Below are 115,343 nucleotides of genomic sequence, written 5' to 3'. Positions count from 1 at the left end.
GGGCGTGCCCGACTACGATACCTACGTCCAGCACATGAAAGACAACCACCCGGACAAACCGGTGATGACCTATAAAGAGTTTTTCCGCGAACGCCAGCAGGCCCGCTACGGCGGCGACGGCAAAGGCGGCATGCGCTGCTGCTGATTTGAGTCAATAAGGACCCGACATGAAACCCATCGCCGTCACCATTCTGACCGGCTTTTTGGGCGCAGGCAAAACCACCCTGCTGCGCCATATTCTGAACGCCGACCATGGCTACAAGATTGCGGTTATCGAAAACGAATTCGGCGAAGTGCCTGTCGACAACGCGCTGATTGGCGACCGCGCCAGCCGCATCACCACCCTGAGCAACGGCTGCATCTGCTGCAGCAAAGCCAACGAGCTGGCAGACGCACTGCTCGACCTGCTGGACGGAGTGGACCAAGGCCAGTTGGCCTTCGATCGGCTGATCATCGAATGCACCGGCATGGCCGATCCCGGCCCGATCACCCAGACCTTTTTCTCGCACGAGCTCATCTGCGAACGCTTCCTGCTGGACGGCATCATCACGCTGGTGGACGCCGCGCACGCCGATCAACAACTGAGCCAGTTCAGCATCGCGCAGGCGCAAGTGGGCTACGCCGACCGCATTCTGCTGACCAAAACCGACGTGGCGCCGGACTGCGAGGCGCTGACTCAGCGCCTGCAACTGATGAACGCCCGCGCGCCGGTGTATAAAGTGACGCACGGCGATATCGACCTGGGCCTGCTGTTCGGCATCGAAGGCTTTACGCTCAACGACAGGTTGAACCTGACGCCGCCCGCCCCGCTGTTCCGCCGCATTCCGCAGCCGCAGAACGACATCCGCTCGATCGTGGTGTACCACGACCAACCGCTGGAACTGATGCAGATTTCCGAAGTGATGGAAGGCCTGCTGCTGGAGTACGCCGACAGCCTGCTGCGTTACAAGGGCATTTTGTCGATCAAGGACGAACCGCGCCGCCTGCTGTTCCAGGGCGTGCAACGGCTGTATAACGCCGACTGGGACCGCGAATGGCTGTCCGAGGAAGAACGCCGCAGTACGCTGGTGTTTATCGGCGTGGATTTGCCGGAGGAGACGATTCGGGCACGGTTTGCCGACCTGGCATAACCTTAAGTTCACCAGGCTGCGCTTTTACCCGCGCAGCCCATTTCCGCCCCTCATCCCTTCTGAAAATACGGCCCCGCCGCCACCGAATCCCGCAGGATCAGGCTCGCCGGGAAGGCTGGGCGTTTGCTCAGCTCGCCACCGTCCAGCATCGACACCAGGCGGTTGATGGTTTCCTTAATCATCTCGGTCACCGGCATTTTCATGCTGGAGAGCGAGGGAATGGTGTAAGGCGCCAGCGGGATATCATCGAACCCGATCACCGACACGGCGGACGGCACCGGGATTTGGCATTCCGCCAGCCGCTTCATGGCGCCGATGGCCATTTCGTCGTTGCTGGCGACAATGGCGCTGAACGCGTGGCCGCCGGCCAGCAGCGCATCGACCGCCGCCATGCCGCTTTGCGCATTCCACTTCCCTTCGACAATCAAGGCGTTGTTGGCCGCAATACCCTGCTGCGCCAGCGCGGATTTGTAGCCGGAGAGCCGCTCCAGCCCGGTGGGGGAATCCAGCGAGCCGGTGATGAACGCGATATCGCGATGCCCAAGTTGGATGAGGTGCGCCACCGCCGTCGCGCTGGTGGCTTGCTGATCGCTGAAGATGCAGTAGCTGTCGTTCAGCCTTAAGCGGCGGTTGATGACCAGGATCGGCTGCTTATGCCGGGAAATGATCTCGTCCATTTCCGCAATAGAGAGAAAACGCGGGTAGATGATCACCCCGTCGCAACGCAGATCCAGCAGGAATTGAATGGCGGCCTTTTCTTCTTCCGCGGTGTGCTTGCCGTCCGCCAGGATCAGCTGGCGGCCATTTTCTTCCATGATACGGGCGGACTGGGACATCAGCTCGCTGAAGTAGTTACCGCTGTACAGCGTGTTGGTGACCACCAGCCCGATGGTCTGGGTGGTTTTCGTCGCCAGATTGCGCGCCAACAGGTTGGGCCGATAGCCGGTCTCGGCGATGGCGTTATCCACCCGCTCGCGTTTCTCCGGGCTGACATAGCCGCTGCCGGACAACACGCGGGACACCGTCGCCTTAGAAACGCCGGCCTTTTTAGCCACCTCAAGTATTGTTGCCATCTGTGCGCCGTCAAAATCCATTGGATGAGCGCAGTCTACCCAAGACGCCCCCCGTTTGAAATGTTTTCACACCCGCCGACGCGAGCGCGCCCGATCTAAAAGTGACCAGTCTCACGAAACGGAAAACCAAAAAATCATAATTCTTGCCAGATTAAAAACAGATCAGCATGATTTTGTGAAACCGGTTTCTTGTGGGCGTTTCATTGAGATGGAACGGCGGATCGCCCAGGCAGTAAAAGTTCGCCTTTGGGCAATCCGAATTCCTATTAGAGAGACGATATTCCATGCCGAAGAACTACACAGAGATCTCGCAGGCAATCGTGAATGCGGTGGGCGGCCTCGGCAACATCGACGCCGTAACGCACTGCATGACCCGCCTGAGATTCGTTGTCAAAGACAAGGCGCTGATCGACACCCCCGCGCTCAAAGCGATTAATGGCGTGCTGGGCGTGGTGCACAGCGGCGAGCAGTGCCAGGTGATCATCGGCAACGAGGTATCGAAAGCCTACCAGGCGGTGCTGGCGCTCGGCCTGCCGGGCAACGCCCCCGCCGCCGCACCGGCAAAACGTAAAATCACCCTGAAAGGCATCGGCGCCGGCATTCTCGATGCGCTGGTGGGCACCATGTCGCCGTTGATCCCCGCCATTATCGGCGGTTCGATGGTGAAGCTGCTGGCGATGATGCTGGATATGGCCGGCGTGTTCGAAAAAGGCTCCTCGACCCTGATCATCCTGAACGTGATCGGCGACGGCGCGTTCTTCTTCCTGCCGGTGATGGTCGCCGCCTCTGCGGCGCTGAAGTTCAAAACCAACATGTCGCTGGCGATCGCCATTGCCGGCGTGCTGCTGCACCCCAACTTTATCGATCTGATGGCCAAGGCGGCGCAGGGCCAGGCCGTGGAGTTCGCCTACATCCCGGTGACGGCGGTGAAATACACCTATACGGTGATCCCGGCGCTGGTGATGACCTGGATCCTGTCGTACATCGAACGATGGGTTGATCGCATCACCCCGGCGGTGACCAAGAACTTCCTCAAACCTATGCTGATTGTGCTGATCGCCGCGCCGATCGCGATCCTATTGATCGGCCCGCTCGGCATCTGGATCGGTAGCGGTATTTCGGCGCTGGTGTACACCGTGCACGGCTATTTGGGCTGGCTTTCCGTTGCCATTATGGGCGCCATCTGGCCGCTGCTGGTGATGACCGGCATGCACCGCGTGTTCACCCCGACCATTATTCAGACCATTGCCGAAACCGGCAAAGAAGGCATGGTGATGCCTTCGGAGATCGGGGCCAACCTGTCGCTCGGCGGCTCTTCGCTGGCCGTGGCGTTCAAAACCAAGAACCGCGAACTGCGCCAGACCGCGCTGGCCGCGGCCGCCTCCGCCATAGTGGCGGGGATTTCCGAACCGGCGCTGTATGGCGTGGCGGTGCGGCTTAAACGCCCGCTGATCGCCAGCCTGATCAGCGGCTTTGTCTGTGGTGCCGTCGCCGGTATCGGCGGGCTGGCTAGCCATTCGATGGCCTCGCCCGGCCTGTTCACCAGCGTGCAGTTTTTTGACCCGTCGAACCCGATGAGCATTGTCTGGGTGGGCGGCGTGATGGTGCTTTCCGTGGTGCTGTCTTTCGTGCTCACGCTGATTTTAGGGTTCGAAGACATCCCGGAAAGCGAAGCCCCGCCAACGGCGGCCACCGCACCTGCGGCGAATACCGCTAACGCCGTCAATCCCCAATGAAGCACTTTCTAAGCAACAGAGGATTACATGTCTGATTCAACTTTCCCGCAAGGGTTCTTATGGGGCGGCGCCCTGGCCGCCAACCAGTCTGAAGGGGGTTATCTGGAGGGCGGCAAAGGGCTGACCACGGTCGACATGATCCCGCACGGCGCCAACCGCATGCCGGTGAAGCTGGGCCTGGAGAAGCGCTTTGCCTTGCGTGAAGACGAGTTTTACCCAAGCCACGACGCGATCGATTTTTATCACCGTTACCGCGACGACATCGCGCTGATGGCGGAGATGGGCTTTAGCGTCTTCCGCACCTCCATTGCCTGGAGCCGGCTTTACCCGAACGGCGACGAGCTGACGCCCAACCCACAGGGCATTGCCTTCTACCGCAGTCTGTTCGAAGAGTGCCGCAAATACGGCATCGAGCCGCTGGTCACCCTGTGCCATTTCGACGTGCCGATGCATCTGGTGACCGAATACGGCTCCTGGCGCAACCGCAAGATGGTGGAGTTTTTCACCCGCTATGCCCGCACCTGTTTCGAAGCCTTCGACGGCCTGGTGAAGTACTGGCTCACCTTTAATGAGATCAACATTCTGCTGCACAGCCCGTTCTCCGGCGCCGGGCTGGTGTTCGAGGCCGACGAAAACCCCGAGCAGGTAAAATACCAGGCCGCGCACCACGAACTGGTGGCCAGCGCGCTGGCCACCCGCATCGCGCATGAGGTGAACCCCGCCAACCAGGTGGGCTGCATGCTGGCGGGCGGCAATTTCTACCCCTGGTCCAGCAAGCCGGAAGACGTGTGGGCCGCGCTGGAGAAAGACCGCGAGAACCTGTTCTTTATCGACGTGCAGGCCCGTGGCGCTTACCCCTCTTACTCCGCCAGGGTGTTCCGCGAGAAAGGCGTGCACATCGCGATGGAGGAAGGCGACAGCGATATCCTGAAGAACACGGTCGATTTCGTCTCCTTCAGTTATTACGCCTCGCGCTGTGCTTCTGCCGATATGAACGACAACAACAGCAGCGCCGCCAACGTGGTGAAATCGCTGCCGAACCCGCACGTGCCACGCAGCGACTGGGGCTGGGGCATCGACCCGCTGGGTTTGCGCATCACCATGAACATGATGTACGACCGTTACCAAAAACCGCTGTTCCTGGTGGAAAACGGCCTGGGCGCACACGACGAATTCAATGCCGTCGGCGAGATTGAGGACGATTACCGCATCAGTTACCTGCGGGAACACATCCGCGCCATGGCCGACGCCATCGCCGACGGCGTGCCGGTGATCGGCTACACCACCTGGGGCTGCATTGACCTGGTGGCAGCCTCGACCGGTGAAATGAGCAAGCGCTACGGCTTTGTGTACGTCGACCGCGACGACCACGGCAACGGCACCCTCGCCCGCACGCGCAAGAAATCCTTCTGGTGGTACAAGAAAGTGATTGCCAGTAATGGGGAGGATTTGGGGTGATGGAGTTGGCGGCGGCAAGGGCTGCTAAGGGAGATTGTTGCGAGCTGCATTCCAGATTGAGTAGTAAGCCCCTGTAATTCTGTACAGGCTGTTTTTTCGCCTTTGCGCCAGCGCTATAGTCTCCTGGCTGCGGCACAATCCGCAGCCGGAGTTAGCGTTCCGAACATACACTGAGCAGCATTATGTATATAATGCTGGGGCCTTGAACATCCAGAATTATGGTGGCCCAGGCGGAGGCTTCGCAAGAAGCGCCGGTTTCCTTAGTGTCCGGTAACGCTAACTCCGTTTGGGCTACCACCATGGGTTTAGCGTCTCACGTGGTAGCAACGCACCACACTAAGGAGAACAGCCACATGGAAAACATTTCCACCTCACAATCCGCCACAAGTACCCTCACCCTCTATCGCGAACTGTTCAATCAGCTCGATCTCAGCACCTTAGACTTGCCACAACTCTTAGACTTAGCCGCCCTCTCCGCCGAACAGGCCGAAGGGTTATGTCATGGCCTGATGCTGTGCGGCAATCTCCTGCAAAAGCACCCACAAGCCGATGACGCCCAGTGGGAACAGTTGAATCACTACCTCAACGCAACGGCTCACTTAGTACCGGCGCTGTGCAACCTTTATGGCCGCGCACTGCGGCAGATGGAGTGCCAGGAGCTGGCAGGTTAAAAACAGATAAAAATGATAATAATAAGGACGGTATTAGTTTGGTGCCGTTCTTATCACCCCGGTAAATCTCATAGATCTGACTGACATATCACGATAAACACATTCACGAAGGTAGGCATTTTCCCCCTGGCCTGGCATAGTTAACGCATTCGATAAATCGATGAGCTAACTGCTGGGTAACCACGCATGGCCGCTGGCAGTACGCAAACGCATTGATCAGAATCCGTTCTGCAATGAGGGGAATGTTTTGGCTATAAAGATCGCAATGTTATCTTCGAAAGAGGCTGTTCTAGACGCAATCAAAGAATATAACAACCAAGGTTATGATGATTTCCTTAAGAAAAATAAAATTGAAAAAATAAGAACACACAAGGTCCGTTATAATAAATCCCTGTACGACATTAATGGCATAGCCACCGCAGCTTATATTCTACAAATTGGTGAACCTCCAGATAAAATAAAATTCAGTGTTAATCTAGAAACCGTCATCCAAGAGTTAAAAAAACTTGGCTTCGAGGTAGTTGAAACGCCGCACCCTCTGGAGAAATTAGAGAAAGGTGAACTTTACAAACGTAAAGATCTCCACGACCTCTACGGCGGGCAAGAGCAAGGCGGAATATCGACACCCAAAGAATTCCCCGTGATCTTCATTTTCACCGGAGAGGCTGGCGAAACACATGGGTACAAAGACGGATGGTCTAACGACGACCACTTCTCCTACACGGGAGAGGGGCAGAAAGGTGACATGGCGTTTACCAACGGTAATAAACATATCCGAGACCATAAAGATAATGGTAGGGATATACTTTTATTTGAATATAATAAAAAACGTACGGGCGTAAAATTTATTGGATTGTTTGAGTGCGATTCATGGAATTACACCCAATGTCTAGATACCGAAAAAAACATGAGGCAAGGGATAGTTTTTAATTTATTCCGAGTATCTTCTGCTCAAGACGTAGACAATGACACCACTACATCAGAAGTAGACCAAAAGAAAGAAACGCTCGAGCAGCTACGCGCCAAGGCCATAAAATCATCCATGATGACGAGCCGGCGCAAAGAGAGCGATAGCAAACAATCTTGGTTCGAACGCAGCGAAGACGTGAAAAAATACGTACTTCAACGCGCCAATGGCATCTGTGAATCCTGCGAGCAACCCGCACCGTTCCAGAAAAAGAATGGCGATCCTTATCTAGAACCTCACCACACAAAACGCCTGGCCGATGAAGGCCCCGATCACCCGCAGTGGGTTGGCGCCATCTGCCCTACCTGCCACCGTCGGATACACAGTGGTGCTGATGGAAAAGCGCTGAACCAGACTTTGATGGTGAAATTGGAGCTGAAAGAGGCGGATTTTAAATAGCTATTATTTAAAAACTATCCGTGTAGGAATGCTTCGAGGGTGGTGTTTAACGAGACGGGTCTAAAAAAGGATCATCTTTTCCCCACATCATCCTCTGCCCACGCTTTGCGGTGATCCGATAAGGTACCACCCATAACCGCAATGTCTTTGAGAATGCAAAGTGCTGCGGTATCGGATGGTTGAAGTCATCGTGTGCTGGGTAGATCAAATACATGTCACCGTCGCCATCAAGATATTTTTGGCCGTATGCAAACATTTGATAAAAATCAGATTGTGCGATGCCATAGAGAGATTGTTCCTGAGAGTTGTTATTAATCAACTTCCATTTAGTATCCAGCACCATCTTAGTTTTTACCGGGTGGCGTGACTGAATCAACAAATCTGGGCGCAGCTTAAAGCAATCCCTCTCACCATGTTTAACCAATGAGTAGCTCGCAGCCTGCAGCTTTAATTTGAAGCCGTGTGGGAGTTCATCAGTAAGAGTCTGTGCGACAAAAGACTCAAACACCGCCTCCATAGGGAACAACAGCGATAAGGCTTTAGCATCCCCTTGCAAAGCACTCGGGCTCATTCCGTGCAAAATCAATTGCGCCCATGCAAGCGGCTCATGGTAATGAGCCATACTGCGATCCAGGCGCAGGCTCGATATATCCCCATCAATATCTCGGCTAAACGGAACGCCATCAAAAGCAAAGCGCATTTCCTGCAGCCAGCGCTGATTCTCTGATGACAGACTAAGACCGCCTAGTTTATGAAGTGCTGAGTGTAAGAGCCTATTGGCGGCACAGTCGGGCAAGTAGTCATCGTAATCGACACAGAATTTATGACGATCCACAACGTTATGTCGCAACTGAGCGGAAAGCATCAGTTTGCCTTTCATGAAGGGTAAATTACCCTGTTCGTTCACATAGTCTGAGCGCAGACCCTGTTTAAGCAGTTGGCTAACGCTATGCAAAAACTGGTTGATGAAAATCTCCAGTAAAGGCATTCGTTGTGCATGAACGGCAGCCTGCTGGGTTTGGATATGCCTAAACCCTGACAAATGGCTCAGCATAGCCAGCAAAGTTTCTCGTGCATGCCCACGCGAAAGGTTTTTGCCTATCTTGGGCAGAACTTCAAGCTGCAGGCCAAAGGGGGTATAAAGTATCCCGGCGTAATTTTGTACTTGCAGCAACCTGCACCCAGAGCGTGAGGTGAGTTTGAGCAGTTGGCTCCCCTTCTCGCTGGTTAAGCTAAGCGATTCTAAATAATTGAATACCTCATGAGGGAGAGGAACAGCACCGGCCGGCGTTTCTTTTTCAACACCTAACAGGTCATACTCAAAAACAGAGATCACCTCACCCATTTTGCGCAGCCTGTGTAGCAGGGACGGCCTCTTCGGGTTGATAAATTGCACGGTAAGCCTGGGGCATATTCCAGACTTCTTGCTCAAAAGCCTTAAGTTCGTAGACTGTTGATTGCTGCTCGTGACGCCGTAAACCATGGTCAGCACCAAACAGCATGTCTAGATCGTCGGTTTGCTCAATGACAAACTGTAGGCTGTCGTCTTGCTTCTGATTATCTGCCAACACCAACCGGATCTTGTTCCAATCGTCGAAGAAATATTCCTGCAATAACGGAATGATCTTTTTCTGGAATGCTGCCTTCAGCTGTTTAAACGCCTTCTCTTCATCCTTCGCATCGCAGGCTTTTTTTACCGGCATAAAGAACGCATGCCCTAACGTATGCTCGCGATCGTAAAGCGCCTCAATTCGGCTATTAAGTTTCTCTAATAACGATTCAAGCTCAATGCCTTTTACTTTGGCGCCACTGAGTAACGAGAGATCTGGCATCATCTCGACAAAATCGAAGCGTCGGCGTAATGCAGTGTCCATCAGCGCTAATGAACGGTCTGCGGTATTCATTGCCCCAATAATATCGACGTTGCCAGGCACACTGAATGTCTGGCCGCTATAGGACAGTTGCAGGCTCATCGCATTGCTCATCCCGGCGCGCTTATCGATTTCAATCAGCGAAATCAACTCACCGAAAATCTTTGAGATATTGCCACGGTTAATCTCATCAATAAAAATGGCATAGCGGTGCGCCGGATCGGCATTAGCCCGCTGGCATAAACGCATGAAAATGCCAGGCTCAATGGGATAAGAAATATTGCCGCCCTCATCGGCCCGAGCCCGCATCCCTTCGATAAACTCTTCGTAACCATAAGACTGATGGAAGGTAACTACGGCAAACCGCTGAATGGCCTCTGCGGTTTGCGGGCCTTGCTTTAACTCATCATAGAGTGAAACAAGATCTTCCACTTGCTCTAGCTGCGACTTAACCAGGAACCACTCACTCTCGGCCGTTTTATTAAAAATCGTAGGCTCACGACGATTTTTATATTCAACCGTGGTGGATTCCGGCACGGTAAAAGATTGCAGTGTGGCCCAAGCCGTTTGCGATAAATTACTGCTGCGACCATTCAATAAGGCTTTACGTTGGAACCACGGGTGCTCAGTCAGTTGGCGAACTTTGGCGCGTTTATTCAGATCCAACAAGACCAGCGTTATCACCTGCATCCAGTTAAGCGATTCAAGGCGGGAATCTAGCCAGGCATCATAATCGGCGGGAGCAGCCTGCGTGGTGTACTCCTTCATTTTTTGCTGCAAGATGAAGGTCTTCCCGGTTCCCGGGGGGCCAAAGTAGATCATATTGACGGGTGAATGCTGCGGTATCGCCACGCTCACCACTTCATTGCTCACCGTGACGGCGCTGCTCACCATTTTCTCTTGTTTTTGCTCGCTGTCACGCTCACACAGCAGTTCATAGAGATGCCAGATCGCCATGTTCACATAGTAAGGATCCACATTTGGCAGTTGCCCGTTAATCGCGCCCTTCAACTCATGGTTTTTCTGCAGCCAATCGCCAGCAAGCGTCAGGCCAAGCGAAAATTGCTCATTCAAAAACGTCGCGGCTTTGGTAAACGCATTTTCGTCTACCGTGCTGGTGCAAGTTTCTGGGGTAAAAGCCGCAAAGACACGATTCCTCAAGCTCCAATACATCCGCTTGAGCTGTCCGGTTTCCTTGGCTTGCTGCAAGGCGGCTTCCACATATTGGTAAGTTTGCTCATCGGGTTGGCGATGAATACGCTCGGTCAGTTCTCTGAGTTGCGGCAGGCTTTGTTGGAACTCAGCCAACGACGGAACACCCTGACGGATGCTGGCAATACCGTTATCACGCTCATACCAAAGCCGTTTAACCAGATCATCCGTCTCCGGCTCAGAGAATGTCTGGGTTTGTTGAAGCAGCGCCGTAAACTCGCGGTAACGGTGATTCCATTCTGAATGGGTGTAATCTTTGTATTCGGCCAGTGAGTTAATCAATTCACTGAGAGTCAGCTTACCTGCTTCAACATCGGCAACGATATCCATCACGATAGTTCCTGTACGGTGACATTATTATTTGAAAGAAAACCGGTACTGTTACTACAAAACTACGGCAGCCAAGACGTTAACATCAGGGCTGCTAGCCACTGCCTAATCAATCTCAGGCGCCTTTCAGCATATCAAACACCACGCGGGCAAACCCCTTGGCGAGCTCTGGGTTGGACAGATACTGCACCATCATTTCATGCTGAGCCTCATTGCTGTCCATGACCGCATCATCAATGGCTTTTGGGAAATCCCCCAGCATGGCCTGTTCGCGGGTGTTGTTGGCAATCTGTGTCATCACCGCTTGGTTTTCCGATAGCTTGTCGCGTACGGTAAACGCGTAGTTGATCATGTCTTTATCACTGAGATTATCAGTGATAAACAGGTCGTTAAGGCGCGCCAGAATGTTCGACAGGAACTCTTCTTTCTTATCCTTCGGCTTGGCAGTGCCAATGTCATTACCCGGCTCGAGTTTATATTCTTCGGCATCTTCCTGAAGCTTGAGATGCTGTTCGTGGATTTTAGAGAGACGGTAATGGCTCATATCCACGTTGCTTAAATCAATCTCATCTTCTTCTATGCGTTGTTCATGCAACAACGGACGCAAGTGACGGGAAAACAGACTCAGTTTTTCCAGATCCTTGTCATCGTACTCAACGATTTGCGACATAAACTCGTAAAAACGGACAAAGCTGCCGAGGTCTTTTTTGAAGATATCCAGCTTGTCTTTTTCTTGTTTGCAGTCTTTGAAGCTGTTTTCAGCATTGGTGATCAACACCACATCGTTGGTTTTCTTCGTGCGTTCAAAGATCTCTTTTGCCAGCACGTAAGCATCGATAGCCGAGGTATAGCGCTTCTTCCAACGCTCAACGGCCGGCTTGCAGATATTACTGATCGCCGCATTGGATTTGTTCTTGGTAAAGAAGGCCTCACAGAACTGCTCCACCTCGTTCCACAGGAATATGCCACTGGTGCGCAGTTTCTCGAATAATTCAAAGACTAACTGGGGATCGCTGACATCCGCCAGTTCTGCCGTTTGATAATAAGGTTGGAAGGCGGCGAGGATCTCATCAGGCTCGTTATAGAAATCGAGCACAAAAGTCCCCGACTGCGCTTTGCCTGGATAGGTGCGGTTCAGGCGCGACAGCGTTTGTACGCACTCCACACCGCCAAGCGCTTTGTCCACGTACATGGCGCATAGCTTTGGCTGGTCAAAACCAGTCTGGAATTTATTCGCCACCAGCATCACCTGATAATCTTCACTATCAAAAGCTTTACGCATGTCCCGGCCTTTCAGCCCTGGATTCATATTCATTTCAGTAAACTTTTGATTCAGCAGCGCAAGACTATTGTGATCACTTTCAACAAACTCTACCTCACCAGAGAATGCCACCATCGCATTAATCTTCGCGTATTTATTCTCGGCAATGTATTTATCAAACGCCAGCTTATAGCGCACCGCCGCTTTACGCGAACTGGTCACCACCATCGCCTTAGCCTGCCCACCCAGCAAATGCATCACATGCTTACGGAAATGCTCGACGATCACTTTTACTTTTTGGGCAACGTTATAATCGTGCAATGTCACCCACTGGTTTAGTTTGATTTTGGCTTTTTTGCTGTCGACTTCACGATCGGGATCGTCCAACTTTTGCAGCAGCTTGTACGCCACTTTGTAATTGGTGTAGTTCTTCAGCACATCAAGAATAAAGCCTTCTTCAATCGCCTGACGCATAGAGTAAACATGGAAAGCTTCTGGCTTGTTGGTTTTCGATGCCGGTTCAAGAGGGTTAGGACGACGGCCAAACAACTCTAGGGTTTTGGCTTTTGGCGTGGCGGTAAACGCATAGTAGTTAAGATTGCTGCTGCCTTTACGTGCGGCGACGGTAGCATCAAGAATGTCTTCCGACGACAACTCGACATCATCATCCGCCTCTTCCGTCATCAATACTTCTTTCAATTGACGCGCTGTGGAACCACTTTGTGAAGAGTGTGCTTCATCAGCGATCACCGCATATTTACGCTGCTTGAGGCTGACGCTGTTTTCGATAGCTTTCAGCACGAACGGGAAGGTCTGGATGGTGACGATAATAATTGGCTGTGAGTTTTCCAGCGCGCTGGCGAGTTTATCCGACTTCGAGCCATCGCCTTCTTTATTATTGATACGCCCGACCACGCCGTCCGCGTGTTCAAACTGGTAAATGGTGTCCTGAAGCTGGTCGTCCAGTACCGTGCGGTCCGTGACTACTATCACCGAATGGAACTGTTTCTCGCCTTTCTCGTCGTACAGCGTAGAAAGCTGATGTGCCGTCCAAGCAATAGAGTTAGATTTGCCGGAGCCGGCGCTATGCTGGATAAGGTATTTATGGCCCGTCCCTTCCACCGTGGCCGCGCTAATCAGTTTATTTACCACGTCCCACTGGTGATAACGCGGGAAGATCAGGCTCTCTTTCTTACTTTTCAGCCCATTCCACTCCTCTTTTTCTTCGATTTGCAGATGGACAAAACTGGCGAGGATTTTCAGCAGGTTGTCTGGCAGCAGAACTTCATTCCACAGATAGTCGGTGGCATAACGATTTGGGTCTTCAGGGATATCGTTCCCCGCCCCACCTTCTTGGGTGCCTTTGTTAAACGGCAGGAAGAAGGTGTCATCGCCCGCCAGTTTGGTGGCCATAAACACTTCATATTGGCTGACGGCAAAATGCACCAGCGCACCACGCTTGAAGGTGAGCAGCGGCTCTGGTTTGTTGGTGACCGGATCTTTCGGCAATCGCGTTTTCTTATATTGTTTAATCGCGTTGTGTACCGCCTGCTTGAACTCAGATTTCAGTTCTAGCGTCGCTATCGGCAGGCCGTTAACAAACAGCACCAGATCGATTCGCCACTTCTTGGCTTTGGCACACGCCTCATCAAATGCCGCTTTGGTGGCATAGGGGCTATAAACCAGTTCCGGCACAATGCGGCAGATGTTCTGCTGATACCGCGCCAGCGTTTCCGGGTTAAGGTTATGCTCGGGCTTAAACTGACACAGCGAAAAACGTGCGTTATGGCTTTTGATTCCGTGACGCAATACACCCAGCGTGCCGTAAGTGCGCGAAAGCATATCGGTGGCGTTGTTATCCGCTTTTTTTAGTTGGGCCACCAACGCATTGAGGAAATGGCGCTCGGTATCGGTTGGGTAAATCTTGGCAAATTTCTCCCACTCCAGTGGCTGGGTGTTTTGCACAAAGGCAATCGCGTCTTGCGCATACAAAGCACGTTCGCGATCGTAGCCGTCTGGTTTACCAACAATCCAGCCTTTGGCAACCATATGAGCAACCATTTCATTTTGGAAAATTGCCTCTTTGGTGGTGTCCATACTCATGCGGTGGCCTCCTGTGATACCTCAGCTTCTCTGGCTTCTGGCGCAACCCAATTACGTACGTCTATTTTACCGGTGACGGCCGCGGAGATAAGGGCGGTGCGGCGTTCTTGGAGAAGGGTAAGCGCCTCATTCTGCCTGCTTACTAAACTATCTATTTTTGATAATAGTTCTTTAATATCAAAAACTATTCTTAATTGCTCTTGTAAAGGTGGTAGAGGTATTTGCATTCGCTCAAAAGATTCAGTTTTTAGGCACTTAGTCCCATGCGAGGAGTTATCAGTTAAGTCTAATACATTTTGTCTAAAACCTTTCAAAACCAAATGTAAATATTCAAACGATATTTTAACGTTAGGAATTAGTGCCTTCATATCCTGATTGATAGTTACAACCGCAGTATTTATTGCTACTGGAAATGAATGAGACAAAATCATTCCGCGAACAACAATTAATACAGAATTCACTGGAATTAATTTTGTTGAAGATTGCTTGACTGCACTTTCGCTAATATGATCTTCAGCATCAAATATATAATCAATCTTCATATCCTTAGGGGAAACCCAAGGTATGTCACCAACCCAAAAAGCTGAATTACTTTTAGAAGGAGTGCCTCCTCCAACAAATGAACATAAATGTCGTATTTGTTTTAATCTCCAATGTTCTGGCACTTCCCCCAACCACTCAACACCAGAATCTTTCATTGGTGCATCAGGGTTTAGCCCTTTAGTCACGGCATGGCCAATCACTGCTTGACGTTTTTCTTTTAGCAGTTCAATCAGTTGTTTCTGCCTCTCGATCAGGTTATCGATTTTTGCGGTTTCGTGATCGAGGAAAGAAGCAATACATAACTGTTCATCAAATTTTGGCAAAAGCAAAGGAGATGTTTCAAGCTTCTCTGCTGTGTAATGGGCAATTGTGGCTTTATTACACAACGTATTAATAAAATCTATCGATTTTAAATAAAAAATCCAATAATTTAGAAAAACAGATGAATTATTATCAATTGGCCTAGCCCTATTAATAGCATTCTGAATATAGCATTCAACAAGTTGACCAGACCAAATAGCGGAACGACCTACATCCCCCCCCTCACTAATCAAAACATCTTCAGGTTTTAGAAGTAATTTACTCCGTTCTTCAGATGAAAACCACATTAAATCAACATTATTTAAATCAACACCATATGGTTGAATGTTTTGGGCTTTAAGATATGGTTTTAACTCATCCGAGGGCGAACTTTTATTCTTCTGGAGCATTTTTCCTAAAGTAATTTCATAACCATATTTCACTTGGGTACAGATCCAATGCCTAGGAATTTCCCCCAACCACTCAACACCAGAATCCTTATACTCCGGATACGCCTTATATTTAGCCATCAGGAATGTACCTCCTGCAGCAGCTTCATAATCTCGGCACTTACAGCATCCAGATCGGCATCAATCTCTTCTAACGGGCGTGGCGGCTGATAAACATAGAAATGGCGGTTAAACGGAATTTCATAGCCGACAATACCAACTTCATTATCTTTTGCGTCGCGCTTATCGGCGTTAATCCAGGCATCGGCTACGTGTGGCAGCACTTCGGCTTTAAAGTAGCCTTCGATCAAATCGCTGGTGGAAACGGTTGGATTTAGCGGCACGTTCTCGTTGTCACGTAGCTCACCGTCCTGCTCAAACTCCACCACTTTGCCTTTGTATTCGAACGCGCCGTACAGCGGCTGGGCAGCTTCTTTCAGAACCTTTTTCACTACTGGCTCGGCGATAGGGTTTTTAGTGGTGATGGCGTCGATAAACTGCTTGTTCTCTTTGGTATCCAGCTTCACGCCAGCGGTTTTGATTGCGCTTTTCAGCGTGAGCTGGAACTCATTAAAGTCATCGCTAACTTTCTCTTTGCCACCCGCTTTAGCCCCCAACGCCGCCTGGATTTGCTGCGTTTTCTCCATCAATGCACGCTGTGCCAACCACAGTTTGCTGTCCAGCAGGTCTTTAATTTGCTTCTCTTTCAGCTCAGCAAATTCCGCTTTGATAATGGCGCGGGCTTCAACTTCACTATTTGCAAAGTCACCGTAGTTATCGTTTTGCCACTGTGCGGAGAACTCTTCATACAGACGTTCCATTGGGGCATTAAACGGCTTCGGTGCAAAACGCAGTGATGCGATGGCCTCATCCGTGACCTGTGCAGACAAACGCAGCGGGCGCTCGATGGTCAAGCGGCGATAACCAAAATCAGTGCTGTTAAAGATTTTGCTGGCGAAGGTTTTCGGCACTTCGGTTTTCGCCGTTGCCGATTGGCGGCCACGGTTAGATTTCTGCTCCGGTGCTTTTTCAAGGCCCAAATCCTCAAGAGAAGTCGCATTCACCACCTCAAAGTCACCAAAGGTGCGGGTGATAAGCGTGATATCGTCCTCGCCCATCAGGTTACGTTTGGAACCTAATGACTTACGCATTTTGCCGCACAGGTTAGTGCCATCAATCAGTTGAACTTTGCCTTTACGCTCCGGCGTTTTCTTGTTCGACAAAATCCACACGTAGGTGGCAATGCCGGTGTTGTAGAACATATCCGTTGGCAGCGCGACAATCCCTTCCAGCAAATCGGCTTCCAGAATATAACGGCGGATCTCACTCTCACCACTGCCCGCCCCGCCGGTAAACAGCGGTGAACCGTTGAGGATAATCCCGATACGTCCGCCCTGAATCTTCGAACCATCCAAGTTTTGTGTATCACGCAGTTTGCTGATCAGGTGCATCAGGAACAGCAGCGAACCATCGGAAACGCGCGGCAAGCCTGGGCCAAAGCGGCCGTTAAAGCCTTTCTGCTGATGTTCGTCGTTAATCTCACCTTCAATCTTTTTCCAGTCCACGCCAAAGGGTGGGTTAGACAGCATGTAGTCGAACTGAGCCTGCGGTAACTGGTCGTTGGAAAGCGTATTCCCCAATTTGATACGGCTGACGTCCTGCCCTTTGATCAGCATATCGGCTTTACAGATGGCGTAAGACTCCGGGTTTAACTCCTGACCAAAAGCACGCATCACCGCATTCGGGTTCTGTTTATGCACGTATTCCATACCGGAAGAGAGGAAGCCGCCGGTACCAGCAGTGGGGTCGTAAATGGTGCGGATAATACCGTCTTTCGACAATGCGTCATCATCTTCCATAAACACCAGAGAAGTCGTCAGATGTACAATATCGCGTGGAGTAAAGTGCTCCCCGGCAGTCTCATTCGAACTCTCCGCAAAACGGCGAATCAGTTCTTCAAACACCAAACCCATATCATGGTTAGAAATAGCTTTAGGGCTCAGATCGGTTGTGGCGAACTTTTTAACCACTTTGAACAGCAGGTTAGCATCATCCAACAGGCCGACAAACTCACTAAATTTGAAGTGCTCAAAGATTTCCCGCGCGTCCTTGGAAAAACACTGAACATAGTTCTCCAGGTTAGCTTTGATGTCATTCTGCCCCATCTTGCCGAGATCCATCGGCGAGATATTGAAGAACGTAAGCCCATTGGTCGCACGTAACAGAAACTTATCCCTGCCTTCTTCAGGCAACGGGCTGGTTTTTAGCTTTTCCGCTTGTGCCAAGACGGCATCTTTACTCGGGGCTAACACGCACTCCAGACGACGCAGCAGCGTAAAAGGTAAAATCACACGCCCGTACTGGGACTGTTTAAAATCACCACGGAGCAGGTCGGCTACCGACCAGATGAAAGCAGCTGTTTGAGAGAAGTTTGTGTTAGCCATATCAACAACCTGAATAGGGGCGCAAAAAGATGGGTAGATTATACATGAATCAATACTGCTTGCTCTGACATCAGTGCGTAGTGTTTTTCACCTGTCAACCGGCACAGGCTAAAGAAGCAGGCAAACTCGCTCCAATGCACACCTCTAGGCATAGCCTCATATCAAATACGACATAATTCCATTTAGTTATTACGCATGTAATTATAAAATAAATAATAAACGGACGTAAGTAACATAGATTATTTGATATTGGACTTAATTTGTTGCATAACAGTAACTGCACATTTATCGGACGCACTCAGATAAGGAATTCATATAGTGAACAATATCCCCTTTAAAATCCCAAGCAAGAAACTCATCCTGTCCGTAATTTCATCGTCGGCTTTTATTACAGGGTTAACTCTCTCAGTAATATGGTTATATCTATATAACTTAGGCAGATTAGATATATTCTATGATGCAACTAACGCTAGTTCCGCTATAGCTGTAATATTTGGGTTCGCTATACTATCACTCTTAGGATTTAGTATATTAATATTTTCCTCGTCATTCATGATGATACTTATATTCTCCAGCTATGAAAAGGATTTGATAAGACATAATGAAATGGTTAATGGTTTTTCCATTACTGTTCTATTTAACAGCCTCGGATTATATCTTTTCTTGTCCGTATGTTTCTTCTCTTATTATTATTTTGATTTGAATGGATACTTAACTTTTATAGTCTTTCTGATAATATCCGTACTATTTAGCTTTTGTATTACTAAAAGGAACATTTTAAATCCAAAAAAATATAGTCATCACAATAACAATGGAGCCAAAGAACCGCTAGAAAAAATATCAACAAAAATATCCCTGCCATTACTACTTCTAACCCCTGCAATTGTACAAATACTCCCAATTTCTTTTTTCTTAAGCCAGTTAGAGTTCACAGAAGGCAGTAACGATTTTGCCCAGATAAGTTTACTTACTGCTGTAGCACTAACATTCTCCACACTGAGTATTTTTCCGGGTACAATTTACATCAATGAGAAGAAAAACGGTGGGGTATTTCATGCCATTATTATGATATTAATATTCATCCCTACCACTTTAGTTATTCTATCTATGATGTTTCGCCCTATCCCAAATATGATTATAAATATGACTATGAACCTATCAGGCATCAGCGACGGGCGTACTCACCAATTTTATATTAACGAAGATGTTCATCCTCATGCTATGTTTAATGGCCGGCTGTGGAATACTAGATACTTTCAAGAGATACCCAATAGATTCTTTATCACTGGCGTCAGCATTTTCACTTTAGGTAACACACAATTAATTTGCCCAACTGCAATCACCCATGCCAGACAGGAAAGTTTAAAGTTAACAATTGATAACACCAAAGAGTATGAAGAAAAAACAAACCACTTAAAATACATTGCTATGGATTGTATTCCATTTAATAAAAAAGACATCCAGATCTGGGACTCCCCAATTCCAGAACCAATCTATTACGATAAAATAAAAATCACAAATAATAATTCCATACTAAATATTATCCAATCTCTAAAATGAATTCTATTTCCCCCAGCTCTCCATAATGCTTTTAGGAGAGCTGACCTTATGGGTTGGCTAATCATGGGGTGCCAATTTCCCTTTTAATCATCTGACTGACAGTAAGCAACAATCTATCATCCTACCCCGGCAACCTCTCAGCCTGCCGCCGAACCCCGGCAAAAATCGCATCACTCACAAAACGAGGAAAGCCGTCCGGCAACATCGCTTCCACATTAGCGATCGCCGACTCCGTTTGCGCTTTCAGCTCAGCCATCACCTGTAGCGTTTTCTCTTCAGAATACCCCACCGCTCTCGCGGTAGAGATAAAATGCCGAGGCAAGATCTGGCTCCAGCGGTAATGGCGACTCTGCCCCAATACGGCCATGGCCATTTTTGCTTTCTGTGGCGCGATGCCACGAGCATGCATAAAAGGGTAACCAGAGAGCACATCATAAAGCGGGGTCATTCGATAGGTCGTCTCTGGTTCAATGAACAGACTGAAGTTTTTAGCATGCCCATCAATGGCCGCCAGCATCCAGAATACAATTTGGCTTTTAAAGAAGGTGTCTCGATCGAGTAATGGCTGCTGAGAACCCATTAGCAGTTGCATCGCAGCCGCAATACCGGGCCCGCCATCAGCCTCATATTTCAGCGCTGGGGCAATGCCTAACGCCTGGCAGAAATCCTCCTGCGGCAAACGAATCAGCCAGCTGTTATCCCGCGCCCAACGACGGTCGAAGCGCTCAACAACTAAAGCCTTTTGTTCACCAAAACTCGCCAACTCAGCCTGCGCTACCGGCAGGCCAAACTGTTCTGCAATGCGTAAACATAACCACTCGTTCTCACAGCTTTCGCTGAGATCCAGATTGTTATGCGTAATATGCCCAATGGGCAGTTTTATGATGTGGCTGGTTGGCGTACTCCCTTGTGGCCGACACCACTGATCGCTGAACCAAAGCAGCGCGGTCTTTTCCTGCGCACCGGCCAGAGAGATCCGGAAATCATCAGTACCCGCCTCCATGCCCAATGGCGCCTCGCGGTACCCCAATAGAAGCTGCTCTATTTCTTCGTCACTGACAGGCACGGCGTTCACTTGCTTTACCGGGGCCATATCTGCATGTTCAGGGTAAAGCTGTATCGCCCCCACGCAGTCGCTGCCAATGCTGGAGAGCAGATCAAAAGGTTGTTTGGTTACCGTTCTAAAACGTGCCTGTAGGCGGCTGCGAATGAGCTCGCTGTCCGGCAGCAGGTTGTCGAAAAAGTTATACACCACGTCACCGCGGAACGGTTCTGGTTGTAGCGGCAGGGATAACGATATGGCGCGCGCACCGGCTTGTGCCAGCCACTCTTCGTGGTAAACAAAAGACATTGCGCCGCCCGCATGCTTTTCCAGCGTCCCAACAAGAGTGCCATTCAGCGCCACACGTAGCTTTTCCATGCTCACCACTCCTGATCCCAGGTTTTGGGATCGGCCGGCTTACCACGCGGAGTCACTTGTAGCTCTAAATCCAGCGCAGCAAGCAGTTTGAACAACGTATCCAGCCGCGTGCCGTCCGGGTTGTTTTCAAACGCGGAAACCGTGGCCTGCTTTAACCCAATACTGTCAGCAGTTTTACTTTGGCTTTGGTTACGCTTTTTACGTTCATTGCGTAACGCATGCGCCAACATCTTTGCCGAGGTGATTTTCATTTTATCCTCCCAAGCGGATGAAATGAGTATTATCCCTTACAGCGGATAAAGCAAATTTTATCCTCTGTAGGGGATAAACTATTCTACTCTAGTTAAGCGGCTCTTTAGATCTACCCCTAAAAAAATCCACGCCGGAGCGTGGATTCAATTTCATAGCCAAAGCCAGGTATCACGTTATTCGAAGTGAACTTCGGGGTTATCCGCCAGCGAAACGAAATTTTTCGTATTTTTATCCAGAGTTCGGATCTCGCCACTTTCGATGTCGTACACCCAGCCGTGCAGGCGCAGGCCGTTGTTGCGCAGACCCACGGCAACGGACGGGTGAGTCTTAATATTATTTAGCTGAGCTATTACGTTTTCTTCAACCATAGCGTTAACTTTGTCGGTTTCGTTATCCCAGGTTTTCTTCTCTACCACCGCTTTTGCCGCGTCCGCATAGTGCAGCCAGTGGGCTACAGCAGGCATCGGGTCAAGGCACTGGCAAGACGCTATCGCCTTCATGGCACCGCAGTTCGAGTGGCCGCAAATCACGATATCCGTAACGCCAAGCGCCACCACCGCGTATTCGATGGTCGCCGATACCCCACCCGGCTCCGGGCCAAAGGAAGGAACGATGTTGCCTGCATTGCGGATAACGAAAAGCTGCCCCGGCTCTTGCTGAGTCACAAGCTCGGGTACCAGGCGGCTGTCAGAACACGAAATAAAAAGCGCTTTAGGGTTCTGGCTGGAAGCAAGGCTGCGGAAGAGTTCCTGACGCTGAGGGAAAATCTCTTTCTGGAAGCTGAGGAAACCTTCAATGATATGTTGCATAACACGCTCTCTGGATTTGTAGTCTCGATAACATGATAAGCATCACTCCCGGTTAGTCCAGCATCTCGTAGGCAAAAAGGCGCGTTTCAAGGGCCTGGGGGCAAACCGACTAAGTTACGAGGTACAGTAATCCGTTGATGAAGATCAGTCTGGGTAATTAAGAAAACTCGCGGGCAATACTCGTTAACGAAAAAAGTATCTCTTCAGCGTTCTTCTTTTGTATGCCAGAGATCCACGATGTAGATGGCAGTGTCGCGGAGTTCGTAGTGAACCTCGTAGTCATCGAATAACACTTTTCGAACTTCCCGAGGTTCATATCGAGTCTGCTGTATGCCGATTGCCGGGTGCGCCGTAAGGCCGGTGCTGCCGATTATCAAGCGGTCTAAAACGTCATCGGCATGCTGGCGACTGTACTGCAAGGCAAAACGGTAGATACGTTCCAGGTCATCCTGAGCTTTAAGCGTCCAGTAAATTTCCATTTATCAGGTTTTCTTTAAACGATTGGCAAAATCCACCATGTCCAAATGACTCACTACACGACCGGCATCCACATCAGCAAGACCGGCCTGGATGCTCTGGTGACGCCGTTCACTTTCGGCCAGCATACGAGTCAAGGCTTCCTTAATGATCCAGCTTTTAGAACGGTCCAACTCAATAGCCAGATTTTCGACAGCAGCAGCCAACTCAACGGGTATCTGTGCGCTGATGGTTTGTTTAGTAAGCGAACCCATAGGGATTACCTCGTTCAATAACATTTAATAACTCCTATTAATTTTAACATGGCTCTGCTGATAAAAACATCACCTCTCATTTTGCCGACTGCATCCCAAGATCGTGATGCGCGTCATCAGACGACCACGATAAGCGGCAAGCCGTGAAAGAAACCAGGAAAACGATGAGAGGCAATGCTGGATAGTGCCGGGCCTTGGTCGTTACCAATGCCCCGGCCATGTCGCGGGCAGGATTAGAATCAATATAATCGTTCTGAACAGCATAACGCATGATGACCGTAATGCCGCTGTTGCAGTCGTTGCACGGTGACGTGCTACCGCTAGCATCCAAAGGCTCTAATGGGGCTGGCTGGCCCCAGGCCACAAATACCCGTTGCACCAATATGCGGAAAAATATAATGAGTAGCCGCTTCACTGCGCCAAATCGCAGGCACAAAAAAACCACCTTTCGGTGGCTTCTTGTTCGCGCTGTACTAATGGTGCCGAAGGCCGGACTCGAACCGGCACGTATCTCTACGGTTGATTTTGAATCAACTGCGTCTACCGATTTCGCCACTTCGGCACTGCAAGTAGTATGCGGAAAACGGGTGCATTATACCTTTCAGCGATCCGCGTGCAACACTTATCCGTTGTTCAATGAGTTAAGTGCTGAAAAAATCGTCATAGTCGCTGTTTTCCCCCTCCCTTCAATACTTTCTGCAAAGGATGCGTGTGCTTTATCGCCCGCACGTCCGCCGCTTCTGCATGTCAGATGGCCGAGCCGCCCACCACAGGTGGTGATAACAGCGGCTCATTCAGACCGCCATCATGCCGAAGCGCCATCAACTCTGCGCAAAATAGATAAGCAACCAATCAATAGAAATTAATATGCACCCCATTTTAGGGGCCAGGAAGTGGCATCGGTACCGTACCAATACGGGAGGGCTGCAGAGTTGAGGGGAATTTTGCACGGCAAGATGGCGGGTGTATGACCAACTATGCAATGGCGCTATTGCAATATCACCCATACCAAAAACCAGCAGAGAACACTTGCCTCTGCTGAGTTGATAGCTCTAAGTAAAATTTCCCTGGTGTCGGTCTATTTGGCAACCTGATTCCACATAGGTCAGGTTTTTTATTTTTTTTCATCAAAACTTAATGGGGAAATTATATGGCCTTATAGCGTCAGAGGCTAGTTAGACTAAAGTATAGTGCGGCACTATACCTTTATTTGTTCATGTGGTTTATTATTTCATAAAAAGGAAGTCGGGTAACGGGATTATTTTAAATCCAACAGTAATGAAGGTTATCCAGTCGTCAACCAGCAAGCATTACACTGTAAAATAAAAACCCCATCTATAACCATCCAGCTAGAAAATAATTTCAACGTTTCCCCTGCTATTTTCTTTATTACTGTTCATATTTTCGAACACAAAAATTATTACTCTTATACTGCACTCCAGGCGCAGAAAATATCTTATTAAGCCCCCAGGCAACCTCTAAAACCAGTGTCTAAGTGTTGTCCCTTCTGCCACTGGGCCAGCGGATCCGTTCACGCATGCTGCCCCCTGCTGGGGGAATAATAAGGTTAACTAAAACCATTAAAAAGAATTATCATTATTGCGCCTGGCATGCGGTTAATGAAACTTCACTGATGTTACCGGATAAATTTATTTTAATACAAGGGTAACATTATGTTTAATATCTATAGCGTTAACTATTCCTCAATGAGTAACGAAAATTCGGAAGACCTTTATATGCTAAGAAAGAACACATTTAAGGACCGGTTACAGTGGGCCGTAAACTGTTCAGACGGCAAGGAGCTGGATCAGTTTGATAATGAAAAGACCAATTACATTTTTGGCGTTAAGAATGGCGTAATCATTTGCGGCACGAGGATGATTGATATGAAGCACGACAATATGTTGAACAGCGCATTTTCCTCATTTTTTAACAACGCCTACATTCCAGAAGGGAACTTCATCGAGTCCACGCGCTTTTTCGTGGATAAAGAAAGAACCCATTCGCTGTTGGGTCGTCGATTCCCCGTTACCCTGGCTTTGTTCCTCTCGCTGATTAACTATGCCCGGCAGCACCGCTATGACGGCATTCTTGCCGTCGCCAGCCATCCGATGCTGCATATCATCAAGAGTTCAGGCTGGAATGTCTCATTGCTGGAGACCGGAGTTTCTGAAAAGAACGAGCCCGTTCATCTGTTGCTGGGTCATGTGGACGACAAAAGTCTGGAGGCGTTGAAAGCCAGAATATTCAGTAAGCTCAGTATGCCGGACGAAAGCATTCTGAACGCCTGGCCGCTGACGTCAGAGCAGGCAATCTAATCAACAAACCGGCTTAATCAGCTGAAGTTCCATCCCCAGACGTATTGCATGCCGGGCATTCGCCACCCCCAGCTTTTTGACAATGTTGGACATATGAAACTTGATGGTGCCGGTCTTTATCCCCAGTATCATTCCCGTTTCCTGGTAGGTTTTACCCACGCTGGCCCAATAGAGGATCTCGTTTTCTCTGTCGGTAAAGCGGGTATTTTTTTCCGAGTCGGCGGCGTTTTTTTCTGACAGTGAAGCGAGCGTAAGATACGTCTCATGCACTGACGCCAGCAATATCGCAATGTCGCCTTTATTCGCGATAAGCGCCTGCATTATTTCCGCCTTGCGCTCGCAGTTGAGCGTAAAGGAGAGAGTGACAAGATTATTATTAAAATCGTGCAAAACGAAGGTATAGCCGTTAGCCACGCCAAACTCGCGTGCCTGATCGAAAAGTTCAGGGAAGCGAAACCCTGCGCCTGCCATCAAATTTTCATCCCAGGCGAAAGGCGTCAGACGATTCAGCGCGGTAATCACCACCGGATCGGTATACTGCAATCCTTTTTCTTTGTATTGCTTTACCCATTCCCCCGGGTAGTTTGTTACGCCAAAGATGCACGACATATCTTTTTTGGATAAGACAACATAGGCCCAGATGAGCTCGCCGAAATCATTCAATGCCGCTTCCAGACGCTTGCTGATAATGCTGCTGATATTGTCTTCATATTCCATTAACTGCCGGCTCCCGATAGCTAAAAAATACCGCTCAGCAGAATATACCAGAAAGAGGTACGCAGCCGGAACCTCCGACTCGGCTATCCGTTGACGAGTCGCCTATCAGGGTGCAGACGTTGCGCCTCAGAACGTCACCAGCCCCCAGAAACAAAAAAGGCGCAACCCAATGGCTACGCCTTCTTAAATCATCTGTCGCGCCGCTACCTGCGTTTCAGCAGCATATACACGCTGATCAACAGGAACAGCATGCTCGGCAGCAGCGCGCCCAGCACCGGTGGCATGTTGTACACCAGGCTCAGCGGGCCGAAGATCTGGTCCAGCACATAGAACAGGAAGCCGAAGCTGATGCCGGTCACCACACGCACGCCCATCGGCACGCTGCGCAGCGGCCCGAAGATGAACGACAGCGCCATCAGCATCATCACCGCCACAGAAAGCGGCGAGAACACCTTGCTCCACATGTTCAGCTGGTAGCGGTTGGCTTCCTGGCCGCTCTGCTTCAAGTACTTCACGTAGTTGTGCAGGCCGCTGATGGAGAGTGAGGTCGGGTCCAGCGCTACCACGCCCAGTTTGTCTGGGGTGAGGTTGGTTTTCCATTCGCCGGTCAAGGTTTGGGTGCCGGTGACCTGCTTTTCGTTGGTCAGGTCGGAAGTATCCACCTGCGAAAGCTTCCACACGCCATCTTCAAAGCTGGCGGTGGCGGCATAGCGCACCGTCTCCAGCCTGCGCTGGTCGTTGAAGTGGTAGATATTCACGCCGGAAAGTTCTTTCTCGCCCGCCACGCGCTCGATGTAGATGAAGTCGTTGCCGTCCTTCGCCCACAGGCCGTTTTTGGTGGAAAGCAGCGAGCCGCCGTACATCTGCTGCGCACGGTAGTTGCGCGCCATCTGGTCGCCCTGCGGCGCCACCCACTCGCCAATCGCCATGGTCAACAGCACCAGCGGGATAGCGGTTTTCATCACCGAGCCGGCGATCTGCATGCGGGTAAAACCGGAAGCCTGCATCACCACCAGTTCGCTGCGCGTCGCCAGTTGCCCCAGGCCGAGCAGTGCGCCCAGCAGGGCCGCCATCGGGAAGAAAGTCTCGATGTCCTTCGGCACGCTCAGCAGGGTAAACATCCCCGCGCTCAGCGCCGAGTAGTCGCCCTGGCCCACTTTGCGCAGCTGGTCGACGAACTTGATGATGCCGGAAAGCGACACCAGCATGAACAGCGTCATGATGATGGTGTTGAAAATCGTCTTACCGATATAACGGTCTAAAACGCCAAACATCAGGCCGCTCCTCTCAGGCGTGCGCGCAGCTTGCGCATCGGCACGGTATCCCACAGGTTCAGCGCCAGCGCGATCGCGAAGTACGCCGCGTTGACCACCCACAGCCAGATCATCGGGTCCAGCTTGCCTTTGCCGCCGTTAGAGCGCAGCGAGGTCTGCAGCAGGAAGAAAATCAAATACAGCAGGATGGCCGGCAGCATGCTCAGTACGCGGCCCTGACGCGGGTTCACCACGCTGAGCGGCACCACCAGCAGCGCCATAATGGCCACCGAAAGCACCAGCGTCACGCGCCAGTGGAACTCGGCGCGCGCGTCCGGGTCGTCCGACTGCCACAGCGCCTGCATCGACATCTGTTCGGCCTGGTTGCCGTCAATGGCGACCGCGCGGTGGCCTACCACGGCTTTATAGTCGTTGAAATCGGTAATGCGGAAGTCGCGCAGCAATGCGGTGCCCTCAAAGCGGGTGCCCTTGTCCAGCGTCACCACCTGCGAACCGTCTTTCAGTTGGTTGATCTTGCCGTGCTCGGCCACCACCACGGAAGGGCGCTGGTTGCCGTTCGGCCGCAGTTGCGCCAGGAACACGTCGTTGAAGGTGCTGCCCTTGACGTTGCCGATAAACAGCACGGCGTTGCCGTCTTGCGAAGGTTTGAACTGCCCTTCCGCCAGGCCGGCGATGCTCGGGTTGGCTTTCGCCTCGCTGATCACCACGTCCTGATAACGGGAGGCCACCGGGCCGGCCCAGAACACGTTCACCGCCGCCACGGCGGAGGTTATCAACGCCAGCACCATCGCGGCGATGATCAGGGTGCGTTTACCCAGCCCGCAGGCGTGCATAACGGTGATTTCGCTGTCGGTATACAACCGCCCAAGCGTCATCAACAAGCCGAGAAACAGGCTTAATGGCAGGATTAGCTGCGCCATCTTCGGCACACCCAATGCAAGCAGGGAAAGGACTAAATTTGTCGGGACATCGCCGTCCACCGCGTCGCCTAACACCTTGACCAGGTTCTGACAAAAGAAGATCAGAAGCAGGATGAAAAGGATCGCGATTTGGCTCTTTAGCGTTTCCCGTACCAGATATCTTATGATGATCACGCTTATTACGCCTGTGAAAACTTGTCTTTTTGCAGGAAAATCGATAGTTTCATCGCTAATCCGCCATTTATTCTCATCATATGGCAACCGTCATAGCTAAAATAGTATTACAACATCTAGCATTTGGGTGTCCTATAGGAACTTGCCTATAGTCGCCAAAACAGAGCAATTTACGCCGTTCAGGTTAACATAGTTAGTTAACTCGATGGCCGGAGATCGTTACGGAGTGCGTCATTCTAGCCGTAGCGTCCGCCTTTGTCTTTAAGATTCAGGAGAGTGCATGGAGTTCAGTGTAAAAAGCGGTAGCCCGGAAAAACAGCGCAGTGCCTGTATTGTAGTCGGCGTTTTCGAACCGCGCCGCTTGTCCCCTATCGCAGAACAACTCGACAAAATCAGTGATGGTTATATCAGCGCATTGCTGCGCCGTGGCGAACTGGAAGGTAAAGTCGGGCAGACATTACTGCTGCACCATGTACCTAACATTCTCTCCGAACGCATCCTGTTAATCGGCTGTGGCAAAGAGCGCGAGCTCGATGAACGCCAATACAAACAGGTGATTCAGAAAACCATCAATACCCTTAACGATACCGGCTCCATGGAAGCGGTCTGCTTCCTGACCGAGCTGCACGTGAAAGGCCGCAACACTTACTGGAAGGTGCGCCAGGCGGTAGAAACCGCCAAAGAAACGCTCTACACCTTCGATCAACTGAAAAGCAACAAAGTGGAGCCGCGCCGTCCGCTGCGCAAAATGGTGTTCAACGTGCCGACCCGTCGCGAGCTGACCAGCGGCGAACGCGCTATCCAGCACGGCCTGGCGGTGGCTTCCGGCATTAAAGCGGCGAAAGATCTCGGCAACATGCCGCCGAACATCTGTAACGCCGGTTACCTGGCCTCCCAGGCTCGCCAACTGGCGGACGCCTTCAGCACCAACATCGTTACCCGCGTCATCGGCGAACAGCAGATGAAAGAACTGGGGATGAACGCCTATCTGGCGGTCGGCCATGGTTCGCAGAACGAATCCTTGATGTCGGTGATGGAATATAAGGGCAACCCGAACCCGGACGCTAAGCCGATCGTGCTGGTGGGCAAAGGGCTGACCTTCGATTCCGGCGGCATCTCGATCAAACCTGCCGAAGGCATGGACGAGATGAAGTACGACATGTGCGGCGCCGCCACCGTGTACGGCGTGATGCGCGTGGTGGCGGAACTGAACCTGCCGCTGAACGTGATCGGCGTGCTGGCCGGCTGTGAAAACATGCCGGGCGGCAGCGCTTATCGTCCGGGCGATGTGCTGACCACCATGTCCGGCCAGACCGTCGAGGTGCTCAACACCGACGCCGAAGGCCGCCTGGTGCTGTGCGACACCCTGACCTACGTCGAGCGTTTCGATCCGGAGCTGGTGATTGACGTCGCCACCCTGACCGGCGCCTGCGTGATCGCGCTGGGCCACCACATCACCGCCCTGATGTCGAACCACAACCCGCTGGCGCACGAACTGATCGGCGCGTCCGAGCAGGCCGGCGACCGCGCGTGGCGTTTGCCGATGGCCGACGAGTACTACGAGCAGCTGGACTCCAATTTTGCCGATATGGCGAACATTGGCGGCCGTCCGGGCGGGGCTATCACCGCAGCCTGCTTCCTGTCGCGCTTTACCCGCAAGTACAGCTGGGCGCACCTGGACATCGCCGGCACCGCCTGGCGTTCCGGCAAGGCCAAAGGCGCCACCGGCCGCCCGGTCGCGCTGCTGTCGCAGTTCTTACTCAACCGTGCAGGCCTGAACGGCGACGATTAAAATACCCTTCATCTTTCAAGCCGCAGCGTTGTTGGCTGCGTTTGTTCCCCCCAGTCACTGACTGTATGTCAGCTCCTGGGGATGAACGAACTTGCCGCCTGGCTGCAACTTGAAACCTATTGGGTATATAATCACGGTAACAAAGCGAAGGGCGCACAAGTTGCGCCCCTAATTTTTTCTAACGGCAATGAACTCATGAGCAAGCAGGCGACGTTTTATTTACTCGAACATGCGGAACCGGCTGGTGCGCTCAGCGCGCATGAGGCCGTGGCCTGCGCCGTTGCCGCCGAACGTTGGCGTTCCGGCAAGCGGGTGTTGATCGCCTGCGAGAGCCAGGAACAGGCCCAGCGGCTGGACGAAGCGCTGTGGCAGCGCGATCCGCACCAGTTCGTGCCGCACAACCTGGCCGGCGAAGGCCCGCACTACGGCGCGCCGGTAGAGCTGTGCTGGCCCGGCAAGCGCGGCAACTCCCCACGGGATCTGCTGATCGCCCTGCTGCCGCAGTTTGCAGATTTTGCTACTGCTTTCCATGAAGTGGTAGACTTCGTCCCTTACGAAGACACCCTGAAACAGTTGGCGCGCGACCGATATAAAGCCTATCGCAGCGTCGGCTTCCATTTGACCACGGCAACGCCGCCAACTCACTGAACAACGATATAAAATGGAAAAGACAAACAGTCATCTCGATACCGCATACGACCCGAAAGAGATCGAACAGAAGCTGTACGATCACTGGGAAAACCAGGGTTACTTCAAGCCAAACGGCGATACCAGCCAGGAAAGCTTCTGCATCATGATCCCGCCGCCGAACGTCACCGGCAGCCTGCACATGGGCCACGCCTTCCAGCAGACCATTATGGACACCATGATCCGCTACCAGCGCATGCAGGGGAAAAACACCCTGTGGCAGGCCGGTACCGACCATGCCGGTATCGCTACCCAGATGGTGGTTGAGCGCAAGATCGCCGCAGAAGAAAACAAAACCCGCCATGACTATGGCCGCGACGCGTTCATCGACAAAATCTGGCAGTGGAAAGCGGAATCCGGCGGCACCATCACCCGCCAGATGCGCCGTCTGGGCAACTCCGTCGACTGGGAGCGCGAGCGCTTCACCATGGACGAAGGCCTGTCCAACGCGGTACGCGAAGTGTTTGTCCGCCTGCACAAAGAAGATCTGATCTACCGCGGCAAGCGCCTGGTGAACTGGGATCCGAAACTGCGCACCGCCATCTCCGATCTGGAAGTGGAAAACCGCGAGTCCAAAGGCTCGATGTGGCACCTGCGCTACCCGCTGGCCGACGGCGCCAAAACCGCCGAAGGCAAAGAGTATCTGGTGGTCGCCACCACCCGTCCGGAAACCGTGCTCGGTGATACCGGCGTGGCGGTGAACCCGGAAGATCCGCGCTACAAAGACCTTATCGGCAAAGAAATCATTCTGCCGCTGGTTGGCCGCCGCATCCGCATCGTCGGCGACGAACACGCCGATATGGAAAAAGGCACCGGCTGCGTGAAAATCACCCCGGCGCACGACTTTAACGACTACGAAGTCGGTAAACGTCACGGCCTGCCGATGATCAACATCCTGACTTTCGACGGCGATATCCGCCAGGAAGCGGAAGTGTTCAACACGCTCGGCGAAATCTGCACCGACTACTGCAACGAAATTCCGGCCCAATTCCGTGGCCTGGAGCGTTTCGCGGCGCGTAAAGCGGTGGTTGCCGCCTTTGAAGAGCTCGGCCTGCTGGAAGAGATCAAACCGCACGACCTGACGGTGCCTTACGGCGACCGCGGCGGCGTGGTGATCGAACCGATGCTGACCGACCAATGGTACGTGCGCACTGCGCCGCTGGCGAAAGTGGCGGTGGAAGCCGTTGAGCAAGGCGAAATTCAGTTCGTGCCGAAGCAGTACGAAAACATGTACTTCAGCTGGATGCGCGACATTCAGGACTGGTGCATCTCCCGTCAGCTGTGGTGGGGCCACCGCATTCCGGCCTGGTACGACGCGAACGGCAAAGTCTACGTTGGCCGCAGCGAAGAAGAAGTGCGCAGCGAGAACAACCTGGGCCCTGACGTGGTGCTGAACCAGGACGAAGACGTGCTGGACACCTGGTTCTCTTCCGGCCTGTGGACCTTCTCTACCCTGGGCTGGCCAGAGCAGACCGACGCGCTGAAAACCTTCCACCCGACCAGCGTGATGGTCAGCGGCTTCGACATCATCTTCTTCTGGATTGCGCGCATGATCATGCTGACCATGCACTTCATGAAAGACGAAAACGGCAAGCCGCAGGTTCCGTTCAAGACGGTCTACATGACCGGCCTGATCCGCGACGACGAAGGGCAGAAAATGTCCAAGTCGAAAGGCAACGTGATCGATCCGCTGGACATGGTTGACGGCATCTCGCTGGAAGACCTGCTGGAAAAACGCACCGGCAACATGATGCAGCCGCAGCTGGCGGAAAAAATCCGCAAGCGCACCGAGAAACAGTTCCCGAACGGGATCGAACCGCACGGCACCGACGCCCTGCGCTTCACCCTGGCGGCGCTGGCTTCAACCGGCCGCGACATCAACTGGGACATGAAGCGCCTGGAAGGCTACCGCAACTTCTGTAACAAGCTGTGGAACGCCAGCCGCTTCGTGCTGATGAACGCGGAAGATCAAGACTGCGGCTTCAACGGCGGCGAGAAAGTGCTGTCGCTGGCAGACCGCTGGATCCTGGCCGAATTCAACCGTACGGTGAAGGCTTACCGCGAAGCGCTGGATACCTATCGCTTCGACCTGGCCGCCAACATTCTGTATGAATTCACCTGGAACCAGTTCTGCGACTGGTATCTGGAGCTGACCAAGCCGGTGGTGAGCAACGGCAGCGAAGCGGAACAGCGCGGCACTCGCCACACGCTGATCACCGTGCTGGAAGCCCTGCTGCGCCTGGCGCACCCGGTGATCCCGTTCATTACCGAAACCATCTGGCAGCGCGTGAAAACCCTGACCGGCGAAACCGCAGACACCATCATGCTGCAGCCGTTCCCAGAGTACGACGCCGCGCTGGAAGACACGCAGGCGCTGAACGACCTGGAGTGGATCAAACAGGCGATCACCGCGGTGCGTAACATCCGCGCCGAGATGAACATCGCGCCGAGCAAACAGCTGGACGTGCTGCTGCGCAACGCCAACGCCGACGCCCAGCGCCGCGTGCTGGAGAACCAGAACTTTATCGAACGTCTGGCGCGCCTGGCGTCCATCACCCTGCTGCCTGCGGGCGAGAAAGGCCCGGTCTCGGTCACCAAGCTGGTGGACGGCGCCGAGCTGCTGATCCCTATGGCCGGCTTTATCGATAAAGACGCCGAAATCGCGCGTCTGTCGAAAGAGATGGGCAAGCTGGATGCGGAAATCGCCTCGATCGAAGGCAAGCTGGCCAACGAAGGCTTTGTGGCGCGCGCACCGGAAGCGGTGGTCGCCAAAGAGCGCGAGCGTCTGGCAGCCTGCAAAGAAGGCAAAGTGAAACTGCTGGAGCAGCAGGCGACCATCGCCGCGCTGTAATCCGTCGGTTCGCGGCAACAGCTGAAAACAGCGGGGCATCTCCCCGCTGTTTTTTTATCGCCGTTGCATCTGGCCCGGTATAGATGTTATTACAAGGTATTAATGCCGCATGGACGCCGCCAGGGAATAAAACCCGGCGCCTTTTGTGCTGCGATAAAAAACGTGGTCCCAGTAATTTATGGCGAGTGTAAACATGACAACAGCAACCCCAGTGCGTCTTCTGGTGCGCCCAATAACGGCCGACGACAATGCCGCTATTGCTAACGTCATTCGCGAAGTCTCCGCCGAGCACGGTTTGACGGCGGATAAAGGCTATACCGTTTCCGACCCCAATCTGGACGTCTTGTATCAGCTCTACAGCCTGCCGCGCAGCGCTTATTGGGTGATAGAAGTCGACGGCCAGATTGCCGGCGGCGGCGGTATTGCCCCGCTGCAAGGCGGTGAAGAGGATATTTGCGAATTACAGAAAATGTATTTTCTGCCGGTTTTGCGCGGCAAGGGCCTGGCGAAACGCCTGGCGTTGCAGGCGCTGGAGTTTGCCCGTCAACAGGGCTTCCGCTGTTGTTATTTAGAAACCACCGCCAGCCTGACGCAGGCCATCGGGCTGTATGAGCATCTGGGATTCGAACACATCGACTGCGCCATGGGCACCACCGGCCACGTCGACTGCGAAGTGACCATGCTGAAAACGCTTTAATCTGGCTTCTGCGCCCGTGGTAACAACGGGCGCAGCATGCAGCGCCCCTACTGGGATCGCACCCTCGCCGCCCCCCTGCCCTTCACTGCCCATTCAATACGACTGAGTACCAGACTTGTCAGGTACGACACCACAATCAACAGCAGCAGGATCAGCGGCGTATAGCGCGGCGCAAAAATCAGTTTCTGGGTGAAGTAATAGCAGTAGAAACTGTGGGTCAGCCACATGTACATCGAATGTTTGCCCAGCTCAACCACCGCCTTGTTCACCCGGCTGCCCAGCCCGTCGGCGGTTTTCATCATCGCGATGATAAACAGCGGCGTCGCCACCAGCAGCCCCGGGTTATGGGCGACGATAAACACCGCCACGGTTACCACCAGCAAGATCAACGGATGGGTGCGGCTCAACGTATCGATCAGCTTCGCCAGCCACGAATCCGCCGGGGCCTGTTGGGTACGGCCAAACACCATGCCAAAACCAAAAGGCAGCAGCCAGGTGCAATATTCGATCAGCGCCTGCGGCGCCCAAGGGAAATACTGCAATCCCCTGCCGCACAGCGCCGCCGCAAACAGCACGCTCAACAAGGCCGTCGTGTTCAGTTTCGACAACAGCGGCAGCGAGAGCACGTACAGAACATAAAGTTTGAAGAACCACCACTCGCTGTTATAAGTGGATTTGAGGCCAATCAGGTTTTCAATAAACAGCGACGGCGAGAGGGAATATCTTTCGCCCGGAAAGAAAAGAATGCCGATCGGCACAAAGATAAACAACACTATCCAGTAGCTGATATATAAATTCTTCAGCTTGCCCCAGATATATTTAAAAGAAATGTCTTTTTTAAGTGAAAAGCCATAACCGGACAAGAACAGAAACATCGATACGCAAATCTTGCCGAACAGGCCAAGGTACATCTCAATATTTATCCCGCTAACGATATAATGCACCGGAATATCAGGGCTAATTCGGTCTGGATACGCAAACAGGTGATGGACCAGCATCAGAATGATGGCAATCCCTTTTAAATAATTAGACTTATTAATTGAAATTTCCATATTTCTTAATATATTATCCGTTATCAGGAGTCGCTATCATATAGCAGCCCCCATTTTCTGACACTTCCTTTCTAATCGGATTAATCCCATATTTAATTTCCCGGTAAAAAACAAAGGCACAGCTTTTTTATTAACGCGTTTCTCCCACTCTCGTTACCGTTTTTTGCTATCCCACGGCCCCAAAATCCTGCCCGAAACGACGCTCACACAATCATTAACATGGTCATGTTTTATTGTATTTATATAAACACAATAAAATCAGAATGATAAAAACAACACACAAACCAATCATCATCTTTTTTGTGATATTCATTAACAAATTAACGATTACAAATTGACCTCTTGCCGCCTTGCGTTACTCTGCCCTGACAGGCTTATGCCGCATTCGCACGGGGAACAGTCATGTCGGAAAACGCTTTTGATTACATCATTGTCGGCGCAGGCTCCGCCGGCTGCGTGCTGGCCGCGCAGCTGATCCGCCGCACCCAGGCGCGGGTGCTGCTGCTGGAAGCCGGTGGCGACGACAATAACCTGTTCATCAAGATGCCGGCCGGCGTGGCGAAGATCATCGCCAAAAAAAGCTGGCCGTATGAAACCGAACCGGAACCGCACGCCAACAACCGCCGCATGCAAATTGCCCAGGGCAAAGTGTTGGGCGGCAGCAGCTCGGTCAACGGTATGATCTACATTCGCGGCCAGCGGCAGGATTACGACGAATGGGCCGAACGTTACGGCTGCGTCGGCTGGGGCTATCAGGACGTGCTGCCCTATTTCAAACGCGCCGAGGCCAACGAGAGCCTGTCGGACGCTTATCACGGCGGCGAGGGGTTGCTGCCGGTCAGCGAGAACCGCTACCGCCACCCGCTCAGCATGGCGTTTATCCGCGCCGGCCAGGAGCTGAACCTGCCATACCGCAACGATTTCAACGGCGACAGCCAGCACGGCGTGGGGTTTTACCAGACCACCACCCACAACGGCGAACGCGCCAGTACCGCCCGCACCTACCTGAAAGCGGTGCGTAACGATCAACGGCTGGTGGTGAAACTGAACGCGCTGGTGCATCGGGTGCTGTTCGAAGGCAACATCGCCACCGGCGTGGTGTATAGCCAGAACGGCGGCGGCGAAGTCACCGCCCATGCCGCGAAAGAAGTGATCCTCAGCGCAGGCGCGGTAGGCTCACCGAAGATCCTGATGCTGTCCGGCATCGGGCCGCGCGAACACCTGCAACAGCTGGGGATCGAACCGCGTGCGGACCTGCCGGTGGGCAAAAACTTTCACGATCACCTGCATATGTCGATCAACGTCAGCACCCGCGAGCCGGTCAGCCTGTTCGGCGCCGATCGCGGCCTGCAGGCGCTGCGCCACGGCACCGAATGGCTGGCGTTCCGCAGCGGCGTGCTCAGCTCCAACGTGCTGGAAGGCGCCGCCTTCACCGACAGCCTGGGCGACGGCCGGCCGGACGTGCAGATCCACTTCCTGCCGATGCTCGACAGCTGGGACGACGTACCCGGCGAGCCGCTGCCGAATATTCACGGCTTCACGCTGAAGGTCGGCTACCTGCAACCGAAAGCGCGCGGCGAAGTGCTGCTGCGCAGCCGCGATCCGCGCGATCCGGTCAAGCTGCACGCCAATTACCTCGGCCACCCGGAAGATCTGGCCGGCAGCGTGCGCGCGGTGAAGTTCGGCCTGAGCTTCCTGCAAACCGCCGCCCTCAAGCCGATCGTCAAAGATCTGCTGATGCCGCAGCCGGCATGGCTGAACGATGAGGCGCAACTGGAGGAGTTCGTGCGTAACTTCTGCAAAACGGTGTATCACCCGGTAGGCAGCTGCCGCATGGGTACGTCGCCGCAGGACTCGGTGACCGATCTGCAACTGCGGGTACACGGCTTTGAACGACTGCGGGTGATCGACTGTTCGGTGATGCCGCAGGTGACCAGCGGCAATACCAATGCGCCGACCATCATGCTGGCGGAAAAAGCGGTGGATTTGCTGCTGGGCCCACCGCAGTAAGGGAACGCCCGGCGGTCAGGCGGCTGCGGGCACGCCGCTGTGGAAACGCAGCTCGCTGTCCGGCGACAGGATCAACGCGGCTTCAATGCGGCCGAAGTGGGCCACCCGCTCGCTGATGTCGCCGCCGGCAATCTGTTCGGCCAACGTCAGGTAATCCTGATAATGCCGTGCCTCGGAGCGCAGCAGCGAGACGTAGAAACGGTTTAACTCGTCGTCCAGGTGCGGTGCCAGCCGGGCGAAGCGTTCGCAGGAGCGCGCTTCGATGTAGGCGCCGCAGATCAGCTTATCGATCAGCGTGGCCGGATCGTGGGTGCGAACCTCGCGGATCATGCCTTTGGCATAGCGGCTGGCGGTGGTTTTCTTGTAGGGGATGCGCCGCGCCTGCATGATCTCCAGCACCTGCGAGAAGTGGTGCAGCTCTTCTTTGATCAGCAGCACCATCTTGTCCGCCAGATCCTGGCCGTAGGCCGAGCCGTTTTTCGGCAAGATTTTCCGGGTGAACTGGCCCTGGCGGAACAGCGCTTCCGGCTCGCCCTGCGCTTCATGCAAAAAAGCCTCGTAGGGCCTGAGCAGCGCCAGCAAGGCATCGCCGCTCTCTTTGTCCGCCACGTAGCGGCGAATCAGCCACATGCCGGTCTGCGCCGCTTTCAGCTCGCACACCATATGGTCGGTCAGCAACAGCGGCAGGTTTTCCGGGCGGCGCGCAGCGTCGATCCAGGCATCAGGCGTTTCACAGTGCAGGAAGTTAAGAATCGGGGATAACAGGGATTGGTATTTCATAGACTTCATTATAAGGGCCGGCTTGCGCCGGCTCCTATGCAAAAATTAATCAGTGGCGTTTGCCGTCGTCATCTTCGTCGATCAATTCACCGTCTTCTTCATCATCCTCACCGTCTTCACCGTTCGGATCTTCGTAGTAGGTGCCCCAACCGTCGTAGTTGACGCCGCAACGTTCCGCCAGCGCCAACAGTTGCTCGACCTGGGTGTCGATCAGTTCGGCGTTCAGGCCGACTTCGCTGATCACGTCGCAGCACATGACCAGCGTGCCGTCTTCCACTTCCAGCTCTTCGGCGTCGGTCACTTCGTAGCCCAGCTTGAAGGCTTCGACAGCGGCCTGCTCCAGCACTTCAAACTTTTCGGCAGAGAGGTGGTGTTCGATGGTGTAGAGCGCATCCGGATCGCTGCCGTCTTCCAGCAGTTCTTCGATGATCAGGCGGGTCTCTTCACGTTGTTCTTCCAGCTGTTCGCGGTTTGCCATGCCTATATCCTCAAGTCAAATGGCCTGTATTCCTTCTATTTTCACACACCGCCGCCATAGCTGCCACGATAAACGTGAAAGATTTCTTCCGTGGGGTTGAAATTGAATATTCATACATATAAAGTGAATTTTAATTCAATTAAAACGATCAGGACATGCGGAAATGAGTACGATGAACCCGTTCTACAAACGTCACTTTCTGAGGTTAATGGATTTCACGCCGACAGAGCTGCTGGCGCTGCTGCGGCTTTCGGCCGAACTGAAGCAGGCCAAAAAGCAGGGTAAGGAAACGCGGCGTCTGCAGGGCAAGAACATTGCGCTCATCTTCGAAAAAGACTCGACACGCACCCGTTGCTCTTTCGAAGTTGCCGCTTTCGATCAGGGCGCCCAGGTCACCTATCTCGGCCCAAGCGGCAGCCAGATCGGCCATAAAGAATCGATGAAAGACACCGCCCGCGTGCTGGGCCGGATGTACGACGGTATTCAATACCGCGGTTACGGCCAGCATCTGGTGGAAACCCTGGCCACCCATGCCGGCGTGCCGGTGTGGAACGGGCTGACCAATGAATTCCACCCAACCCAGCTGCTGGCGGACCTGCTCACCGTGCAGGAACACCTGCCGGGCAAACCCTTGAGCGAGGTGAAATTCGCTTACCTCGGCGACACGCGCAACAACATGGGCAACACCTTGCTGGAAGCCGCCGCGCTGGCGGGCATGGATCTGCGCCTGGTGGCGCCGAAAGCCTGTTGGCCGCAGCCGGAGCTGGTGGCCGAGTGTCAGGCGCTGGCGCAACAGACCGGCGCCAAGATTACCCTGACCGAAGACATTGCCGAAGGGGTGAAAGACGCGGATTTCCTGTACACCGACGTGTGGGTGTCGATGGGCGAACCGAAAGAAACCTGGCAGGAGCGGATCGCGCTGCTGAAACCCTATCAGGTCAATATGGCGATGGTGAAACTGACCGGTAACCCGAACGTCAAATTCCTGCATTGCCTGCCGGCGTTTCACGACGACCAAACCACCCTCGGCAAACAGATGGCGGAACAATACGGGTTGCAGGGCGGCATGGAAGTCACCGATGAAGTGTTCGAATCCGCGCACAGCGTGGTGTTCGATCAGGCCGAAAACCGCCTGCACACCATCAAGGCGGTGATGGTCGCCACGCTGAGCGAAACGATTTAAAGTATATTGCCGGGGCGCGTCACGCACAGGCAATGGGGCGCGCAGGCCTGCCGGCTCGTGCGCCCCAACCCCTTCCCCGCTCTGGCACCCCCCGCCAGAACGCCTAATATATTCTTGTCATATCAAATAGCCGATTGACCTTTGCCAGCCTTGGGCAAAGGTTCTACCGTGGTGCGAAAACCAACGATAACAAACACTTCTCAGCGCCATGCGTGGCGCCCTCAGGGGATACACACCAATGAAAGCCAACGTCCTGCCGCTGTTAATGCTTGCCGCCCTGTCCGCCTCTGCGCTCGCCGCTACCCCGCCCAACACGCTGGTGGTGGTGCAATCGCTGGACGATATCGTCAGCCTGGATCCGGCGGAAGCCAACGAACTGTCCAGCATCCAGACCGTGCCCAGCCTGTATCAGCGGCTGGTGCAGGCGGATCGCGATGATCCGGCGAAAGTGGTGCCGGTGCTGGCGGAAAGCTGGCAGGGCGATGCGGCGACAAAAACCCTGACGATCAGGCTGCGCCCGCAGGCGGCGTTCGCCTCCGGCAACCCGCTGACCGCCGACGACGTGATCTTCTCCTACAGCCGCGCAGTGAAAATGAATAAATCGCCGGCGTTTATCCTCAACGTGCTCGGCTGGCAGCCGGACAACATCGACGCGCAACTGAAGAAAATCGACGAACACAGCCTGCAACTGAGCTGGACCGCAGACGTGAGCCCGGCGGTGGCGCTGAACATTCTCTCCACGCCCATTGCCTCGATCGTCGATAGCAAGGCGGTGCAGCCGAACGCCAAAGACGGCGATTACGGCAACGCCTGGCTGAAAATGCACTCCGCCGGCAGCGGGCCGTTCAAAATGCGCGTCTACCAGCCGCATCAGGCGATCGTGCTGGACGCCAACCCGACTTCGCCGGGCAGCAAGCCCTTGCTGCACAGCGTCATCATTAAAAGCGTGCCGGACCCGGCCACCCGCCGCCTGTTGATCCAGCAGGGCGACGCCGATGTGGCGCGTGAGCTTGGCCCGGACCAGACCCTGGCGTTAAAAAATCAACCGGGCGTGAAGGTGTTGGAAATCCCGTCCGCCGAGCAGAACTATTTAGTGTTCAACGCCGGCAACGCCGCCAATCCGCTGCTGAAAAACCCGGCCTTCTGGGAGGCGGCGCGCTATCTGATCGATTATCAGGGCATCACCAAGGATCTGCTGAAAGGCCAATATTTTGTGCATCAGAGCTTCCTGCCGGTCGGGCTGCCGGGCGCGCTGAAAGACAACCCGTTCAGCTTCGATCCGGCCAAAGCCAAGGCGATCCTGGCCAAGGCCGGCATCACCAACGCCGCCCTGACGCTGGACGTGGAGAACAAGCCGCCGTTTATCACCATCGCCCAGGCGTTGCAGGCCAGTTTTGCCCAGGGTGGCGTGAAGCTGGACCTGTTGCCGGCCGCCGGCAGCCAGGTCTATTCGCGGGTACGCGCCAAACAGCACCAGGCGGCGATCCGTCTGTGGATCCCGGACTACTTTGACGCACACTCCAACGCCAGCGCCTTCGCCTATAACGACGGCAAGGCCAGCACGGTAGCGGGCCTCAACGGCTGGCAGATCCCGCAGCTCAGCAAGCAGACGCTGGCCGCGGTAGCCGAAGCCAATCCGGCCAAACGCACCGCGCTGTACACCGCCATGCAACAGGAGCTGCAACGCAGTTCGCCCTATGTCTTTATCGATCAGGCCAAAACCGAAGTGGTGCTGCGCGATAACGTCAAAGGCTACCAACAGGGTCTGAACGCCGACATGGTCTACTACGATCGCGTCAGCAAATAACCGGCAAGCGGCCATCGCCGGCCAATCGATTGCGAAGCGGCAAAAATCGGTGTTTTAGCGCTTGCAGTGGCGAAAAGCGCGAGTATAATGCGCGACAATTTGCCAGGAGAAAGCATGAAAAACGCCACGTGTTTTGTTAGCCGCAACCGACAAAACCGACTGCCAATCGGCGGCCAGCTGCCGTTGTTTCTCCTGTTGCCAAACCGATCGTTTCAGGCCCCTCGTTGAGGGGCTTTTTTTTGCCTTAAAAATTATGCCCAAGAGATTTCGGGGCGCAGCCAGGCGGCAACCGATGGGCTCCCCAGGAACTTAGCCAACTGAGTGACTGGGGTGACAGAGTGAAGCCAACGCCGCTGCGGTTCGAAAGATGACGGGCATTCCCGCGCCACGGGCATACGTCGAGGAGAGTGAAAAATGGCCAACCCGCTGTATCACAAACATATCATCTCTATTAACGATCTCAGCCGCGAGGATCTGGAGCTGGTGCTGCGCACCGCCGCCAGCCTGAAAGCCACCCCACAACCCGAGTTGCTCAAGCACAAGGTGATCGCCAGCTGCTTCTTCGAAGCCTCGACCCGCACCCGCCTGTCGTTCGAAACCTCGATGCACCGCCTCGGCGCCTCGGTGGTCGGCTTTGCCGACGGCAGCAATACGTCGCTGGGCAAGAAAGGCGAAACGCTGGCCGACACCATCTCGGTCATCGGCACCTACGTAGACGCCATCGTGATGCGTCACCCGCAGGAAGGCGCCGCGCGGCTGGCGACGGAGTTTTCCGGCGGCATCCCGGTGCTCAACGCAGGCGACGGCGCCAACCAGCACCCGACCCAAACGCTGCTCGACCTGTTCACCATCCAGGAAACCCAGGGCCGCCTGAACAACATCAATATCGCCATGGTCGGCGACCTGAAATACGGCCGCACCGTACACTCGCTGGCGCAGGCGCTGGCCAAGTTCGAAGGCAACCGCTTCTACTTTATCGCCCCGGATGCACTGGCGATGCCGGCTTACATCCTGAAAATGCTCGAAGAGAAAGGCATCGAGTACAGCCTGCACGCCAGCATTGAAGAAGTGGTGCCGGAACTGGATATTCTCTATATGACCCGGGTGCAGAAAGAGCGTCTGGATCCTTCGGAATACGCCAACGTGAAGGCGCAGTTCGTCCTGCGCGCGGCGGATCTGGCCGGCGCGCGCGCCAATCTCAAAGTGCTGCACCCACTGCCGCGCATCGACGAGATCACCACCGACGTGGATACCACGCCGTACGCCTATTACTTCCAGCAGGCAGGCAACGGCATCTTCGCCCGCCAGGCGCTGCTGGCGCTGGTATTAAACGCAGATTTGGATCTTTAAGGGGGAACCATCATGACTCAGGATAACAAACTGCAGGTTGAAGCGATCAAGTGCGGTACGGTGATTGACCATATTCCGGCGCAGGTGGGCTTTAAACTGCTGACGCTGTTCAAATTGACCGCCACCGACCAGCGCATCACCATCGGCCTGAACCTGCCCTCCAACGAGCTGGGCCGCAAAGACCTGATCAAAATCGAGAACACTTTCCTGACCGAGCAGCAGGCCAACCAGCTGGCGATGTACGCGCCGAAAGCCACGGTGAACCGCATCGACAACTACGAAGTGGTGCGCAAGCTGACCCTCAGCCTGCCGGACCATATCGACGGCGTGCTGACCTGCCCGAACGGCAACTGCATCAGCCGCAGCGAGCCGGTAGCGTCCAGCTTTGGCGTGAAATCCCGCGACGGCGAAGTGCATCTGAAGTGCCGCTACTGCGAGAAAGAGTTCGAACATCAGGTGGTATTACAGGCAGATTGAAATATGCCGATTTACCGGGAGTGGCGCTGTTAATCTGCTCGCCGCTCCCTATAATGAGTCTCTGAAGAAACTACCCACGTTGCTACCCAATGGATTTCGAGCCACAAGTGCGAGAGTTCCCAGGAGCTGACTCAAGTCAGTGACTGGGGTAAGCACACGCAGCCAACAACGCTGCGGTTTGAAAGACGAAGGGGATCATTACCCAATGGATTTCGAATCGCAGCCAGGCGGCAAGTGTGGGCATCCCCAGGAGCTGACTCAAGTCAGTGACTGGGGTAAGCACACGCAGCCAACAACGCTGCGGTTTGAAAGACGAAGGGGATCATTACCCAATGGATTTCGAATCGCAGCTAGGCGGCAAGTGTGGGCATCCCCAGGAGCTGACTCAAGTCAGTGACTGGGGTAAGCACACGCAGCCAACAACGCTGCGGTTTGAAAGACGAAGGGTAAATTTAGGAGAAAAAATGTCACGTAACATCAGCACTGAACTCGCCCCGGCAGCCATTGGTCCTTACGTGCAGGGCGTTGATCTGGGCAGCATGATCATCACTTCCGGCCAGATCCCGGTGGATCCGAAAACCGGCGCTGTGGCCGACGACGTTTCCGCGCAGGCTCGCCAGTCGCTGGAAAACGTTAAGGCGATCGTTGAAGCCGCCGGCCTGAAAGTCGCCGACATCGTGAAAACCACGGTCTTCGTGAAAGATCTGAACGATTTCGCCACCGTCAACGCCGCTTACGAAAGCTTCTTCACCGAGCACAACGCGCCGTTCCCGGCCCGTTCCTGCGTCGAAGTGGCCCGTCTGCCGAAAGACGTGAAAATCGAGATCGAAGCCATCGCCGTCCGTCGTTAATTCCACGACCCCGCGCCCAACGGTCAGCCATCGGCTGGCCGTTTTTATTTGTCCCATCTGAAGCAACGATCCGTTAGGGTGCGCTATCAAGGATCATCGCTACCCCAATGCACTACATTTTCGCCCCATTTTAAGGCAACGCTCGCCGCGCCTGCACCCAAATCGCGCTTTCCCCTGCCTTTTTCCTGCTTTTTACGCCGTTTTTCGCCCCTTTCACATTTTGGCACATTTTATGCTCGATCCTGTTACAGCCTGCAATGTCAACGAGGTGACGATGCTAAATATCGACCTGTCCGCTTCACCGTTTTTTGATGAGATGCTTCTGGCTGAGGGTAAACACCGGGGCCACTACGAAGCTTACTGGCATTGGCTGCAACAGGCCGACCAAAAGGCCATTCAACGCAAAAGAGAAGAGGCTGCGCTGCTGTTCCACCGGGTGGGCATTACCTTTAACGTTTACGGCGAGGATGACGGCGCCGAACGGCTGATCCCGTTCGACAGCGTGCCGCGCATCATCCCCGCAAGCGAATGGGCGATGCTCGATCGTGGCATTCGCCAACGCGTACAGGCGCTCAACGCCTTTCTGCACGATATCTATCATCAACAACATATTCTGAAAGCCGGGATTATTCCGGCGGAACAGGTGCTGGCTAACGATCAGTATCAGCCCTGCATGCAGGGGGTCGATCTGCACCGCAATATTTACGCGCATATCGTCGGCGTGGATATGGTGCGCAACGGCGACGGCCAGTATTACGTGCTGGAGGATAATCTTCGCACCCCGTCCGGCGTGTCCTACATGCTGGAAAACCGCAAGATGATGATGCGCCTGTACCCGGAGCTGTTCGCCCAGCAGCGCATCGCCCCGGTGGAGCGCTACCCGTCGCACCTGCTGCAAACCCTGCGCGAAAGCTCGCCGATCAACGATCCTACCGTGGTGGTGCTGACGCCGGGCCGTTTCAACAGCGCCTATTTCGAACACAGCTTCCTGGCGCAGCAGATGGGCGTGGAGCTGGTTGAAAGCGCCGATCTGTTCGTCAAGGACGGCGCGGTGTTTATGCGCACCACCGCCGGGCCGTGCAAGGTGGATGTGATCTACCGCCGGGTGGACGATGCCTTCCTCGATCCGCTGGCGTTCCGCCCGGACTCGATGCTCGGCGTGCCGGGGCTGCTTTCCGTCTACCGCGCCGGCAACGTGGTGCTGGCGAACGCCATAGGGACCGGCGTGGCCGACGACAAGTCGATCTACCCGTACGTGCCGGACATGGTGCGCTTCTACCTGCAGGAAGAGCCGATCCTCAACAACGTGCCCACCTGGCAGTGCCGCCACAAGAATGAGCTGTCGTACGTGCTGGCGAACCTGGAGCAGATGGTGGTGAAAGAGGTTCACGGCGCCGGCGGTTACGGCATGCTGATCGGGCCGGCGGCGACCAAGGACGAAATCGCCCACTTCCGCACCCTGCTGCTGGCTAAACCGCACAACTACATTGCGCAGAACACGCTGGCGCTGTCGACCTGCCCGACCTTCGTCAACGACGGCCTGGCGCCGCGTCATATCGACCTGCGGCCGTTCGCCCTGAGCGGCGCGGAAATTCGCCTTGTGCCCGGCGGCCTGACGCGCGTAGCGCTGGCGCAAGGCTCACTGGTGGTCAACTCGTCACAGGGCGGGGGAACCAAGGATACCTGGGTGTTGGAGGATGACGCATGCTGAGCCGAACTGCCAGTGAACTCTATTGGATGGCCCGCTATCTGGAGCGGGCAGAAAGCATCGCCCGGGTGCTCGACGTGACCAACAAACTGTCGATGATGCCGATCCGCGACAGCGAGGATCATGATCTGCAGGTGCCGCTCAACCTGACCGGCACCGGGCAACTGTACGCCGCCGCCTATCCCGACCTGACGATGGCCAATCTGGTGAGCTTTTTTGCGCTCGACAGCCGTAACCACAGCAGCATCTACAGTTGCCTGCAAATGGGCTGGAACAACGCCCATGCGGTGCGCGGCAGTCTGTCTTCCGAGGTCTGGGAATGCATTAACGCCACCTGGATCGAAATGAAGCTGATCCGCCGACAGGGCATAGGTTCGGTGGGCGCCGACGGCTTCTTCGACTGGGTCAAGGAGCGATCGCACCTGTTCCGCGGCGCGATGTTCGGCACCCTGCTGCGCAGCGACGCGATGTGCTTTATCCGCCTCGGCACCCTGCTGGAGCGGGCAGACGGCACCGCACGCCTGCTCGGAGTGAAAAACGAGTTGCTGGATAACGACAGCGATCCGGTGCGCGAGTATTACCGTATGGACACCTTGCTGCGGGCGGTCAGCGCGCGCGAAGCCTATCACAGCATCTACAAGCAGCAGCTCAGCCGGGAGACCATTGCCGAACTGATGATCCTGCGTAATGAAATCCCGCGCTCCCTGCTGGCCTGCGTCGGCGACATGGTGCAACAGTTGGAGCAGATTGGCGGCAACAGCGCCAATGAGCCGCGCCGGCTGGCGCACACGCTGCACGCCGCGCTGCGTTTCAGCAGCATGAAGGATCTGAACAAGGTGGGGCTGAGCGACTGGCTGGGCTTATTCCTCGAGCAGATCAACGGCATCGCGGAAAGCATCCATCACACTTATCTGGAGGCGCAATGAAACTGAATATTGAGCACAATACCCATTACACCTACGCCCAGCAGGTGAAGCGCAGCACTCAGTATCTGCGTTTGACGCCGCAGGATTCGCAGCACCAGCGCATCATCTCCTGGCAGTTAACGCTGCCGGAAGACGCGGTGTGCACCACCGACGCCTTCGGCAATGTGCTGCACGTGCTGACGCTGGATCACCCGCATCAGGCGATCACCATTCAGGCCCACGGCGTGGTGGAGATTGAAGACGGCGTAGAAGACCCGGCGATGGGGCATCTCTCGCCGCTGGTGTTCCTGCGAAGCAGCCCGCTGACCCAGCCCGACAGCGCCATCCAGGCCTTCGCGCTGCGCTATTACCAACCGGAAACGCTGCTTGCCGGGCTGGAAAAACTGATGGGCGATCTGTTGCTGAAAATGCCGTACACGCCGGGCGCCACCGAGGTGACCGACAGCGCCGCCCAGGCGTTCGCTTCCGGCAACGGCGTCTGCCAGGATCATACCCATGTCTTTCTGGCCTGCTGCCGCAGCCTGAACATTCCGGCGCGCTACGTCAGCGGCTACCTTTACAGCGAAGATTCCACCCACGTCGCCACCCACGCCTGGGCAGAGGCCTGGGTGGACGAGCGCTGGCACAGCTTCGACGTCACCAACAACACCCGCCTGCCGAATCAGCACCTTAAGCTGGCGGTGGGGATCGATTACCTGGATGCCTGCCCGGTGCGCGGCATCAGGCTCGGCGGCGGCAGCGAGGATATGCAGGCCGTGGCGGCGGTGCAGATGATGCCGGCCGGCCAGGCGCAGGGGCAATAACATCCCCTTGCCGAACGCCGCGGTTTGCGGCACGCTGGGTTTTTCCGGCGTGCCGTCATCGGGCACGGTGTTATTTCGCGTTTGAAGGATTTTGGTATGACCTATTGTGTGGCCATGCGCTTGTCATCCGGGCTGGTGTTTGCTTCCGACTCCCGCACCAATGCCGGGGTGGACCATATCTCCACCTTCCGCAAGCTGCACGTGTTCCAGCAGGACGGTGAGCGCACGCTGGTGCTGCAAAGCGCCGGTAACCTGGCGACCACCCAGAGCATCATCAGCCTGCTGCTGCGCCGCAGCAAGGATGCCGATCGCCCCAACCTGCTCAACGTGCCCAACCTGTATGAAGCCGCCACGCTGGTGGGCGAAACGGTGCGCGAAGTGATCCAGCGCGACAGCGAAGCCCAGCAGAGCGGCAGCACCACCGATTTCAGTTGCAGCTTGCTGCTCGGCGGCCAGATTGACGGCGAAGAGATGCGGCTGTTCCATATCTACCCGCAGGGCAACTTTATCGAAGCCACCCGGGATACGCCCTATTTCCAGATTGGCGAAAGCAAATACGGCAAACCGATTATCGATCGGGTGCTGAATTACGATACCCCGCTGGAGCAGGCAATGCAGTGCGCGCTGATTTCGCTCGACTCCACGCTGCGCAGCAACCTGTCGGTCGGCCTGCCGCTCGACGTGATGATCTACCCGCGCGACAGTTTCAGCAGCCAACAGCAGTACCGCATTACCGAAGATCACCCGCACTTCAGCGCCATTCGCAAAGGCTGGGGCGAAGGGCTGGTCAGCATTTTCAAACAGCTGCCGCCGTTGCAGCTGTAAGTTGTTGAGGGCTCAGCACGCTGAGCCCCTATGCCCGCTGACTTACCTCACTCGACAGCGCTGGCATGCAATAGCGTTTCCAGCGGGTAGACCGCCGCAATCACCACTTCGTCACGCACCTGCGCTGCGGCATCCAATTGCTGTTGTATCTGCCCGGCTTCGGTTTTACTCAACGGCTTACCCTGCTGATAGCGCTCCAACAGCATCAACCCCAGCGTAGACAGCGTACCGACGTCCTGCGCCACCGGTGCCAAATCCTGCAATACCCGGTTACCGGCGATAGTCGTTTTCACCGCGGCGGTGTTCAATTGCCAGCGCTGCAAACGCTCGCGGATCGCCTGCGCCGCTGCGCGATCGTTTTTGTCCTTCAGCAGCGCCTCAACCTGTCTCTGCATGTTGCGCACCGCGTTGCTTTCCGGCGGCAGCGCGTCGGCAAAACGGTTCAAAGCTTCGAACTGATGGTAGTTGCCGGCCTTGAATTTCAGGTGTTGGCGGGTGTAGTACTGCCCCGGCTCCACCGCCTCGGCCAGAATTTGCAGCGGCAAGATCTCCACGCTGTTCGCCAGCCGGGTGAATTCGCGGGCGGTTTCGGCATGCTGCTGCAAACCCACCGACACCACTGACCAGGCATCCACCGCCGCCAACCGTTGGTACATGTTGTTTTCATCGGTCACGTCCTGCGCCGACCACAGCCGCTCCGCCACCGCAAAGGTCCGCGGCCACAATTTGAGATCCAGGATCGGCGCACGGACGTTTTCCGCCCACAGCGCCGCCTCGCCGCCGAGAATATTGGCCTGCTGCTTCGCCTCCGGCACCACCGGCATTTTGCCCGCCGGGATCGCCGCCAGCCTGCTGCCGCTGGTTGGGTAGCGCACGTTGCCGATCAGCGTATAGCCGCTCAGTTGGCCCTGTTGCAGCCTGAATACCGGGCGCGTCTCGCCCATCCAGCTGTCGAGGCGGAAGGTCACCTGCTGCGGCGAAAGCCAGACGATATCGTGCAACGCACGGCGGGATTTGCCGTTGAAGTCGATAAAACCACGCCAGCCCTGCTTGCCTTCGATCAACGTAAAACTGCCTGCTACTGCGCTGCCCTTCAGGCGCGGCATGCTGAACTGCCAACTCTGCGCCTGCTCAGCGGGCTGTACCTCGGTATCTACCCCCAGCGGCTGGGGTAAAATTTCGTTGCGGTAGTGATAGGCGGTGCTCTGCGGTTGGTCGAGGTAGAAACCGGTGGACAAAATGCCCTGGTAGCCGTCCTGCGCACTGGCGCCAAGCGAATCCGGCCCCTGCCAGGACTGGATGACGATGGTGCGCGGCAACGACGGATGATAAATCTCATCCCAGCCGACCATGCGCCGCTGGTGCTGTTCGAGGATTTTTTCCAGCTTCTGGTTGAAATAGGCTTGCAGCGCATGGGTATCCGCCAGCTGATTTTTTTGCATAAACGCCTGAATGGAGGCCGATGCCTTCCACTGGCTGGCGTCGACTTCATCACCGCCGATATGCAGATAGGGATCGGGGAAAATCGCGGCCAATTCGCCGATGATCGCGTCAACGAACTGATAAACCTCGTCGCGGGTCGGATCGAGCGTCGGCTTGTGCACGCCCCACTCGCGCGCCATCGGATACGGCCCCGGCGCGCTCATTAATTCCGGGTAAGCCACGGCGATACTGGAGGCATGGCCCGGCAGATCGATTTCCGGCACCACCCGGATGCCGCGCGCCGTGGCGTAGGCCACCACCTGCTGCATCTGTTCGCGGCTATAGAACTGGCCGTCGCTGGCCAGTTGTTGCAATTTGGGGTAGCGCTCAGAGGCAAAGCGCCAGCCTTGGTCGTCGGTCAGATGCCAATGGAAGACATTGAGTTTGGCCGCCGCCATGCCGTCGAGCTGGCGCAGGATGTCAGGCAGCGGCAAGAAATGGCGCGCCGAATCCAGCAGCACACCGCGCCACGGGAAACGCGGCACGTCGGTAATCGTCACCAGCGGCAAGAAGGTGTTTTGGCCGTCGGTCTGCACCAGTTGCAGCAGGGTTTCCATGCCGCGCAGCGCACCGAAGCGAGTATTGGCGGTCAGCGTGGCGCCTTGCGGCGTCACCGCCAGCTTGTAGCTTTCATCGCTGCCGGGCAGCGGCTGAGCGGCCACTTTGTCTTTGATATTCACCTGAATCGCCGCACCCTCGGCTTTTGCGGTTTGCGGCGCCAGCGTCCAGCCGGTCTGCAGTTCGATGCGTTGCCGCCAGCGCAGCGCAGCCTCTGCCAGATCGTCGCCCTGCACGTTAAGCGTCAGGCGGTGATCCAGCACCAGCCTGCCCGCCGGCTGCGTCAGTTCGACCTGCTGCGGCCAGGGCATCAGCGGCAGCGAGCCGGCCGGTTGCGCCAAGGCGCCGAGGGAAAGCAATAACGATGAAGCCAGTAGCGTATAACGGAGCGGTCTATGCATCAGAAATTCCTCGAAGGAAAAAAATCAATAGCTCCCCAATGAATTTCAAATTACCGCCAGGCGGCAAAGCGCTGGGGTAAGGACGTGCAGCCAACAACGCGGTAGTTTGAAAAATGAAGGGGAAAACAGCGAAGCTATCAATAAAGACTGAGCATGGTTCAGATGTCCAACCGCAAAGATGAAAAGCCGGGGTGGATCACAGATGCCCTCTCCCGCCGTGCAGAGAGGGCTTGGGAGATTACTGCCAGCCGTAGCGGCGCACGAACCAGCCTTTCACGCACTGGGTCAGCACCATATAACCGGCCAGGATCAGCACCAGCCACGGGAAATAACCGAGCGGCAGCGCCTGCAGTTGCAGGAAGCCTGCCAACGGCGAGAAGGTCAGGCCGATACCGGTGGCGATCACCGCCAACGTCATGATGCACAGCGGCCATGAAGGGCGGCTCTGGATAAACGGAATTTTGCGCGTGCGGATCATATGCACAATCAGCGTTTGCGACAGCAGCCCTTCCACGAACCAGCCGGACTGGAACAGCGTCTGCATTTCCGGCGTATTGGCCTTGAATACCCACCACATCAGGCAGAAGGTCAGCACGTCAAAGATCGAGCTTATCGGCCCAAAGAACACCATAAACCGCCCCAGATCGCTGGAGTTCCAGCGCTGCGGTTGGGTAATTTGATCGTCGTCGACGTTGTCGAACGGAATGGCGATCTGAGAAATGTCGTACATCAGGTTCTGGATCAGCAGATGCAGCGGCAGCATCGGCAGGAACGGCAGGAAAGCGCTGGCGATCAGCACGCTGAACACGTTGCCGAAGTTGGAGCTGGCGGTCATCTTGATGTACTTCAGCATGTTGGCAAAGGTGCGGCGCCCCTCGATCACCCCCTCCTCCAGCACCATCAGGCTTTTTTCCAACAGGATGATGTCCGCCGCCTCCTTGGCGATATCCACCGCCGAATCGACGGAAATGCCGATATCCGCCGCACGCAGCGCCGGAGCGTCGTTGATGCCGTCGCCCATAAAGCCGACCACGTGCCCCTGCTGACGCAACAGCTTGACGATGCGCTCCTTGTGCATCGGCGTCAGTTTGGCGAACACCGTGGTGCGCGCGGCCGCCTGCGCCAGTTGTTCGTCCGTCATCCGTTCGATTTCACTGCCGCACAGCACGTGATCTGCCGCCAGCCCGACGTCTTTGCAGACCTTGCCCGCCACCAGCTCGTTATCGCCGGTGAGGATCTTCACCGTCACGCCGTTTTTCTTCAGTGCCGCCAGCGCCGGTGCGGTGCTCTCCTTTGGCGGATCGAGGAAGGCCACGTAGCCTTCGAGGATCAGATCGGATTCGTCGGCCACGCCGTATTCATGCGCCTGCGCCGGCAGGATCTTGTTGGCCACCGCCACCACCCGCAGCCCCTGCTGGTTGAGATCGTCGGTAATGCGCCGAATGCGCGCCAGCAGCGCATCGCTGAGCGGGTGAACGTCATCTTCCTGACGCACGTGGCTGCAAATCGCCAGCATTTCCTCCAGCGCGCCCTTGCAGATCAGCTCGTGATATTGCGCGTCTTTGGCGACCACCACCGACATGCGGCGGCGTTCAAAATCAAACGGGATCTCATCCACCTTGCGGTAATGCTGCAGCGCATCCGGCTGCTGGTTCTGCTCCGCGCAGCTCAGCACCGCCACATCGAGCAGGTTTTTCAGCCCGGTCTGGTAGAAGCTGTTCAGCCAGGCGTAACGCAGCACCCGGTCGCTGTTGACACCGAACACGTCGGTGTGGCGTTCCAGTACGATTTTATCCTGGGTCAGGGTGCCGGTTTTGTCGGTGCACAGAATGTCCATGGCGCCAAAGTTCTGGATCGCGTCCAGGCGTTTGACGATCACCTTCTGTTGCGACAGCTTCACCGCCCCTCTGGCCAGGGTGGTGGTCACGATCATCGGCAGCATTTCCGGTGTCAGCCCCACCGCCACCGACAGCGCGAACAGCGCCGCTTCCCACCAGTCGCCCTTGGTATAGCCGTTGATCAGCAGCACGATCGGCGTCATCACCAGCATAAAGCGGATCAGCAGCCAACTGACCTTGCTGATGCCGCTCTGGAAGGCGTTCGGTTGTTCATCCTGGCTGGTGACGCGCTGCGCCAACTGGCCGAAGTAGGTGTCGCCGCCGGTGCCGATCACCATCGCCAGCGCGGTGCCGCTCACCACGTTGGTGCCCATAAAGCACAGGTTCCGGCACTCCAGCGGATCCTCCGCCACCCCGTGCGGTTCGGCGATCTTTTCCACCGGCAGAGATTCGCCGGTCAGCGCCGCCTGGCTGATAAACAGATCCTTGGCCGACAGCACGCGCAGATCCGCCGGGATCATGTCCCCCGCCGCCAGCTTGATGACATCGCCCGGCACCAACTGGGCAATCGGCAATTCAAGGTGTTCGCTTTTGCCGGTCAAGGCGTCGCTGCGAATGACCGTGGCGGTATTGCTGACCATCGCTTTCAGCGCATCCGCCGCCTTGTTGGAACGCGCTTCCTGAATGAAATGCAGCAGCGTGGAGATCAGCACCATCAGGCCGATCACCAGCGCGCCGGTCAGGTCTTCAGTGGCGTAGGAGATAAGCCCCAGCACCGTCAGCAGCAGATTGAACGGGTTGCGATAGCAGTGCCACAAATGGCGCCACCAGGACTCCGCCTGCTGGTTCTCAATCACGTTGGCGCCAAAGCGCTGGCGCAGTTGTTCCGCCTCATGGACGGTAATGCCTTCCGGGTGGCTGTGGAAACGCTCGTAAAGCTGGGTCGCATCGGCGGCGGCGCATTCCAGCCGCTGCTGGGCCAGGCCGGCGGGCAGTTCATGCGCCGCGCCGCTGACACCGTCCAGCAGGGGATCGCGCCGAATCAGGCGGCGCGGCAAATTGCGGCTGAGCATACCCAGCAGCTGACGGGGGATATTTTTAAGTTTCATTATTCGCACCTCGTCACCCGCAGCCTCACGGCGGCGGGTAAACGCACAATCGCGCCCGGGCAAAGCTTTCGGACACGCCAAAAAGCCTCTGCCGGGGCAGATTCTTGTATTTTTTAAAAGCAGCAGGAGCGAACGACAGAGCGCGCGCGACCGGTTACCGTTTATTTCACCGGTAAAACAGCAGCGCAAAGCGGAGAGGTTTTACCGGGGGACCGAATGGGTGTCTATTGGGGTCGGATCGGGATCCATACGGGTATTAACCTCCGGTAAATAAAAAGATCGAACGACAAGAGCGGCCGTTCAGCGCAGTACGAAGATCCCCGCATTGCGCCAAGATCCGTACGGGAAAATAGGCTATGCTGACGGGCATTCATCGTAGGCCGCCAGATTACGCCTTTTAACCTAAACAATAAGTAAACCATGCAAAACCGGCTGACCATCAAGGACATCGCCCGCCTGAGCGGCGTGGGGAAATCCACCGTATCGCGCGTATTGAACAACGAAGGCAGCGTGAGCCCGCAAACCCGTGAACGGGTAGAAGCGGTGATCCGCCAGCAGGGGTTTACGCCGTCCAAATCGGCGCGCGCCATGCGCGGGCAGAGCGACAAAGTGGTGGGGATTATCGTTTCCCGCCTCGATTCGCCGTCGGAAAACCAGGCGGTGCGTACCATGTTGCCGCTGCTGTATCAGCAGGGTTACGACCCGATCGTGATGGAAAGCCAGTTTGAAACCCGCCTGGTGAAAGAGCATCTTCATGTACTGCAACAGCGCAACGTCGACGGGGTGATCCTGTTCGGTTTCACCGGCCTGACGGCGGCCATGCTCAGCCCCTGGCAGGAAAAAATGGTGGTGCTGGCGCGCGAATACGAAGGTTTTTCATCGGTTTGCTACGACGACGATGGCGCAGTCCGGCTGCTGATGGAACGCCTGCAACAGCAGGGCCACCGGCATATCAGCTATCTGGGGGTGCAACTTGCCGATGCCACCACCGGCCTGCGCCGCCATCAGGCTTATCTCGACGCCTGCCGCCAGCAGCGGATTACCCCGAGCGTCGCCCTGGGCGAACTGAGCTACCAGAGCGGTTTTCAACTGGCCGCCGAGGTGATTGGCCCGCAGACCACCGCACTGGTGTGCGCCTCCGACACCATCGCCCTCGGCGCCATCAAATACCTGCAACAACAGCACATCGCCCCGCTGCAAGTCTGCGGCATCGGTAATACGCCTCTGCTTAACTTCCTGTTCCCCGAGACGTTTTCGGTCGAACTGGGCTACGGCAGCGCCGGGCTACAGGCCGCCCAACAGCTGCTGGGCCAGCTCAGCGGCGAACAGGGCATCCGCCAAATCATCGTGCCCAGCCAACTCGCCTGACGGCGGGGTTTGCCCCCAACAATCCCCCTATTCGCCATCTTCGGTTCTTGCCCACATCAGGTGGGCATAAGTTCATCACCATTTTGTACCAGTCGCCACACAACAACGGATAGCCATTCCTGATTGACCTCTGTCGCCTACAGCAACAAAATACTGGTTAAACATACAGTAATTATTGTGTGTTCCAGCGGTTTGGCAGCACACGGAACGTGAACACCGATAGCCATTAGCCATTAGCCAGAATGGGCGGAAGGATACCGGATGCTGTTAGCCATCAAATAACAGAGTGTCAAAAAGGAAGATTCATCATGGCTGAAGAAAAGAAAAATGCTCAGGTGATTAACGGCATTAATGAAGATATCACTGAGCTGAAATCACTGTCCACATTGCGTAAACGCGTTGTCAGCGACGGTGAAATTGTCTCCAGATCCGAAATCGGTTTTCGCCTGGCAAACGGCAATGCCGGCGTGCTCCTGCGTAGTGACGGACTGAACTTCTCCGCCCTGGTTACCCCTGACGGCCAGGCGCAGAACGGGCAGTGGAACACGCTGCGCCCCTTCTCCTTCAATCTCTCTACCGGCCGCGTGTCGCTGCGTAACGGCGTGGATGTCTCGGGCGGTGCGCTGGTATCGCATAGCGCGGGCATTGGCGCGGTCACCACTGGCCCCGCTTCTCTTATCAGCGGGCAGACGTATGGCGCGCCGCCTGTACATACCGATTTTACCAGCGGCAACGTCACCACCACGATGATGATGGGGTCACGGGTCGTCCCCGGTAAAGAAGATTACGGCCTGCTCTCCTACCGGGATTGGCAGGGAAACTGGAATGAAATTCAGGTGAAAACCAACAGCGAGCTTTTGGTTGGGCAACTGGTCAAGCGCAATGTGGAAGGCTGGATTTGGGCTACCGGAAACAAGAATGTAAATAACGATGCGGATCGAATTACCAATGGCATGCATATACAGGGAGCCGGTGATCTGTTTGTAAATACCTACCACTATGAGCGCATTGGTCATCACCACTTTATGGGGCTCCATGTTGGCAACGGTGGAGCTAATGGTTGGTACGAATTCCGCAATGATGGCAATGCCTACACCAACGGTGCCTGGAATAGCAGCTCCGATGCCCGAATGAAAACGGAGATCGTGAAAATTGAGGGCGCGCTGGAGAAGCTGGGGAAAATCAGTGGTTATACCTACCTGAAACAAGGCGTTCCAGAGGCCGGCGTAATAGCCCAGGAAGTGGAGAACGTATTACCTCAATCCGTCACCACCACCGAACTGAAATTAAATGACGGCAGCGTTCTGAAAGATGCCCGTGGAATTAATATCAACGGCGTAGTCGCCCTGTTGATCGAAGCGCTTAAAGAAGAACGCGAAGCCCGGCTTGAGCTGGAGTCTCGGTTGGCGGTGCTGGAAAAAACAGGCTCTGGTGAACACTAAATTTCCAGGAATACAATAATCTCTTATAAAATTAATAAGGAAATTATTATGGCCACTATAGCATACTATAAAAATGGCTCGCCTTATGAAGCTAATGGTAACCCTATTATCACCATTACTAATAATTCTACTCCGCCGAAAAATACAATTCCGGATTCCCCTCCATCAAATGGTGGTTTGTTTGTATCTATGTTACCTCCGAACGTAGCCCCTATTTATTTAAAGGATCGTTTAAAAGTAGAGTATATCTCTGACAAGTCTCCTAAATTTACCCCTTACGGCCAGTTATCTCAGTTACAAAAAATGTTTGACGACCAAATTAACTCTGCCAGAGATCGTGTTGTTGAGCCCGTAAGTCAGATTGTTGATCGTGTGAATTCTTTTTTGCGCGAAGTGGTTAATACTCAAACTAATACCGATGGTAGGGTATCAAGTACTGAAAAACTTCTTCGCGATGCTGTTAAAGGCTTACAAGACGCCAATAATGAAGTTCAAGCGGCCGAAAGTAATGCTCTTCAGAAATATAATGCGGCAGAGAAAGCCTTGAAAGATGCAATTCCAAAATTGGGTCTTACTAATGTCTCACCGGTTGATTACGACAGTATGTTAACAAGAATGCTGGAGCCGGTATCCCGTAGATATTGGGAGGAATACTCTGTAAAGCCTCGAGTAGAAGAATTCAATGCTAAACAGCGCTTGCTCGCAGCATTAGATAACATAGCGTTGGTTATTAAAGATGTCCTATCAAAATTACACTCACTGACTGTAGTTATTAATCAAGTAAAAAATGAAAGAGAAGCAAAGGCCAACGCAGAAGCCAAGGCAAGAGCCGAAGCGGAGGCCAGAGCGAAAACAGCTGAGTTAATGACCAAAGCCGGAGTAAAACCTACCCCGGTCTACACACCAGAAATGGTTAAATCGGCTCAAGCTTTCCTTGCAGCTGCGGGAGCGATGATGCTAAATCGTGCCCCTGGGATGTTACAGCTATCAACTGCTGCCGAAGGCGTTCTGACCACCACCAGTGAGTTAGCCGGCTCGATAGCCGGGGCTGTGTGGCGAGGAGCCATTGAGTTAGCTGAGGCCGCAACCCTTAGCACCGCAGGGGCAACTGTTGGCGCTTTAGTTATGGGCTTCTGGCCTACAGAAGCAGGGAAAGGCAGCGACAAGCTTAACGGACGCGACATTGTCATGTTTGGTTTTCAGGCCAATCTAATTGCTGCCGGCAAAGTCAGCATTTCGCCGGAAATGCACTCTGTCGACTTACCGGTTCGTGGCTCTTTAGTTATGGAGAATGGTCAGCAACAGGTCAGACTGGTTAAAACGGGTATAGGCGGCGTACCCGCGAGCGTGCCTGTTCTAAAGGCGGCACGTGATGAGAAAACCGGGCTGGATAGGATTACGCTTCCGGCGATAGGGGGGACTCCATCGCGAACAATCCTGATTAACCCAGCTCCGGTCGGGCCGACAGCACCTCCCCATACAGGAAACAGTTCACCCACCCCCGTCACGCCAGTGCATACTGGCACGACAGTAAAACAGGCTGATAGTATAGTTACCACCAGTTTCCCGGCGGATGACCTTAAAGAGCTGCAGGACTTCATCTACTGGCAGCCGGATGCCACGGGGTCGGGTGCTGAACCTATCTATGTGATGTTGAGCAGTCCGCGTGATATGCCGGGGAAGGTCAGTGGTAAGGGACAACAAGTAGGTGACGGCTGGCTGAACGATGCCGGTAAGGAACTCGGCGCACCTATTCCAAGCCAGATTGCAGATAAGCTTCGGGGAAAGACGTTTGGGAGTTTTGATGCCTTCCGTAAAGCGTTTTGGGTTGAAGTCGGGAATGATCCAATGTTGTCGAAACAGTTTAATTCAAGAAACCAGTCTTTCCTGAAGAAAGGTTATTCTCCTTTCGTTCCTAACAGGGAAAAAGTTGGAGGTCGTGAAAAATATGAACTTCACCATGTTGAACCCATAAGTCAAGATGGTGCAGTATATGATGCTGATAACCTTGGCGTATTGACACCAAAACGTCATATTGAGATCCATTCAAAAAATGGAGGGAAATAAAATGACCGATAAAAAAACGATTTCAGATTATACAGAGAAAGAATTTTTAGATTTAGCAAAAAAAATATGCAGTGCCGACTACTCAACGGAGGAGGAAGCTGATGAAGCCGTGCACGAATTCATCCGTTTATCGGAGCATCCAGATGGAACCGATATTATTTTTTACCCTCCCCCAGATCAGGATGACTCGCCAGAGGGAATTGTGAAACAGATAAAAGAATGGCGTGCTAAAAATAACAAGCCCGGATTTAGGCAATGAAAATAAGTTAGTGCATCCATGATTATTAAGAATTAGTGATCATTCCACCAACGTCCAGTAAATGAGAGTTTCCTGGGCATTTCCCTCTCAGGATGGAAAATAAATCCCGATGCGGATAATGGCAGAATCTATTTAGAAACAGGTGATTTATGAACAAGATGGCAGTAATCGAATTAGCAAGAGACTTTTTGAATTCAAAAATTAATGCGCTTCAGTTTTCTGAAGATATATGCATTGAAAGAAATAATTTGTACGGCATTAAAGATCAAGACAAGAACGTTTTGAATTGTGGTGAAGAATTATTTATGGCTGCTGAAGTTTATAATCCGGATTCAGACCGCGTTGATTATGAACTGGATGAAGCCGGGTTAAGGAAGGAAGTGAAAGCGATTCTGGAGAAATTCAATCTGCTTTAGTTCCCCGCTATTTCTGAACAGTTAAATTTAAAACAACGCCCAACAAATTCTCATCTGTTGGGCGTTTTCGTTAATAGCCTCTTAGTATGCTATTCATTTATCTATGCCCCTCACGGCCGCCCTTCATAGCCATCCCAGTAGGTAGCCACGGCGGAATCCAGCAGGATCTGCCGTTGTTTCTGTGGGTTATCCACGGAATAATGCTGATTGATAAATTTCCCCTTCCGCCCCAAATCGCTGAGGAATTCAGGACTGCGGAAATAGGCTTCCTGCTGCTGTGCCTGCTGGCGCGTCAATCCCTTGGCCCGATCGGCCTTCCCCATTTGATAGAACTGGTCAAAAAACGGAATAGAGGCTTTTACCGTGTCAGGAATTTGGGTGCGCATTTCAGGGGCAAAATCCTCCCGCGCCAGTTGATAAATCGCATGCCGGGCATGGCGTTCCGGGCTGCTTTTTTGGCTGGTACAGGCGCTCAGCAACAGCGCGGTGAAAACCATAAGGATTCGGGGCAATGTCAAAGTCATCATTCTTCCTTGAAAAAGTACGGGGTAGCGACGCTCATATAACGAATTGGATTAACGAGTCGCGCTAATTTCAATCAACTTATTGATTGTTAAGGGTGACAGTATAGCCGCCAATGCGCTTGTTCAAGATAATATTGCTGGATGTTTCGATCACCTCGCAAAACTCCCTGCCGGATAAAGGGTCATTTTTTATCGTTTTGTGATCGTCGCCCCAAACCGGGAACGTTCCCATTCCATTAAAAAAGGGGAATGACTAAGCTTTGATCATTACTCAGCCAACACCTCTGCGCCTTACCCAAAAAAGGTACTTTATAATGAGCAAAGTTAAGCAACAGGATATCGACCGCCTGATTGTGCTGGTGGGCGGACGCGATAACATCGCCACCGTCAGCCATTGCATTACCCGGTTACGTTTCGTCCTTAACGACCCCGCCAAAGCCAACCCGAAAGAAATAGAAACCTTGTCGATGGTCAAAGGCTGCTTCACCAACGCCGGGCAGTTCCAGGTGGTGATTGGCCCGGAGGTCGGCGATTACTATCAGGCGTTGATCGCCACCACCGGCCTCAACGAAGCCGACAAGGAGCAGGCCAAGGTCGCGGCGCGCCAGAACATGACCTGGAGCGAGCGCGCCATCGCCCACTTCGCCGAAATCTTCTTCCCGCTGCTGCCGGCGCTGATCAGCGGCGGTCTGATCCTCGGCTTCCGCAACGTGATCGGTGACATCCCGATGTCCGGCGGCCAAACGCTGGCGCAAATGCACCCGGCGTGGAAAACCATCTACGATTTCCTGTGGCTGCTCGGTGAAGCGATCTTCATGTTCCTGCCGGTGGCCATCTGCTGGTCGACGGTGAAAAAAATGGGCGGTACGCCGGTGCTCGGCATCGTACTGGGCGTCACGCTGGTCTCCCCACAGTTGATGAACTCTTACCAACTCGGGCAGCAAGTACCGGAAGTGTGGAACTTCGGCTGGTTCGCCATTCAGAAAGTCGGCTATCAGGCGCAGGTGATCCCTTCCATGCTGGCCGGTATGGCGCTGGGCTGGATTGAAACCCGCTTGAAAAAGATCGTGCCCGATTACCTGTATCTGGTGGTGGTGCCCGTCGTTTCACTGCTGCTGGCGGTATTCCTGGCGCACGCGCTGATCGGGCCGTTTGGCCGCATGATCGGCGACGGCGTAGCCTGGGCGGTGAAGGCCGTCATGACCGGCAGCTTCGCCCCGATCGGCGCCGCGCTGTTCGGCTTCCTGTATGCGCCGCTGGTAATTACCGGTGTGCATCAGACCACGCTGGCTATCGACATGCAGATGATCCAGAGCATGGGCGGCACCCCGGTATGGCCGCTGATTGCGCTGTCCAACATTGCGCAGGCCTCTGCGGTATTGGGCATTATCATCATCAGCCGCAAGGCCAACGAGCGTGAAATCTCGGTACCGGCGGCGATTTCCGCTTACCTGGGCGTCACCGAGCCGGCGATGTACGGGATCAACCTGAAATACCGCTTCCCGATGCTGTGCGCGATGATCGGCTCCGCCTTTGCCGGCCTGATTTGCGGCCTGGACGGCGTGATGGCCAATGGCATCGGCGTCGGCGGCTTGCCGGGTATTCTGTCCATCAAACCGCAGTTCTGGCTGGTTTACTCGGCGGCGATTGTGGTGGCCGTGGTGATCCCAATGCTGCTGACTATCATGGTCTACAAACGCAAAGCCAGCCGCGGTGAGCTGCCGGTCTGATTGAAATGTAGGGGTCGTAAATACCCAATAGCTTTCAGGCCGCAGTCAGGCGGCAAGGGTGCCGTACTCCAGGAGCTTACTCAGATAAGTGACTGGGGTGCAGCGCCAGCAGCCAACAACGCTACAGCTTGTAAGATGAAGGGTACGGCCCGTTGTCACGATTCAAAGGTATTACTATGAGCAATCCAATCCCCTGGTGGCAAAACGGTGTCATCTACCAAATCTATCCGAAGAGTTTTCAGGACAGTACCGGTAACGGCTACGGCGATCTGGCCGGTGTGACCCAGCGGCTGGACTATCTGCAGGAGCTGGGCGTCGACGCCATCTGGCTGACGCCGGTGTACGTCTCCCCGCAGGTGGACAACGGTTATGACGTGGCGGATTACTGCGCCATCGACCCGGCCTACGGCACCATGGAGGATTTCGATCGTCTGATCGCCGCCGCCCACCAGCGCAGCATCCGCATCGTGATGGATATGGTGTTCAACCATACCTCGACCGAGCACCCGTGGTTCCAGGCCTCGCAAGACCCTGACAGCCCGTTCCGCCAGTTCTATATCTGGCGCGACGGCGAAGGCGATGCGTTGCCGAACAACTGGCGTTCCAAGTTCGGCGGCAACGCCTGGCAGTGGCACGCCGACAGCGGCCAGTATTATCTGCATCTGTTCGCCAGCGAACAGGCGGACCTCAACTGGGAACACCCGCCGGTGCGCGAAGAGCTGAAAAAGGTGTGTCAGTTCTGGGCGGACAAGGGCGTCGACGGCCTGCGTCTCGACGTGATCAACCTGGTCTCCAAGCAGCAGGATTTCCCGTCCGATCCCCAGGGCGACGGCCGCCGTTTCTACACCGACGGCCCGCGCATTCACGAATTCCTGCAAGAGATGAGCCGCGACGTGTTCCAGCCGCGCGGCCTGATGACCGTCGGCGAAATGTCTTCCACCACGCTGGAACATTGCCGGCAGTATGCGGCGCGCAGCGGCGAAGAGCTGTCGATGACCTTCAACTTCCACCACCTGAAAGTAGACTACGCCGGTGGGGAAAAATGGACGCTGGCGGCGCCGGACTACGTCGAACTGAAGCAGATTTTCCGCCACTGGCAGCAGGGTATGCATAACCGCGCCTGGAACGCGCTGTTCTGGTGTAACCACGATCAGCCGCGCATCGTTTCACGCTTCAGCGACGAGGGTGAACTGCGGGTGCCGGCCGCCAAAATGCTGGCCATGGTGCTGCACGGCATGCAGGGCACGCCGTATATCTATCAGGGCGAAGAGATTGGCATGACCAACCCGGGCTTTAGCGCCATCGGGCAGTATCGCGATGTGGAAAGCCTGAATATGTATGCCGAACTGAGCGCCCAGGGCAAGAGTGACGCCGAGCTGCTGGCGATTTTGGCCGGCAAATCGCGCGATAACGGCCGCACGCCGATGCAGTGGAGCGCCGCGCCGAACGCCGGTTTCACCCAAGGCACCCCCTGGATCGGTTGCGCGGAAAACTACCCGCAGATCAACGCCGAATCGGCGCTGGCCGATCTGGATTCGGTGTTTTACGCCTACCGCCAGTTGATTACCCTGCGCAAGCAATATCCGCTGCTGACCCACGGCGACTATCAGGATCTGGCGCCTGCGCACCCCGCTCTATGGTGCTACCAACGCAGCGGGAACGGGCAGCGTTTGCTGGTGGTCGCCAACCTGAGCCGCGAACCGCTGGCCTGGCAGGCAGAAGGCGTGGAGCCCTCCAACCTGTGGCGTCCGCTGATGGGCAACTACGCCGATGCCGCGGACCAACCGCGGGCGATGACGCTGCGGCCGTTCGAAGCGGTATGGTGGTTGCTGGAAGACTAATGCTGTCGGGGCGTGGCTTGCCGCGCCCTACAGTTTTTTCAGCAGTGCCACCACGCCGGCAGCCTCTTGTGCCAGGCGCTCATCGCTCATATCAAACACCCCCTGCACCAGATGCGGCGGCAGATAATCCATGCCGGTCAGGTTGGCCATGGCATTGAATGGCCGTAGCAGATCCGCCACCGGATAACGGTTGTAGCCTTCCGGCGTATAAGCCTGCGGATTGCCGCCGGTCGTCACTACCAGTTGCAGCGGTTTGCCATGCAGTTTGGTGCCTTCGCTGCCATAAGCGAAACCGTGGGTTAATACCGCATCCTGCCATTCGCTGAGGATCGCCGGCGAGCTGTACCAGTAAAACGGGAACAGCATCACCACCGCGTCATGGCTTTGCAACAGTTCTTGCTCGCGATTCACGTCGATGCGGTAATCCGGATAGGTACGCATCAGTTCATGTACGGTAACCTTGGGCAGCGGGTTCAGCGCCTCAATCAGCGCCTTGTTGACGCGCGAATCATCGGGAAAACGGTGAGCGGTTAAGGCTAAAATACGTGACATAAGAGATCCTCGGTTGAAAATTGATATCGCATTTTTCCATTTCCTTCGCCCGGGGTGTAGGCTGTTCTCTGTCACTTCAATTTCAACTGAAAGTATCAACCACTATGTCGCTGCCCTTTGACGTGCATCGCCTGCTGCCGGCTTTTCTCAGCGCCGCCCAGGCGCAAAACTTTTCCGCCGCCGCCCGCCAGTTAGGCGTTACCCCGGCGGCGGTCAGCAAAAATATCCGCGTGCTGGAAGAGAAGCTGGCGCTGCGTCTGTTCCAGCGCAACACCCACAACGTGGTGCTGACCGACGAAGGCAAAGCGCTGCTGGCGCAGGTGGCGCCGCTGTGGCAGGCGCTGTCCGCCACGCTGGAAAACGCCGGCGGCGCGCAGCAAGATCCCTCAGGCACCGTGCGCGTCAGCATGATCCCCGGCTTCGGCCGCCAGATGCTGATGCCGTTGGTCCCACAGTTCCTTGAGCGTTATCCGCAGATCGACCTCGATCTTTCGCTGGATGCGCGAGTCGTCAATCTGGTGGGCGAAGGCTTTGACGTGGCTATCGGCAGCCGGGTCGATCCCGACAGCCGGCTGGTGGCGCGGCCGCTGTATCGGATGCAGATGGTGTTGGCGGCTGCCCCCGGTTATCTGGCGCAACACGGCACGCCGCAGGATCCGGACGATCTGTTGCGGCATAACTGCCTGCTGCACCGCAATCCGGCCAACGGCCGCAGCGTAAAATGGCCGCTGCGCCGGCACGGCGAAACCAAAACCCTGGAGCTGCATGGCCGCCTGGTCGCCAGCCGGCCGGAGATGCTGCTGGACGCCGCGTTGGCCGGGCTGGGTATCGTCTGCCTGGCGCGCTGGTACGCAGAGCCCCATTTTGCGCAGGGCACTCTGCAACCGGTGCTGCCGGATTGCTGGCCGCAACCGATGCAGCTCTGGCTGTACTACGCCTCTGCGGATCTGCCGCCGCGGGTGCGCGCCTGGGTCGACTTCCTGCTGGCGCATTTTCGCGACCGCTCGTGAGCAGATTGACGTCTGTACAGCGAGCGCCCGCTCTTCCGCTTTCCTTGTCCTACATCAAAAGAACCCCGCCAATATCTATATATAGTGCTTAAAGAAAACAAATCACCTATATATGGTAGTTATCCACAAATTCATCCACACACCGCCGTAGCCCTTGTACGCTGCGGCATTGCCCTGTGGATAACCTATCCTCCGGGCAATAAGGAGTCGCAACGTGAAACCAGTAGTGATTAAACGGGACGGTTGTCAGGTCTCTTTTGACGAGGCACGTATTGGGCAGGCTATCGAACGGGCCGCGCTGGCCGTCGGGATTGTCGATGCCGATTACTGCGCAACCGTGGCCCGCGTGGTCGCTCAACGAATGGCGCAACAGCCGCGCGTGGATATCCACGACATTCAGCTGGCGGTGGAAAATCAGCTGATGGCCGGCGAATACAAGCAACTGGCACGCGCCTATATCGAATATCGCCACGACCGCGACGTGGCGCGCGAGCTGCGCGGGCGGCTGAACCAGGAGATCCGCGGTCTGGTCGAGCAAAGCAATATGGCGTTGCTGAACGAGAATGCCAACAAGGACAGCAAAGTGATCCCCACCCAGCGCGATCTGCTGGCCGGGATCGTCGCCAAACACTACGCCAAGCAGCACATTCTGCCGCGTGACGTGGTGCTGGCGCATGAGCGCGGCGAGATCCACTACCACGATCTCGACTATTCGCCGTTCTTCCCGATGTTCAACTGCATGCTGATCGATCTGAAAGGCATGCTGACCAACGGCTTCAAGATGGGCAACGCCGAGATCGAACCGCCGAAGTCGATCTCCACCGCCACCGCCGTGACCGCCCAAATTATCGCGCAGGTGGCCAGCCATATTTATGGCGGCACCACCATTAACCGCATCGACGAGATCCTCGCCCCCTTCGTCAGCGAAAGCTTCGAAAAACACCGCCAGGTGGCCGAACAGTGGCAGATCCCGGACGCGCAGGGCTATGCGATGGCGCGCACCGAGAAAGAGTGTTACGACGCCTTCCAGTCGCTGGAATACGAGGTCAACACCCTGCACACCGCCAACGGCCAGACGCCGTTCGTCACCTTCGGCTTCGGCCTGGGCACCTGCTGGGAATCGCGGCTGATTCAGCGCTCAATCCTGAAAAACCGTATCGCCGGACTGGGCAAGAACCGCAAGACGGCGGTGTTCCCCAAACTGGTGTTCGCCATCCGCGACGGCCTGAACCACCAGTACGGCGACCCGAATTACGACATCAAACAGCTGGCGCTGGAATGCGCCAGCAAGCGCATGTACCCGGATATTCTCAATTACGATCAGGTGGTTAAAGTCACAGGTTCCTTTAAAACGCCCATGGGCTGCCGCAGTTTCCTCGGCACCTACGAGGAGGATGGCGAACTGGTGCACGACGGCCGCAATAATATCGGCGTGATCAGCCTCAACCTGCCGCGTATTGCGCTGGAAGCGGCCGGCGACGAGGCACGTTTCTGGCGGCTGCTGGACCGGCGGCTGCTGCTGGCGAAAAAGGCGCTGATGACGCGTATCGCCCGCCTGGAAGGCATCAAGGCGCGGGTGGCCCCAATCTTGTATATGGAAGGCGCCTGCGGCGTACGGCTGAAGGCGGACGACAATATCGCCGACATCTTCAAAAATGGCCGCGCGTCGATCTCGCTGGGCTATATCGGCCTGCATGAAACCATCAACGCGCTGTTCGGCAGCGAGCAACACGTTTACGACAGTGCCGCGCTGCGCGCCAAAGCGGTCGCTATCGTTGAACGCCTGCGCACCGCCACCGACAGCTGGAAAGAAGAGACCGGCTACGGTTTTAGCCTGTACAGCACGCCAAGCGAGAACCTGTGCGATCGCTTCTGCCGGCTGGACACCGCCGATTTCGGCGTGGTGCCGGGCGTGACCGACAAAGGCTATTACACCAACAGCTTCCACCTCGACGTGGAGAAAAAGGTCAATCCATACGACAAACTGGACTTTGAGGCGCCCTATCCGCCGTTGGCCAACGGCGGTTTCATCTGTTACGGCGAATACCCCAACCTGCAACACAATTTGAAAGCGCTGGAAGACGTGTGGGATTACAGCTACAGCCGCGTGCCTTATTACGGCACCAACACGCCGATAGATGAGTGCTACGAGTGCGGCTTTACCGGCGAATTCGCCTGTACCAGCAAGGGTTTTACCTGCCCGAAATGCGGCAACCACGACTCGGCCAAAGTCTCGGTCACCCGCCGGGTGTGCGGCTACCTCGGCAGCCCGGACGCCAGGCCGTTCAACGCCGGCAAGCAGGAAGAGGTGAAGCGCCGGGTGAAACACCTCGGCAACGGGCAGATCGGCTGAAAAACCGCCGCGCAGCCTATGCAGAAGCCTGTTCATCAGGCGTGATTGTCGCAGCCAGTTTGCCTTCGGCCAGCGCGCACAAACCGGAGCGTACACGCAGTACGTGAGGATTGGGAGCACTGCCCGGAGGCAAAATGGCCAGTAAAATAGCCTGATGGGCAGGTCTCACATGAATTATCACCAGTATTACCCAATCGACGTCGTCAACGGCCCCGGCACCCGCTGCACGCTGTTTGTCGCCGGCTGCGTGCATCAATGCGCCGGTTGTTACAACAAAAGTACCTGGCGGCTGAATTCCGGCCGGCCTTTTACTCAGGAAATGGAAGACCGGCTGATTGCCGATCTCAACGACGCACGCATTCCGCGCCAGGGGCTGTCGCTGTCCGGCGGCGATCCGCTGCACCCGGCCAATCTGTCCGCAGTGCTGCAACTGGTGAAACGGGTGCGCGCCGAGTGCCCCGGCAAGGATATCTGGCTGTGGACCGGCTACCGGCTGGCGGAGCTGGATACGCAGCAGATGCAGGTGGTGGACAGGATTAACGTATTGATTGACGGCAAGTTTGTGCAGGATCTGAAAGACCCGGCGCTGATTTGGCGCGGCAGCGCTAACCAGGTGGTGCATAGGTTGCGTTGAGCTAGCGGTACTTGTCTCGACGTGTGTTGGCCCAGGTTCAACCTGATACGGCTGCGGCACAGAACAAAACCTGATCTGACAGGCGGCTTTGTGCCAGAAACGGACCTTCTAAAGAGCGCGCCGTTACAGATGACGCAGAACGTTTATTTTCGTATGGTAACTGGCAACTTTAAAAAAACCCACGGGAGAAAACATGGACAGTTGTCAGGGAAGGCTAAGAATCGCAGCAGGACAGTTTGCTCCGGCGCGCGGCCTTATTGTTGAGAATATGCGTTATCACGAAATTTTGATTGAGTCTGCGGCATCTGCGGGCGTTAACCTTATCTTTTTTCCGGAACTTTCTCTGACGGGCTATGAACCAGAAATGGCTGAAAAGCTGGCTCTGGCTGATGAAAGATGTTTGAGTCCGCTTCAGGTATTGTCTGACAGATACGATATGACGATTATTGTGGGCGCACCGTTGCGCGTTAAAGAGATAAAACCGGCTATTGGCGCATGTATCATTTCATCAAATCGGCCTGTTTCCTGCTACCGAAAAATATATCTCCATCCTGGAGAATCCGATTATTTTTCAACTGGTGATACTGAATGTGTTTTTAAGGAAAGGTCATTTAATATCGGCATGGCCATATGCGCAGATGCAGGGCAGCCAGTACATGCAGAACGCACGGTGCAACAGGGTGCTGAAGTGTATCTGAATGCTGTTTTGAGCGCCGGCGGGTTTGATAAAGATTCAGGGCAGCTGCAAAGCTACGCCAGACTTTACGCCATGCCCACGCTGATGGCCAATTACTGTGGTCCGTCAGGCGGCTGGAAACCGGTCGGAAAAAGCGCCGCATGGAATGCAAGGGGTGAACTTATTGCTCAGGCTCCGGAGGATTGTGCTGCCCTGGTCATCATGGACCTACAGGATGATGCATGCTCCGGGCAGGTGATTTGCCTGCGTAAATAAATAAGAGTGAGTAAGCTCAGCATGTCTCTTTTGCAAGCTCATTAGCGCTTTTGTGTCATATCGTAGAGGCGCTTTTTTCTTACTGAACATCAGGTCTCCTGTGATTTGATAGCGTGAAAGGCCAGCGTCCGCTTTTCGCTCAAAACTGACGGCCAGTGACCTACTCCCCGTAGACGCTGCCAACCCAGCCCTGAACGCCCCCCCTTAACACCCTCGTCGATAACGCTCCCGGATTTTCGCCTTAAATATAGCCATTCGTTTTTCTACCTCCGAATGGCTGAGATAAACCGCGGTGCCGTTTCTTAAGCGTTCAAGGGCGGCATCCACCCTCTCACGCAGCCCTTCCTCTTGGGACATAAACTTCGCGTCCATTTCAGGTTTATTCCGCTGTTCCATTTCCATCTCCTCCATTGAGATAGCGTCCAGTCACGAAGCAATTACATCAACCCCATCCCCACCAGACCCGTCGCGATCCCGCACAACGCCACCAGCAATGCAGTCAGGCACAGCGCTTTGGCGGAGAAGACTTTGTTCAGCATCAGCAGCGAAGGCAGGCTCACCGCCGGCAGGGTCATCAGCAGCGCCAGCGCCGGGCCGGTGCCCATACCCGCCAGCATCATGGTCTGTACAATCGGGATTTCCGCTGCGGTGGGGATCACGAACAGGCAACCGGCGATCGCCAGGGCGATAATCCACAGCAGGCTATTGTCTATCGCCCCATCGGCGTGCGGGAACAGCCACACGCGTGCCGCCCCCAGCGCCAGCACCGCCAGAATGTAGACAGGAATGGTGGACCAAAACAGCGACCACAGCGCCTTCAACCAGCGGCCGAGGAACGGCCGCTCCTCGGTTTTCACCTGCGGCACCGCCAGCGGTTGCAGCGTGGCCGGCTGCGGATCCCTGGCGGTGACCCGTTGCACCAGCCAGGCGACGCCCAGCACCATAATCACCCCGGCCACCAGCCGGATAGCGGCAAACGGCCAGCCGAGCACAAAACCCATAAAAATCAACGTTGCCGGATTCAACACCGGGTTGCTCAACCAGAACGCCATCGCCGCGCCGCTGGAGACCGACTGGCGCCGCAGCCCGGCAGCGACCGGCGCGGCGCAACAGGTACACATCATGCCCGGCAGCGCAATCGCCGCGCCCAGCAGCGTGCCGGAGAAACGCGGGTGGCCCAGGGTGCGCACCAGCCAGTCGCGTGGGATCAGCACTTGCACCAGCGACCCCAGCAACACGCCGAGCACCGCCGCCTTCCACACCGCAGTGAAATACACCAGCGCATACTGCCAAGCCGCCAGCAACGGGCTGCTGTCGGCATTGGCCAGAATCGATTTGCCGATGGAGTGCGTGTCCGCCGCCAAAAAGGCTTTGCCGTAATAGGGCTGCCATTTGACGTAATAAAGGCCGATAGCCACCACCAGCAGGAACAGGATCGGTTTCCACAGCGGCCAGGCGCGGGAAGTATTTTCAGGAGCGGTCAAAGGTTGCGGCATGAGGTTGGCCCGGTTCAGTGATCAATAGCCTCAGCTTAGCGCCCAGCGGCTCCCCGCGCATCATCGGCCTGTCCAAAATAGTTCATCTGTTCGCCACCGACGCGTAACGCGATTGTCATCTGGCCGCTTCAAGATAATGCCAACTTCACCAAAGGGTACACATCATGCAACGCCAACCATCAGCATCCCGCAAATGGGTATCCGGCACGCCGAGGTTTTTATTATGATCGACTTATCTAGACATCCGACCAGTTTCCCCACCCGTTACCAGCAGATCGCCGCGCAGCTGGAGCAAGAGTTGCGCACCCAATACCGCTGTGGCGACTATCTGCCTTCCGAGCAACAGTTGGCGGATCGCTACCAGGTCAATCGCCATACCCTGCGCCGCGCGGTGGATCAGCTGGTGGATCGCGGCTGGCTGCAACGCCGGCACGGCGTCGGCATATTGGTGCTGATGCGCCCCTATGACTACCCGCTGCATGCCAATACCCGTTTCAGCCAGAACCTGTTCGAGCAGGGCAGCCACCCCACCAGTGAGCGCTTACTCGCTGTATTGCGCCCGTGCAATGGGCATATCGCCAGCGCGTTATCGCGTGAAGAAGGCGAAACGGTGATCCACCTACGCACCCTGCGCCGGGTCAACGGCGTGCCGATGAGCGTGATCGACCATTATCTGCCCGATCTGGACTGGTGGCCGGCTCTGCAACAGTTCCACAACGGCTCCCTGCACGAGTTTATCGAACGGCATATTCACCAGCCGCTGACCCGCAGCCAGACGCGCATCAGCGCCCGCCGGGCCCAGGCCAAAGAGAGCCGGCTGCTGGAGATCGCCACCCACGCGCCGCTGCTGTGCGTGCGTACCCTGAACGTCTGCACCGGCAGCGCCAAGGTGGCGGAATACTCCGTCAGCATGGCGCGCGCCGACATGATTGAACTGACGATGGAGCACTAAATGCAAGCCTTACAGCCGAGACAACGCTGGATGTCGGTACTGGCGCACAGCCAACCGGCCCAGTTGCGCAGCCACTGGCAGGCGCTGAACCTCAGCCCGCGCTATGAAAGCATTCGCGCGCCGGAGATTGGCCTGGCGCAGCTGCAAGGGCGCATGGGCGCCACCGGCCGCCGCTTTGTGCTGGGCGACATGACCGTCACCCGTGCGGTGGTGCAACTGGAAAACGGCGGCTATGGCTACAGCTATATCGCCGGGCGCGACAAGGCGCATGCCGAACTCTGCGCGCTGGCGGACGCCCTGCTGCAACAGCCCGATCAGGCCGAATTGCTGCAACAGCAGCTGATTGAACCGCTGGCCGCTTTGCTGCACGAACAACGCCAGCTGCGCGCCCGCTCGGTCGCCTCCAGCCGGGTCGACTTCTTTACGCTGGTGCGGGGGGATTAACCGATGAGCCTGCTAACCGGATTTGCACAACCCATAGAACAGTCGCAGCACGCTTTCCGCTTAATCCTCAAGGCGTTAAGCGAACCTGGCCATACCGTCACGCTGCAAGGCGGCCCGGCCTGGGGCGCGCTGAACGCGGCCAGCACCGCCGCGTTGCTGACGCTGGCGGATCAGGAAACCCCGATCCAGCTGTGTGAAGCCTTTAAAAGTGAGCAAGTACTGACAAACATACGCTTCCACAGCGGTGCGCCATTGGCGGCCCAGCCTGAAGAGGTGTGTTTTGCCCTGTTCGATACCCAGTTGCAGGCCGCTGATTTACTGGCCCTGCCGCACGGCAGCGAGATTTCGCCGGAATTCGGCGCCACGGTCATAGTTCAACTCAATGGGCTGGAACAAGGTACCCCGCTGCGGCTGACCGGCCCCGGCATAGAGCGCCAACGCAAGGTTTCACCGCAGTTGCCGCCGGCGCTGCTGGATTTTCTCATTAACCGCCCGCAGCGCTTCCCGCTGGGGCTGGATATTTTGCTGACCTGCGGCGATCGCCTGCTGGCGCTGCCGCGGACCACCCGCGTGGAGGTGTGCTGATGTACGTAGCCGTTAAAGGGGGCGAAAAAGCCATTGAGGCCGCCCATCAGTTACAGGAACAGCTGCGGCGCGGCGACGACAGCGTGCCGGCGCTCGGCATCCGGCAGATTGAACAGCAACTGGGGTTGGCGGTGGATCGGGTGATGACCGAAGGCGGCATTTACGATCCCGAACTGGCCGCGCTGGCCATCAAACAGGCGAGCGGCGATCTGGTCGAGGCGATTTTCCTGCTGCGCGCCTACCGCACCACCTTGCCGCGTTTGGCGGTGAGCGAACCGCTGGCGACCGAAAACATGCGGCTGGAACGCCGTATCTCGGCGGTTTACAAGGACTTGCCCGGCGGGCAGGTGCTGGGGCCAACCTACGATTATACCCACCGGCTGCTGGATTTTGCCCTGCTGGCGGAAGGTGAAGCACCGCGCGCGCCGCAGGCCGACGAACCGCTGCCGGAAAATTGCGCCCACGTGTTCGGTTTGCTCAGCCAACAACAGTTGGCGCTGGCGGAACAGGACGACGGCAGCACGCCGGACGACATCACCCGTAACCCGCCGGTTTACCCTTGTTCGCGCTCAGCGCGGCTGCAACAGCTGGTGCGCGGTGACGAAGGTTTCCTGCTGGCGCTGAGCTACTCCACCCAGCGCGGCTACGGCCGCACCCACCCGTTCGCCGGCGAGATCCGCACCGGCTACGTTTCGCTGGAGATCGTGCCTGAAGAGCTGGGTTTCGCGGTAGATATCGGCGAAATCCTGCTGACCGAATGTGAGATGGTCAACGGCTTTGTCGACCCGGAAGACCGACCGCCGCACTTCACCCGCGGTTATGGCCTGGTGTTTGGCCGCGCCGAGCGTAAAGCGATGAGCATGGCGCTGGTGGACCGCGCACTGCAAAGCCCCGAGTACCGGGAAGGCGTCGCCAGCCCGGCGCAGGATGAAGAGTTCGTGCTGGCCCATGCCGACAACGTCGAAGCCGCCGGCTTCGTTTCCCACCTCAAACTGCCGCACTACGTTGACTTCCAGGCCGAGCTGGAGCTGCTCAAGCGCCTGCGGCAAGAGTTCAGCGAGCGTCAGGAGGCCCGCAATGAGTGAAGTATTGACCGGCTATAACCTTGGCTATCTCGACGAGCAAACCAAACGCATGATCCGTCGCGCCATTTTAAAAGCCGTGGCGATCCCCGGCTATCAGGTGCCGTTCGGCGGCCGTGAGATGCCGATGCCTTACGGTTGGGGCACCGGCGGCATTCAGCTGACCGCCAGCGTGATTGGCCGCGCCGACGTGCTGAAGGTGATCGACCAGGGCGCCGACGACACCACCAACGCGGTGTCTATTCGCCGCTTCTTCCAGCGCGTTGCCGGGGTAGCCACCACCGAACGCACGCCGGAAGCCACGCTGATCCAGACCCGGCACCGCATTCCGGAAACTGCGCTGCACGAAGACCAGATCCTGATTTATCAGGTGCCGATCCCGGAGCCGCTGCGCTTTATAGAGCCGCGCGAAACCGAGACCCGCAAAATGCATGCGCTGGAAGAATACGGCGTGATGCAGGTGAAATTGTACGAGGACATTGCGCGCTACGGCCATATCGCCACCACCTACGCCTATCCGGTGAAGGTCAACGATCGTTACGTGATGGACCCTTCACCGATCCCGAAATTCGACAACCCGAAAATGCACATGATGCCGGCGCTGCAACTGTTTGGCGCCGGGCGCGAGAAGCGTATCTACGCCCTGCCGCCGTTCACCAAAGTGGAAAGTCTGGACTTCGACGACCATCCGTTCAGCGTGCAAAAGTGGGATGAACCCTGCGCGTTGTGCGGCTCGCGCCACAGCTATCTGGATGAGGTGGTGCTCGACGACCAGGGCAACCGCATGTTCGTCTGCTCCGACACCGACTACTGCCGGCAGCAGCTGGCGCAACCTTCGCAAGAGGCGCAGCACTGATGATTTCCCAATCCCTGAGCACCACGCCGCTGTTGTCGGTGGCCAACCTCACCCATTTGTACGCGCCGGGCAAAGGTTTTAGCGACGTCTCTTTCGATATCTACCCCGGCGAAGTGCTGGGCATCGTCGGCGAATCCGGCTCCGGTAAAACCACGCTGCTGAAATCCATCTCCGCACGGCTGGCGCCGCAGCACGGGCAGATCCTCTATCGCCCGCAGGCCGGGCAACAGCACGACCTGTACGCGATGGCGGAGAGCGATCGCCGCCGCCTGCTGCGCACCGACTGGGGCGTCGTGCATCAGCACCCGCTCGACGGGCTGCGGCCCAAGGTGTCCGCCGGCGGCAACATCGGCGAACGGCTGATGGCCATCGGCCAGCGTCACTACGGCGACATCCGCCGCCAGGCCGCCCAGTGGCTGGAAGACGTGGAGATCCCGGCGTCGCGCCTTGACGACCTGCCGACCACCTTCTCCGGCGGCATGCAGCAGCGGCTGCAGATCGCCCGCAATCTGGTGACCCACCCGAAACTGGTGTTTATGGACGAGCCGACCGGCGGGCTGGACGTCTCGGTGCAGGCGCGGTTGCTCGATCTGCTGCGCAATCTGGTGGTGGAAATGCAGCTGGCGGCAGTGATCGTCACCCACGATCTGGGCGTGGCGCGCCTGCTGGCGCACCGGCTGCTGGTGATGAAAGAGGGCCAGGTGGTGGAAAGCGGCCTGACCGACCGGGTGCTGGACGATCCGCACCATCCTTACACCCAACTGCTGGTTTCTTCGGTGCTGTCGTAATACGAGGGGATAACAATGACGATTCAAATCCGGGTTGAACACCTGAGCAAAACCTTCGTGCTCCACCAGCAGCACGGCACGCGCCTGCCGGTGCTGCATGACGCCAACATGACGGTCAGCAGCGGCGAATGCGTGGTGCTGCATGGCCACTCCGGCAGCGGTAAATCCACCCTGCTGCGCTCGCTGTACGCCAACTACCTGCCCGACAGCGGCCATATCTGGGTCAATCATCAGGGCGAATGGCTGGACATGGTGCAGGCCGAAGCGCGCCAGATCCTGGCGGTCCGCCGCCACACCCTCGGCTGGGTGAGCCAGTTTCTGCGGGTGATCCCGCGCATCAGCGCGCTGGACCTGGTGATGCAACCGCTGCTGGAACAGGGCGTCGACCGTGCCGAATGCCGCGAGCGCGCCGAGACGCTGCTCAACCAGCTCAACGTGCCGCAGCGCCTGTGGCAGTTGGCGCCCTCGACCTTCTCCGGCGGGGAGCAGCAACGGGTGAATATCGCGCGCGGCTTTATTGTCGACTACCCGATTTTACTGTTGGACGAACCGACCGCCTCACTCGACAGCCGCAACAGCGCGGCGGTGGTCGGCCTGATAGAACAGGCCAAACGGCGCGGTGCTGCGATCGTCGGCATTTTCCATGACGAAGGCGTTCGCCAACAGGTCGCCGACCGGTTATACGACATGCAAGCGCCCCAGGCGCTGGAGATCTTCTGATGATCATCAATAACGTGAAACTGGTGCTGGCAGACCAGATTGTCGAGGGTTCGCTGGAGATCAACGACGGCGTGATCCGCAGCTTCGCCGATACGCCGAGCCAACTGCCGCAGGCGCTGAACGGTGAAGGCGGCTGGCTGCTGCCGGGGCTGATTGAGCTGCACACCGATAATCTGGACAAGTTTTTCACCCCGCGACCGAATGTCGACTGGCCGGCGCATTCGGCGATGAGCAGCCATGATGCGCTGATGGTCGCCAACGGCATCACCACGGTGCTGGACGCGGTGGCGATCGGCGACGTGCGCGACGGCGGCCACCGGCTGGAGAACCTGCAAAAAATGATCGACGCGGTGATCCACAGCCAGCGCGCGGGGGTCAACCGCGCCGAGCACCGGCTGCACCTGCGCTGCGAGCTGCCGAACGAGAGCACCCTGCCGCTGTTCGAGCAGTTGATGGACAAACCGGGGGTATCGCTGGTGTCGCTGATGGACCATTCGCCGGGCCAGCGCCAGTTCGCCTCGCGTGAAAAATACCGTGAGTATTATCAGGGCAAATATCATCTCAATGACCAACAGATGAGCGAGTATGAAGAGCAGCAGATCGGGCTTTCCGCCCGCTGGGCCACGCCGAACCGAGAGGCGATCGCCGCCCACTGCCGGGCGCGTAACATCTCTCTCGCCAGCCACGACGACGCCACCGCCGAACACGTGGCCGAATCCTGTGCGCTGGGCAGCGCGATTGCCGAGTTCCCGACCACCGAGGACGCGGCCCGCGCCTCGCACCGGCAGGGGTTGCAGGTGCTGATGGGCGCACCGAACATCGTGCGCGGCGGCTCCCATTCCGGCAACGTGGCGGCGCACCATCTGGCGGCACTGGGGGTGCTGGATATTCTGTCTTCCGACTATTACCCGGCCAGCCTGCTGGATGCGGCGTTCCGTATCGCGGCCGACGAACGTAACGGCTACGGCCTGCCGCAGGCGGTGCAGATGATCACCAGCAACCCGGCGAAGGCGCTGGATCTGCACGATCGCGGCGCCATCGCCGAGGGACTGCGGGCGGATCTGGTGCTGGCGCGGCCGCACGGCGATCACATCTACGTGCAGAACGTCTGGCGCCAGGGCAAGCAGGTGTTCTGATGGCGCAGCTTATCTATTTGATGGGGCCGTCCGGCTCCGGCAAAGACAGCCTGCTTGCACAGCTTAGAGCCGATGCCGACAGCGCGCCGCTGGTGGCGCACCGTTATATCACCCGGCCGGCGGATGCCGGCTGCGAAAACCATATTGCGCTCAGCGAACCCGAGTTTTTGCGCCGCCGCGCCAAGGGACTGTTCGCGCTCGACTGGCAGGCGCACCAGCAGCATTACGCATTTGGGATCGAGGTGGATCTTTGGCTGCTGCAGGGGATCGACGTGGTGGTCAACGGTTCGCGCGCCCACCTGCCGCAGGCGCAACAGCGCTACGGTGCGCAGCTGTTGCCGGTCTGCCTGCAAGTCAGCACCGAGGTGCTGCGCCAACGCCTGCAACACCGCGGGCGTGAAGACGCCGGGCAAATCGAACAACGGCTGGCGCGGGCGGCGGAGTACCAGCAAAAACTGCCCGCCGGTTGCCGCCTGCTGGCGAACGATGGCGATCTGCAAGATACCCTGACGGCGCTGCTGGCGCTGTTACCGGCCTCAACCAAACACCCTCAGGACGCCACGCAATGAACGACTTTGCACAGCCGAGAATCGGCGACAACGTGATCCTTAACCGCACCCGGCTCGGCCGGTATGTGCATCTGGCCGACGATGCGATCCTCGAAGAAGTGGAAATGGGCGACTATTCCTATACCGCCGGGCACAACCAGATTTTTTACGCCACCCTCGGCAAGTTTGTGTCGATCGCCTCTTACGCGCGCATCAATCCCGGCAACCACCCGACCTACCAGCGCATCGCCCAACACCACTTCACCTATCGCGCTTCCGAGTACGGTCTGGGGGAAGATGACGAAGCCTTCTTCGACTGGCGGCGCAAGCACCACATCACCGTCGGCCACGACGTGTGGATCGGCCATAACGCCATCCTGATGCCCGGCGTGAGCGTAGGCAACGGCGCGGTGATCGGCAGCGCGGCGGTGGTGACCAAAAACGTCGAGCCTTATGCGATCGTCGCCGGCGTGGCGGCGAAAAAGATCGGCATGCGCTTCGACGATACCTTGATTGAACGCATCGAACGCAGCCAGTGGTGGCACTGGGATCATCAGACATTGCAGGAACGATTGGCGGATTTCCGTGATATCAACGCCTTTGCGGATAAGTATCTTTAAGACCCTTATTAATCTTACCCAATGAATTTCGCGTTGCAGCCAGGCGGCAAATGCGTGAATCCTCAGGAGCTTACTCAAGTAAGTGACTGAGGTGCACATATGCAGCCAACAACGCTGCGACGTGAAAGGCGAAGGGTAAAGGAGCAACTCATGCAATTGACGTTTCTCGGCACCGGCGGCGCCCAGCAGATCCCGGTTTTCGGTTGTGATTGCCAGGTGTGCCGGCGGGCGCGACGCGAACCGGCATTCCGGCGGCGGCCATGCAGTGCGATGCTCAGATTTCAGGGGGAAACGACCTTGCTGGATGCGGGATTGCCGTCGCTGGAACGGCGCTTTTCGGCGGGGGAAATTCAACGTTTTTTACTGACACATTACCACATGGATCACGTTCAGGGGTTATTTCCTTTGCGCTGGGGGTGCGGAAATTTCATTCCGGTGTACGGCCCGGCAGATGAACAAGGCTGCGACGATCTGTTTAAACACCCCGGTATTCTGGCGTTTCAACCGCCGTTAACCCCCTTCAAAACGGTTGAACTGGGCGGGCTGCATATCACCCCGCTGCCGCTGCAACATTCCAAACCGACGTTGGGTTATTTGGTCCAGGCTGAAGGCTACGCGCTGGCCTATCTGACCGATACCGTCGGCCTGCCGCCTGACACCGAGGCTTTCCTGCGCAAAATAACGCCGGATCTGCTGGTGCTCGATTGCAGCCTGCCGCCACAACCCCAGGCGCCGCGCAATCATAACGATTTGACCCGCGCTCAGGAGACACAGCAACGTTTGCAGCCAGGCCGCACGCTGCTGACGCATATCAGCCATCATCTCGATTTATGGTTGATGGACAACGAGCTGCCGCCGGGCATGGAACTGGCTTTCGATAATCTCAGTGTACATTGCCATAGCGATGCAGTTGGTCGGACTCCAGCACCGTAACGCCGTTGCCGGGGCTGAACGCCTGCTCCAGCAGGGTCTGCGCCACGTCTTTGGCGGCAACCGAGCGCCACTTGCCCGGTAACAGTTTGAACAGCGGTGCGGTAAGCCGCTCCATCAAGCGCGGCGACGGGCGATTGCCCAACAGCATCGATGGGCGCACCAGCGTCAGGCGTGGCCAGTTCTGCTCACGCAGCGCCTGTTCCATTTCGCCTTTGGTACGGTTATAGAGGAATGACGAGCGCGGGTTAGCCCCCACCGCGCTGACGACCAGACAATGCTGCGCCCCCAGCCGCCGCCCGGTCAGCGCGCTTTCGACCACTAACTGATAATCGACATAGCGGAAATTGGCATCGCTGCCGGCCACTTTACGGGTCGTGCCCAGACAGCAGAAAATAATATCGACGGGCTGTTGCAGGTGGCTCAGCAACGCGAACAGATCCTCGCCCACCGGGTTATCTGTTTTTTCGTTTGGGGGCAGCGGTTGGCGCGTTGGCGCCACAATCGCCGTCACCTGCGGATCGCCTTGCAACTGCTGCAGCAGCTCGCTGCCCACCAGCCCGGTGGCCCCTACGATTAATACCCGCGCCATAGACTCTCCCACCGATTGATTACTCTGGAAAAGTATAGTGTGTTGTACTCAGGCCCGCGCCCAATGCAGTTTTTTACCAAATCCAAGGGTGTTGTCGGTCATTTTCACTTCCTGCAAATTCAGCTGCCACACCGGCGCTTTCATCACTTTGGCAATAGGGAACCGCTTGCAGTAACGGGCGCGCGCCAGCGCCTCTTCATCGCCGCTCAGCATCACCGCCTCGGCACGGTACTGCACGCCGCGGATCAGCGCGATGGTCTTTGGCTTGGGCGCAATAGTGCCCACCACGCGGGCATTTTGCCGCATCAACTCGCCGTGGCGGGTGTGGGTTTCGGTCATCAACCACAGCGCCATCTGCCCGGCGTCAAACACGTAAAAACAGTTGGCGCACCACATGTCCAGGCCGTTGCCGGCGCACAGCGTCAGCACATGCTGCTTGCCGAGGAAATGGCGGATATGTTCCAGATCTGCATCCATTTACGTTCCTTAAACCTATTAAAACTGCCTGTGCGGCAGTCCACGCGTCGCCGGTGGCTGAGGTGGGACGTGATTGTTTCTAAGCTGCCTGTACGGCAGTCCACGAACATCAATATGTACGTTATGACGGTTCGCTTTTCTAAGCTGCCTGTACGGCAGTTCACCGTTGAAGATTAGCGCTAATCGGCTGATTATTGAAGAGTAACACCGCAATTCCCCCAAAAAGGCTTTTTTAGCCTCGCCCATTCATCATGTTTAAAATCAACAAGTTAAAGAATGTCGAAAAAAAAAGGGTTCAGCGGCAGCCTAACGTTGCCTATAGTAACGCTCAACTCTCAACGGGAACCCACTGATGGACACTCCAACCTGGCACCTCTACATGCTGCGTTTGCCGAATGGCATGCTGTATACCGGCATCACCACTGACGTAGCGCGGCGGCTGGCGCAGCATCGGGCGGGCAAAGGCGCCAAGGCGTTACGGGGAAAGGGGGAACTGACTCTGGCTTTTCACTGCCGGGTGGGGGATCGCTCAACGGCGCTGAGGCTGGAGTATCGGGTAAAGCAACTGAGCAAAATACAAAAAGAGCGGCTGGTGAGCCACCCGCCGCCCTCATTGGAGTATTTACTGCCGAGTGCTGAGGTTAAAGCCGGTTAAACGGCTCGGAGTATTCAACCGCCCCGCTCACGCCGTTCAGCGCGTCTTCCGCCAGCGGATAAACCTGGAACGCGGCTTCGGCGCCCGGCCAGCGGCAACGCAGGCCATAGGCAGCGGCCGGTTTAAAGCCGAAGCGGCCGTAGTAAGCCGGATCGCCCAGCACCACCACGGCGGCGTAACTGAACTCGTTCAGGGAATCCAGCCCTTCGTAAATCAGCTTTTCGCCCAGCCCCTGGCGACGCAGGCTTTCATCCACCGCCAGCGGTGCCAGACCGACCCACTGCCGGTCTTCTCCGGCGACATCCACCGGGCTGAACGCGGCATAGCCCACCACGCCGCCTTCGTCGTCGGTGGCGACAATCCCCAGGGTCAGCAGGCCGTCTTCGCGCAGTTGTTGCACCAGATCGGCCTCGTCATCCCGCCCAAAGGCGCGGCGCAGCAGGGCATCGATCCCCGCCGCATCTACCGGAATCTCTACGCGGATCAGCATGCTACCGGCACACGGGAAGTCTGCGCCGTGCCCTCCTGCAACCCTGCTTCCACAAATTCAGCCAGTTGCAGCAGGCCAATGCGCAACGGCGCAGGCATGGCTTCCAGCTCGATGGCGTCCATCAGATTTTTTACATACAGGCCCAATTCGGTGTCCCCTTCAATCTGCAGCCGACGCTGAAAGAACAGCGTATCGGGATCTTGCTTGCGCGCGGCGATCAAAATCAGATCGTTGGCGTCGCCGCTGAAGCTGACATCAGCTTCGGCGTGGTGGCTGACAACCAGTTTGTCGTTTTCTACCGTCATAAACCAGTGTAGCGCCAGATCGCGAACTTCGATCTTCAACCAGCGCGATTCGAGAAAATCCAAATCGCCATCCGCCAACGCCTGGCGGAATTGCCAGCCCAGCACCTGTTCCAGAAGCTGCCGCTGCAAGGCAAACGGCGTGAATTTTAGCGGTACGCGCAGCAGCGACGGCCCTTGGCGCACAATGCGTGCTCGTAGTTGTTCCAACACTGTCGTTCACTCCTTTCAACACAGACTAGCGCTATTTTGCCACATCGGCGCGCCCCTGAAGCGGTCTATATCAACAAATAGTGCATTTCGCCGCCAGCTTTATCAATACGCCAGAAGCTGCCTCAAATCAAAACCTGTTCGCCGCGCTTTCACTAAAATTGCTTCCCCGATGGGCGCTTGCCGGTTGATTACCCTCGCCGGCAGCCCTTGTTAACCAGGATAAATCTATGGAGCTGCTTTGTCCCGCCGGTAACCTTCCGGCCCTGAAAGCCGCGGTGGATAACGGCGCCGACGCCGTGTACATCGGCCTGAAAGACGATACCAACGCGCGCCACTTTGCCGGCCTCAACTTCACCGAGAAAAAGCTGCAGGAAGCGGTCGAGTACGTGCACCGGCACCGCCGCAAACTGCATATCGCCATCAACACCTTCGCCCACCCGAACGGCTATGGCCGCTGGCAACGGGCGGTGGACATGGCGGCGCAACTGGGCGCGGACGTGCTGATCCTGGCCGATTTGGCGATGCTGGAATACGCCGCAGAACGTTACCCGCAACTGGAACGCCATGTCTCGGTGCAGGCTTCCGCCACCAACGAAGAGGCGATCCGCTTTTATCAGCGCCATTTTGACGTCAGCCGGGTCGTGCTGCCGCGCGTGCTGTCGATGCATCAGGTCAAACAGCTGGCGCGCACCAGCCCGGTGCCGCTGGAGGTGTTCGCTTTCGGCAGCCTGTGCATCATGGCCGAAGGGCGTTGCTATCTCTCTTCCTATCTGACCGGCGAATCGCCGAATACCGTCGGCGCCTGCTCCCCGGCGCGCTTCGTTCGCTGGCAGCAAACCGCGCAGGGCATGGAATCGCGCCTGAACGACGTGCTGATCGACCGTTATCGGGACGATGAAAACGCCAGTTATCCGACGCTGTGCAAAGGGCGTTATCGGGTGGACGACGTGCGTTATCACGCGCTGGAAGAGCCTACCAGCCTGAACACGCTGGAGCTGTTGCCGGAATTACTGGCCGCCAATATCGCTTCGGTGAAGATTGAAGGTCGCCAGCGCAGCCCTGCGTATGTCAGCCAGGTGGCGCGCATCTGGCGCCAGGCGATAGACCGCTGCCAGGCCGACCCGGCCACCTACCGGGCCGACGCAGGCTGGATGGAAGCCCTCGGTGCGATGTCCGAAGGCACGCAGACCACGCTCGGCGCCTATCACCGCAAATGGCAATAGCAGGAGAGACCATGAAATACGCATTAGGCTCGGTGCTGTACTACTGGCCGAAAACCGAGATTGAGGAGTTCTACCGGCAGGCGGTGAGCAGCAGCGCGGAGATTATTTACCTCGGCGAGAGCGTCTGCACCAAGCGGCGCGAGATGAAGGTGGGCGACTGGCTGACGCTGGCGCAGGAGATTGCCCGCAGCGGCAAGCAGGTGGTGATTTCCACTCTGGCGCTGCTGCAAGCGCCGTCGGAGCTGAACGAACTCAAACGCTATGTGGAGAACGGCAAGTTTCTGATTGAAGCCAACGATCTGGGCACGGTGAACATGGCGGCGGAGCGCGGCCTGCCGTTCGTCGCCGGGCATGCGCTCAACTGCTATAACGCTTACACCCTGCGCCTGCTGCACCGCCAGGGCATGGTCCGCTGGTGCATGCCGGTCGAGCTTTCGCGCGACTGGCTGGCCAATCTGTTGACGCAATGCGACGAGCTGGGTTTCCGCCATCAGTTCGAAGTGGAAGTCTTGAGCTACGGCCATCTGCCGCTGGCCTATTCGGCACGCTGCTTCACCGCCCGCTCGGAGAACCGCGGCAAGGATGAGTGCGAAACCTGCTGCATCCACTACCCGCAAGGGCGGATGATGCGTTCGCAGGAAGAACAGCAGGTGTTTGTGCTCAACGGCATCCAGACGATGAGCGGTTACTGCTATAACCTCGGCAATGAGTTGCAAAGCATGCAGGGGCTGGTGGACATCGTGCGCCTTTCACCGCAGAGCGCAGAAACGCTGGCGCGGATCGACAGCTTCCGTGCCAACGAACAGGGTGCGCAACCGCTGGTTTTGGTCGATAAAGCCGATTGCAACGGCTACTGGCGCCGGGTCGCGGGGTTGGAGCTGGTACCGTAATCTGACAACATGCCGGGTAAGCCTGACGCCACCCGGCAGTTAAGCGGGCAGCGACAGCTACTCTTTGAAGAACCAGTAACCCTGATTCATCAGCTCCGTCAGCTCAGCCACAAACGCCGGGTTTAACAACGCTTCGCCCAGTGCCGGCTGGCCCAACTCGGTATACCGGCACAGCGCATCAGCCGCGTGTGCATCCAGGGCGTGCAGACACTCGCCGTTGACAAAAAAGCTGTCGCCGATGTGCAGCACTCGCAAGCCACTCAAACGGACCAGTGTTTCACCGCCCATCAGCGCATTCAGTACCTCTTCCGCTTCATACGGTGGCTCTGCCATAACGATATCCAGCTCATGGCGCGGCGTGGTGGCAAAGCGGCCAAACCACTGCGTGAAGTCTTCCGGCTGGCTGATCATGCCGATCATCATTGAACGCAGGCGCTCAAGCTCATAGTCTTCCACCCGGCCCGGATGTTCACGCAGGGTTAAATCAGGATCGCTGTAGTGGGCACCACCCAGATCGTTTTCCAGTGCGTAATCAGCAAAGCTGCTGATCAGGTCACGGCCGTTTGGCCCACGGAAGCCCACTGAATAATTGAGCGCCGTTTCGTGGGTGAAACCGTCATGTGGGAAGCCTGGCGGGATGTACAGAATGTCGCCCGGCTCCAAATCTTCATCAATGATCGGTTCGAACGGATCAACATGCAGCAGCGCCGGATGTGGGCAGAACTGACGCATCGGCAAGGCATCGCCTACGCGCCAACGACGGCTACCCATCCCCTGAATGATGAACACATCGTAGTTGTCGATGTGTGGCCCCACGCCGCCGCCCGGCACCGAGAAGGAGATCATCAGGTCATCCAGACGCCAATCCGGTAAAACGCGAAACGGGCGCACCAGCTCGGCCGAAGGCGCATGCCAGTGGTTAACGGCCTGCGCCAGCAAGGACCAGTCTGTTTCGCCGAGGTCATCGAAGTGTTCGAACGGACCGTGGCTGGCCTGCCATTCGCCATTTTTCTGGCTGACCAGACGGCTATCAACTTCCGGCTCCATCGCCAACCCTGCCAGTTCGTCTGGCGTGATAGGGTCGACAAAGTTCGGGAAGGCATTTTTCAAAACAACAGGTTTTTTCTGCCAGTATTTCTCTAAAAACTCGGGCCAGTTCAGGTTCAGTTGGTAAGCCATACAATCACACCAGTAAGAGGATTCATTGGCGTGATTATGCGAGAGCGTAAATCTGACCGCCTTGTTAAGGGTCAAGGAAACGATGGCTTCAGCCCCCTGACTGAAACTCGAACTCACTTGCCGCCTGCCGAACAAACCACGCAACGCTGTTGCGCAGAAAACCCATCAGGTTAACCCCGGTGCTCGCCTTGTCACCGAAAAATGCTGCTATTGCGACGATACTGCAACCACCTCGCGCTATGCACTCCGTTTGCGAAGCAGGCTGCGCAACGCCACGCTATTGCGAATAAAGCCTACGCCGACGCCCAGCAGGGTGTAAATGATCCCCAGTACCAGCAGCATCACCACATCGCCCCACACTTCGTTAAGCGACAACCCCATCTGGTTAACCCCGGCGATCGCCTTGGTCGCCCAGGTGGAGGGGATGCAATAGGAAATGGTTCGCACCCAGCCCGGCATCGCCTGCAGCGGCCAGATGGTGCCGGAGAGGTAGAATATCGGCGTGGTGATAAACGCCAGCGTCAGGTAGATCATCTCGACACTGCGCAAGCACTCGGTCACCAGCTTGCCCAACCCCAGCACCGCCAGCAGGAACGGGAAGGTCAGCAACAGAATTTCCGGGATGCCTGCCGTCTGGCGGTAACCCAACACCCACGGCCACAGCACGAACAGCACGATCGACAGGAATAGCCAGATCGGCAGCAGTGCCGTCAGCCCGCCCAGATGCGCCGCCAGCGGCGCTTTGCCGCCCGGCGTACTCTTCATGGCGATGCTGACGCGTATGCAGGCGATCAGCAACGAGTGCTGCAACAGCATGACCAGCAGGCCGGGGAAGATGATTGCCGCAAAGCTGATGCCGGGGTTGAACACGTCCAGCGTCTGCCCCGCGATCGGCGTCAGGATCACCTGCGCCTGGCGTTCGCTGAATCCGCTGCGCAGCAGCAGCCCGTTGTTGTACTGGCTCAACAGCTGTTGGTAAGCCGCTACTACGTCCTGTTGGATCTGGCCGTTGGCCAAGCGGTTGGTCGCGTCGCCGTACACCGGCACCACAATATTCTGCCCGTTCAGGATCTTCTTCTCCAGATCCACCGGCATGATGATCACCGCAAACAGCTTGCGCCAGCCAAGGTCCCGCTGAGCCTGCTCCTGGCTGTCGTAGGTCTGGATCGCGATTTTCGAGGTGGCGTCCAGTTGGCGGATCAACTGGCGGCTGGCGGTGCTGTGATCCTGATCGACCACACCCACCGGCAGATCCCACACAGTGCGGTTGGCATACACCATACTCATGATGCACAACGACAGGAGCAGCATCAGCCACATCGGCCGTTCCAACATGCCAAGCAGTACCCGAACAAAGGTTTGCCAATAGATCTTCATCCCGCGCCCCCTTCCTTCAACAACCGCTGTAGCAGCCGGTTACGTACCAGCAGCGCGGTAACCAGCGGATAGACCGCCAGCAGCGCACAGACGCTGAAGATGGCACTGGCCGGCACCTGCCGCAGGAACACGTCGAACATGGCGTACAGCGCATGGGTCAGCGGCTCGATATTGGAGATAATGCGCGCCGGCAGCGGCATCGACAGCTCCGGCACCGCCATGCCAGAGAAGGTCAGCGCTATACTCACCAGGATACCGATCAGGCTGTAGGCTGTGATAATGCTGCCGGTAAAGGTGAACAGCAGCAGGCCGATGCTCTGCGCCGCCATCACATAGAAAAAGGCGATCATCAGCATAAACAAGGGATTGCCGCTGACACGGGCATCAAAAATGCCCACCAGCGCCGCGATCTCCACCATCAGCAGGCTGGTGAAGCACAGGGTGTAAGGCGCCAGTTTGCCAAGCAACGCCAGGCTAAACGGCCTGGCCTTCAACAGTGACTTGCTGCGCGCCAGCACGTAGATCATGCAGGTCACCACAAACAGCTGCAACAGGTGGATGGTGGCCGCGAACTGCTGATAGTAAATATAGCTGCCGCTGGCGTTGAACAAACTGCCGTACGACAGCGTGACGTCCGCCAGCGGCGGCAGCGTTTTGCCCATCTCGCCGGCGATGATGCTGCGGGTGCTGGCGTTGACTTCGGTCATCAGGCCGCTGAAATCCTGAGTGGAATACAGCCCGGCGCCGTAAAACAGCGCGTTGTAATACATCACCACGCTCGGCTGCTTGCCCGCCAACGCGTTGGCCTCGAAATCCGGCGGTATGTAAAGCAACGCGTAATCCTGCGCGCTGCGCAGGCGGTGCAGCGATTCATCCAGCCCGCCATCGTAGGCTTCGACGTGGGCATGGGAGCCGGCATCCAGCCTGCGGATCAGCGATTTGGACAGTGAGCTGTGATCGCTGTCCACCACCGAGACTGGCAGATCGAGCAAGGTGCCTTCCGAAAAGTTGCTGCTGATCAGGCCAAACAGCATCAGCGGGAAGATCCAGCTCAGCCAGTGCACCACCGGGCTGCGAAAGGCGATGCGGCACTCGTTGTCAAACGCGTGGCTGAAGCAGCGCCAACCGGCCCTTACTCTTTCCATAGCCATAGGCTGCTCATCCCCGGACGCAAACCGTCCACCGGCTGTGACGGATACAGGCGCACTTCAAAGGTTTTCAGATCAAAGTCACCGGTGGCGCGGGTGGCGCGCTTGGTGGCGTAATCGCCCAGCGGCGCGATGTAACGCACCTCTGCCTCAATCATTTTGTTCTGCAGCGCCGGTACCCGCATTTGGATCTTATCGCCTTTGCGTACATGGGCCAGGATGTCTTCGCGCAGGTTAAACACGAAGTAGGCATCCGGTACGCGGATCAGCGTCACCAGCGGGCTACCGGCATTCAGCAGCTCACCCACTTCCGCCGGGATCGGCCCCACTTCGCCGTCCACCGGCGCTAAAACCCGCAGATCGTCGGTCTGGGCTTTCACTTCCAGCAGGTTCTCTTCCGCCGCCCGCAGCGCCGCGGCGTATTGCTGCCGCAGTTCGATACGATCGCCGTTGATGCCTTCGTCCAGATTGGCCTTGGCAGCCTGCACCTGTTGGAACGCGGTATCGCGCGAACGCCGCGAGCTGTCCAGTTCGGACTTCGAGATATAACCTTTGCCGGCTACGCTCAGGTTGCGATTGTAATCATTCTGCGCATTGCGGTATTCCGCCTCGGCCTGCGCCAGGCTGGCGCGCAGATTGCGGATGCTCTCTTCACGCGTGCCATTCAGCGACTGTTCAAGCTGCGCCTTGGCCTCATCGCGCGTTGCCTGCGCGGAACGCAACTGCGCCATCAGTTCCGGGCTATCGAGCTGAATCATCGCCTGCCCGCCCTTTACGTCATCGCCACGCTCCACCAGGCGTTCGATCACCCGCCCCTTGGCTTTGGAGGCCACAATCACCTCCGGCGCATCCACTTCGCCCTGCAACAGCAGATCCTGATTATGCGCACGGAACAATATCGCCAGAGCGATCGCCACCACCATCAATAACAGGGTAAACAGCGTCTTTTTTTTCATTATTCAAGCTCCCGGAACGGTAAGCGGCAGGTGGGAATCATCACGTCCATATTTTAATACGCTCTAAAAAACCATTTTCTCATAAGGATATCACAAGCACATATATCCTCTTTTATAACCCTAAATTGGATTATGCTTTTAATGCTAAAGCACATTCGACTTTGTAGTTTGCAGACTCCTGCAATCGCCCTTTAAGCGATCACTCCTCTGATGGACGATGTCATGACTGAAAAAACCGTGGTACCGCTTTCGGTACTGGATTTATCCCCCATTCCGCAAGGGGCCAAACCGCGCGATGCGTTTCACGCCTCTTTAGATTTAGCACAGCATGCCGAAAAATGGGGCTATCAGCGCTATTGGTTGGCGGAACATCACAATATGACCGGGATCGGCAGTGCGGCCACCTCGGTGCTGTTGGGCTTTCTGGCCGCCGGCACCCAGAGCATTCGCCTCGGCTCCGGCGGCGTGATGCTGCCCAACCATGCGCCGCTGGTGATTGCCGAACAGTTCGGCACGCTGGAATCCTTGTATCCGGGGCGTATCGATCTGGGCCTTGGCCGTGCGCCCGGCACCGATCAGCGCACCATGATGGCGCTGCGCCGCCACCTTTCCGGCGAAGTGGATAACTTCCCGCGCGACGTGCAGGAGCTGCAGCATTATTTCTGCGATGCGCAACCGGGCCAACCGGTGCAGGCCGTGCCGGGCCAGGGTTTGCATGTGCCGCTCTGGCTGCTGGGTTCGAGCCTGTACAGCGCACAGCTGGCGGCACAGCTTGGCCTGCCGTTCGCCTTCGCTTCCCACTTTGCGCCGGAAATGTTGTTCCAGGCGCTGAAGCTGTATCGCGATAACTTCAAACCTTCCGAACAATGCGCACAGCCGCATGCCATGGTATGCGTCAACGTGGTGGCCGCCGACAGCGACGAAGAGGCCCGCCGGCTGTTTACCTCAATGCAACAGCAATTCATTAACCTGCGCCGCGGTTCGCCGGGCCCGCTGCCGGCGCCGGTGGACAATATCCACGCGCTGTGGACCGCCGGGGAGCAATACGGTGTCGATCAGGCGCTGCGCATGTCGATAGTCGGTAATGAAAGCACCGTTCGCCACGGGCTGCAGGCGCTGCAGCGCGAAACCGGCGCGGATGAAATCATGGTCAATGGCCAGATCTTCGATCATCAGGCGCGGCTGCATTCGTTTGAGATTGTCGCCGGCGTGAAAGGCGATGTGGTGAAAGGCTAAATGAAAAGTGGGGGAAATGGCTTCCCCCACCGTTAACCGGCCGTCAGGCCTGTTTTACCACTTCCCGTGCCTGCAGGCGGCGATCGGCCCGCAGAAACAGCAGCGTACAGCTCAGCAACACCAGCATCAGGCAAAATTCGGCCGCCACCGCCACCAGCACCGCATTCAGGTAATTACCGGGCGCCAAATGCAGCATCTGCACCAGCAGCGTGCCCAGCAGGATCGGCCCCAGCCCCAATGCCGTCTGTTGCACCGTAGCCAGCATGGCGCTGCCGGAGCCGGCGTGCTCTGGCGGTACGTCAGACAGGCCGATACGGAAGAAACTGCTGACGATAAACGCCTGCCCGAAGCCGATCAACACCGTCGCCGGGATCAAATTCCACACCCCCGGATGCGGCCAAACCAGTTTCAGCGTCAGCATCAGCGCCAACAGACCCACCATCTGGATCAGACAGCCAAACATCAGCGTCCGTACCTTGCCGAAGTGTTCCACCACCGTGCTGCTCAGCAGCGACGAAATAAAATAGGCCGCCCCCAGCGCGATAAACGCATTGCCTGACTGGAATGAACTCAGCCCCGCGCCGGACTGCAACGTCAGCGCCATCACGAACATAAAACCGCTCCAGCAGGAGAAGAACAGGATGGCGATCACCAGCCCGAAGCGCACGCTCGTCAAACGCAGCAGCGCGGGTGGCAACAGCGGGAAATTACGCCGTTGCTCCTGCCGCCGTTCGACCCGCAACAATAGCCACAACAGCGGCATGCTGGCCGCCAACAGCACCAGGCAAGGCCACGGCCAGTGCCATACCGGCCCCAATGCCAGCGGGAACAGCAGGCAGACGATGGTCAATCCAAGCAACAGCGTGCCCGGGAGATCGACGTTCACCCGCTTCTCCCCACGGGTATTAGGCACCCAACGGTGGGCGCAGGCCAGCACCAACAGGCATACCGGAATATTAATCAGGAATACGCTGCGCCAGCCGGTGCCGGCAATATCAAGGGTGATCAACAGCCCGCCCAGCACCTGGCCGACGATAAACGCCAGCCCACCGATAGCGCCGTACATTCCCAACGCCTTGGTATGTTCGCGGCCCCGCAGGCACACGTGTATGGTGGCCAGGATTTGCGGCACGATAAACGCCGCGCCAACCCCCTGCAGCACCCGGGCCACCAGTAACAGCCAGACGGAGTTCGCCAACCCGCACATCAATGAGGCCACGGCAAATATTCGCACGCCCCACAGGAACAGGTTGCGCCGCCCCAGGTTGTCCCCCAGGCGGCCGCCCATCGCCAGACAGACGGCGAACGCCACGCCATAGACCGCCACAATCAGTTCCAGCTGTGCCGGGCTGGCCCCCAACGACCGTGCTATCGCATCCAGCCCGACATTGACGATGGAAAAATCGATCATCGGCAGCAACTGCCCCGCCAACAAAATAATCAACCCCGCGCGGCCCAGCTTGGCCGCCGTTGAAGGTGCGCTCATTGTTCTCATCCATTGTGTTAACCCAGGAATGTGATTAGCATCACCTTTAAAATACACGGGTACCAGTTCTTGATTATCATGGTATAAAAACTACCGGTCTCGTTGCAGGAGTAAATTATTCATGCCCGTAACTACCCGCATTACCGCTGCCGTTCACGCCGATAACCGCAAGCTGTTGGGCGCTTTTCTGCGCACGCGCCGCGAGAGCCTGGACCCCAACCGACTGGGGCTTGCGCGCATGCGTCAACGGCGCACGCCCGGACTGCGCCGTGAAGAGGTCGCGCAGTTGGCCGACGTTGGCATCACCTGGTACACCTGGCTGGAACAGGGGCGGCCAATTCAAGCTTCGCCAAAAACGCTGACCGCTATCGCCAATGCGCTGCAATGCAACGAAGCGGAAACTCACCACCTGTTCAGGCTGGCGGGGCAAAGCTTGCCGGCGGCCACGCAAAGCGGCGACTGCGAGCAGTTGTCGGCATACGGGCAAAAAATTCTTGATCAGCTCGACCCGCTGCCGGCGATCATTTCCAACGCACGCTTCGATATTCTGGGGTTCAACCGGGCCTATTGTTTGCTGATGGGCGTCGAACTGACCGAGCTGCCGCCGGAAGATCGCAACTGCATCTATCTGGCGTTCACCCACGAACACTGGCGTGCCAGCCAACTGGACTGGGATGAAGTCATGCCGAAAATGGTGGCGATGTTCCGCGCTCAGATGGCGGAGCATTTGGGTGAACCGATCTGGGAAGCGCAACTGGCGCGCTATATGGCGGTCTCCGAAGATTTCCGCACTATCTGGGAACGGCATGAAGTGCGCGGCGTCGACAACAACGTCAAACGCTTTCGCCATCCTTTGGTGGGGGTGATGAGCCTGCGGCAAAATAACTGGTGGTCGGCGCCGCGCAACGGCGACCGGATGCTGGTATATGTACCGGCAGATGAGCAGAGTGAACGCCGCCTGCATCAGTTGACCGGCGGCGCAGAGTAACCCTGGCGTCAGCGTTGGATAAGATAGCGGATGGTCGGACCGTCCTGCTGGATATCCAGCACCTTGTAACCGTGGTTGCGCGCGTCGAGCGGGATGTTATTGATCGACTGCGGGCAATCGCTGATCACCTCCAGAATCTCTCCCGGTTTAAGCTGCGGCATCGCTTCCAGCGTCGCCACCGCCGGGTAGGGGCAAGGCTCGCCGAGCATGTCCAGCCGGTAATCCGGCACTATAGCCGCCTGTTTCATGACACTCTCCTTAAATTAACCACCTGCGCGTCGGGTTTGGCGCGGAAAAAGCGTTTCTCCCACCACAGCATGGCGGCAAACGCCAGCGCCAGCAGCAGGTAAGTGACCAGCAGGCCGCCGATCGGCCCGAAGGTGTCCAGCAGGTTGACCTTGTCGTAGTCGGTTGCCAGCACCGGGGCCAAATCGTCCCAATAGTAAGCCAGCAACGTGGCGCCGATGATATTGCCCAGCCCGACCCACCAATAATGCACCTGCCCTTCTACCGCGCGGTACATCCAGCCGGTCTCGCAACCGCCGGCCAGCACGATGCCGAAACCGAACAACAGCCCGCCAATCACCGCATTGGGGCCGGCCCACATGATTTTAGGCGCGACGCCGAGCTGCACGTAACTGAAAATGCCGATGGCGCTGACCGCCATGCCGATAATGATCGCTTTCGCCATGTGGGTGCGGCCGGTGATCCACAGATCGCGGAACGCCGAGGTGAAGCAGATCTGCGCGCGTTCAATCAACAGACCAAAGCCGATGCCAAACAGCATGGCGATGCCGAGCTTAGGTGCATCAAACAGCGTCCACAATGACCAGGCAAGCGACAGGCAGAAAATCACCATCCCCAGGCGGAAACGGCGGCGCGCCTGGTCTGGCTTTTGCGTCAGCGACGCAGCCGCCTGCACTTTTTGCAATTTCACCGGGATACGGAACAGCGGCAGCAGGGTAAATTTGGCGCCAAAGTAAGAACCGGCTGCGGTTGCCAGCGCGAAGAACCAGGCGTGCAGCGAGAACTGCGGAATGCCGGTAAAAAACGCCGCCAGGTTACACCCCATCGCCAACCGCGCGCCAAAGCCGGCGATAATGCCGCCCAACAGCGCCTGTACAATGCGGATACGGTGCTGTGGCCGGCGTAGCTTGATGTTGTTGGCCCACAGCGCGGCGGCGATGCAGCCGGCGAACATACCGATGATCATCCGACCGTCGATGCGTTGCAGCGGCGTGCCCTCAAGGCCGATAACCTTAAAGTAGCCCCATTGCTCGGGATGCAGGCCAAACGCCTGCAACAAATGGCCGCCCCAGCGGGTAAATTCGCCGGTTACCGCCCAGAAGGTGCCGGTCATGCCGAAGTAGTAAGTCGAGAGTATCCCGGCGGCAATCACCGCCGGCAGTGGCGCCCAAAAGCGCACCAGGTATTGAGATTTAAATTGCTGCCAACTCATGGCATCTCCTGTGCGTAGTATCCATAAGAAAAAACCTTATAAAGGATACGCCATTTAACCGCGCTTAACGGTAAATTTCAGGCATAAAAAAACCAGCCCGAAGGCTGGTTTTTCAGTGTGACTAACCGCGAACGGCTAAATCAGACGTTATGCATCACCGAAACGGCGACGTGGTGCAGCCGGAGCGGCATCATCACGACGCGGTGCGCGTTGGCCGTCACGGTTGAAGTTACCGCCACGACGTTCGCCACCGGCGTTGGCGTTACCGCCTTCGCGACGCTCATTGAAAGAACGACGTGGAGCACCGGCGCCGGCACCTTCGCGACGTTCGCCGTTGAACGGACGAGCACCGCCACGACGCTCGCCACCAGGAGCCCCGCCTTCGCGACGCTCACGACGTTCATGCGGCTGTGCATCGCCCAGCAACTGCATGTTCATCGGCTTGTTCAGGATGCGGGTACGGGTGAAGTGAGACAGGATCTCGCCCGGCATGCCTTTTGGCAGTTCGATGGTGGAGTGGCCGGCAAACAGCTTGATGTTACCGATGTAACGGCTGCTGATGTCGCCTTCGTTAGCGATCGCGCCAACGATATGACGAACTTCCACACCGTCATCACGGCCCACTTCAATGCGGTACAGCTGCATTTCGCCAACGTCACGACGTTCGCGACGTGGACGCTCAGCGCCACCGTCACGGCTGTCTGGACGCGCGTCACGACGACGGTCGTTGCCGCGATCTGAGCCACGATCGTCACGGTCGTTGAACTCACGACGTTGACGCGGTTTGAATACCGGATCCGGTGGCAGAATCAGAGGACGTTCGCCCTGCGCCATTTTCAGCAGTGCTGCGGCCAGAGTTTCCATTTCCAGCTCTTCTTCCGGCTGCAGTTTAGCCAGCAGCGCGCGGTACATGTCCAGATCGCTGCTTTCCAGCTGTTGCTGTACTTTAGCGGCGAACTTGGCCAGACGACGCTCACCCAGCAGCTCTGCATTTGGCAGCTCAACTTCTGGAATGGTCAGCTTCATGGTGCGTTCGATGTTGCGCAGCAGGCGGCGTTCGCGGTTTTCCACGAACAGCAGCGCGCGGCCGGCGCGACCAGCACGACCGGTACGACCGATACGGTGAACGTAAGACTCGGAATCCATAGGGATGTCGTAGTTCACAACCAGGCTGATACGCTCAACGTCCAGACCGCGAGCGGCAACGTCGGTGGCGATCAGGATATCCAGACGACCGTCTTTCAGACGCTCCAGGGTCTGCTCACGCAGCGCCTGGTTCATGTCGCCGTTCAGTGCGGCGCTGCTGTAACCGCTGCGCTCCAGCGCTTCAGCCACTTCCAGGGTCGCGTTTTTGGTACGCACGAAGATGATCGCCGCATCAAAGTCTTCAGCTTCCAGGAAACGCACCAGCGCTTCGTTCTTGCGCATGCCTTGCGCAGTCCAGTAGCTCTGGCTGATGTCCGGACGGGTAGTGATGCTGGACTGAATGCGCACTTCCTGCGGATCTTTCATGAAGCGACGGGTAATGCGACGGATCGCTTCCGGCATGGTTGCAGAGAACAACGCGGTCTGATGTTCAGCCGGGATCTCCGCCATGATGGTTTCTACGTCTTCGATAAAGCCCATGCGCAGCATTTCGTCGGCTTCATCCAGCACCAGACCGCTCAGGTTAGAGAGGTTCAGCGTGCCGCGTTTCAGGTGGTCCAGCAGGCGGCCTGGGGTACCCACTACGATTTGTGGGCCCTGACGCAAGGCGCGCAGCTGCACGTCGTAACGTTGGCCGCCGTACAGGGCAACAACGTTAACGCCAGTCATATGTTTAGAGAAATCAGTCATCGCTTCAGCAACCTGAACCGCCAGTTCGCGGGTCGGTGCCAGCACCAGAATCTGTGGTGCCTTCAGGGAAGCGTCAAGGTTGTGCAGCAGTGGCAGCGAGAACGCTGCAGTTTTACCGCTACCGGTCTGCGCCATGCCCAGCACATCACGGCCGTTCAACAGGTGAGGAATACACTCAGCCTGGATCGGTGACGGTTTTTCGTAGCCCAGATCGGTCAGGGCAGAAATGATAGGAGCAGACAGCCCCAGGTCAGCAAAAGAGGTTTCAAGCTCAGTAGTCATGTACACGTGCCTCATTAATAATGGCAGCCAGTCTACATAACTCGTCGAGAAAATTTTCAGTCATTTTCATTGAAAAGTGTGAACCGGCTCAAATTAGATTATAAAACGAACAAAGAAGCCCTCGCCCGTTAAGGCGATAACTTTGGCTATAAAACCAATGTTAATCAGGCTGATTACCCTTCATCTTCCAAGCCGCCGCTGTGTTGGCTGCTCTCCCTCACCCTCGTCACTTAGTGAACTAAGCTCCCAGGGATTCGTTCGATTGCCGCCTTGCCGCAACTTGAAATCTTTTGGGTAGAGGTGTTCGTCAGCTATTGCTGGTCCGATTCCGATAGGTCGTCTTGTTCTTGGCCCAACAGCGCCAATTCCAACAATGCATAGCGGTGCTCAACGAAATTATGAACGTTGTTAGCAACCGTCAGTTTGAACAGCGCCGAAGCGGTGTCCTTGTCCCCCAGACTCAGGTAGTGTTTACCCAAATAGAAGTCAGTTTCACTGAGATGCTCAGCGAGCGAAGTGTTATCCGTTGCCTCTGCCTTGAGCCTTTCCATCAGCGTTTTTTCGCTGATGTTGCCCAGGTAGAATTCGACAATATTCCATCCCCATTGCCCTCGGTTCGCTTTGTCATAACGCTGCTGGAGCGCTACGTCAGCCTTCTTGGGATCGATTTCTCTTTCCACAAGATACAGCCACAACGAACGGAAGGGATCGTTTGGGTCGTCTTGATAAAACGCCTGCAGATCATCCTGCGCCAACGGGAAGCGGCCGCCATAATACAGTGCGATGCCCCGGTTTAAACGCGCGTAATTGTAAGTTGGATCAAGCTCTAGTACAGAATCAAACGCTTCATAGGCAGCATCAAAATTGCCTGCCTGCGTTAAGTAAATGCCCAGGTAGTTGAAAACTTCCGGCATATCAGGACGTATCGCCAGCGCTTGCGAGAAATCATTGCGCGCCAGTGCACGTAGCCCGAGGCTATCATACAGCACACCGCGCTCATATAAAAGCTGCGCACGCTCATCGTCCGTCAGTGCCCGGCTGGCAAGTATTTGTTCCATGCGCGCCAGGATCACTTCCTGCTGCAGCGTTGGCTGCAACGGGATCGCCAAAACTTCGTCTTTACGCCAATCATGGTTGCTGCATCCTGCCAGCATGAGTGCTGTCGCAACGTAACACCAGCGCAAGAAAGGCTTCATTTCCCACTCCCGAAGACAAACATTGGATGAACGTCCTGTCATCCGTTTGCTAATACGCAGGCATCCTACCCGCGCGATACGAACAGCTCCCAACCCCATGGCGGGGAGCTGTAAATCTATCTATACAGTTATTCTGCTTCAGGCGCAGGTGCAGACGAGTCTGCTTCTGGCGCTGTCGCTTCTTTGATGCTCAGACGCACACGGCCCTGACGGTCAACTTCCAGTACCTTAACCGGTACTTCCTGACCCATTTGCAGGTAGTCGGTCACTTTCTCAACGCGCTTGTCAGCGATTTGAGAGATGTGCACCAGACCTTCTTTACCGCCGCCGATCGCCACGAATGCGCCGAAATCAACGATACGGGTAACTTTACCCTGGTAAATACGGCCCACTTCGATCTCTGCGGTGATCTCTTCGATGCGGCGGATAGCGAACTTGGCTTTCTCACCGTCGGTAGCAGCAATTTTAACCGTACCATCATCTTCGATTTCGATGGTAGTACCGGTTTCTTCAGTCAGCGCACGGATGACAGAGCCGCCTTTACCGATCACGTCTTTGATCTTGTCCGGGTTGATTCGGATTGTGTGGATACGCGGTGCGAACTGAGAGATATCGCCACGCGGGGTGCTGATAGCCTGTTCCATTACGCCCAAGATGTGCAGACGCGCGCCCTTGGCCTGGTTCAGTGCCACCTGCATGATTTCGCGGGTGATGCCTTCAATTTTAATGTCCATCTGCAGCGCGGTAATACCGTCACGGCTACCTGCTACTTTGAAGTCCATGTCGCCCAGGTGATCTTCGTCACCCAGAATGTCGGACAGAACGACAAAGTTATCTTGTTCTTTAACCAGGCCCATTGCGATACCCGCAACGGCTGCCTTGATTGGCACGCCTGCGTCCATCAGCGCCAGAGAGGCACCACAGACAGAAGCCATTGAAGAAGAACCGTTGGATTCGGTGATTTCAGAAACCACACGCACCGTGTACGGGAAATCTTCTGGTTTAGGCATCATAGCCAATACGCCGCGTTTCGCCAGGCGACCGTGACCAATTTCACGACGTTTAGGCGAACCCACCATACCTGTCTCACCTACGGAGTACGGAGGGAAGTTATAGTGGAACAGGAAGCTGTCGGTCTTCTCGCCCATCAGCTCGTCCAGATTCTGCGCGTCGCGAGCGGTGCCCAGCGTTGCGGTAACCAGAGCCTGAGTCTCGCCACGGGTGAACAGTGCGGAACCGTGGGTACGCGGCAGCACGCCGGTGCGCACGTCCAGGCCACGGATCATGTCTTTTTCGCGGCCGTCGATACGCGGCTCGCCACGCAGCACGCGGCTACGTACAACGTTTTTCTCAACGCTGCCCAGGATGTCCTGAATTTCAGACGCGTCCAGGGTTTCGTCCTGTGCCAGCAGAGTTTCAATTACGCTGCTCTTGATCGCATCTACCTGAGCGTAACGCTCTTGTTTTTCGGTGATGTGATAAGCGTCGCCCAGACGGCTTTCCGCCAGTTCTGCAACGCGCGCGTGCAGCGCTTCGTTGACTGCAGGCGCCTGCCAGTCCCACTTAGGCTTGCCGGCTTCGGCAACCAGGGAGTTGATGTTTTCGATAACGATCTGCTGTTGCTCGTGGCCAAAGACCACCGCGCCCAGCATCTGATCTTCGCTCAGAACGTCAGCTTCGGATTCAACCATCAGCACTGCGCCAGCGGTACCGGCAACCACCAAGTCCAGGCTGCTTTCTTTCAGCTCGTCGGTGGTTGGGTTCAGCACGTACTGATTGTTGATGTAACCCACGCGTGCAGCGCCGATTGGGCCGTTGAACGGAATACCGGACAGGCTCAGGGCAGCAGAAGCGCCGATCATCGCAACGATGTCCGGGTTTACCTGCGGGTTAACGGAAACTACGGTCGCGATCACCTGAACTTCATTCAGGAAGCTGTCCGGGAACAGTGGACGGATCGGACGGTCAATCAGGCGTGAGGTCAGGGTTTCGCCTTCGCTCGGACGGCCTTCACGACGGAAGAAGCTGCCCGGGATACGACCAGCAGCGTAAGTACGCTCCTGGTAGTTAACGGTCAGTGGGAAGAAGCTTTGGCCTGGTTTGGCTTTTTTCTGGCCAACGACGGTAACGAATACTGCGGTGTCATCCATGCTCACCATAACGGCGGCGGTGGCCTGACGAGCCATCATACCGGTCTCGATGGTGACGGTATGCTGGCCATACTGGAATTTGCGAATGATCGGTGTCAGCAAAATTATATCCTTGATTAACGGCGCGCAATCGTATTGACGACTCAACACGCCAGTGACTCGATTTGCCTTCTCACTACATCCTCGCGACTAATGACAATCCTTATCTCAAGCCTGAGACAAAGCCTCTCATTAGCCGCGCGAACCTCTGTAACGGAAGAACCTGTTTGGAAACATCAGTAATACATTAACCTGATTTGCTTATGCTTCCTAGAAGAAAGGGGCCAAAATAGGCCCCTTTCCGCTGAAACTTGCTAGATTAGCGACGCAGACCCAGACGCTCGATCAGGCTGGTGTAACGTGCTACATCTTTACGCTTCAGGTAATCCAGCAGCTTACGACGCTGAGAAACCATACGCAGCAGACCACGACGGCTGTGGTGATCTTTTTTGTGTTCTGAGAAGTGGCCTTGCAGATGGTTGATCTGCGCAGTCAACAGGGCAACCTGAACTTCGGTAGAACCGCTGTCGTTAGTACCACGACCAAAATCAGCTACGATTTGAGCTTTAGCTTCAACACTTAGAGACATTGTCATACTCCAGATTATAGATAATAAATACAGGCGCCGATCTCTAATTCAGCAACCCAATGCATAAGCTGCGCCATTCTACTCTTATCCCCGTCATCCTTCAAGCTACAGGGGTGTTGGGGATGTGCGCAGTGCGATCGCAAGGCAGTGCGTTTCCACCCTCAGTCGAAATGTTCGACTACCAGGCGGCGCGGCGCTACGCGACCGTCATCGGCAATGTCGCCGACGCCGATAAATTTACGCTCTTCACCTTCGGTCATTCGCACCATGCCCGAGGCCGGCGCGCCGGCAACCTGTACCGGCTGCCCCTGCTTGACGTAACCCGCAACGACCGGCAGCAAATTCACTTCCGGGTAGTTTTCTACCGGGCTGTCCATCGGCATCAGCAACGGATCGAGCAACTCGCCAGGCGCGATGTCCTGTGCCTGGGCCTGCTCCAGCAGCGCATTCAACTGCTCAAGCGTGACCATGCGTTCGATCGGATAGGTCGCTACCTGCAGGCGACGCAGATAGATCACGTGCGCGCCGCAGCCCAGCAATTCGCCGAGATCATCGGTGATGGTGCGGATGTAGGTGCCTTTCGAACAGTGAATTTCCAACTCCAGCTCATCGCCTTCCCAGCGAATAAACTGCAGTTCATACACCGTGATGCTGCGCGCTTCGCGCGGTACTTCGATACCCTGGCGCGCATACTCGTAGAGTTTCTTGCCCTGATATTTCAGTGCCGAGTACATCGACGGCACCTGCTTGATATCGCCGCGGAAACTGTCCAGCGCCGCATCGAGTTGCGCCTGGGTGAAATTCACCGGGCGCTCTTGCACAATCTGGCCGTCCGCATCCGAGGTGTCGGTGCGCTGACCCAGCCTGGCAATGACACGATAGCGTTTATCGGAATCGAGCAGGAATTGCGAGAACTTGGTCGCCTCGCCCAGGCAAATCGGCAGCATGCCTGTCGCCAGCGGATCGAGCGCGCCGGTGTGGCCCGCGCGATTGGCGTTATAAAGGCGTTTCACTTTTTGCAGAGCGTCGTTGGACGACAGGCCCTGCGGTTTGTCCAGCAACAGTACGCCGTGAATATCACGGCCGCGGCGACGAGGGCGACTCATTAAGCCTCCTCGTCATCGCCTGATGCGGAACGGCGTTCGGCGTCATTCTTCACGACGTTGGTCACCAGGTTGGACATGCGCATGCCTTCCACCAGTGAGTTGTCGTACGCGAAGGTCAGCTCAGGCACCACGCGCAGGCGCATGGCTTTACCCAGCAGCGTGCGGATGTAGCCGGAAGCGTCTTCCAGAGCTTTAATGCCTTTAGGCACCAGATCCGGATCGGCGTTTTCGGTCAACACGTTCAGGAAGGTGACGTAAACCTTGGCATAGGCCAAATCACGAGAAACTTCTACACCGGAAACGGTAGCCATGCCGATACGCGGGTCTTTGACTTCACGCTGCAGAATGATCGCAATCTCTTTTTGCATCTCTTGTGCCACGCGCTGACCGCGGCTGAATTCTTTTGCCATTATGGATTCTCCAGACAAATCGGGGGGCACAAGGCCCCCCGGAACAGACTTAAGCAGATGTGCAAGCGTTAAGCGATGGTGCGTTGAATCTCAATGATTTCGAACACTTCGATCATGTCGCCGACGCGCACGTCGTTGTAGTTCTTAACGCCGATACCACATTCCATGCCGTTACGGACTTCGTTAACGTCATCTTTGAAGCGGCGCAGGGATTCCAGCTCGCCTTCATAGATAACCACGTTGTCGCGCAGAACGCGGATTGGGTTGTGACGCTTGATTGTCCCTTCGGTAACCATGCAACCTGCGATGGCGCCGAATTTCGGTGATTTGAACACGTCACGCACTGCGGCCAGACCGATGATCTGCTGCTTGTATTCAGGCGCCAGCATACCGCTCATCGCCTGCTTCACTTCGTCGATCAGGTTATAGATCACGGAGTAGTAACGCAGATCCAGGCTTTCAGCTTCAATCACGCGGCGCGCAGAAGCGTCGGCACGGACGTTGAAGCCCAGGATGATAGCGTTGGAAGCCGCTGCCAGCGTTGCGTCGGTTTCGGTGATACCCCCTACGCCGGAGCCAACAATCTTCACTTTCACTTCGTCGGTAGAGAGTTTCTGCAGTGATTCGGAAATCGCTTCACAAGAACCCTGTACGTCAGATTTCAGTACGATGTTCAGCTCAGAAACTTCACCGTCGGTCATGTTAGCGAACATGTTTTCCAGTTTAGATTTCTGCTGACGTGCCAGCTTGACTTCGCGGAACTTGCCTTGACGGTACAGCGCAACTTCACGCGCTTTCTTCTCGTCACGCACCACTGTCGCTTCGTCACCGGCGGCAGGAACGCTGGACAGGCCCAGGATCTCAACCGGAATGGAAGGACCCGCAGAGGTCACTTCGCGACCCAGCTCGTCACGCATCGCACGTACGCGGCCGTATTCGAAGCCACACAGAACGATATCGCCTTTGTTCAGCGTACCTTCCTGCACCAGCACGGTAGCAACCGGACCACGACCTTTATCCAGGAAGGATTCGATAACCACGCCGCTGGCCATGCCGCTGCGTACGGCTTTCAGTTCGAGAACTTCAGCCTGCAACAGGATAGCGTTCAGCAGTTCGTCGATACCGGTACCGGCTTTCGCAGATACGTGAACGAACTGTGCTTCGCCGCCCCACTCTTCCGGCATAACGCCGTACTGGGACAGTTCCTGCTTAACGCGGTCCGGATCGGCTTCCGGCTTGTCGATTTTGTTCACTGCAACCACCAACGGCACCTTCGCTGCTTTCGCATGCTGGATAGCTTCGATGGTTTGCGGCATCACGCCGTCGTCGGCAGCAACAACCAGAACAACGATGTCGGTCGCCTGAGCACCACGGGCACGCATTGAGGTAAAGGCTGCGTGACCTGGGGTATCCAGGAAGGTGATCATGCCGTTGTCGGTTTCTACGTGGTAAGCACCGATATGCTGGGTAATACCACCGGCCTCGCCTGCTGCCACCTTGGTGGAGCGGATGTAGTCCAGCAGAGAAGTTTTACCGTGGTCAACGTGGCCCATGATGGTCACGACAGGTGCACGCGACTCAGCGGCAGCACCGGTATCACGGTCGCTCATCAGCGCTTCTTCCAGCTCGTTCTCACGACGCAGGATAACTTTGTGGCCCATCTCTTCGGCAACCAGCTGTGCGGTTTCCTGGTCGATGACCTGGTTAATGGTGGCCATTGCGCCCAGTTTCATCATCGCTTTGATGACCTGAGAGCCTTTAACCGCCATTTTGTTAGCCAGTTCGGCTACGGTGATGGTTTCGCCGATCACAACGTCACGGTTAACCACCTGAGCCGGCTTGTTGAAGCCCTGCTGAAGAGTACTTGGCTTACGCTTGCCTTTACCGCCACGGGTAACGGCGCGCGCTTCTTCGCGGTCTGCTTTAGACTCGGAAAGCTTGTTGCCTTTCTTCTGCTTGGTCGCTTTGCCGCCACGAGTGCGGGCGCGGCGCTCGCCTTCAACTTTGGCGTCGTTTTCGTCTTCGGCTGCACGGGCGTGCTGAGAGGTGGTCACGTGGTAATCGGCTGTTTCGACCGCAGCGCTTGCTGCTTCAGCTTCGGCCCACTTCTCGCCGTTCTCTTCGGCCATGCGGCGCGCTTCTTCCGCTACGCGCTTGGCGTCTTCTTCAACCTTGCGGCGCACTTCCTCTTCCGCTTTACGTTTCAGTTCTGCGGCTTCGGCTTCACGGCGTGCTTTTTCTGCCTGAGCTGGCTTGGTCATTTCGTCGGTATGTTGATTGGTCACTTTTTCTTTTTCCGCTGAATTACGCTTAGCAATCTCCGCGGCCTCACGTTTGGCTTGGTCTTCGGCTGCGCGCTTTGCTTCTGCTTCGCGTTTCGCCAGCTCTTCCGCTGCGCGCTGTGCCTGCTCTTCCGCTTCACGCTGTGCCTGCTCTGCCGCTTCAGCCTGCTGGGCTTCTGGCGTATCGCGATTTACATAAGTGCGTTTCTTGCGGACTTCGATTTGCACCGATTTACTTTTACCGCCGGTGCTCGGAATATTCAAGGTGCTGCGCGTTTTGCGCTGCAACGTGAGCTTACCCGGCGCACTACCGTGTTCACGGTTAAGGTGCGCCAGTAAGGCTTCTTTCTCGTGCTGGGTCACAGAGTCTGTCTCAGACTTGTTGATCCCTGCATCAGCAAACTGCTGTACCAGGCGATCAACTGGAGTCTGAATCTCTGCTGCCAGCGATTTTACGGTTACATCTGTCGTCATGCTGTTCCTTCCTGCTACAGTTTATTACGCGTTGTCGCCAAACCAACAGATATTACGTGCGGCCATAATCAGCTCGCCGGCTTGCTCATCGCTAAGCCCTTCAATATCCGCCAGATCGTCAACACCCTGCTCGGCAAGATCTTCCAGCGTACAAACCCCACGCGCGGCCAGTTTAAAGGCCATGCTGCGCTCAAGACCCGGAAGGTTGAGCAAATCGTCAGCAGGTTTTTGGTCACCCAGGCTCTCTTCTTGGGCCAGGGCAAGCGTGGTCAATGCAGCTTTGGCGCGATCGCGCAACGCTTCAACCATATCTTCATCCAGACCGTCAATTTCCAGCAGCTCTTTGATTGGCACATAAGCCAACTCTTCCAGAGTAGAGAAGCCTTCTTCGACCAGTACGGTGGCGAAATCTTCGTCGATATCAAGATACTTGGTGAAGGTATCAATGGCGGCATGAGCTTCGGCCTGGTGCTTGGCCTGCAGATCGTCCGCCGTCATCACGTTCAGTTCCCAACGGTCATCGTCACGATGCTGTTTTAACAATTGGGAGGCCAAACGCACGTTTTGGCCATTACGGCCGATCGCCTGTGCCAGATTGCTGGCTTCAACGGCGATATCCATGGTGCAATTATCTTCATCAACCACGATCGAGGCAACGTCTGCCGGCGCCATGGCGTTGATGACGAACTGCGCAGGGTTATCATCCCACAGGATGATATCGATGCGTTCGCCGCCGAGTTCGCTCGAAACGGCCTGAACGCGCGCACCGCGCATACCCACGCAGGCGCCGACCGGATCGATGCGCTTGTCGTTGGTTTTCACAGCAATTTTTGCACGGGAGCCAGGATCACGGGCTGCCGCTTTAATCTCAATCACTTCTTCGCCGATTTCCGGTACTTCGATGCGGAACAGTTCTTTCAGCATATCAGCGCTGGAGCGGCTGACGAACAGCTGTGCGCCACGAGCTTCAGGACGGACGGCATACAATATGCCGCGAATTCGGTCGCCCGGACGGAAGTTTTCGCGCGGCAGCATGTCTTCGCGACCGATGACCGCTTCTGCGTTGCTGCCCAGGTCCAGCGCAATGCTGTCACGGTTAACTTTCTTCACCACGCCGGTGACGATTTCACCTTCGTGCTGGCGGAAAGCGTCGACGACCATGGCGCGTTCGGCTTCACGTACTTTCTGTACGATAACCTGTTTCGCGGTTTGGGTGGTGATGCGGTCAAAGGTCACAGATTCGATCTGATCTTCGATGTACCCGCCCAATTCGATGCCAGGCTCTTCGTACTGAGCGGCTTCCAGCGTGATTTCACGCGTTGGTTGAGTCACTTCATCTACGGCGACCCAACGACGGAAGGTATCGAAATCGCCGGTTTTGCGGTCAATGCTGACGCGAACCTCGATTTCCTGCTCGTATTTTTTCTTGGTTGCGGTGGCTAATGCGGTTTCCAACGCTTCGAAAATCTTCTCACGCGGAAGGGATTTTTCGTTGGAAACAGCTTCAACAACAGCCAGAATCTCTTTATTCATCCTAGTTGCCTCATCCAAACTTTAAAAGTGGGGTACCAGGTTCGCTTTCTGGATGTTGCTCAGCGCGAACACTTCATCTTTCCCTTCCACAGTAACCGTGATCATCTCGCCATCGACAGACTTGATAATGCCCTGCCATTTGCGACGGTTCTGTACGGCCATGCGCAGGACCAGGCTGACTTCTTCACCGAGGAAACGAGTATAGTGCTCGGCGGTGAACATCGGGCGATCAAGGCCAGGAGAGGAGACTTCCAAGTTGTAAGCGACTGTGATTGGCTCTTCGACGTCCAATACAGCGCTGACCTGGTGGCTGACATCAGCACAATCGTCAACATTGATGCCATTTTCACTATCAATATAGATGCGGAGCGTCGATTGGCGCGCACGAATAAATTCGATGCCTACAAGCTCAAAGCCCAACGCTTCTACCGGTGCCGAAAGCATCTCTGTTAATTTTTGCTCTAATGTGGACAAGCCCACCCCCAAGACATAAAAAAAGGGCCTAATAGCCCAGTGATTCTGTTGCCAAATAACAAAAAACCCCGAAAATTCGGGGCTTTATGCAACTGGACCCTGTTTGCCGCAAAGCGGCTTCGGTGCAACTTTCTAACAAGTGCCATTTTCAAATGTTGTTCGAGAAAAGCGGAATTCAATCGAAAAGTGTATTTGAAAATAAACACTTAAAGGAAAGTGGTTGCGGGGGCCGGATTTGAACCGACGACCTTCGGGTTATGAGCCCGACGAGCTACCAGGCTGCTCCACCCCGCGTCCGAAAACGTGGCAAATACTACGCCGATAATCGCAAAATTGCAAGTTATCTCTGGGATTTGGTACCGAGGATGGGACTCGAACCCACAAGCCCGTTAGGGCACTACCACCTCAAGGTAGCGTGTCTACCAATTCCACCACCTCGGTACTGATTCTTACTGCTAACGGCTGTTATTTTATTGAGGTAACAACAACCGCTTTCAAACTCTGCTACTGCTTGCCGCTTACTGCGGGATATCGCTGCTCGGCTTGGTTGGTGCTGCCGGCGCGGTAGTCTGCTCAGATTTCACTGGCTGACCGAGGTTTTCCCACTCGCTGCCTTTCTTGCTCTGGTTGGTGCTCAGGTTGCCCAGGATCAAACTGATGACGAAGAACAATGCCGCCAAAATAGCCGTCATGCGGGTCATGAAGTTACCGGAACCACTCGAACCGAACAATGTGCCAGACGCACCTGCTCCGAATGAGGCTCCCATATCAGCGCCTTTACCTTGCTGCAGCATAATCAGAGCAACCAGCCCGATTGAGATCAGCAGGAAAATTACCAGAAGAGCTTCGTACATAGTTGTACCCGTATCCTTGCGGCTTCACCGCGTGCCAAATGCTTCACACCCCAAAGGCTTCTTTTCTATTAAGAAGTCGCAGGCATCGTATCAAACTGCCCACTGAAGCGGGTGTGAATACTAACCAAAGCCGCCAACCCGCGCAAGGGCAATTTGCAGCCGCCGGCGCGTTTGCGGAAAAAAGCACCAATAAAATTCGCGGGCTGTGTTTTCCGGGGGCCGCAGACGGCCCCCGGTTTGTCAACGGTCCGTTAACCGGCAGCCTTTACAGCATCGGCGATACGGTGCGCCAACGCGGTAACCTGCTGTTCATCCTCACCTTCCACCATCACGCGGATCAGCGGCTCGGTACCTGATTTACGCAAAAGAACGCGGCCGCGGCCAGCCAACTCGGTTTCAACCTGCTCGGTGACTTTGCGCACCTCTTCCGACTCCAGCGGGTTGTGCTCGCCGACAAAACGCACGTTCACCAGGATCTGCGGCAACAGTTTCATGCCGCTGCAGAGATCGTGCAGGCTCATGCTGTTACGCACTATCGCGGTCAGCACCTGCAGGCCGGCGATGATGCCATCACCCGTCGTGGTTTTGTCCAGCAAGATCACGTGACCGGAGTTTTCCGCGCCAATGCGCCAGCCCAGCTCCTGCAGCTTCTCCAGTACATAGCGGTCACCCACTTTCGCACGGGCAAACGGGATGCCAAGCTGCTTAAGCGCCAGTTCCAGGCCCATGTTGCTCATCAACGTACCGACGGCGCCACCGCGCAACTGGCCCTGACGCAACCCCTCACGGGCGATGATATACAGAATCTGGTCGCCATCCACCTTGTTGCCAAGGTGATCAACCATCATCACGCGGTCGCCGTCTCCGTCAAACGCCAGGCCGATATGCGCTTTTTCAAGCAATACGCGTTCTTGCAGTTGGCGAACATCGGTCGCGCCGCATTTCTCATTGATATTCATGCCGTCCGGCTCAACACCGATAGCAATCACCGTGGCGCCCAGTTCACGCAACACGCTCGGTGCGATGTGGTAGGTCGCGCCGTTGGCGCAGTCCACCACGATTTTCAGGCCCTTCAGGCTCAGTTCACTCGGGAAGGTACCTTTGCAGAATTCGATGTAACGACCGGCGGCATCGATAATCCGGCTGGCCTTGCCCAATTCGGCAGATTCCACGCAGGTCAGCGGTTTTTCCATTTCGGCTTCAATGGCCTCTTCAACATGATCCGGCAGCTTCGCCCCGTCAATGGAGAAGAACTTAATACCGTTATCGTAGAATGGGTTATGTGATGCAGAGATCACGATACCGGCTTCAGCACGGAAGGTACGCGTCAGATAAGCCACCGCCGGCGTCGGCATCGGCCCGGTGAACGAGGCGGATAGCCCCGCAGCGGCCAGGCCGGCCTCCAGTGCCGACTCCAGCATGTAGCCTGAAATGCGGGTATCTTTGCCGATAATGATTTTACGGGAGCCATGACGTGCCAGCACCTTACCCGCCGCCCAGCCAAGTTTCAGCACGAAATCCGGGGTAATAGGGCTATCGCCGACTTTGCCACGAATGCCGTCGGTACCAAAATATTTGCGCTCACTCATGTCTCTGTCATCCCTTAGCTGAAAGTGTTGCCTCGACGACACGCATCGCCTCGACGGTTTCTTTAACGTCATGCACTCTGACAATCTGCGCGCCCTGCATAGCGGCGATCACCGCACAGGCTACGCTGCCGATAACCCGCTGTTCCGGGGGGACATTCAGCAGTTGTCCAATCATCGACTTACGCGACATCCCTACCAATAGCGGCAGGCCGAAGCGATGAAATTCTGACAACCTGGCCAGAAGCTGATAATTGTGCGCTAAATTCTTACCGAAACCGAACCCGGGGTCGAGCAGCAATTTCTGATTTGTAATGCCGGCAGCATTGCAGCGTTCGATATGCCGTTGGAAAAATGCGTGCACATCGCCGATAAGATCATCGTAGTGCGGTGCCTGCTGCATGGTGCGTGGCTCCCCCTGCATGTGCATCAGGCACACCGGCAGACCGCTTTCTGCAGCCGCCGCCAGCGCACCCGGCTCTTGCAGCGAACGAACGTCGTTAATCAGATGCGCCCCCGCCTGAGCCGACTCGCGGATCACCCCGGCTTTCGAGGTATCCACAGAGATAAAAACTTCAAAACGCTGGGCAATCGCTTCGACTACGGGCACCACTCGTGCGATCTCTTCCTCTTCACTGACCTCCGCGGCTCCCGGTCTGGTCGACTCGCCCCCCACGTCAATCATGGTCGCACCGGCCGAAATCAGCGCATGCGCATGCAACAGCGCCTGATTCAAGGTGTTGTGACGGCCGCCGTCAGAGAAAGAATCCGGGGTTACGTTGAGGATCCCCATCACTCGTGGATGGGAAAGATCGAGAGTCATGTCTCGCACGGTTAACTGCATCGCTAATTCACCTTACTGTTGCCTGGGTCACTGCCCGCCGGGCAATAAAAAACCCCGGCATGCCGGGGTTCGATGTTATTACACAGCCGAAGTTACTTGTCTAGCTGTTCAGACAGGGTATTGCCCGGGTTCGGCGTGCGTGGCTCATCTACCGGCGTCGGGGCTTTTGGAGTGCCGCCGTTATCGGAATTGCTGCCCTTGTTCACATCGTCCCAACCCGCTGGCGGACGCACATCTTTACGGTTCATCAGATCGTCAATCTGTGGCGCATCGATGGTTTCATACTTCATCAAGGCATCCTTCATTGAATGCAGGATGTCCATGTTTTCCATCAACAATGCACGCGCACGGATGTAGTTGCGTTCGATCAGGGATTTCACTTCCTGGTCGATGATGCGCGCAGTTTCATCCGACATGTGTTTCGCCTTGGCCACGGAACGGCCCAGGAACACTTCGCCCTCTTCTTCCGCATACAGCAGCGGCCCCAGCTTCTCGGAGAAGCCCCATTGGGTCACCATGTTGCGGGCAATCGAGGTCGCCACTTTAATGTCGTTCGACGCGCCGGTAGAGACTTTCTCTGGCCCGTAAATAATCTCTTCAGCCAGACGACCGCCGTACAGAGTAGAAATTTGGCTCTCCAGTTTCTGACGACTGGCGCTGATCGCATCGCCTTCCGGCAGGAAGAAGGTAACGCCCAACGCACGGCCACGCGGAATAATAGTGACCTTGTGCACCGGATCGTGTTCAGGAACCAGACGGCCGATAATGGCGTGACCTGCTTCGTGATACGCGGTCGACTCTTTCTGCGCTTCCGTCATCACCATGGAGCGACGTTCCGCACCCATCATGATCTTGTCTTTGGCTTTTTCGAACTCAACCATCGACACGACGCGTTTGTTGCCGCGAGCGGCAAACAGCGCCGCTTCGTTGACCAGGTTAGCCAGGTCGGCACCGGAGAAGCCCGGGGTACCGCGAGCCAGCACAGAGGCGTCAACGTCTGGCGCCAGTGGCACGCGACGTGAATGCACCTTCAGGATTTGTTCACGGCCACGCACGTCCGGCAGACCCACCACGACCTGACGGTCGAAACGGCCTGGACGCAGCAACGCCGGGTCAAGCACGTCCGGACGGTTGGTCGCGGCGATGACGATAATGCCTTCATTGCCTTCAAAACCGTCCATCTCAACCAGCATTTGGTTCAGCGTTTGCTCACGTTCATCATGACCGCCACCCAGACCGGCGCCACGCTGGCGACCGACGGCGTCGATTTCATCGATGAAGATGATGCACGGTGCCGCCTTCTTGGCCTGCTCGAACATGTCGCGCACGCGGGAAGCGCCCACACCCACAAACATTTCCACGAAGTCGGAGCCGGAAATGGTGAAGAACGGCACTTTCGCCTCACCTGCGATGGCTTTCGCCAACAGGGTTTTACCGGTCCCCGGCGGGCCCACCATCAGCACGCCTTTCGGGATCTTGCCGCCCAATTTCTGGAAACGGCTCGGCTCGCGCAGGTATTCTACCAGTTCGCTCACTTCCTCTTTTGCTTCATCGCAACCGGCAACGTCAGCAAAAGTGGTTTTGATCTGGTCTTCCGTCAGCATACGGGCCTTGCTCTTGCCGAAGGACATCGCGCCCTTTCCGCCGCCGCCCTGCATCTGCCGCATGAAGAAGATCCAGACCCCGATCAGCAACAGCATCGGGAACCATGAAATAAAGATAGAAGCCAGCAAACTCGGCTCTTCAGGCGGTTCACCAACAACTTTCACATTTTTCGTCAACAACGTATCCAGCAACTTAGGATCGTTGACAGGGATGTAGGTCGTGTATTTGTTACTGTCTTTCTTGGTAACGTTAATTTCACGTCCGTTGATTCGCGCTTCGCGAACCTGGTCCTGGGTCAGTTCGGACATGAAGGTAGAGTAATCCACCCTACGGCCATTCGACTCGCTGGGCCCAAAGCTCTGGAATACAGACATCAACACTACCGCGATGACTAACCAGAGTATTAGGTTTTTCGCCATGTCACTCAAGGGATTAACCTCATATTACAACTGTGTTAACAAACAGCGTTAGGGTACTACAGCTTGCGCCCTGTCGCTACAATGTACACTTCGCGCGAACGTGCGCGGGAAGCGTCTGGCTTACGAATCTTAACCTTCGTAAACAGGGAGCGAATTTCCCGTAGGTACTCGTCAAAGCCATCTCCCTGGAACACCTTCACCAGGAAACTTCCGCCTGGTGCGAGGACATCACGACACATTCCCAGTGCTAATTCCACCAGATACATCGATCTCGGAATATCGACGGCCGGAGTGCCACTCATATTCGGGGCCATGTCAGACATAACCACCTGAACCTTACTTTCACCTACACGTTCCAACAGAGCTTTAAGCACCAGTTCATCACGAAAATCGCCCTGAAGGAAATCGACGCCAACGATAGGATCCATTGGCAAAATATCACAGGCGATGATGCGACCGTTACCGCCGATCTGCGTTACTACATATTGCGACCAACCGCCCGGCGCTGCACCTAAATCCACTACGGTCATACCGGGTTTAAACAGCTTGTCACTCTGCTGTATTTCATCAAGTTTAAACCAGGCGCGCGAACGCAGCCCTTTTTTCTGCGCCTGTTGCACATATTTATCGCTAAAGTGTTCTTGTAACCAGCGACTGGAGCTAGCAGAACGCTTTTTATTAGCCATCTCGTTTTCCAACTATCATAAAAAGAGTCTTATGTCAGGTTCGCTGCTCACGTAGACTCACACCGGTGAAGACCGATTTGGTGATATACATGAGATGGCGGTAGAATGTACCGTTTTCAATCCCAACTTAAGCAAAAAAGACAATGAATCTGAATAATAAACAAAAACAGCACCTGAAAGGCTTGGCGCATCCGTTAAAACCGGTTGTCATGCTGGGTAATAACGGTCTCACCGAAGGGGTGCTGGCTGAAATTGAACAGGCTCTGGAGCATCATGAGCTGATCAAGGTAAAAATCGCTGCTGAAGATCGCGAAACCAAAACCCTGATCGCCGACGCTATCGTACGTGAAACGGGTGCCTGCAACGTACAAGTCATCGGCAGTACGCTTATTCTTTACCGCCCTTCGAAAGAGCGCAAGATCAGTCTACCGCGTTAATAAGCATTGAGTTAACGAAAAGGTGCCATGCGCCTGACTCAGATAAAAGGCCGCATGCGGCCTTTTTCCTTTCTTTACAAAACCCTGGCGAATTTCTGAACGATCGGGCGTATCTCAGAGATATTCAACCTTCAGGATCTCGTAATCGACATCGCCGCCCGGGGTTTTAATGACGACCACATCATCCTGCTCTTTACCGATCAAGCCGCGTGCCATCGGCGAATTTACCGAAATCAGATTTTTCTTGAAGTCGGCCTCATCGTCACCCACGATTCGGTAAGTCACTTCTTCTTCGCTATCCAGGTTCATCACCGAAACGGTGGAGCCAAAAATCACGCGGCCGTTGTTTGGCATCTTGGTGATGTCGATCACCTGAGCGTTCGACAGTTTGGCTTCAATTTCCTGAATGCGGCCTTCGCAAAAACCCTGCTGTTCACGGGCTGCATGGTACTCTGCGTTTTCTTTCAAATCGCCGTGTTCACGGGCGTCTGCGATGTCCGCAATGATTTTCGGACGGCGCACGCCCTTCAGATATTCAAGCTCTTCGCGCAATTTTTCAGCGCCAAACAAGGTCATCGGAATCTGTTTCATATAGTGAATACCTCTAAATCTTTCCTGTTCAAATAACCGTCATCCTGACGTGTTCGAATGAAAAAACGGTGGGTGTATATCCCCCCGCCTCCAGGCGACAAACAAAAGAAGCCTGACTCGGGACATTCGCCCAAGTCAGGATCGATTTTGCATTTTGATACGCATTTTAGCGTAGAGTTCCTTGAGGGTCATCGTTTACTTTCGCCCTGAATGCACCGTAGTATGACGGCACGTTATCCAGCTGTTATCCCGAGATTATGCGTTTTTCACGAATTGTCAGTGCATTGGCTTGCGCATTTGTTCTGAATGCAAATGCGGCCCCGGTGGAAGATTACACACAATATTTGCCTGATGGGGCCAATCTTGCCCTGGTAGTTCAGAAGATCGGCGCCGATGCGCCGACCATCGATTATCATTCACAGCAAATGGCGTTACCGGCCAGTACCCAAAAGGTACTGACGGCGCTGGCTGCCTTGTTGCAGCTCGGCCCCGATTATCGTTTCACCACCACGCTGGAAAGCCAGGGCGATATCAGCGACGGCGTGCTGCGGGGCAATCTGATCGCCCGCTTCAGCGGCGACCCCACCTTTAAACGCCAGAGCCTGCGCAATATGGTGGCGATCCTGAAAAAACAGGGCGTGCGCCAGATTACCGGCGACGTGCTGGTCGACACGTCGGTATTCGCCAGCCACGACAAAGCTCCCGGCTGGCCGTGGAACGATCTGACCCAGTGTTTCAGCGCACCGCCGGCAGCGGCGATTGTCGATCGCAACTGCTTCTCGGTATCGCTGTACAGTGCGCCAAACCCGGGCGATATGGCTTTTATACGCGTGGCCTCTTATTACCCGGTCAATATGTTCAGCCAGGTACGAACGCTGGCGAGAGGCTCTGCGGACGCCCAATACTGTGAGCTGGACGTGGTGCCGGGCGAATTGAACCGCTTTACCCTGACCGGTTGTCTGACCCAACGCAGCGATCCGCTGCCGCTGGCCTTCGCCATTCAGGACGGAGCCAGCTATGCCGGCGCTATCTTGAAAGATGAGCTGACGCAAGCCGGCATCCAGATAGATGGCCACCTGAAACGCCAGACTCAGCCTGGCCTGGCCGGCACGGTGATTGCGCAAACGCAATCGGCGCCGCTGCACGAACTGCTGAAGATCATGCTGAAGAAATCGGACAACATGATCGCCGATACCGTGTTTCGCACTATCGGCCATGAACGTTTCGGCGTTCCGGGTACCTGGCGCGCCGGCGCAGATGCCGTACGTCAGGTGCTGCGTCAGAAGGCCGGGGTTGATCTGGGCAACAGCATAGTGGTGGACGGTTCTGGCCTCTCGCGCCATAACCTGCTGGCCCCGGCAACCATGATGCAGGCGTTGCAGTACATTGCGCAGCATGACAGCGAACTGAACTTTATTTCGATGCTGCCGCTGTCCGGCTACGACGGCACCCTGCGCTACCGTGGCGGGCTGCACGAAGCCGGCGTCGATGGCAAGGTTTCCGCCAAAACCGGCGCTCTGCAGGGTGTGTATAACCTGGCGGGCTTTATCACCACCGCCAGCGGCCAACGTTTTGCGTTCGTACAATACCTGTCGGGTTATGCCGTACCACCGGAAGATCAGAAACAGCGCCGCGCTCCGCTGGTGCGTTTCGAAAGCCGCTTGTACCGGGATATTTATCAAAATAACTGAGGATCAGGATGAAACTGCTGATTGTGGAAGACGATGAGCTGTTGCAACAAGGGCTGGCACTGGCTTTAGCCAGCGAAGGCTATGTCTGCGACTGCGCCGCTACCGCGGCGCAAGCCAATGCACTGCTCATTACCAGCCAATACAGCATGATCATCCTCGATCTCGGCCTGCCCGACCAGGACGGCGCCAGCCTGCTGCGGCAGTGGCGCCGCCAGCAAGTCGATCTGCCGGTGCTGATCCTCACCGCCCGCGACGCACTGGAAGACCGCGTCGACGGGCTGGACGCCGGCGCTGACGATTATCTGGTGAAGCCCTTCGCGCTGGTTGAGCTGCAGGCGCGCGTGCGCGCCCTAATCCGCCGTTATCAGGGCCACAGCGACAACCTGATGCAGTTGGACGATCTCCAGCTCAATCTCTCCAGCCAGCAGGTTTACGTTCAACAACAGCCGGTTGAAGTCACGCCAAAAGAATTCGCCATCCTGTCCCGCCTGATGAT

General features: G+C 56.1%; 102 protein-coding genes, 3 tRNA genes and 3 pseudogenes (2 of these 108 running past the window's edge). 54 read left to right on the top strand and 54 right to left on the bottom strand.

Features of this window, described 5'->3' with window-relative positions:
• Positions 1-145 carry the 3' portion of a YbdD/YjiX family protein gene (locus JK621_RS01640; protein WP_004953088.1) on the top strand. 59 nt of this gene lie to the left of the window's left edge, so the window shows 145 of its 204 coding nt (coding positions 60-204); its start codon lies off the left edge, out of view; the stop codon is at positions 143-145.
• A 22-nt stretch (positions 146-167) separates the two neighbouring features.
• A complete protein-coding gene (gene yjiA, locus JK621_RS01635) occupies positions 168-1,130 on the top strand; it encodes a GTPase (RefSeq protein ID WP_212558369.1) in 963 nt (320 codons plus the stop codon).
• A 50-nt stretch (positions 1,131-1,180) separates the two neighbouring features.
• On the opposite strand, the gene JK621_RS01630 is transcribed toward yjiA, so the two are convergent.
• Entirely contained in the window at positions 1,181-2,203 is a 1,023-nt protein-coding gene (locus tag JK621_RS01630) for a LacI family DNA-binding transcriptional regulator (RefSeq protein WP_212558368.1), read from the bottom strand.
• Between the two features lie 284 nt (positions 2,204-2,487).
• Here JK621_RS01630 and ascF point away from each other — a divergent pair, with 284 nt between their 5' ends.
• The 5 genes and pseudogenes from ascF (at position 2,488) to JK621_RS01605 (ending at position 7,434) form a co-directional block, all read left to right on the top strand.
• The gene (gene ascF, locus JK621_RS01625; RefSeq protein WP_212558367.1) at positions 2,488-3,939 is read left to right on the top strand and encodes a PTS cellobiose/arbutin/salicin transporter subunit IIBC; all 1,452 of its coding nucleotides are present in this window, start codon (positions 2,488-2,490) and stop codon (positions 3,937-3,939) included.
• 27 nt (positions 3,940-3,966) lie between these two features.
• Positions 3,967-5,397, top strand: coding sequence for a 6-phospho-beta-glucosidase (locus JK621_RS01620; RefSeq protein ID WP_212558366.1), 1,431 nt, complete (start codon positions 3,967-3,969; stop codon positions 5,395-5,397).
• 218 nt (positions 5,398-5,615) lie between these two features.
• Positions 5,616-5,666: pseudogene (locus JK621_RS25305) on the top strand (hypothetical protein); the annotation flags it as partial.
• An 84-nt stretch (positions 5,667-5,750) separates the two neighbouring features.
• Positions 5,751-6,068, top strand: coding sequence for a hypothetical protein (locus JK621_RS01610; RefSeq protein ID WP_212560103.1), 318 nt, complete (start codon positions 5,751-5,753; stop codon positions 6,066-6,068).
• A gap of 247 nt (positions 6,069-6,315) precedes the next feature.
• A complete protein-coding gene (locus JK621_RS01605; protein WP_212558365.1) occupies positions 6,316-7,434 on the top strand; it encodes an HNH endonuclease in 1,119 nt (372 codons plus the stop codon).
• Positions 7,435-7,480: 46 nt separating this feature from the next.
• Here JK621_RS01605 and JK621_RS01600 read toward each other — a convergent pair whose 3' ends face one another.
• From JK621_RS01600 to JK621_RS01580, 5 genes are all read right to left on the bottom strand, one after another.
• Positions 7,481-8,779, bottom strand: coding sequence for an McrC family protein (locus tag JK621_RS01600; RefSeq protein ID WP_212558364.1), 1,299 nt, complete (start codon positions 8,777-8,779; stop codon positions 7,481-7,483).
• Positions 8,772-10,847, bottom strand: a complete 2,076-nt coding sequence (locus tag JK621_RS01595; protein WP_212560102.1) for an McrB family protein — start codon at positions 10,845-10,847, stop codon at positions 8,772-8,774. Before JK621_RS01595 ends, JK621_RS01600 begins: the two co-directional genes overlap by 8 nt.
• Positions 10,848-10,962: 115 nt before the next feature.
• The gene (locus tag JK621_RS01590) at positions 10,963-14,211 is read right to left on the bottom strand and encodes a type I restriction endonuclease subunit R (protein ID WP_212558363.1); all 3,249 of its coding nucleotides are present in this window, start codon (positions 14,209-14,211) and stop codon (positions 10,963-10,965) included.
• On the bottom strand, positions 14,208-15,584 hold the full coding sequence (locus JK621_RS01585) for a restriction endonuclease subunit S (RefSeq protein ID WP_212558362.1): 1,377 nt from the start codon (positions 15,582-15,584) through the stop codon (positions 14,208-14,210). Before JK621_RS01585 ends, JK621_RS01590 begins: the two co-directional genes overlap by 4 nt.
• A complete protein-coding gene (locus JK621_RS01580; protein ID WP_212558361.1) occupies positions 15,584-17,947 on the bottom strand; it encodes a type I restriction-modification system subunit M in 2,364 nt (787 codons plus the stop codon). The genes JK621_RS01585 and JK621_RS01580 overlap by 1 nt, the downstream gene beginning before the upstream one ends.
• 318 nt (positions 17,948-18,265) lie before the next feature.
• On the opposite strand from JK621_RS01580, the gene JK621_RS25300 reads away from it, so the two are divergent.
• Positions 18,266-19,507: a hypothetical protein gene (locus tag JK621_RS25300; RefSeq protein WP_249337132.1), complete on the top strand. Its 1,242-nt coding sequence runs from the start codon at positions 18,266-18,268 to the stop codon at positions 19,505-19,507.
• A 121-nt stretch (positions 19,508-19,628) separates the two neighbouring features.
• On the opposite strand, the gene JK621_RS01570 is transcribed toward JK621_RS25300, so the two are convergent.
• The 7 genes and pseudogenes from JK621_RS01570 to JK621_RS01545 form a co-directional block, all read right to left on the bottom strand.
• Positions 19,629-20,927: a type II toxin-antitoxin system HipA family toxin gene (locus tag JK621_RS01570; protein WP_212558360.1), complete on the bottom strand. Its 1,299-nt coding sequence runs from the start codon at positions 20,925-20,927 to the stop codon at positions 19,629-19,631.
• 2 nt (positions 20,928-20,929) lie between these two features.
• The gene (locus JK621_RS01565) at positions 20,930-21,178 is read right to left on the bottom strand and encodes a helix-turn-helix domain-containing protein (protein WP_212558359.1); all 249 of its coding nucleotides are present in this window, start codon (positions 21,176-21,178) and stop codon (positions 20,930-20,932) included.
• Positions 21,179-21,352: 174 nt separating this feature from the next.
• On the bottom strand, positions 21,353-21,988 hold the full coding sequence (locus JK621_RS01560; protein ID WP_212558358.1) for a carbonic anhydrase: 636 nt from the start codon (positions 21,986-21,988) through the stop codon (positions 21,353-21,355).
• Between the two features lie 203 nt (positions 21,989-22,191).
• On the bottom strand, positions 22,192-22,467 hold the full coding sequence (locus JK621_RS01555; protein WP_212558357.1) for a type II toxin-antitoxin system RelE/ParE family toxin: 276 nt from the start codon (positions 22,465-22,467) through the stop codon (positions 22,192-22,194).
• A gap of 3 nt (positions 22,468-22,470) precedes the next feature.
• A complete protein-coding gene (locus JK621_RS01550; RefSeq protein WP_122290155.1) occupies positions 22,471-22,719 on the bottom strand; it encodes a CopG family ribbon-helix-helix protein in 249 nt (82 codons plus the stop codon).
• Positions 22,720-22,818: 99 nt separating this feature from the next.
• Positions 22,819-23,117, bottom strand: a pseudogene (locus JK621_RS25295) (tyrosine-type recombinase/integrase); the annotation flags it as partial.
• A 79-nt stretch (positions 23,118-23,196) separates the two neighbouring features.
• Positions 23,197-23,281 (bottom strand) — tRNA-Leu (locus tag JK621_RS01545).
• Between the two features lie 1,111 nt (positions 23,282-24,392).
• Here JK621_RS01545 and JK621_RS01540 point away from each other — a divergent pair.
• Positions 24,393-25,037: an acyl-homoserine-lactone synthase gene (locus JK621_RS01540; RefSeq protein ID WP_212558356.1), complete on the top strand. Its 645-nt coding sequence runs from the start codon at positions 24,393-24,395 to the stop codon at positions 25,035-25,037.
• On the opposite strand, the gene JK621_RS01535 is transcribed toward JK621_RS01540, so the two are convergent.
• The 3 genes from JK621_RS01535 to lptF form a co-directional block, all read right to left on the bottom strand.
• On the bottom strand, positions 25,038-25,754 hold the full coding sequence (locus tag JK621_RS01535) for a LuxR family transcriptional regulator (RefSeq protein WP_212558355.1): 717 nt from the start codon (positions 25,752-25,754) through the stop codon (positions 25,038-25,040).
• Between the two features lie 203 nt (positions 25,755-25,957).
• Positions 25,958-27,028 carry an LPS export ABC transporter permease LptG gene (lptG, locus tag JK621_RS01530; RefSeq protein WP_212558354.1) on the bottom strand — a complete coding sequence of 357 codons (1,071 nt, stop codon included), beginning with the start codon at positions 27,026-27,028 and terminating at the stop codon, positions 25,958-25,960.
• Entirely contained in the window at positions 27,028-28,122 is a 1,095-nt protein-coding gene (lptF, locus tag JK621_RS01525) for an LPS export ABC transporter permease LptF (RefSeq protein WP_212558353.1), read from the bottom strand. Before lptF ends, lptG begins: the two co-directional genes overlap by 1 nt.
• A gap of 280 nt (positions 28,123-28,402) precedes the next feature.
• Between lptF and pepA the strand changes: the two genes are divergently transcribed.
• From pepA to JK621_RS01505, 4 genes are all read left to right on the top strand, one after another.
• Positions 28,403-29,914 (top strand): leucyl aminopeptidase, encoded by a 1,512-nt coding sequence (gene pepA, locus JK621_RS01520; protein WP_126479972.1) that lies wholly within the window; start codon positions 28,403-28,405, stop codon positions 29,912-29,914.
• A 195-nt stretch (positions 29,915-30,109) separates the two neighbouring features.
• Positions 30,110-30,562 (top strand): DNA polymerase III subunit chi, encoded by a 453-nt coding sequence (locus JK621_RS01515; protein WP_209635274.1) that lies wholly within the window; start codon positions 30,110-30,112, stop codon positions 30,560-30,562.
• A 13-nt stretch (positions 30,563-30,575) separates the two neighbouring features.
• Complete coding sequence (locus JK621_RS01510; protein ID WP_212558352.1) at positions 30,576-33,452, top strand: valine--tRNA ligase; 2,877 nt, start codon at positions 30,576-30,578, stop codon at positions 33,450-33,452.
• A gap of 193 nt (positions 33,453-33,645) precedes the next feature.
• Positions 33,646-34,149: a GNAT family N-acetyltransferase gene (locus JK621_RS01505; protein WP_212558351.1), complete on the top strand. Its 504-nt coding sequence runs from the start codon at positions 33,646-33,648 to the stop codon at positions 34,147-34,149.
• A 47-nt stretch (positions 34,150-34,196) separates the two neighbouring features.
• Here JK621_RS01505 and JK621_RS01500 read toward each other — a convergent pair whose 3' ends face one another.
• Complete coding sequence (locus JK621_RS01500) at positions 34,197-35,201, bottom strand: acyltransferase family protein (protein WP_212558350.1); 1,005 nt, start codon at positions 35,199-35,201, stop codon at positions 34,197-34,199.
• 402 nt (positions 35,202-35,603) lie between these two features.
• Here JK621_RS01500 and JK621_RS01495 point away from each other — a divergent pair, with 402 nt between their 5' ends.
• Positions 35,604-37,211, top strand: coding sequence for a GMC family oxidoreductase (locus JK621_RS01495; protein ID WP_212558349.1), 1,608 nt, complete (start codon positions 35,604-35,606; stop codon positions 37,209-37,211).
• A gap of 15 nt (positions 37,212-37,226) precedes the next feature.
• On the opposite strand, the gene miaE is transcribed toward JK621_RS01495, so the two are convergent.
• Together miaE and rraB are read right to left on the bottom strand one after the other, a co-directional pair.
• The gene (miaE, locus tag JK621_RS01490; RefSeq protein WP_212558348.1) at positions 37,227-37,991 is read right to left on the bottom strand and encodes a tRNA isopentenyl-2-thiomethyl-A-37 hydroxylase MiaE; all 765 of its coding nucleotides are present in this window, start codon (positions 37,989-37,991) and stop codon (positions 37,227-37,229) included.
• Positions 37,992-38,040: 49 nt separating this feature from the next.
• Positions 38,041-38,469, bottom strand: a complete 429-nt coding sequence (gene rraB / locus JK621_RS01485) for a ribonuclease E inhibitor RraB (RefSeq protein ID WP_006323358.1) — start codon at positions 38,467-38,469, stop codon at positions 38,041-38,043.
• 163 nt (positions 38,470-38,632) lie between these two features.
• On the opposite strand from rraB, the gene argF reads away from it, so the two are divergent.
• The 9 genes from argF to JK621_RS01440 all read left to right on the top strand — a co-directional run bounded on the left by argF (position 38,633) and on the right by JK621_RS01440 (position 48,399).
• Positions 38,633-39,652: an ornithine carbamoyltransferase gene (gene argF / locus JK621_RS01480; RefSeq protein WP_212558347.1), complete on the top strand. Its 1,020-nt coding sequence runs from the start codon at positions 38,633-38,635 to the stop codon at positions 39,650-39,652.
• Positions 39,653-39,890: 238 nt separating this feature from the next.
• Positions 39,891-41,459, top strand: coding sequence for an ABC transporter substrate-binding protein (locus JK621_RS01475; protein WP_212558346.1), 1,569 nt, complete (start codon positions 39,891-39,893; stop codon positions 41,457-41,459).
• A gap of 414 nt (positions 41,460-41,873) precedes the next feature.
• On the top strand, positions 41,874-42,809 hold the full coding sequence (pyrB, locus tag JK621_RS01470; protein ID WP_212558345.1) for an aspartate carbamoyltransferase: 936 nt from the start codon (positions 41,874-41,876) through the stop codon (positions 42,807-42,809).
• Between the two features lie 12 nt (positions 42,810-42,821).
• On the top strand, positions 42,822-43,286 hold the full coding sequence (gene pyrI / locus JK621_RS01465) for an aspartate carbamoyltransferase regulatory subunit (protein ID WP_212558344.1): 465 nt from the start codon (positions 42,822-42,824) through the stop codon (positions 43,284-43,286).
• A 464-nt stretch (positions 43,287-43,750) separates the two neighbouring features.
• The gene (ridA, locus tag JK621_RS01460; protein WP_004953012.1) at positions 43,751-44,137 is read left to right on the top strand and encodes a 2-iminobutanoate/2-iminopropanoate deaminase; all 387 of its coding nucleotides are present in this window, start codon (positions 43,751-43,753) and stop codon (positions 44,135-44,137) included.
• 274 nt (positions 44,138-44,411) lie between these two features.
• Entirely contained in the window at positions 44,412-45,848 is a 1,437-nt protein-coding gene (locus JK621_RS01455; protein WP_065505825.1) for a circularly permuted type 2 ATP-grasp protein, read from the top strand.
• Entirely contained in the window at positions 45,842-46,771 is a 930-nt protein-coding gene (locus JK621_RS01450) for an alpha-E domain-containing protein (protein ID WP_212558343.1), read from the top strand. The genes JK621_RS01455 and JK621_RS01450 overlap by 7 nt, the downstream gene beginning before the upstream one ends.
• Complete coding sequence (locus JK621_RS01445; protein ID WP_212558342.1) at positions 46,768-47,574, top strand: transglutaminase family protein; 807 nt, start codon at positions 46,768-46,770, stop codon at positions 47,572-47,574. The genes JK621_RS01450 and JK621_RS01445 overlap by 4 nt, the downstream gene beginning before the upstream one ends.
• A 96-nt stretch (positions 47,575-47,670) precedes the next feature.
• Positions 47,671-48,399 carry a proteasome-type protease gene (locus JK621_RS01440; RefSeq protein WP_013811319.1) on the top strand — a complete coding sequence of 243 codons (729 nt, stop codon included), beginning with the start codon at positions 47,671-47,673 and terminating at the stop codon, positions 48,397-48,399.
• A 47-nt stretch (positions 48,400-48,446) separates the two neighbouring features.
• Here the strand turns inward: JK621_RS01440 and JK621_RS01435 are convergent, their stop codons facing one another.
• The gene (locus JK621_RS01435; RefSeq protein WP_212558341.1) at positions 48,447-50,840 is read right to left on the bottom strand and encodes a beta-N-acetylhexosaminidase; all 2,394 of its coding nucleotides are present in this window, start codon (positions 50,838-50,840) and stop codon (positions 48,447-48,449) included.
• 238 nt (positions 50,841-51,078) lie between these two features.
• Positions 51,079-53,787, bottom strand: coding sequence for a magnesium-translocating P-type ATPase (gene mgtA / locus JK621_RS01430; RefSeq protein ID WP_212558340.1), 2,709 nt, complete (start codon positions 53,785-53,787; stop codon positions 51,079-51,081).
• A 420-nt stretch (positions 53,788-54,207) separates the two neighbouring features.
• Here mgtA and treR point away from each other — a divergent pair, with 420 nt between their 5' ends.
• The 6 genes and pseudogenes from treR to JK621_RS01405 all read left to right on the top strand — a co-directional run bounded on the left by treR (position 54,208) and on the right by JK621_RS01405 (position 59,339).
• A complete protein-coding gene (gene treR / locus JK621_RS01425) occupies positions 54,208-55,155 on the top strand; it encodes a trehalose operon repressor TreR (protein ID WP_212558339.1) in 948 nt (315 codons plus the stop codon).
• A gap of 308 nt (positions 55,156-55,463) precedes the next feature.
• Positions 55,464-56,597 (top strand): tail fiber domain-containing protein, encoded by a 1,134-nt coding sequence (locus tag JK621_RS01420; protein ID WP_212558338.1) that lies wholly within the window; start codon positions 55,464-55,466, stop codon positions 56,595-56,597.
• A gap of 48 nt (positions 56,598-56,645) precedes the next feature.
• A complete protein-coding gene (locus tag JK621_RS01415) occupies positions 56,646-58,664 on the top strand; it encodes an S-type pyocin domain-containing protein (protein ID WP_249337131.1) in 2,019 nt (672 codons plus the stop codon).
• 1 nt (position 58,665) lies between these two features.
• Positions 58,666-58,923 (top strand): bacteriocin immunity protein, encoded by a 258-nt coding sequence (locus JK621_RS01410; RefSeq protein ID WP_212558337.1) that lies wholly within the window; start codon positions 58,666-58,668, stop codon positions 58,921-58,923.
• Positions 58,924-58,998: 75 nt separating this feature from the next.
• Positions 58,999-59,076 (top strand): annotated as a pseudogene (locus JK621_RS25565) (pyocin); the annotation flags it as partial.
• The gene (locus JK621_RS01405) at positions 59,073-59,339 is read left to right on the top strand and encodes a colicin immunity domain-containing protein (protein WP_212558336.1); all 267 of its coding nucleotides are present in this window, start codon (positions 59,073-59,075) and stop codon (positions 59,337-59,339) included. The pseudogene JK621_RS25565 and the gene JK621_RS01405, both read left to right, overlap by 4 nt.
• Before the next feature lie 110 nt (positions 59,340-59,449).
• Here JK621_RS01405 and JK621_RS01400 read toward each other — a convergent pair whose 3' ends face one another.
• Positions 59,450-59,836, bottom strand: coding sequence for an Exc2 family lipoprotein (locus JK621_RS01400; RefSeq protein ID WP_249337130.1), 387 nt, complete (start codon positions 59,834-59,836; stop codon positions 59,450-59,452).
• Positions 59,837-60,177: 341 nt separating this feature from the next.
• Between JK621_RS01400 and treB the strand changes: the two genes are divergently transcribed.
• Together treB and treC are read left to right on the top strand one after the other, a co-directional pair.
• Positions 60,178-61,593, top strand: a complete 1,416-nt coding sequence (gene treB, locus JK621_RS01395) for a PTS trehalose transporter subunit IIBC (protein ID WP_212558335.1) — start codon at positions 60,178-60,180, stop codon at positions 61,591-61,593.
• A 176-nt stretch (positions 61,594-61,769) separates the two neighbouring features.
• The gene (gene treC / locus JK621_RS01390) at positions 61,770-63,434 is read left to right on the top strand and encodes an alpha,alpha-phosphotrehalase (RefSeq protein WP_212558334.1); all 1,665 of its coding nucleotides are present in this window, start codon (positions 61,770-61,772) and stop codon (positions 63,432-63,434) included.
• A gap of 27 nt (positions 63,435-63,461) precedes the next feature.
• On the opposite strand, the gene JK621_RS01385 is transcribed toward treC, so the two are convergent.
• Positions 63,462-63,986 (bottom strand): NAD(P)H-dependent oxidoreductase, encoded by a 525-nt coding sequence (locus JK621_RS01385; RefSeq protein WP_212558333.1) that lies wholly within the window; start codon positions 63,984-63,986, stop codon positions 63,462-63,464.
• 104 nt (positions 63,987-64,090) lie between these two features.
• On the opposite strand from JK621_RS01385, the gene JK621_RS01380 reads away from it, so the two are divergent.
• From JK621_RS01380 to JK621_RS01365, 4 genes are all read left to right on the top strand, one after another.
• Complete coding sequence (locus tag JK621_RS01380) at positions 64,091-64,996, top strand: LysR family transcriptional regulator (protein WP_212558332.1); 906 nt, start codon at positions 64,091-64,093, stop codon at positions 64,994-64,996.
• Positions 64,997-65,210: 214 nt separating this feature from the next.
• Entirely contained in the window at positions 65,211-67,349 is a 2,139-nt protein-coding gene (gene nrdD / locus JK621_RS01375; protein ID WP_212558331.1) for an anaerobic ribonucleoside-triphosphate reductase, read from the top strand.
• A gap of 169 nt (positions 67,350-67,518) precedes the next feature.
• Complete coding sequence (gene nrdG / locus JK621_RS01370) at positions 67,519-67,983, top strand: anaerobic ribonucleoside-triphosphate reductase-activating protein (protein ID WP_212558330.1); 465 nt, start codon at positions 67,519-67,521, stop codon at positions 67,981-67,983.
• A gap of 193 nt (positions 67,984-68,176) precedes the next feature.
• The gene (locus JK621_RS01365; protein WP_212558329.1) at positions 68,177-68,935 is read left to right on the top strand and encodes a carbon-nitrogen hydrolase family protein; all 759 of its coding nucleotides are present in this window, start codon (positions 68,177-68,179) and stop codon (positions 68,933-68,935) included.
• A gap of 204 nt (positions 68,936-69,139) precedes the next feature.
• Here JK621_RS01365 and JK621_RS01360 read toward each other — a convergent pair whose 3' ends face one another.
• The gene (locus JK621_RS01360) at positions 69,140-69,331 is read right to left on the bottom strand and encodes a hypothetical protein (RefSeq protein WP_212558328.1); all 192 of its coding nucleotides are present in this window, start codon (positions 69,329-69,331) and stop codon (positions 69,140-69,142) included.
• A gap of 41 nt (positions 69,332-69,372) precedes the next feature.
• Complete coding sequence (locus JK621_RS01355; RefSeq protein ID WP_212558327.1) at positions 69,373-70,431, bottom strand: permease; 1,059 nt, start codon at positions 70,429-70,431, stop codon at positions 69,373-69,375.
• 223 nt (positions 70,432-70,654) lie between these two features.
• On the opposite strand from JK621_RS01355, the gene phnF reads away from it, so the two are divergent.
• From phnF to phnP, 11 genes are all read left to right on the top strand, one after another.
• On the top strand, positions 70,655-71,383 hold the full coding sequence (gene phnF, locus JK621_RS01350) for a phosphonate metabolism transcriptional regulator PhnF (protein WP_212558326.1): 729 nt from the start codon (positions 70,655-70,657) through the stop codon (positions 71,381-71,383).
• Positions 71,384-71,827, top strand: coding sequence for a phosphonate C-P lyase system protein PhnG (gene phnG, locus JK621_RS01345; protein WP_212558325.1), 444 nt, complete (start codon positions 71,384-71,386; stop codon positions 71,825-71,827).
• Between the two features lie 3 nt (positions 71,828-71,830).
• A complete protein-coding gene (gene phnH / locus JK621_RS01340; RefSeq protein ID WP_212558324.1) occupies positions 71,831-72,412 on the top strand; it encodes a phosphonate C-P lyase system protein PhnH in 582 nt (193 codons plus the stop codon).
• Positions 72,412-73,497, top strand: a complete 1,086-nt coding sequence (locus tag JK621_RS01335) for a carbon-phosphorus lyase complex subunit PhnI (protein ID WP_212558323.1) — start codon at positions 72,412-72,414, stop codon at positions 73,495-73,497. The genes phnH and JK621_RS01335 overlap by 1 nt, the downstream gene beginning before the upstream one ends.
• A complete protein-coding gene (locus JK621_RS01330) occupies positions 73,490-74,350 on the top strand; it encodes an alpha-D-ribose 1-methylphosphonate 5-phosphate C-P-lyase PhnJ (RefSeq protein ID WP_004952938.1) in 861 nt (286 codons plus the stop codon). Before JK621_RS01335 ends, JK621_RS01330 begins: the two co-directional genes overlap by 8 nt.
• The gene (gene phnK, locus JK621_RS01325) at positions 74,350-75,138 is read left to right on the top strand and encodes a phosphonate C-P lyase system protein PhnK (RefSeq protein WP_212558322.1); all 789 of its coding nucleotides are present in this window, start codon (positions 74,350-74,352) and stop codon (positions 75,136-75,138) included. The genes JK621_RS01330 and phnK overlap by 1 nt, the downstream gene beginning before the upstream one ends.
• A gap of 15 nt (positions 75,139-75,153) precedes the next feature.
• The gene (gene phnL, locus JK621_RS01320; protein ID WP_212558321.1) at positions 75,154-75,858 is read left to right on the top strand and encodes a phosphonate C-P lyase system protein PhnL; all 705 of its coding nucleotides are present in this window, start codon (positions 75,154-75,156) and stop codon (positions 75,856-75,858) included.
• A complete protein-coding gene (gene phnM / locus JK621_RS01315; protein WP_212558320.1) occupies positions 75,858-76,994 on the top strand; it encodes an alpha-D-ribose 1-methylphosphonate 5-triphosphate diphosphatase in 1,137 nt (378 codons plus the stop codon). The genes phnL and phnM overlap by 1 nt, the downstream gene beginning before the upstream one ends.
• A complete protein-coding gene (gene phnN / locus JK621_RS01310) occupies positions 76,994-77,563 on the top strand; it encodes a ribose 1,5-bisphosphokinase (protein WP_212558319.1) in 570 nt (189 codons plus the stop codon). The genes phnM and phnN overlap by 1 nt, the downstream gene beginning before the upstream one ends.
• Entirely contained in the window at positions 77,560-78,162 is a 603-nt protein-coding gene (locus tag JK621_RS01305) for a DapH/DapD/GlmU-related protein (protein ID WP_212558318.1), read from the top strand. The genes phnN and JK621_RS01305 overlap by 4 nt, the downstream gene beginning before the upstream one ends.
• A 150-nt stretch (positions 78,163-78,312) precedes the next feature.
• Positions 78,313-79,095, top strand: a complete 783-nt coding sequence (phnP, locus tag JK621_RS01300) for a phosphonate metabolism protein PhnP (protein ID WP_212558317.1) — start codon at positions 78,313-78,315, stop codon at positions 79,093-79,095.
• Here phnP and JK621_RS01295 read toward each other — a convergent pair.
• Complete coding sequence (locus JK621_RS01295) at positions 79,046-79,684, bottom strand: NAD(P)H-binding protein (protein ID WP_212558316.1); 639 nt, start codon at positions 79,682-79,684, stop codon at positions 79,046-79,048. The genes phnP and JK621_RS01295 overlap by 50 nt on opposite strands.
• A 48-nt stretch (positions 79,685-79,732) precedes the next feature.
• Positions 79,733-80,161, bottom strand: coding sequence for a YhbP family protein (locus tag JK621_RS01290; protein WP_212558315.1), 429 nt, complete (start codon positions 80,159-80,161; stop codon positions 79,733-79,735).
• 352 nt (positions 80,162-80,513) lie between these two features.
• On the opposite strand from JK621_RS01290, the gene JK621_RS01285 reads away from it, so the two are divergent.
• Positions 80,514-80,816: a GIY-YIG nuclease family protein gene (locus JK621_RS01285; protein WP_212558314.1), complete on the top strand. Its 303-nt coding sequence runs from the start codon at positions 80,514-80,516 to the stop codon at positions 80,814-80,816.
• Here the strand turns inward: JK621_RS01285 and JK621_RS01280 are convergent.
• Positions 80,803-81,306 carry a GNAT family N-acetyltransferase gene (locus JK621_RS01280; RefSeq protein ID WP_212558313.1) on the bottom strand — a complete coding sequence of 168 codons (504 nt, stop codon included), beginning with the start codon at positions 81,304-81,306 and terminating at the stop codon, positions 80,803-80,805. The genes JK621_RS01285 and JK621_RS01280 overlap by 14 nt on opposite strands.
• Positions 81,300-81,821, bottom strand: coding sequence for a ubiquinone anaerobic biosynthesis accessory factor UbiT (gene ubiT, locus JK621_RS01275; RefSeq protein ID WP_212558312.1), 522 nt, complete (start codon positions 81,819-81,821; stop codon positions 81,300-81,302). The genes JK621_RS01280 and ubiT overlap by 7 nt, the downstream gene beginning before the upstream one ends.
• 227 nt (positions 81,822-82,048) lie before the next feature.
• On the opposite strand from ubiT, the gene ubiU reads away from it, so the two are divergent.
• Positions 82,049-83,044: a ubiquinone anaerobic biosynthesis protein UbiU gene (gene ubiU, locus JK621_RS01270; protein ID WP_212558311.1), complete on the top strand. Its 996-nt coding sequence runs from the start codon at positions 82,049-82,051 to the stop codon at positions 83,042-83,044.
• Between the two features lie 11 nt (positions 83,045-83,055).
• The gene (locus JK621_RS01265) at positions 83,056-83,934 is read left to right on the top strand and encodes a U32 family peptidase (RefSeq protein WP_212558310.1); all 879 of its coding nucleotides are present in this window, start codon (positions 83,056-83,058) and stop codon (positions 83,932-83,934) included.
• Positions 83,935-83,991: 57 nt separating this feature from the next.
• Here the strand turns inward: JK621_RS01265 and JK621_RS01260 are convergent, their stop codons facing one another.
• The 4 genes from JK621_RS01260 to JK621_RS01245 form a co-directional block, all read right to left on the bottom strand.
• Positions 83,992-85,113, bottom strand: a complete 1,122-nt coding sequence (locus tag JK621_RS01260) for a cupin domain-containing protein (RefSeq protein ID WP_212558309.1) — start codon at positions 85,111-85,113, stop codon at positions 83,992-83,994.
• Positions 85,114-85,350: 237 nt separating this feature from the next.
• The gene (locus JK621_RS01255; RefSeq protein ID WP_212558308.1) at positions 85,351-86,490 is read right to left on the bottom strand and encodes an ABC transporter permease; all 1,140 of its coding nucleotides are present in this window, start codon (positions 86,488-86,490) and stop codon (positions 85,351-85,353) included.
• On the bottom strand, positions 86,487-87,641 hold the full coding sequence (locus JK621_RS01250) for an ABC transporter permease (RefSeq protein ID WP_212558307.1): 1,155 nt from the start codon (positions 87,639-87,641) through the stop codon (positions 86,487-86,489). Before JK621_RS01250 ends, JK621_RS01255 begins: the two co-directional genes overlap by 4 nt.
• A complete protein-coding gene (locus JK621_RS01245; RefSeq protein WP_212558306.1) occupies positions 87,623-88,594 on the bottom strand; it encodes an HlyD family secretion protein in 972 nt (323 codons plus the stop codon). The genes JK621_RS01250 and JK621_RS01245 overlap by 19 nt, the downstream gene beginning before the upstream one ends.
• A gap of 222 nt (positions 88,595-88,816) precedes the next feature.
• On the opposite strand from JK621_RS01245, the gene JK621_RS01240 reads away from it, so the two are divergent.
• A complete protein-coding gene (locus JK621_RS01240; RefSeq protein ID WP_212558305.1) occupies positions 88,817-89,830 on the top strand; it encodes a luciferase-like monooxygenase in 1,014 nt (337 codons plus the stop codon).
• Between the two features lie 43 nt (positions 89,831-89,873).
• Here the strand turns inward: JK621_RS01240 and JK621_RS01235 are convergent, their stop codons facing one another.
• Entirely contained in the window at positions 89,874-91,316 is a 1,443-nt protein-coding gene (locus JK621_RS01235; protein ID WP_212558304.1) for an MFS transporter, read from the bottom strand.
• Positions 91,317-91,437: 121 nt separating this feature from the next.
• Here JK621_RS01235 and JK621_RS01230 point away from each other — a divergent pair, with 121 nt between their 5' ends.
• Positions 91,438-92,304 (top strand): helix-turn-helix transcriptional regulator, encoded by an 867-nt coding sequence (locus JK621_RS01230; RefSeq protein ID WP_212558303.1) that lies wholly within the window; start codon positions 91,438-91,440, stop codon positions 92,302-92,304.
• Positions 92,305-92,312: 8 nt separating this feature from the next.
• Here the strand turns inward: JK621_RS01230 and yedF are convergent, their stop codons facing one another.
• The 19 genes from yedF to rlmE all read right to left on the bottom strand — a co-directional run bounded on the left by yedF (position 92,313) and on the right by rlmE (position 112,128).
• The gene (gene yedF / locus JK621_RS01225) at positions 92,313-92,552 is read right to left on the bottom strand and encodes a sulfurtransferase-like selenium metabolism protein YedF (RefSeq protein WP_004952879.1); all 240 of its coding nucleotides are present in this window, start codon (positions 92,550-92,552) and stop codon (positions 92,313-92,315) included.
• Positions 92,549-93,763, bottom strand: a complete 1,215-nt coding sequence (gene yedE, locus JK621_RS01220; protein ID WP_212558302.1) for a selenium metabolism membrane protein YedE/FdhT — start codon at positions 93,761-93,763, stop codon at positions 92,549-92,551. Before yedE ends, yedF begins: the two co-directional genes overlap by 4 nt.
• Positions 93,764-93,910: 147 nt before the next feature.
• Positions 93,911-95,881, bottom strand: a complete 1,971-nt coding sequence (locus JK621_RS01215; protein WP_212558301.1) for a DEAD/DEAH family ATP-dependent RNA helicase — start codon at positions 95,879-95,881, stop codon at positions 93,911-93,913.
• Complete coding sequence (gene yrbN, locus JK621_RS25560; protein WP_223499600.1) at positions 95,871-95,945, bottom strand: protein YrbN; 75 nt, start codon at positions 95,943-95,945, stop codon at positions 95,871-95,873. The genes JK621_RS01215 and yrbN overlap by 11 nt, the downstream gene beginning before the upstream one ends.
• Positions 95,946-96,192: 247 nt before the next feature.
• The gene (gene nlpI, locus JK621_RS01205) at positions 96,193-97,077 is read right to left on the bottom strand and encodes a lipoprotein NlpI (protein ID WP_065505782.1); all 885 of its coding nucleotides are present in this window, start codon (positions 97,075-97,077) and stop codon (positions 96,193-96,195) included.
• A 128-nt stretch (positions 97,078-97,205) separates the two neighbouring features.
• The gene (gene pnp / locus JK621_RS01200) at positions 97,206-99,329 is read right to left on the bottom strand and encodes a polyribonucleotide nucleotidyltransferase (RefSeq protein ID WP_212558300.1); all 2,124 of its coding nucleotides are present in this window, start codon (positions 99,327-99,329) and stop codon (positions 97,206-97,208) included.
• Positions 99,330-99,585: 256 nt separating this feature from the next.
• Positions 99,586-99,855, bottom strand: a complete 270-nt coding sequence (gene rpsO / locus JK621_RS01195) for a 30S ribosomal protein S15 (protein WP_004933502.1) — start codon at positions 99,853-99,855, stop codon at positions 99,586-99,588.
• Positions 99,856-100,016: 161 nt separating this feature from the next.
• A complete protein-coding gene (truB, locus tag JK621_RS01190) occupies positions 100,017-100,961 on the bottom strand; it encodes a tRNA pseudouridine(55) synthase TruB (RefSeq protein ID WP_212558299.1) in 945 nt (314 codons plus the stop codon).
• Entirely contained in the window at positions 100,961-101,371 is a 411-nt protein-coding gene (rbfA, locus tag JK621_RS01185) for a 30S ribosome-binding factor RbfA (RefSeq protein WP_004952863.1), read from the bottom strand. Before rbfA ends, truB begins: the two co-directional genes overlap by 1 nt.
• Positions 101,372-101,439: 68 nt before the next feature.
• Positions 101,440-104,127 (bottom strand): translation initiation factor IF-2, encoded by a 2,688-nt coding sequence (gene infB / locus JK621_RS01180; protein ID WP_004952860.1) that lies wholly within the window; start codon positions 104,125-104,127, stop codon positions 101,440-101,442.
• A gap of 24 nt (positions 104,128-104,151) precedes the next feature.
• Positions 104,152-105,660 carry a transcription termination factor NusA gene (nusA, locus tag JK621_RS01175; protein ID WP_212558298.1) on the bottom strand — a complete coding sequence of 503 codons (1,509 nt, stop codon included), beginning with the start codon at positions 105,658-105,660 and terminating at the stop codon, positions 104,152-104,154.
• Positions 105,661-105,681: 21 nt separating this feature from the next.
• Positions 105,682-106,134 (bottom strand): ribosome maturation factor RimP, encoded by a 453-nt coding sequence (gene rimP, locus JK621_RS01170; RefSeq protein ID WP_004952852.1) that lies wholly within the window; start codon positions 106,132-106,134, stop codon positions 105,682-105,684.
• A 217-nt stretch (positions 106,135-106,351) separates the two neighbouring features.
• Positions 106,352-106,428, bottom strand: a tRNA-Met gene (locus tag JK621_RS01165).
• Positions 106,429-106,488: 60 nt separating this feature from the next.
• A tRNA-Leu gene (locus tag JK621_RS01160) sits at positions 106,489-106,575 on the bottom strand.
• 77 nt (positions 106,576-106,652) lie between these two features.
• Positions 106,653-106,988, bottom strand: a complete 336-nt coding sequence (gene secG / locus JK621_RS01155) for a preprotein translocase subunit SecG (protein ID WP_004952849.1) — start codon at positions 106,986-106,988, stop codon at positions 106,653-106,655.
• Between the two features lie 251 nt (positions 106,989-107,239).
• On the bottom strand, positions 107,240-108,577 hold the full coding sequence (gene glmM, locus JK621_RS01150; protein WP_212558297.1) for a phosphoglucosamine mutase: 1,338 nt from the start codon (positions 108,575-108,577) through the stop codon (positions 107,240-107,242).
• 7 nt (positions 108,578-108,584) lie between these two features.
• Entirely contained in the window at positions 108,585-109,418 is an 834-nt protein-coding gene (gene folP, locus JK621_RS01145) for a dihydropteroate synthase (protein ID WP_212558296.1), read from the bottom strand.
• A 92-nt stretch (positions 109,419-109,510) separates the two neighbouring features.
• Positions 109,511-111,442, bottom strand: coding sequence for an ATP-dependent zinc metalloprotease FtsH (gene ftsH, locus JK621_RS01140; RefSeq protein WP_037430164.1), 1,932 nt, complete (start codon positions 111,440-111,442; stop codon positions 109,511-109,513).
• Positions 111,443-111,498: 56 nt separating this feature from the next.
• Positions 111,499-112,128 (bottom strand): 23S rRNA (uridine(2552)-2'-O)-methyltransferase RlmE, encoded by a 630-nt coding sequence (gene rlmE, locus JK621_RS01135; RefSeq protein ID WP_004952836.1) that lies wholly within the window; start codon positions 112,126-112,128, stop codon positions 111,499-111,501.
• A gap of 143 nt (positions 112,129-112,271) precedes the next feature.
• Here rlmE and yhbY point away from each other — a divergent pair, with 143 nt between their 5' ends.
• Entirely contained in the window at positions 112,272-112,565 is a 294-nt protein-coding gene (gene yhbY / locus JK621_RS01130) for a ribosome assembly RNA-binding protein YhbY (RefSeq protein WP_004933536.1), read from the top strand.
• A gap of 114 nt (positions 112,566-112,679) precedes the next feature.
• Here the strand turns inward: yhbY and greA are convergent, their stop codons facing one another.
• Entirely contained in the window at positions 112,680-113,156 is a 477-nt protein-coding gene (gene greA / locus JK621_RS01125) for a transcription elongation factor GreA (protein WP_037423174.1), read from the bottom strand.
• Between the two features lie 257 nt (positions 113,157-113,413).
• On the opposite strand from greA, the gene dacB reads away from it, so the two are divergent.
• Positions 113,414-114,847, top strand: coding sequence for a serine-type D-Ala-D-Ala carboxypeptidase (dacB, locus tag JK621_RS01120; RefSeq protein ID WP_004952830.1), 1,434 nt, complete (start codon positions 113,414-113,416; stop codon positions 114,845-114,847).
• Between the two features lie 8 nt (positions 114,848-114,855).
• Positions 114,856-115,343, top strand: the 5' portion of a protein-coding gene (pmrA, locus tag JK621_RS01115) for a two-component system response regulator PmrA (protein WP_126479850.1). The gene runs 175 nt beyond the window's last position; 488 of the gene's 663 nt are visible here — the first part of the coding sequence; it begins with the start codon at positions 114,856-114,858; its stop codon lies beyond the right edge, outside the window.

The sequence above is a fragment of the Serratia plymuthica genome (assembly GCF_018336935.1).
Taxonomy (GTDB): domain Bacteria; phylum Pseudomonadota; class Gammaproteobacteria; order Enterobacterales; family Enterobacteriaceae; genus Serratia; species Serratia plymuthica_B.
The sequence above is the reverse complement of the archived record's forward strand: the minus strand, read 5'-3'. Positions and strand labels throughout refer to the sequence as shown.

What these genes read in the sequence shown, in the direction of transcription:
- rlmE (WP_004952836.1), bottom strand. Translation starts at nt 112,128, where the DNA reads ATGGCTAATAAAAAGCGTTCTGCTAGCTCCAGTCGCTGGTTACAAGAA.
- ubiU (WP_212558311.1), top strand. Translation starts at nt 82,049, where the DNA reads ATGGAGCTGCTTTGTCCCGCCGGTAACCTTCCGGCCCTGAAAGCCGCG.
- phnL (WP_212558321.1), top strand. Translation starts at nt 75,154, where the DNA reads ATGACGATTCAAATCCGGGTTGAACACCTGAGCAAAACCTTCGTGCTC.
- JK621_RS01585 (WP_212558362.1), bottom strand. Translation starts at nt 15,584, where the DNA reads ATGGCTAAATATAAGGCGTATCCGGAGTATAAGGATTCTGGTGTTGAG.
- JK621_RS01250 (WP_212558307.1), bottom strand. Translation starts at nt 87,641, where the DNA reads ATGGCTATGGAAAGAGTAAGGGCCGGTTGGCGCTGCTTCAGCCACGCG.
- infB (WP_004952860.1), bottom strand. Translation starts at nt 104,127, where the DNA reads ATGACGACAGATGTAACCGTAAAATCGCTGGCAGCAGAGATTCAGACT.
- nrdG (WP_212558330.1), top strand. Translation starts at nt 67,519, where the DNA reads ATGAATTATCACCAGTATTACCCAATCGACGTCGTCAACGGCCCCGGC.
- yhbY (WP_004933536.1), top strand. Translation starts at nt 112,272, where the DNA reads ATGAATCTGAATAATAAACAAAAACAGCACCTGAAAGGCTTGGCGCAT.
- JK621_RS01335 (WP_212558323.1), top strand. Translation starts at nt 72,412, where the DNA reads ATGTACGTAGCCGTTAAAGGGGGCGAAAAAGCCATTGAGGCCGCCCAT.
- JK621_RS01385 (WP_212558333.1), bottom strand. Translation starts at nt 63,986, where the DNA reads ATGTCACGTATTTTAGCCTTAACCGCTCACCGTTTTCCCGATGATTCG.
- treR (WP_212558339.1), top strand. Translation starts at nt 54,208, where the DNA reads ATGCAAAACCGGCTGACCATCAAGGACATCGCCCGCCTGAGCGGCGTG.
- yedE (WP_212558302.1), bottom strand. Translation starts at nt 93,763, where the DNA reads ATGAGTTGGCAGCAATTTAAATCTCAATACCTGGTGCGCTTTTGGGCG.
- JK621_RS01380 (WP_212558332.1), top strand. Translation starts at nt 64,091, where the DNA reads ATGTCGCTGCCCTTTGACGTGCATCGCCTGCTGCCGGCTTTTCTCAGC.
- JK621_RS01260 (WP_212558309.1), bottom strand. Translation starts at nt 85,113, where the DNA reads ATGGCTTACCAACTGAACCTGAACTGGCCCGAGTTTTTAGAGAAATAC.
- pepA (WP_126479972.1), top strand. Translation starts at nt 28,403, where the DNA reads ATGGAGTTCAGTGTAAAAAGCGGTAGCCCGGAAAAACAGCGCAGTGCC.
- JK621_RS01455 (WP_065505825.1), top strand. Translation starts at nt 44,412, where the DNA reads ATGCTAAATATCGACCTGTCCGCTTCACCGTTTTTTGATGAGATGCTT.
- JK621_RS01265 (WP_212558310.1), top strand. Translation starts at nt 83,056, where the DNA reads ATGAAATACGCATTAGGCTCGGTGCTGTACTACTGGCCGAAAACCGAG.
- JK621_RS01420 (WP_212558338.1), top strand. Translation starts at nt 55,464, where the DNA reads ATGGCTGAAGAAAAGAAAAATGCTCAGGTGATTAACGGCATTAATGAA.
- JK621_RS01215 (WP_212558301.1), bottom strand. Translation starts at nt 95,881, where the DNA reads ATGACTACTGAGCTTGAAACCTCTTTTGCTGACCTGGGGCTGTCTGCT.
- phnG (WP_212558325.1), top strand. Translation starts at nt 71,384, where the DNA reads ATGCAAGCCTTACAGCCGAGACAACGCTGGATGTCGGTACTGGCGCAC.
- glmM (WP_212558297.1), bottom strand. Translation starts at nt 108,577, where the DNA reads ATGAGTGAGCGCAAATATTTTGGTACCGACGGCATTCGTGGCAAAGTC.
- phnF (WP_212558326.1), top strand. Translation starts at nt 70,655, where the DNA reads ATGATCGACTTATCTAGACATCCGACCAGTTTCCCCACCCGTTACCAG.
- phnN (WP_212558319.1), top strand. Translation starts at nt 76,994, where the DNA reads ATGGCGCAGCTTATCTATTTGATGGGGCCGTCCGGCTCCGGCAAAGAC.
- secG (WP_004952849.1), bottom strand. Translation starts at nt 106,988, where the DNA reads ATGTACGAAGCTCTTCTGGTAATTTTCCTGCTGATCTCAATCGGGCTG.
- JK621_RS01230 (WP_212558303.1), top strand. Translation starts at nt 91,438, where the DNA reads ATGCCCGTAACTACCCGCATTACCGCTGCCGTTCACGCCGATAACCGC.
- JK621_RS01510 (WP_212558352.1), top strand. Translation starts at nt 30,576, where the DNA reads ATGGAAAAGACAAACAGTCATCTCGATACCGCATACGACCCGAAAGAG.
- JK621_RS01540 (WP_212558356.1), top strand. Translation starts at nt 24,393, where the DNA reads ATGTTTAATATCTATAGCGTTAACTATTCCTCAATGAGTAACGAAAAT.
- JK621_RS01330 (WP_004952938.1), top strand. Translation starts at nt 73,490, where the DNA reads ATGAGTGAAGTATTGACCGGCTATAACCTTGGCTATCTCGACGAGCAA.
- JK621_RS01565 (WP_212558359.1), bottom strand. Translation starts at nt 21,178, where the DNA reads ATGAAAATCACCTCGGCAAAGATGTTGGCGCATGCGTTACGCAATGAA.
- phnP (WP_212558317.1), top strand. Translation starts at nt 78,313, where the DNA reads ATGCAATTGACGTTTCTCGGCACCGGCGGCGCCCAGCAGATCCCGGTT.
- JK621_RS01285 (WP_212558314.1), top strand. Translation starts at nt 80,514, where the DNA reads ATGGACACTCCAACCTGGCACCTCTACATGCTGCGTTTGCCGAATGGC.
- rbfA (WP_004952863.1), bottom strand. Translation starts at nt 101,371, where the DNA reads ATGGCAAAAGAATTCAGCCGCGGTCAGCGCGTGGCACAAGAGATGCAA.
- lptG (WP_212558354.1), bottom strand. Translation starts at nt 27,028, where the DNA reads ATGTTTGGCGTTTTAGACCGTTATATCGGTAAGACGATTTTCAACACC.
- JK621_RS01435 (WP_212558341.1), bottom strand. Translation starts at nt 50,840, where the DNA reads ATGCATAGACCGCTCCGTTATACGCTACTGGCTTCATCGTTATTGCTT.
- JK621_RS01570 (WP_212558360.1), bottom strand. Translation starts at nt 20,927, where the DNA reads ATGGAAAAGCTACGTGTGGCGCTGAATGGCACTCTTGTTGGGACGCTG.
- JK621_RS01475 (WP_212558346.1), top strand. Translation starts at nt 39,891, where the DNA reads ATGAAAGCCAACGTCCTGCCGCTGTTAATGCTTGCCGCCCTGTCCGCC.
- JK621_RS01255 (WP_212558308.1), bottom strand. Translation starts at nt 86,490, where the DNA reads ATGAAGATCTATTGGCAAACCTTTGTTCGGGTACTGCTTGGCATGTTG.
- JK621_RS01550 (WP_122290155.1), bottom strand. Translation starts at nt 22,719, where the DNA reads ATGGGTTCGCTTACTAAACAAACCATCAGCGCACAGATACCCGTTGAG.
- JK621_RS01245 (WP_212558306.1), bottom strand. Translation starts at nt 88,594, where the DNA reads ATGAAAAAAAAGACGCTGTTTACCCTGTTATTGATGGTGGTGGCGATC.
- dacB (WP_004952830.1), top strand. Translation starts at nt 113,414, where the DNA reads ATGCGTTTTTCACGAATTGTCAGTGCATTGGCTTGCGCATTTGTTCTG.
- ascF (WP_212558367.1), top strand. Translation starts at nt 2,488, where the DNA reads ATGCCGAAGAACTACACAGAGATCTCGCAGGCAATCGTGAATGCGGTG.
- phnK (WP_212558322.1), top strand. Translation starts at nt 74,350, where the DNA reads ATGATTTCCCAATCCCTGAGCACCACGCCGCTGTTGTCGGTGGCCAAC.
- JK621_RS01620 (WP_212558366.1), top strand. Translation starts at nt 3,967, where the DNA reads ATGTCTGATTCAACTTTCCCGCAAGGGTTCTTATGGGGCGGCGCCCTG.
- JK621_RS01290 (WP_212558315.1), bottom strand. Translation starts at nt 80,161, where the DNA reads ATGGATGCAGATCTGGAACATATCCGCCATTTCCTCGGCAAGCAGCAT.
- rpsO (WP_004933502.1), bottom strand. Translation starts at nt 99,855, where the DNA reads ATGTCTCTAAGTGTTGAAGCTAAAGCTCAAATCGTAGCTGATTTTGGT.
- pyrI (WP_212558344.1), top strand. Translation starts at nt 42,822, where the DNA reads ATGACTCAGGATAACAAACTGCAGGTTGAAGCGATCAAGTGCGGTACG.
- mgtA (WP_212558340.1), bottom strand. Translation starts at nt 53,787, where the DNA reads ATGAAACTTAAAAATATCCCCCGTCAGCTGCTGGGTATGCTCAGCCGC.
- folP (WP_212558296.1), bottom strand. Translation starts at nt 109,418, where the DNA reads ATGCAGTTAACCGTGCGAGACATGACTCTCGATCTTTCCCATCCACGA.
- JK621_RS01630 (WP_212558368.1), bottom strand. Translation starts at nt 2,203, where the DNA reads ATGGCAACAATACTTGAGGTGGCTAAAAAGGCCGGCGTTTCTAAGGCG.
- JK621_RS01555 (WP_212558357.1), bottom strand. Translation starts at nt 22,467, where the DNA reads ATGGAAATTTACTGGACGCTTAAAGCTCAGGATGACCTGGAACGTATC.
- yjiA (WP_212558369.1), top strand. Translation starts at nt 168, where the DNA reads ATGAAACCCATCGCCGTCACCATTCTGACCGGCTTTTTGGGCGCAGGC.
- JK621_RS01610 (WP_212560103.1), top strand. Translation starts at nt 5,751, where the DNA reads ATGGAAAACATTTCCACCTCACAATCCGCCACAAGTACCCTCACCCTC.
- JK621_RS01440 (WP_013811319.1), top strand. Translation starts at nt 47,671, where the DNA reads ATGACCTATTGTGTGGCCATGCGCTTGTCATCCGGGCTGGTGTTTGCT.
- JK621_RS01360 (WP_212558328.1), bottom strand. Translation starts at nt 69,331, where the DNA reads ATGGAACAGCGGAATAAACCTGAAATGGACGCGAAGTTTATGTCCCAA.
- yedF (WP_004952879.1), bottom strand. Translation starts at nt 92,552, where the DNA reads ATGAAACAGGCGGCTATAGTGCCGGATTACCGGCTGGACATGCTCGGC.
- JK621_RS01580 (WP_212558361.1), bottom strand. Translation starts at nt 17,947, where the DNA reads ATGGCTAACACAAACTTCTCTCAAACAGCTGCTTTCATCTGGTCGGTA.
- nlpI (WP_065505782.1), bottom strand. Translation starts at nt 97,077, where the DNA reads ATGAAGCCTTTCTTGCGCTGGTGTTACGTTGCGACAGCACTCATGCTG.
- miaE (WP_212558348.1), bottom strand. Translation starts at nt 37,991, where the DNA reads ATGAAATACCAATCCCTGTTATCCCCGATTCTTAACTTCCTGCACTGT.
- JK621_RS01500 (WP_212558350.1), bottom strand. Translation starts at nt 35,201, where the DNA reads ATGGAAATTTCAATTAATAAGTCTAATTATTTAAAAGGGATTGCCATC.
- JK621_RS01445 (WP_212558342.1), top strand. Translation starts at nt 46,768, where the DNA reads ATGAAACTGAATATTGAGCACAATACCCATTACACCTACGCCCAGCAG.
- JK621_RS01240 (WP_212558305.1), top strand. Translation starts at nt 88,817, where the DNA reads ATGACTGAAAAAACCGTGGTACCGCTTTCGGTACTGGATTTATCCCCC.
- JK621_RS01600 (WP_212558364.1), bottom strand. Translation starts at nt 8,779, where the DNA reads ATGGGTGAGGTGATCTCTGTTTTTGAGTATGACCTGTTAGGTGTTGAA.
- JK621_RS01235 (WP_212558304.1), bottom strand. Translation starts at nt 91,316, where the DNA reads ATGAGCGCACCTTCAACGGCGGCCAAGCTGGGCCGCGCGGGGTTGATT.
- phnH (WP_212558324.1), top strand. Translation starts at nt 71,831, where the DNA reads ATGAGCCTGCTAACCGGATTTGCACAACCCATAGAACAGTCGCAGCAC.
- nusA (WP_212558298.1), bottom strand. Translation starts at nt 105,660, where the DNA reads ATGAATAAAGAGATTCTGGCTGTTGTTGAAGCTGTTTCCAACGAAAAA.
- pyrB (WP_212558345.1), top strand. Translation starts at nt 41,874, where the DNA reads ATGGCCAACCCGCTGTATCACAAACATATCATCTCTATTAACGATCTC.
- JK621_RS01415 (WP_249337131.1), top strand. Translation starts at nt 56,646, where the DNA reads ATGGCCACTATAGCATACTATAAAAATGGCTCGCCTTATGAAGCTAAT.
- JK621_RS01305 (WP_212558318.1), top strand. Translation starts at nt 77,560, where the DNA reads ATGAACGACTTTGCACAGCCGAGAATCGGCGACAACGTGATCCTTAAC.
- JK621_RS01590 (WP_212558363.1), bottom strand. Translation starts at nt 14,211, where the DNA reads ATGAGTATGGACACCACCAAAGAGGCAATTTTCCAAAATGAAATGGTT.
- JK621_RS01410 (WP_212558337.1), top strand. Translation starts at nt 58,666, where the DNA reads ATGACCGATAAAAAAACGATTTCAGATTATACAGAGAAAGAATTTTTA.
- treC (WP_212558334.1), top strand. Translation starts at nt 61,770, where the DNA reads ATGAGCAATCCAATCCCCTGGTGGCAAAACGGTGTCATCTACCAAATC.
- phnM (WP_212558320.1), top strand. Translation starts at nt 75,858, where the DNA reads ATGATCATCAATAACGTGAAACTGGTGCTGGCAGACCAGATTGTCGAG.
- JK621_RS01515 (WP_209635274.1), top strand. Translation starts at nt 30,110, where the DNA reads ATGAGCAAGCAGGCGACGTTTTATTTACTCGAACATGCGGAACCGGCT.
- JK621_RS01280 (WP_212558313.1), bottom strand. Translation starts at nt 81,306, where the DNA reads ATGCTGATCCGCGTAGAGATTCCGGTAGATGCGGCGGGGATCGATGCC.
- JK621_RS01450 (WP_212558343.1), top strand. Translation starts at nt 45,842, where the DNA reads ATGCTGAGCCGAACTGCCAGTGAACTCTATTGGATGGCCCGCTATCTG.
- JK621_RS01355 (WP_212558327.1), bottom strand. Translation starts at nt 70,431, where the DNA reads ATGCCGCAACCTTTGACCGCTCCTGAAAATACTTCCCGCGCCTGGCCG.
- JK621_RS01405 (WP_212558336.1), top strand. Translation starts at nt 59,073, where the DNA reads ATGAACAAGATGGCAGTAATCGAATTAGCAAGAGACTTTTTGAATTCA.
- greA (WP_037423174.1), bottom strand. Translation starts at nt 113,156, where the DNA reads ATGAAACAGATTCCGATGACCTTGTTTGGCGCTGAAAAATTGCGCGAA.
- JK621_RS01505 (WP_212558351.1), top strand. Translation starts at nt 33,646, where the DNA reads ATGACAACAGCAACCCCAGTGCGTCTTCTGGTGCGCCCAATAACGGCC.
- JK621_RS01595 (WP_212560102.1), bottom strand. Translation starts at nt 10,847, where the DNA reads ATGGATATCGTTGCCGATGTTGAAGCAGGTAAGCTGACTCTCAGTGAA.
- ridA (WP_004953012.1), top strand. Translation starts at nt 43,751, where the DNA reads ATGTCACGTAACATCAGCACTGAACTCGCCCCGGCAGCCATTGGTCCT.
- rraB (WP_006323358.1), bottom strand. Translation starts at nt 38,469, where the DNA reads ATGGCAAACCGCGAACAGCTGGAAGAACAACGTGAAGAGACCCGCCTG.
- JK621_RS01560 (WP_212558358.1), bottom strand. Translation starts at nt 21,988, where the DNA reads ATGCAACATATCATTGAAGGTTTCCTCAGCTTCCAGAAAGAGATTTTC.
- JK621_RS01400 (WP_249337130.1), bottom strand. Translation starts at nt 59,836, where the DNA reads ATGGTTTTCACCGCGCTGTTGCTGAGCGCCTGTACCAGCCAAAAAAGC.
- JK621_RS01365 (WP_212558329.1), top strand. Translation starts at nt 68,177, where the DNA reads ATGGACAGTTGTCAGGGAAGGCTAAGAATCGCAGCAGGACAGTTTGCT.
- treB (WP_212558335.1), top strand. Translation starts at nt 60,178, where the DNA reads ATGAGCAAAGTTAAGCAACAGGATATCGACCGCCTGATTGTGCTGGTG.
- JK621_RS01295 (WP_212558316.1), bottom strand. Translation starts at nt 79,684, where the DNA reads ATGGCGCGGGTATTAATCGTAGGGGCCACCGGGCTGGTGGGCAGCGAG.
- ftsH (WP_037430164.1), bottom strand. Translation starts at nt 111,442, where the DNA reads ATGGCGAAAAACCTAATACTCTGGTTAGTCATCGCGGTAGTGTTGATG.
- JK621_RS01535 (WP_212558355.1), bottom strand. Translation starts at nt 25,754, where the DNA reads ATGGAATATGAAGACAATATCAGCAGCATTATCAGCAAGCGTCTGGAA.
- truB (WP_212558299.1), bottom strand. Translation starts at nt 100,961, where the DNA reads ATGAGTCGCCCTCGTCGCCGCGGCCGTGATATTCACGGCGTACTGTTG.
- JK621_RS01495 (WP_212558349.1), top strand. Translation starts at nt 35,604, where the DNA reads ATGTCGGAAAACGCTTTTGATTACATCATTGTCGGCGCAGGCTCCGCC.
- argF (WP_212558347.1), top strand. Translation starts at nt 38,633, where the DNA reads ATGAGTACGATGAACCCGTTCTACAAACGTCACTTTCTGAGGTTAATG.